This window comes from Bdellovibrio sp. NC01 (assembly GCF_006874625.1).
In the GTDB taxonomy this organism is placed as follows: domain Bacteria; phylum Bdellovibrionota; class Bdellovibrionia; order Bdellovibrionales; family Bdellovibrionaceae; genus Bdellovibrio.
Genome location: NZ_CP030034.1, coordinates 2,479,519 through 2,594,861, shown reverse-complemented (window position 1 = coordinate 2,594,861; position 115,343 = coordinate 2,479,519). Strand labels below are relative to the sequence as shown.

Annotated in this window: 99 protein-coding genes (1 of these 99 running past the window's edge); 50 read left to right on the top strand and 49 right to left on the bottom strand. The window is 45.0% G+C overall.

The window, feature by feature from the left end; translation table 11 throughout:
• Positions 1 to 296: 296 nt before the first annotated feature.
• Together rnk and DOE51_RS12410 are read left to right on the top strand one after the other, a co-directional pair.
• On the top strand, positions 297 to 701 hold the full coding sequence (gene rnk, locus DOE51_RS12415; RefSeq protein ID WP_142696883.1) for a nucleoside diphosphate kinase regulator: 405 nt from the start codon (positions 297 to 299) through the stop codon (positions 699 to 701).
• A 164-nt stretch (positions 702 to 865) separates the two neighbouring features.
• Positions 866 to 1,438: a hypothetical protein gene (locus DOE51_RS12410; protein ID WP_142696882.1), complete on the top strand. Its 573-nt coding sequence runs from the start codon at positions 866 to 868 to the stop codon at positions 1,436 to 1,438.
• Here the strand turns inward: DOE51_RS12410 and DOE51_RS12405 are convergent.
• On the bottom strand, positions 1,435 to 2,322 hold the full coding sequence (locus DOE51_RS12405; RefSeq protein ID WP_142696881.1) for a class D beta-lactamase: 888 nt from the start codon (positions 2,320 to 2,322) through the stop codon (positions 1,435 to 1,437). The two genes, DOE51_RS12410 and DOE51_RS12405, sit on opposite strands and share 4 nt — an antisense overlap.
• Before the next feature lie 93 nt (positions 2,323 to 2,415).
• Between DOE51_RS12405 and DOE51_RS12400 the strand changes: the two genes are divergently transcribed.
• The gene (locus DOE51_RS12400; RefSeq protein WP_142696880.1) at positions 2,416 to 2,772 is read left to right on the top strand and encodes a COG3650 family protein; all 357 of its coding nucleotides are present in this window, start codon (positions 2,416 to 2,418) and stop codon (positions 2,770 to 2,772) included.
• A gap of 51 nt (positions 2,773 to 2,823) precedes the next feature.
• Here DOE51_RS12400 and DOE51_RS12395 read toward each other — a convergent pair whose 3' ends face one another.
• A complete protein-coding gene (locus tag DOE51_RS12395; RefSeq protein WP_142696879.1) occupies positions 2,824 to 3,990 on the bottom strand; it encodes a bifunctional 2-methylcitrate synthase/citrate synthase in 1,167 nt (388 codons plus the stop codon).
• Between the two features lie 134 nt (positions 3,991 to 4,124).
• Positions 4,125 to 5,159 (bottom strand): phosphatidylserine/phosphatidylglycerophosphate/cardiolipin synthase family protein, encoded by a 1,035-nt coding sequence (locus DOE51_RS12390; protein ID WP_142696878.1) that lies wholly within the window; start codon positions 5,157 to 5,159, stop codon positions 4,125 to 4,127.
• A gap of 319 nt (positions 5,160 to 5,478) precedes the next feature.
• Here DOE51_RS12390 and DOE51_RS12385 point away from each other — a divergent pair, with 319 nt between their 5' ends.
• Together DOE51_RS12385 and DOE51_RS12380 are read left to right on the top strand one after the other, a co-directional pair.
• Positions 5,479 to 5,916, top strand: a complete 438-nt coding sequence (locus DOE51_RS12385; protein ID WP_142696877.1) for a hypothetical protein — start codon at positions 5,479 to 5,481, stop codon at positions 5,914 to 5,916.
• On the top strand, positions 5,916 to 6,653 hold the full coding sequence (locus DOE51_RS12380) for a DUF4423 domain-containing protein (protein WP_142696876.1): 738 nt from the start codon (positions 5,916 to 5,918) through the stop codon (positions 6,651 to 6,653). Before DOE51_RS12385 ends, DOE51_RS12380 begins: the two co-directional genes overlap by 1 nt.
• Positions 6,654 to 6,729: 76 nt before the next feature.
• Here the strand turns inward: DOE51_RS12380 and prpB are convergent, their stop codons facing one another.
• The 4 genes from prpB to DOE51_RS12360 all read right to left on the bottom strand — a co-directional run bounded on the left by prpB (position 6,730) and on the right by DOE51_RS12360 (position 10,893).
• A complete protein-coding gene (gene prpB, locus DOE51_RS12375) occupies positions 6,730 to 7,629 on the bottom strand; it encodes a methylisocitrate lyase (RefSeq protein ID WP_142696875.1) in 900 nt (299 codons plus the stop codon).
• Between the two features lie 336 nt (positions 7,630 to 7,965).
• On the bottom strand, positions 7,966 to 9,474 hold the full coding sequence (locus DOE51_RS12370) for an MmgE/PrpD family protein (protein ID WP_142696874.1): 1,509 nt from the start codon (positions 9,472 to 9,474) through the stop codon (positions 7,966 to 7,968).
• A 118-nt stretch (positions 9,475 to 9,592) separates the two neighbouring features.
• Positions 9,593 to 10,120, bottom strand: a complete 528-nt coding sequence (locus DOE51_RS12365) for a DOMON-like domain-containing protein (RefSeq protein ID WP_142696873.1) — start codon at positions 10,118 to 10,120, stop codon at positions 9,593 to 9,595.
• A 2-nt stretch (positions 10,121 to 10,122) separates the two neighbouring features.
• Positions 10,123 to 10,893: an acyl-[acyl-carrier-protein] thioesterase gene (locus DOE51_RS12360; RefSeq protein ID WP_142696872.1), complete on the bottom strand. Its 771-nt coding sequence runs from the start codon at positions 10,891 to 10,893 to the stop codon at positions 10,123 to 10,125.
• A gap of 222 nt (positions 10,894 to 11,115) precedes the next feature.
• Here DOE51_RS12360 and DOE51_RS12355 point away from each other — a divergent pair, with 222 nt between their 5' ends.
• Complete coding sequence (locus DOE51_RS12355; RefSeq protein WP_142696871.1) at positions 11,116 to 11,394, top strand: helix-turn-helix domain-containing protein; 279 nt, start codon at positions 11,116 to 11,118, stop codon at positions 11,392 to 11,394.
• 91 nt (positions 11,395 to 11,485) lie between these two features.
• Positions 11,486 to 12,127, top strand: a complete 642-nt coding sequence (locus tag DOE51_RS12350; protein ID WP_142696870.1) for a hypothetical protein — start codon at positions 11,486 to 11,488, stop codon at positions 12,125 to 12,127.
• Between the two features lie 31 nt (positions 12,128 to 12,158).
• Here the strand turns inward: DOE51_RS12350 and DOE51_RS12345 are convergent, their stop codons facing one another.
• The 5 genes from DOE51_RS12345 to DOE51_RS12325 all read right to left on the bottom strand — a co-directional run bounded on the left by DOE51_RS12345 (position 12,159) and on the right by DOE51_RS12325 (position 21,539).
• Complete coding sequence (locus tag DOE51_RS12345; protein ID WP_142696869.1) at positions 12,159 to 14,951, bottom strand: outer membrane protein assembly factor; 2,793 nt, start codon at positions 14,949 to 14,951, stop codon at positions 12,159 to 12,161.
• Complete coding sequence (locus tag DOE51_RS12340; RefSeq protein ID WP_142696868.1) at positions 14,948 to 18,919, bottom strand: translocation/assembly module TamB; 3,972 nt, start codon at positions 18,917 to 18,919, stop codon at positions 14,948 to 14,950. Before DOE51_RS12340 ends, DOE51_RS12345 begins: the two co-directional genes overlap by 4 nt.
• Positions 18,916 to 19,965 (bottom strand): hypothetical protein, encoded by a 1,050-nt coding sequence (locus tag DOE51_RS12335; protein WP_142696867.1) that lies wholly within the window; start codon positions 19,963 to 19,965, stop codon positions 18,916 to 18,918. Before DOE51_RS12335 ends, DOE51_RS12340 begins: the two co-directional genes overlap by 4 nt.
• A gap of 128 nt (positions 19,966 to 20,093) precedes the next feature.
• A complete protein-coding gene (gene efp / locus DOE51_RS12330) occupies positions 20,094 to 20,660 on the bottom strand; it encodes an elongation factor P (protein ID WP_142696866.1) in 567 nt (188 codons plus the stop codon).
• A 54-nt stretch (positions 20,661 to 20,714) separates the two neighbouring features.
• The gene (locus DOE51_RS12325; RefSeq protein WP_142696865.1) at positions 20,715 to 21,539 is read right to left on the bottom strand and encodes a tetratricopeptide repeat protein; all 825 of its coding nucleotides are present in this window, start codon (positions 21,537 to 21,539) and stop codon (positions 20,715 to 20,717) included.
• Between the two features lie 84 nt (positions 21,540 to 21,623).
• Between DOE51_RS12325 and ruvC the strand changes: the two genes are divergently transcribed.
• From ruvC to DOE51_RS12290, 7 genes are all read left to right on the top strand, one after another.
• Positions 21,624 to 22,130 carry a crossover junction endodeoxyribonuclease RuvC gene (gene ruvC / locus DOE51_RS12320; RefSeq protein WP_142696864.1) on the top strand — a complete coding sequence of 169 codons (507 nt, stop codon included), beginning with the start codon at positions 21,624 to 21,626 and terminating at the stop codon, positions 22,128 to 22,130.
• Positions 22,127 to 22,708 carry a Holliday junction branch migration protein RuvA gene (ruvA, locus tag DOE51_RS12315; RefSeq protein WP_142696863.1) on the top strand — a complete coding sequence of 194 codons (582 nt, stop codon included), beginning with the start codon at positions 22,127 to 22,129 and terminating at the stop codon, positions 22,706 to 22,708. The genes ruvC and ruvA overlap by 4 nt, the downstream gene beginning before the upstream one ends.
• A gap of 23 nt (positions 22,709 to 22,731) precedes the next feature.
• Positions 22,732 to 23,739 (top strand): Holliday junction branch migration DNA helicase RuvB, encoded by a 1,008-nt coding sequence (gene ruvB / locus DOE51_RS12310; protein ID WP_246845068.1) that lies wholly within the window; start codon positions 22,732 to 22,734, stop codon positions 23,737 to 23,739.
• Positions 23,740 to 23,783: 44 nt separating this feature from the next.
• Positions 23,784 to 24,788: an asparaginase gene (locus tag DOE51_RS12305; RefSeq protein ID WP_142696861.1), complete on the top strand. Its 1,005-nt coding sequence runs from the start codon at positions 23,784 to 23,786 to the stop codon at positions 24,786 to 24,788.
• 21 nt (positions 24,789 to 24,809) lie between these two features.
• Positions 24,810 to 25,721, top strand: coding sequence for a UDP-3-O-acyl-N-acetylglucosamine deacetylase (gene lpxC, locus DOE51_RS12300; RefSeq protein ID WP_142696860.1), 912 nt, complete (start codon positions 24,810 to 24,812; stop codon positions 25,719 to 25,721).
• 70 nt (positions 25,722 to 25,791) lie between these two features.
• Positions 25,792 to 26,616 (top strand): helix-turn-helix domain-containing protein, encoded by an 825-nt coding sequence (locus tag DOE51_RS12295; RefSeq protein ID WP_142696859.1) that lies wholly within the window; start codon positions 25,792 to 25,794, stop codon positions 26,614 to 26,616.
• A gap of 69 nt (positions 26,617 to 26,685) precedes the next feature.
• Positions 26,686 to 27,021 carry a carboxymuconolactone decarboxylase family protein gene (locus tag DOE51_RS12290; protein ID WP_142696858.1) on the top strand — a complete coding sequence of 112 codons (336 nt, stop codon included), beginning with the start codon at positions 26,686 to 26,688 and terminating at the stop codon, positions 27,019 to 27,021.
• A 37-nt stretch (positions 27,022 to 27,058) separates the two neighbouring features.
• Here DOE51_RS12290 and DOE51_RS12285 read toward each other — a convergent pair whose 3' ends face one another.
• The 4 genes from DOE51_RS12285 to DOE51_RS12270 all read right to left on the bottom strand — a co-directional run bounded on the left by DOE51_RS12285 (position 27,059) and on the right by DOE51_RS12270 (position 31,384).
• Entirely contained in the window at positions 27,059 to 27,937 is an 879-nt protein-coding gene (locus tag DOE51_RS12285) for a hypothetical protein (RefSeq protein WP_142696857.1), read from the bottom strand.
• Positions 27,938 to 27,978: 41 nt separating this feature from the next.
• Positions 27,979 to 28,818: a M15 family metallopeptidase gene (locus DOE51_RS12280; RefSeq protein WP_142696856.1), complete on the bottom strand. Its 840-nt coding sequence runs from the start codon at positions 28,816 to 28,818 to the stop codon at positions 27,979 to 27,981.
• A 75-nt stretch (positions 28,819 to 28,893) separates the two neighbouring features.
• Positions 28,894 to 30,543 (bottom strand): hypothetical protein, encoded by a 1,650-nt coding sequence (locus DOE51_RS12275; protein WP_142696855.1) that lies wholly within the window; start codon positions 30,541 to 30,543, stop codon positions 28,894 to 28,896.
• A 193-nt stretch (positions 30,544 to 30,736) separates the two neighbouring features.
• Entirely contained in the window at positions 30,737 to 31,384 is a 648-nt protein-coding gene (locus DOE51_RS12270; protein ID WP_142696854.1) for a hypothetical protein, read from the bottom strand.
• 253 nt (positions 31,385 to 31,637) lie between these two features.
• Between DOE51_RS12270 and ald the strand changes: the two genes are divergently transcribed.
• A complete protein-coding gene (gene ald, locus DOE51_RS12265; protein ID WP_142696853.1) occupies positions 31,638 to 32,744 on the top strand; it encodes an alanine dehydrogenase in 1,107 nt (368 codons plus the stop codon).
• A gap of 55 nt (positions 32,745 to 32,799) precedes the next feature.
• Here ald and DOE51_RS12260 read toward each other — a convergent pair whose 3' ends face one another.
• The 3 genes from DOE51_RS12260 to DOE51_RS12250 all read right to left on the bottom strand — a co-directional run bounded on the left by DOE51_RS12260 (position 32,800) and on the right by DOE51_RS12250 (position 35,799).
• Entirely contained in the window at positions 32,800 to 33,990 is a 1,191-nt protein-coding gene (locus tag DOE51_RS12260; protein ID WP_142696852.1) for a C1 family peptidase, read from the bottom strand.
• Positions 33,991 to 34,109: 119 nt separating this feature from the next.
• Entirely contained in the window at positions 34,110 to 34,904 is a 795-nt protein-coding gene (locus tag DOE51_RS12255) for a ComEC/Rec2 family competence protein (RefSeq protein ID WP_142696851.1), read from the bottom strand.
• Positions 34,891 to 35,799: a ComEC/Rec2 family competence protein gene (locus DOE51_RS12250; protein ID WP_142696850.1), complete on the bottom strand. Its 909-nt coding sequence runs from the start codon at positions 35,797 to 35,799 to the stop codon at positions 34,891 to 34,893. The genes DOE51_RS12255 and DOE51_RS12250 overlap by 14 nt, the downstream gene beginning before the upstream one ends.
• A gap of 315 nt (positions 35,800 to 36,114) precedes the next feature.
• On the opposite strand from DOE51_RS12250, the gene DOE51_RS12245 reads away from it, so the two are divergent.
• Genes DOE51_RS12245 through DOE51_RS12235 form a run of 3 tightly spaced genes read left to right on the top strand, consistent with a single transcriptional unit; the run spans position 36,115 to position 39,331 of the window.
• Complete coding sequence (locus DOE51_RS12245; RefSeq protein ID WP_142696849.1) at positions 36,115 to 36,642, top strand: tol-pal system YbgF family protein; 528 nt, start codon at positions 36,115 to 36,117, stop codon at positions 36,640 to 36,642.
• 47 nt (positions 36,643 to 36,689) lie between these two features.
• Positions 36,690 to 38,345: a LysM peptidoglycan-binding domain-containing protein gene (locus tag DOE51_RS12240; protein WP_246845067.1), complete on the top strand. Its 1,656-nt coding sequence runs from the start codon at positions 36,690 to 36,692 to the stop codon at positions 38,343 to 38,345.
• 44 nt (positions 38,346 to 38,389) lie between these two features.
• Positions 38,390 to 39,331 (top strand): DNA-processing protein DprA, encoded by a 942-nt coding sequence (locus DOE51_RS12235; RefSeq protein WP_142696848.1) that lies wholly within the window; start codon positions 38,390 to 38,392, stop codon positions 39,329 to 39,331.
• 179 nt (positions 39,332 to 39,510) lie between these two features.
• Here DOE51_RS12235 and lptF read toward each other — a convergent pair whose 3' ends face one another.
• A complete protein-coding gene (gene lptF, locus DOE51_RS12230; RefSeq protein ID WP_142696847.1) occupies positions 39,511 to 40,617 on the bottom strand; it encodes an LPS export ABC transporter permease LptF in 1,107 nt (368 codons plus the stop codon).
• A gap of 111 nt (positions 40,618 to 40,728) precedes the next feature.
• Between lptF and DOE51_RS12225 the strand changes: the two genes are divergently transcribed.
• From DOE51_RS12225 to DOE51_RS12215, 3 genes are all read left to right on the top strand, one after another.
• The gene (locus DOE51_RS12225; RefSeq protein ID WP_142696846.1) at positions 40,729 to 41,754 is read left to right on the top strand and encodes a hypothetical protein; all 1,026 of its coding nucleotides are present in this window, start codon (positions 40,729 to 40,731) and stop codon (positions 41,752 to 41,754) included.
• A 109-nt stretch (positions 41,755 to 41,863) separates the two neighbouring features.
• Positions 41,864 to 42,190, top strand: a complete 327-nt coding sequence (gene trxA / locus DOE51_RS12220) for a thioredoxin (protein ID WP_142696845.1) — start codon at positions 41,864 to 41,866, stop codon at positions 42,188 to 42,190.
• Positions 42,191 to 42,411: 221 nt separating this feature from the next.
• The gene (locus DOE51_RS12215; protein WP_142696844.1) at positions 42,412 to 43,095 is read left to right on the top strand and encodes a hypothetical protein; all 684 of its coding nucleotides are present in this window, start codon (positions 42,412 to 42,414) and stop codon (positions 43,093 to 43,095) included.
• 73 nt (positions 43,096 to 43,168) lie between these two features.
• Here DOE51_RS12215 and DOE51_RS12210 read toward each other — a convergent pair whose 3' ends face one another.
• The 3 genes from DOE51_RS12210 to DOE51_RS12200 all read right to left on the bottom strand — a co-directional run bounded on the left by DOE51_RS12210 (position 43,169) and on the right by DOE51_RS12200 (position 45,393).
• Complete coding sequence (locus tag DOE51_RS12210; RefSeq protein WP_142696843.1) at positions 43,169 to 43,816, bottom strand: iron-containing redox enzyme family protein; 648 nt, start codon at positions 43,814 to 43,816, stop codon at positions 43,169 to 43,171.
• Positions 43,817 to 43,866: 50 nt separating this feature from the next.
• Positions 43,867 to 44,547 carry a hypothetical protein gene (locus DOE51_RS12205; RefSeq protein ID WP_142696842.1) on the bottom strand — a complete coding sequence of 227 codons (681 nt, stop codon included), beginning with the start codon at positions 44,545 to 44,547 and terminating at the stop codon, positions 43,867 to 43,869.
• A 123-nt stretch (positions 44,548 to 44,670) separates the two neighbouring features.
• On the bottom strand, positions 44,671 to 45,393 hold the full coding sequence (locus DOE51_RS12200) for a lytic transglycosylase domain-containing protein (RefSeq protein WP_142696841.1): 723 nt from the start codon (positions 45,391 to 45,393) through the stop codon (positions 44,671 to 44,673).
• A 778-nt stretch (positions 45,394 to 46,171) separates the two neighbouring features.
• Between DOE51_RS12200 and DOE51_RS12195 the strand changes: the two genes are divergently transcribed.
• Together DOE51_RS12195 and DOE51_RS12190 are read left to right on the top strand one after the other, a co-directional pair.
• On the top strand, positions 46,172 to 47,173 hold the full coding sequence (locus tag DOE51_RS12195; protein ID WP_142698281.1) for an NADP-dependent oxidoreductase: 1,002 nt from the start codon (positions 46,172 to 46,174) through the stop codon (positions 47,171 to 47,173).
• A 15-nt stretch (positions 47,174 to 47,188) separates the two neighbouring features.
• Positions 47,189 to 47,581 (top strand): PaaI family thioesterase, encoded by a 393-nt coding sequence (locus DOE51_RS12190; RefSeq protein ID WP_142696840.1) that lies wholly within the window; start codon positions 47,189 to 47,191, stop codon positions 47,579 to 47,581.
• Between the two features lie 103 nt (positions 47,582 to 47,684).
• Here DOE51_RS12190 and rodA read toward each other — a convergent pair whose 3' ends face one another.
• The 4 genes from rodA to mreC are packed head-to-tail and all read right to left on the bottom strand — an operon-like array spanning position 47,685 to position 52,337.
• Positions 47,685 to 48,809 carry a rod shape-determining protein RodA gene (gene rodA, locus DOE51_RS12185; protein ID WP_142696839.1) on the bottom strand — a complete coding sequence of 375 codons (1,125 nt, stop codon included), beginning with the start codon at positions 48,807 to 48,809 and terminating at the stop codon, positions 47,685 to 47,687.
• Positions 48,809 to 50,803, bottom strand: a complete 1,995-nt coding sequence (gene mrdA / locus DOE51_RS12180; RefSeq protein ID WP_142696838.1) for a penicillin-binding protein 2 — start codon at positions 50,801 to 50,803, stop codon at positions 48,809 to 48,811. The genes rodA and mrdA overlap by 1 nt, the downstream gene beginning before the upstream one ends.
• Positions 50,800 to 51,336, bottom strand: coding sequence for a hypothetical protein (locus DOE51_RS12175; protein ID WP_142696837.1), 537 nt, complete (start codon positions 51,334 to 51,336; stop codon positions 50,800 to 50,802). The genes mrdA and DOE51_RS12175 overlap by 4 nt, the downstream gene beginning before the upstream one ends.
• On the bottom strand, positions 51,333 to 52,337 hold the full coding sequence (mreC, locus tag DOE51_RS12170) for a rod shape-determining protein MreC (protein WP_246845065.1): 1,005 nt from the start codon (positions 52,335 to 52,337) through the stop codon (positions 51,333 to 51,335). Before mreC ends, DOE51_RS12175 begins: the two co-directional genes overlap by 4 nt.
• A 197-nt stretch (positions 52,338 to 52,534) precedes the next feature.
• On the opposite strand from mreC, the gene DOE51_RS12165 reads away from it, so the two are divergent.
• Positions 52,535 to 53,566 carry a SurA N-terminal domain-containing protein gene (locus DOE51_RS12165; protein ID WP_246845064.1) on the top strand — a complete coding sequence of 344 codons (1,032 nt, stop codon included), beginning with the start codon at positions 52,535 to 52,537 and terminating at the stop codon, positions 53,564 to 53,566.
• A 1-nt stretch (position 53,567) separates the two neighbouring features.
• The gene (locus tag DOE51_RS12160; protein WP_142696835.1) at positions 53,568 to 54,185 is read left to right on the top strand and encodes a hypothetical protein; all 618 of its coding nucleotides are present in this window, start codon (positions 53,568 to 53,570) and stop codon (positions 54,183 to 54,185) included.
• 8 nt (positions 54,186 to 54,193) lie between these two features.
• On the opposite strand, the gene DOE51_RS12155 is transcribed toward DOE51_RS12160, so the two are convergent.
• Positions 54,194 to 54,754 carry a hypothetical protein gene (locus tag DOE51_RS12155; protein ID WP_142696834.1) on the bottom strand — a complete coding sequence of 187 codons (561 nt, stop codon included), beginning with the start codon at positions 54,752 to 54,754 and terminating at the stop codon, positions 54,194 to 54,196.
• 148 nt (positions 54,755 to 54,902) lie between these two features.
• On the opposite strand from DOE51_RS12155, the gene DOE51_RS12150 reads away from it, so the two are divergent.
• The 3 genes from DOE51_RS12150 to DOE51_RS12140 all read left to right on the top strand — a co-directional run bounded on the left by DOE51_RS12150 (position 54,903) and on the right by DOE51_RS12140 (position 58,691).
• Positions 54,903 to 55,715, top strand: a complete 813-nt coding sequence (locus DOE51_RS12150; RefSeq protein ID WP_142696833.1) for a TIGR02147 family protein — start codon at positions 54,903 to 54,905, stop codon at positions 55,713 to 55,715.
• 117 nt (positions 55,716 to 55,832) lie between these two features.
• Complete coding sequence (locus tag DOE51_RS12145; protein ID WP_142696832.1) at positions 55,833 to 57,464, top strand: hypothetical protein; 1,632 nt, start codon at positions 55,833 to 55,835, stop codon at positions 57,462 to 57,464.
• Between the two features lie 141 nt (positions 57,465 to 57,605).
• Complete coding sequence (locus DOE51_RS12140) at positions 57,606 to 58,691, top strand: endonuclease/exonuclease/phosphatase family protein (RefSeq protein ID WP_246845063.1); 1,086 nt, start codon at positions 57,606 to 57,608, stop codon at positions 58,689 to 58,691.
• 131 nt (positions 58,692 to 58,822) lie between these two features.
• Here DOE51_RS12140 and DOE51_RS12135 read toward each other — a convergent pair whose 3' ends face one another.
• Together DOE51_RS12135 and DOE51_RS12130 are read right to left on the bottom strand one after the other, a co-directional pair.
• Positions 58,823 to 59,227: a cytidine deaminase gene (locus DOE51_RS12135; RefSeq protein WP_142696831.1), complete on the bottom strand. Its 405-nt coding sequence runs from the start codon at positions 59,225 to 59,227 to the stop codon at positions 58,823 to 58,825.
• A gap of 20 nt (positions 59,228 to 59,247) precedes the next feature.
• A complete protein-coding gene (locus DOE51_RS12130) occupies positions 59,248 to 59,814 on the bottom strand; it encodes a nucleoside triphosphate pyrophosphatase (RefSeq protein WP_142696830.1) in 567 nt (188 codons plus the stop codon).
• A gap of 62 nt (positions 59,815 to 59,876) precedes the next feature.
• Here DOE51_RS12130 and folE2 point away from each other — a divergent pair, with 62 nt between their 5' ends.
• The 4 genes from folE2 to uvrA all read left to right on the top strand — a co-directional run bounded on the left by folE2 (position 59,877) and on the right by uvrA (position 65,607).
• A complete protein-coding gene (gene folE2 / locus DOE51_RS12125; RefSeq protein ID WP_142696829.1) occupies positions 59,877 to 60,788 on the top strand; it encodes a GTP cyclohydrolase FolE2 in 912 nt (303 codons plus the stop codon).
• Between the two features lie 75 nt (positions 60,789 to 60,863).
• Positions 60,864 to 61,361: a Fur family transcriptional regulator gene (locus DOE51_RS12120; RefSeq protein WP_142696828.1), complete on the top strand. Its 498-nt coding sequence runs from the start codon at positions 60,864 to 60,866 to the stop codon at positions 61,359 to 61,361.
• A 71-nt stretch (positions 61,362 to 61,432) separates the two neighbouring features.
• Positions 61,433 to 62,788 (top strand): hypothetical protein, encoded by a 1,356-nt coding sequence (locus tag DOE51_RS12115; protein WP_142696827.1) that lies wholly within the window; start codon positions 61,433 to 61,435, stop codon positions 62,786 to 62,788.
• 212 nt (positions 62,789 to 63,000) lie between these two features.
• Complete coding sequence (gene uvrA / locus DOE51_RS12110) at positions 63,001 to 65,607, top strand: excinuclease ABC subunit UvrA (RefSeq protein WP_142696826.1); 2,607 nt, start codon at positions 63,001 to 63,003, stop codon at positions 65,605 to 65,607.
• 1 nt (position 65,608) lies between these two features.
• Here uvrA and DOE51_RS12105 read toward each other — a convergent pair whose 3' ends face one another.
• Positions 65,609 to 66,553 (bottom strand): hypothetical protein, encoded by a 945-nt coding sequence (locus DOE51_RS12105; protein WP_142696825.1) that lies wholly within the window; start codon positions 66,551 to 66,553, stop codon positions 65,609 to 65,611.
• A gap of 405 nt (positions 66,554 to 66,958) precedes the next feature.
• Here DOE51_RS12105 and DOE51_RS12100 point away from each other — a divergent pair, with 405 nt between their 5' ends.
• Positions 66,959 to 67,987 (top strand): DUF475 domain-containing protein, encoded by a 1,029-nt coding sequence (locus DOE51_RS12100; RefSeq protein WP_142696824.1) that lies wholly within the window; start codon positions 66,959 to 66,961, stop codon positions 67,985 to 67,987.
• On the opposite strand, the gene DOE51_RS12095 is transcribed toward DOE51_RS12100, so the two are convergent.
• The gene (locus tag DOE51_RS12095; protein ID WP_142696823.1) at positions 67,926 to 68,822 is read right to left on the bottom strand and encodes a DMT family transporter; all 897 of its coding nucleotides are present in this window, start codon (positions 68,820 to 68,822) and stop codon (positions 67,926 to 67,928) included. The genes DOE51_RS12100 and DOE51_RS12095 overlap by 62 nt on opposite strands.
• The gene (locus tag DOE51_RS12090) at positions 68,815 to 69,537 is read right to left on the bottom strand and encodes an FAD-binding oxidoreductase (RefSeq protein WP_142696822.1); all 723 of its coding nucleotides are present in this window, start codon (positions 69,535 to 69,537) and stop codon (positions 68,815 to 68,817) included. The genes DOE51_RS12095 and DOE51_RS12090 overlap by 8 nt, the downstream gene beginning before the upstream one ends.
• A 93-nt stretch (positions 69,538 to 69,630) precedes the next feature.
• Here DOE51_RS12090 and DOE51_RS12085 point away from each other — a divergent pair, with 93 nt between their 5' ends.
• The 5 genes from DOE51_RS12085 (at position 69,631) to DOE51_RS12065 (ending at position 80,468) form a co-directional block, all read left to right on the top strand.
• The gene (locus tag DOE51_RS12085) at positions 69,631 to 71,715 is read left to right on the top strand and encodes a hypothetical protein (protein ID WP_246845062.1); all 2,085 of its coding nucleotides are present in this window, start codon (positions 69,631 to 69,633) and stop codon (positions 71,713 to 71,715) included.
• Between the two features lie 102 nt (positions 71,716 to 71,817).
• Positions 71,818 to 72,807 (top strand): hypothetical protein, encoded by a 990-nt coding sequence (locus DOE51_RS12080; protein ID WP_142696821.1) that lies wholly within the window; start codon positions 71,818 to 71,820, stop codon positions 72,805 to 72,807.
• 175 nt (positions 72,808 to 72,982) lie between these two features.
• A complete protein-coding gene (locus DOE51_RS12075) occupies positions 72,983 to 76,420 on the top strand; it encodes a hypothetical protein (RefSeq protein ID WP_142696820.1) in 3,438 nt (1,145 codons plus the stop codon).
• A complete protein-coding gene (locus DOE51_RS12070; RefSeq protein WP_142696819.1) occupies positions 76,420 to 79,530 on the top strand; it encodes a S8 family serine peptidase in 3,111 nt (1,036 codons plus the stop codon). Before DOE51_RS12075 ends, DOE51_RS12070 begins: the two co-directional genes overlap by 1 nt.
• Positions 79,531 to 79,562: 32 nt before the next feature.
• The gene (locus DOE51_RS12065; protein ID WP_142696818.1) at positions 79,563 to 80,468 is read left to right on the top strand and encodes a hypothetical protein; all 906 of its coding nucleotides are present in this window, start codon (positions 79,563 to 79,565) and stop codon (positions 80,466 to 80,468) included.
• Between the two features lie 120 nt (positions 80,469 to 80,588).
• Here the strand turns inward: DOE51_RS12065 and DOE51_RS12060 are convergent, their stop codons facing one another.
• Positions 80,589 to 81,281, bottom strand: a complete 693-nt coding sequence (locus tag DOE51_RS12060) for a hypothetical protein (protein WP_142696817.1) — start codon at positions 81,279 to 81,281, stop codon at positions 80,589 to 80,591.
• A 164-nt stretch (positions 81,282 to 81,445) separates the two neighbouring features.
• Between DOE51_RS12060 and DOE51_RS12055 the strand changes: the two genes are divergently transcribed.
• Positions 81,446 to 82,093, top strand: coding sequence for an HD-GYP domain-containing protein (locus tag DOE51_RS12055; protein WP_142696816.1), 648 nt, complete (start codon positions 81,446 to 81,448; stop codon positions 82,091 to 82,093).
• 68 nt (positions 82,094 to 82,161) lie between these two features.
• On the opposite strand, the gene DOE51_RS12050 is transcribed toward DOE51_RS12055, so the two are convergent.
• A complete protein-coding gene (locus tag DOE51_RS12050) occupies positions 82,162 to 82,965 on the bottom strand; it encodes a DUF1338 domain-containing protein (protein WP_142696815.1) in 804 nt (267 codons plus the stop codon).
• 116 nt (positions 82,966 to 83,081) lie between these two features.
• On the opposite strand from DOE51_RS12050, the gene DOE51_RS12045 reads away from it, so the two are divergent.
• The 4 genes from DOE51_RS12045 (at position 83,082) to DOE51_RS12030 (ending at position 89,468) form a co-directional block, all read left to right on the top strand.
• Positions 83,082 to 84,095 carry a DUF2817 domain-containing protein gene (locus DOE51_RS12045; RefSeq protein WP_142696814.1) on the top strand — a complete coding sequence of 338 codons (1,014 nt, stop codon included), beginning with the start codon at positions 83,082 to 83,084 and terminating at the stop codon, positions 84,093 to 84,095.
• Positions 84,082 to 84,819: an alpha/beta hydrolase gene (locus DOE51_RS12040; protein WP_142696813.1), complete on the top strand. Its 738-nt coding sequence runs from the start codon at positions 84,082 to 84,084 to the stop codon at positions 84,817 to 84,819. Before DOE51_RS12045 ends, DOE51_RS12040 begins: the two co-directional genes overlap by 14 nt.
• A 169-nt stretch (positions 84,820 to 84,988) precedes the next feature.
• Positions 84,989 to 86,437 carry a transposase gene (locus DOE51_RS12035; RefSeq protein ID WP_142696812.1) on the top strand — a complete coding sequence of 483 codons (1,449 nt, stop codon included), beginning with the start codon at positions 84,989 to 84,991 and terminating at the stop codon, positions 86,435 to 86,437.
• Positions 86,427 to 89,468 carry an EF-hand domain-containing protein gene (locus DOE51_RS12030; protein ID WP_142696811.1) on the top strand — a complete coding sequence of 1,014 codons (3,042 nt, stop codon included), beginning with the start codon at positions 86,427 to 86,429 and terminating at the stop codon, positions 89,466 to 89,468. The genes DOE51_RS12035 and DOE51_RS12030 overlap by 11 nt, the downstream gene beginning before the upstream one ends.
• Before the next feature lie 310 nt (positions 89,469 to 89,778).
• Here the strand turns inward: DOE51_RS12030 and DOE51_RS12025 are convergent, their stop codons facing one another.
• The 3 genes from DOE51_RS12025 to rpmG are packed head-to-tail and all read right to left on the bottom strand — an operon-like array spanning position 89,779 to position 91,138.
• Entirely contained in the window at positions 89,779 to 90,429 is a 651-nt protein-coding gene (locus DOE51_RS12025; RefSeq protein WP_142696810.1) for a hypothetical protein, read from the bottom strand.
• On the bottom strand, positions 90,411 to 90,947 hold the full coding sequence (dcd, locus tag DOE51_RS12020; protein ID WP_142696809.1) for a dCTP deaminase: 537 nt from the start codon (positions 90,945 to 90,947) through the stop codon (positions 90,411 to 90,413). Before dcd ends, DOE51_RS12025 begins: the two co-directional genes overlap by 19 nt.
• An 11-nt stretch (positions 90,948 to 90,958) precedes the next feature.
• Positions 90,959 to 91,138: a 50S ribosomal protein L33 gene (gene rpmG / locus DOE51_RS12015; protein WP_142696808.1), complete on the bottom strand. Its 180-nt coding sequence runs from the start codon at positions 91,136 to 91,138 to the stop codon at positions 90,959 to 90,961.
• A 147-nt stretch (positions 91,139 to 91,285) separates the two neighbouring features.
• On the opposite strand from rpmG, the gene DOE51_RS12010 reads away from it, so the two are divergent.
• The gene (locus tag DOE51_RS12010) at positions 91,286 to 92,167 is read left to right on the top strand and encodes a ChaN family lipoprotein (RefSeq protein ID WP_246845061.1); all 882 of its coding nucleotides are present in this window, start codon (positions 91,286 to 91,288) and stop codon (positions 92,165 to 92,167) included.
• Between the two features lie 94 nt (positions 92,168 to 92,261).
• On the top strand, positions 92,262 to 92,669 hold the full coding sequence (locus DOE51_RS12005) for a response regulator (RefSeq protein WP_142696807.1): 408 nt from the start codon (positions 92,262 to 92,264) through the stop codon (positions 92,667 to 92,669).
• A 35-nt stretch (positions 92,670 to 92,704) separates the two neighbouring features.
• Here the strand turns inward: DOE51_RS12005 and DOE51_RS12000 are convergent, their stop codons facing one another.
• Both DOE51_RS12000 and DOE51_RS11995 read right to left on the bottom strand, forming a co-directional pair.
• Positions 92,705 to 94,648, bottom strand: a complete 1,944-nt coding sequence (locus DOE51_RS12000; protein WP_142696806.1) for an ATP-binding protein — start codon at positions 94,646 to 94,648, stop codon at positions 92,705 to 92,707.
• Between the two features lie 3 nt (positions 94,649 to 94,651).
• Positions 94,652 to 96,814, bottom strand: a complete 2,163-nt coding sequence (locus DOE51_RS11995) for a FecR domain-containing protein (RefSeq protein ID WP_142696805.1) — start codon at positions 96,812 to 96,814, stop codon at positions 94,652 to 94,654.
• A gap of 203 nt (positions 96,815 to 97,017) precedes the next feature.
• On the opposite strand from DOE51_RS11995, the gene DOE51_RS11990 reads away from it, so the two are divergent.
• From DOE51_RS11990 to DOE51_RS11980, 3 genes are all read left to right on the top strand, one after another.
• Positions 97,018 to 98,757, top strand: a complete 1,740-nt coding sequence (locus tag DOE51_RS11990) for a SpoIIE family protein phosphatase (RefSeq protein ID WP_246845060.1) — start codon at positions 97,018 to 97,020, stop codon at positions 98,755 to 98,757.
• A gap of 41 nt (positions 98,758 to 98,798) precedes the next feature.
• Positions 98,799 to 99,272 carry a hypothetical protein gene (locus DOE51_RS11985; protein ID WP_142696803.1) on the top strand — a complete coding sequence of 158 codons (474 nt, stop codon included), beginning with the start codon at positions 98,799 to 98,801 and terminating at the stop codon, positions 99,270 to 99,272.
• A gap of 103 nt (positions 99,273 to 99,375) precedes the next feature.
• Positions 99,376 to 101,313, top strand: coding sequence for a response regulator (locus DOE51_RS11980; protein WP_142696802.1), 1,938 nt, complete (start codon positions 99,376 to 99,378; stop codon positions 101,311 to 101,313).
• A 59-nt stretch (positions 101,314 to 101,372) separates the two neighbouring features.
• On the opposite strand, the gene DOE51_RS11975 is transcribed toward DOE51_RS11980, so the two are convergent.
• From DOE51_RS11975 to DOE51_RS11960, 4 genes are all read right to left on the bottom strand, one after another.
• Entirely contained in the window at positions 101,373 to 101,735 is a 363-nt protein-coding gene (locus DOE51_RS11975) for a cupin domain-containing protein (RefSeq protein WP_142698276.1), read from the bottom strand.
• Between the two features lie 226 nt (positions 101,736 to 101,961).
• Entirely contained in the window at positions 101,962 to 103,737 is a 1,776-nt protein-coding gene (locus DOE51_RS11970; RefSeq protein ID WP_142696801.1) for a hypothetical protein, read from the bottom strand.
• A complete protein-coding gene (locus DOE51_RS11965; RefSeq protein WP_142696800.1) occupies positions 103,737 to 104,339 on the bottom strand; it encodes an ATP-binding protein in 603 nt (200 codons plus the stop codon). The genes DOE51_RS11970 and DOE51_RS11965 overlap by 1 nt, the downstream gene beginning before the upstream one ends.
• A gap of 29 nt (positions 104,340 to 104,368) precedes the next feature.
• Positions 104,369 to 105,508, bottom strand: a complete 1,140-nt coding sequence (locus DOE51_RS11960; protein ID WP_142696799.1) for a phosphatidylserine/phosphatidylglycerophosphate/cardiolipin synthase family protein — start codon at positions 105,506 to 105,508, stop codon at positions 104,369 to 104,371.
• Positions 105,509 to 105,600: 92 nt separating this feature from the next.
• On the opposite strand from DOE51_RS11960, the gene DOE51_RS11955 reads away from it, so the two are divergent.
• Entirely contained in the window at positions 105,601 to 106,281 is a 681-nt protein-coding gene (locus DOE51_RS11955; RefSeq protein WP_246845058.1) for a hypothetical protein, read from the top strand.
• A 31-nt stretch (positions 106,282 to 106,312) separates the two neighbouring features.
• On the opposite strand, the gene DOE51_RS11950 is transcribed toward DOE51_RS11955, so the two are convergent.
• Both DOE51_RS11950 and DOE51_RS11945 read right to left on the bottom strand, forming a co-directional pair.
• Positions 106,313 to 107,155, bottom strand: coding sequence for an MBL fold metallo-hydrolase (locus DOE51_RS11950; protein ID WP_142696797.1), 843 nt, complete (start codon positions 107,153 to 107,155; stop codon positions 106,313 to 106,315).
• A gap of 15 nt (positions 107,156 to 107,170) precedes the next feature.
• Complete coding sequence (locus tag DOE51_RS11945) at positions 107,171 to 108,463, bottom strand: hypothetical protein (protein ID WP_142696796.1); 1,293 nt, start codon at positions 108,461 to 108,463, stop codon at positions 107,171 to 107,173.
• A gap of 104 nt (positions 108,464 to 108,567) precedes the next feature.
• Between DOE51_RS11945 and DOE51_RS11940 the strand changes: the two genes are divergently transcribed.
• Positions 108,568 to 109,314, top strand: a complete 747-nt coding sequence (locus tag DOE51_RS11940; RefSeq protein ID WP_246845057.1) for a helical backbone metal receptor — start codon at positions 108,568 to 108,570, stop codon at positions 109,312 to 109,314.
• Between the two features lie 18 nt (positions 109,315 to 109,332).
• Here the strand turns inward: DOE51_RS11940 and DOE51_RS11935 are convergent, their stop codons facing one another.
• The 3 genes from DOE51_RS11935 to DOE51_RS11925 form a co-directional block, all read right to left on the bottom strand.
• Positions 109,333 to 112,671 carry a hypothetical protein gene (locus tag DOE51_RS11935; protein WP_142696795.1) on the bottom strand — a complete coding sequence of 1,113 codons (3,339 nt, stop codon included), beginning with the start codon at positions 112,669 to 112,671 and terminating at the stop codon, positions 109,333 to 109,335.
• Entirely contained in the window at positions 112,658 to 113,752 is a 1,095-nt protein-coding gene (locus DOE51_RS11930) for a hypothetical protein (protein ID WP_246845056.1), read from the bottom strand. The genes DOE51_RS11935 and DOE51_RS11930 overlap by 14 nt, the downstream gene beginning before the upstream one ends.
• A gap of 221 nt (positions 113,753 to 113,973) precedes the next feature.
• Positions 113,974 to 115,343, bottom strand: the 3' portion of a protein-coding gene (locus DOE51_RS11925) for a hypothetical protein (RefSeq protein ID WP_142696793.1). The gene runs 385 nt beyond the window's last position; only the last 1,370 of its 1,755 coding nucleotides appear in the window; its start codon lies beyond the right edge, outside the window — the gene reads right to left on this strand; its stop codon occupies positions 113,974 to 113,976.

Below are 115,343 nucleotides of genomic sequence, written 5' to 3'. Positions count from 1 at the left end.
GGTGATTCTGGACAAATCAGGGTTTTGTCTAGTTTGTGGCGATTTGCTTCACAATAGTTAGCGTTTTATTCCAAGCATAAGCGTGTTATAGTTGTTCACATCATGTGCGCAAAAGAACTTTTTTCTACTATCAACAAGCTTCTATCGAAGTTTTTAAAGTCCCCAAGGGCTTTGAAGCTGTTGTGCGCGCAAAGCTCATCTCGTAAGTAAATTTTCCCGCTACGAAATTTACTTTTAGCCCTCTCTGACTACGCAACATTTTAAAAATATTTTTAATCCCCTCATAGGAGAATTGCATGGAATCGCAACCGCGAATTTTTGTTACAGATTTAGATTATCAACGTCTTTCATCATTGGCAGCGCAAACTGAAAGCGAAGCGGGTTTGGCGCTTGAAGAAGAGCTTAGTCGCGCCAACGTCATTGCACAAAAAGATATTCCACCGACGATCGTGACGATGAATTCACGCGTGCGTTTTGTCGATGAATTGAATGGCACTGAACAGGAAATGACTTTGGTTTATCCCAAAGATGCGAATTTAGAAGCTGGCAAAATCTCTATTCTAGCGCCTATCGGCGTTGCCCTGTTAGGTTTGTCAGTAGGTCAATCTATCGATTGGAAACTTCCAAACGGCACGATCAAAAAATTGACTGTGAAAGCCGTCAGCTTCCAACCTGAAGCGGAAGGCCACTACGAACTCTAAGTAACCATAATCTCAGGATGAGACATAGACTTGCTACTCCGGCGAAGCCGGAGTGTAAGCAAGCACGGCGAAGCCTGAGTGTAAGCAGGCACGGCGAAGCCGGAGCGTAAGCAGGCACGGCGTTTGTAGTACTACTCATTAAGTTCATTAATCGAGGATAGTAAATGAAGATGAAGTCGTGCCTAATTCTAGTTCTAGCGGTTATAACAGCATTCAGCACAGCGGAAGCCCGCACGAAGAAGCGTGTTCTCAAAATGAGTCAGCCGCAGAAGGGCGCCATTGTGAAAACGGTGGTCAGCACTCCAAAGAAGCAACCGAATGTAACGCCGGTTTTGCGTTCAGCCTCTGTCCTTGCTGAAAGCCTGGACGAGAAAGCGGGAGCCATCATTAATTCGATGGCGATGAATTCCATTCAGAAATGGATTCACAACGTTGATGAAACAAAACTGAAGGCGGAATACGCCGAAGAACTCATGGTGCACATGACCCGCATGACGGCACTATTCAGTGCGCATCGTAAAGCAGGTCCCTTCGCAAAATTCAGTGAATTGGAATTCCAAAATCTTTTAGTTAAGAGTGACTACTTATTGTCGCTTGCGGTGTCGCGCGAAAGCCTTGAATACGCGCAACATCGTGACCTTTTTGCCCGCCGCTTTAGCACGGCGTTAGCGGCTTACAATGCGGAACGCTTAGGCTTTGACCAAAAGATGATCCGCTTTAATTTCGCCAGCAACTAATACATCCCACGAGCCTTCAGTGCTTCGATCATGATGGCTTTGGACTCTTTACCACCGAATAGATCTTCATTCGAAGTTTTGTCGTTGAAAGTGACCACGGCCACATACTCTTGTGTGCCTTTTTTAAGATGCGCCACGAACCATCCCAAACGGCGGTCCAATTTAGCGCCCGTATAACCTGAACCTGTCTTTCCAGAAAAATCCCAACCATCTGGGGTTTTTTCTAAATACATAATTTTGCGAGTCAGCTCTTGCGCATTTTGTGATTGCGGTAAAGTCGAAGCAAATAATTTTTTTAGAAAATCAACCTGTTGATAAGCGTTGATTTGCACCGAGTTGCGTTTATGATTCGGCACTTTTCCATTCGTTAACCACGCGGATTCAATGTTGCCAGAAAAATCATGATTGCCATAATTCATTGAATCCAAATAGTTTTGCACCTTCGCGCGGCCTAGTCTTTTTGTGATAACTTGCGAATACCAAAGCACAGAATACTTCATCCATGTCGCAGCTGTCTGATCTTGATTCCATTCGGAGATCTCGTGCTTCTTGTGATTCCATTTGAATTTTGTATTTTCATCTTTCAGTACGCCAGAATCAAAACCCATCACAGCCAGTGGAACTTTGAAAGTTGAGCAGGGGGCAGTTGCCAGTTGGCAACGCTCGGGATTGAATTGTTCAACGTATTCTTTGTTCGTGACGTCGTATAAAAGAAAGCAGCCCTCTTTATCTTTAAATGCGTTCGTAAGCGTTTCAAAACTGCTGATAATAGGTTTAGCATTTTCGCTCTTTGTCTCTGTATCTGATGACTTATCCGGCGTCGAAGAACAATTAACAAAAGCAAGTGCGGCCAAGCTAGCGAAGAATAATTTTTTACCAGTCATTATGAAATCCGATTCTTTGCGAAGTCGTAAGTTGAAGAAGAAATCTTTAGATATTAACTCAAGATTGATTCAAAAAAACAAGGGAGTCTTCAAATGAAAAACTACATGGCCGTCATCGTTCTGCTGTTCGCAGGAAATGCGTTCGCAGCCGCGCAAGATTTAAGATGTATGGGCACTGAGCCTTTTTGGAACGCTAAAATCACCGGCGACAAAATCATCGTCGCAGCCCCTGGCGAAAAAGATCAGTCTTATAAAATCACATTGCGTACGTCACCCATCGGCGTACCAGAATCTTTCGGCGAAGTCCTTAAAGGCAAAGGAGCAGCCGGTGATGTAACGATCACAGTTCGCGCCGATGAAAAATGCACAGACGGCATGTCAGACGCCACATACTCAAAAGAAATCTGGCTCCTACAAAACGACCAACTCGTGGTGGGATGCTGTAAATAGATCGCAAAAAAAAGCCCGGTTCATCACCGGGCTTTTTCATTTCGTCAGAAATTATTTACGTTCAGACAAAGGAACAACTTTACGTTGTTCTGCACCTACGTACTCTGAAAGAGGACGGATGATGCGGTTGTCAGCAGTTTGCTCCATGATGTGAGCAGACCAGCCTGTTGTACGAGCCATAACGAAGATCGGTGTAAAGAAGTCGATCTCGAAGCCCATCATGTAGTAAGCAGGACCCGCTGGGAAATCCAAGTTAGGGTAGATTTTTTTCTTCTCAACCATAACTTTTTCCAATGAAGCGTACATTTGCATCCATTTTTGTTCGCCAGTTACGTCAGCCATAACTTGTGCGTACTTCTTCATTGTTGGAACGCGAGAGTCGCCAGAACGGTAAACGCGGTGACCGAAGCCCATAACTTTTTTCTTCTGAGCTAGAGCATCCAACATCCATCGTTCTGCTTTTGCAGGATCTGCGATCTCTTTCATCATGTGCATAACCATTTCGTTAGCACCACCGTGCAAAGGACCTTTCAACGCGCCGATACCCGCTACAGTTGCAGAATAGATATCAGATTGAGTTGAAGTCACAACACGTGCTGTGAAAGTAGAAGCATTGAAGCTGTGTTCAGCGTAAAGGATCAAAGAAACGTCGAAAGCTTTAACAACTTCTTTTTGTGGAACTTTACCGAAACACATGTGGAAGAAGTTTTCAGCGATAGACAAATCAGATTTTGGAGCAATAAAGTCCAAACCTTTTTTGAAACGGTAGTCAGCAGCAACCATTGTTGGGATTTTCGCCAACAATTGAATCGCTTTGTCCATGTTTGTAGCTGGAGAAGAATCCCAGATACGAGCATCTTCCGCGCCCAAGAAAGAAACCGCTGTGCGGATTGAATCCATTGGGTGGCATTTTTGTGGAAGAGCTTTGATCACGTTCAACAAAGTTGCAGAGATATCGCGGTAGCCGCGCTCTTTTTTCGTGAAGTCAGCCAATTGCGCAGCAGTTGGCAATTCACCGTTGTACATCAAGAAAGCAACTTCTTCGAATGAGCAGTTTTCAGCCAAGTCTTGAACTGGGTAACCGCGGTAGATCAAAGAGTTTGTGTGAGGGTTTACTTTAGATACTGAAGACGTATCCATAACAACGCCCTCAAGACCTTTTTTAACGTTCATTTTCTCTGGTTCTGGAACGTAATCTGGATTGATATATTCAGCCATTTTTCCTCCGGAAACGCCGTGCGAAGTGTGTTCGCGATGTGGCGTGTTATTTATCTAAAAGGTAATGGCTCAAGCTAGCCCTTGGCATTTGTTAGGTCAACCAGCCAAGGACTTTTTTGCGATATGGCGAACCTCTAAGGCGACTGATCTGTCGCAGAGACGGAACACTTAAACGTGGCAGGCAATGTTTGTGCGGATTTTCCAAGCGACGCGTCTTGGGCGATCGTATTTTGAACGCTCGAACTGATGTCGGAATCTTGTTCAATGATTCCCAATTCGCGCGCTGCCGTCAGGCTGTTGTAGCTAAAATTTTCTGATCCGACGTACACCGTTTGACCATCAACGACGATGCTCTTCGCATGAATGTAGGGATTTGAATTCGAGTAAGGCGGAACGGAAAGAATTGCTTCAACTCCGCTCGCTGCCAAATCTTTCATGAACGGGACATTGCGAGTTCCACCGCCCTCGACACAAGCGGGTACAACAACAACGACTTTCACATCGTTTTTCGACTTATCTCCGAGGGCGGCCAGAATATCTTTATCGCCTAAATTTTCGACTTCAAGATAGATGCTTTGCTGCGCTGATTGAATCAGAGCAAGCAGCTTGTCTTTCGAATTCACCGGACTCCATGCTAATTTTTCGACACTCAATTCCGGTGTGTTTCCAGTTTTGTTGTCAGCATTTTGCCAGTCGGAAGCGAACACTTTATCAAACTCATTCACAACATCTTGATCATCAGTGCGAATACCAAAATCGCGAGTGAAATCTGCTGTACGAGTCAGATTAATCGACGTCACGAGGGCCCAAGAATGATCAAACGTCGCAGACTTTGCGTGAGAGATCGAGAAGAACGGGGAGCTTGGTTTCACGGCGATACCATGAGCTTGCAAATTATCTGCGATCGTTTTCGCAGTTCCGCCAGCCATGACTTTTTCGTCGAGGATGATTTGAATTTTCACTCCTCGCGAAGAGGCGCTGATCAAGTGATTCACAACATCGAGATCAGACAAATGATACATCAACATGTTGATCGAAGATTTTGCGGCATCAATATTATCTAGAAAAAGACGGTGACCATCTTCCGGTGCGATCGACAGGGTGTCATTCGCAGAGCTCACAAGTGGCAAGAACAGAAACGCGCTCAGAACCAAAGACAAGATTCTCATAAATCCCTCGATTCCGGGTACTTACGGCCCGGTTGGAAGCGGTTCGAGGTAACTTAACAAATGTTAAAAAGAAGTCAAAGTAAAAAACAGACATCCTTTCAACGCAGTAAGTTGTTCATGGTTCGAGACCCTAAGAATTTGGTTAACCTATTGAAATCGCAAAAACTGGGTTTCCAAAAAAGTTGGTAAAATCACTTCAACAGTGACGATCCCGAAGTAAACCGGGAGCGATGTAATTCAAATCCTCTTGGCATCATTCTGCTGATACGCAAAAAATAAAACTTTGAATAATCCGAAAAATTATCAGGGGGACACTACGGTGGGAAATTTTTTGGTTAAGCTTGTACTTGCGACGATGCCATTCAGTTTTGCCGGACACGAATGGGGCAATGGCTCTTTCGATCAGCCACTTGATTGCGATGCGGCCTTTGGTTTGTTCTTCGGGACGGAGAGCGTTTCCAGCAGCGCAACGCTTGAAAAAGATGGTCATTATCTGGATCTGACTCTTGTCGATAGCAGCGGTGAAAAATATCCTCCACTGCGCTTCATGTATGAACTTGCTTTTATCAGTAACGGTTTAACTGTCACACGTTTGTATCGTTTGCCTGAAGAGTGTTTCATGCCTAAGTGCTACAGGTTTCACAATATGACAATTGAAGCGATACGTTGGGGCGAAGACATTAAAATCAATCTGACTTTCGACTCTGACGTCATGAAAACAAAATCACCATTTATCTGCAAAGTGAGACAACCCTAATGTTAGCTTCTGCAGAATACTTAAAAAAAGCCTACGAGCTTCGTAAAGAAAAAAACGTGCGCTATTCATTGCGTGCCTTTGCGAAACATTTGGAAATCGGCAGCGGTCGCCTGTCAGAGCTAATGAACGGGCAGCGCCAAATTACAGAATCAATCGCACAAAAAATTGGCCCGAAATTAAATCTAAATTCTGAACAGATGAAAGAGTTCCTGGCTTGTGTTGAGCAAGAAAGTTGCCGCGAAGTTTACGGTAAGATTCTGCAAGAAGATGAATTCAAATTTTTGTCTGATCCAAGTTACGTCGCGATGTTGTCATTGATTGAAACCAAAGGTTTTGATCACAAAACCTCAACAGCTGCGCGTCGCCTAGGTATTACTGAAGAGGAAGCGCAACAAGCGATCGAAACGTTGAAGCGCTTGAGTTTGCTTACAACCAAGAACGGCCGTTTGACACCGCAAGCACGCAAAACACAAACCAGCACCGAAGTACCATCAGAAGTGTTGCGCGAGGGGCATAAGCGTCGTTTAAAGGTGATCGAAAAGGCCATCGACAATGTGCCATTAGAACTGCGCGATTCATCAGCGATGGTTTTGGCGATTGATCCAAGTAAAATGCCGGAAGCAAAAGAGAAGTTGAAGAAATTCCGTCGCAGATTTTCTGACTATTTAGAGACGGGGAATCGTTCTGAAGTGTACATGCTTTCTATGCACTTAGTTCCGATGACGACAAAAGCTTAAGACATTCCGATTTTGCTTGAGTAGAAATAAAAAGGCCTCGTACGAGGCCTTTTTGCTTATCTGATATCCGGCAAGATTATTTCAATTTAAAATTGAAAATATTTTGGTCGAAGCTGTTGTACTCATCATAACGAGTCAAAGCGTAAAGCTCTTTACGAGTTTGCATTTTACCTAGCAAACCTTCTTGAGTTCCTTTTTCTTTGATCTCTGCCAAGCCATTCACAGTAGCACCCATCGCAAGACGGAATGTTGTCACTGGATAGATCACGATGTTGTAACCAAGATTTGAAAGTTCTTGGTAAGTGAACAAGCGGCCTTTACCGAATTCAGTCATGTTCGCAAGCAAAGGAACAGAAACGGCTTTACGGAATTTTTCAAATTCTTTTTCGTCTTCCAAAGCTTCCGTGAAGATGCAATCCGCACCCGCATCGATGTACGCTTTGGCGCGATCAATCGCTGCATCCAAACCTTCAGAAGCACGAGCGTCTGTACGAGCAATCAATAGGAAATTTTCATCCAATTTTTTACCACGAGCAGCGGCCGCTACTTTGCGAGTCGCTTCGTCACGAGTCACCAACGATTTACCATCCAAGTGACCACAACGTTTTGGATTTACTTGGTCTTCAATATGACAACCAGCTAAACCCATTTCAATCATCTCTTGCACAGTGCGAGTCGCACTCATCGGTTCACCGAAACCAGTGTCGATATCAATGATCGTTGGAAGTTTCGTCGTACGCGCAATCTGACGCCCACGAAGACCGACTTCAGTCAAAGACGTCAAACCGATGTCTGGGTAACCCAAGTCATTCGAAAGCACAGACCCAGAAATATAAACTCCATCAAATCCCTGTTTTTCAATCGCCATCGAAACCAACGGTGACCAAGAACCAGGAAACTGAAGCAATTTACCAGTCTTCAATGCAGCTCTAAAATTCGCACGCTTCTGCGCCGGAGTTAATTCAGGAAACAACATAATTTCCTCCAAGGAAATTTATAGAAAAGAAAAAACCAATTTCACAAACTACAAACGTTCGCACTCATTCTACTCTCACTTCCACGCCATTTCGAGGTCTTTTGAGACTTTAAAAGATTCGCTGCGGATTTGTTCTCAACGAAATTCAATTCTTAGGAACAGTTTGTGAGTAAGAATCGGGACAAAGTCTTATAACAATGAGCCGGCGGAGAGGAGGAGCCTGGTTCTGAAGGGACCTCCGCGGGGCCTGGATGGCCCTCGCCGCAGGCGAAGCGGTGAGGCAGGATGCCGTGTCCCGTAAGAAACAGGCTCCTCCTCTCCGCTGGCGGTCTTCGTTTAGAAGATACCTTTTGTATCGCGTTTATTGTTCGTCAACTTGTCGATAGGAATTTGAACGTTCAACTGTTGAACTTGTTCAGCAGTCAAGTTTTCCAAATTCTCAACAAGACCGATGAAACGATCGCGTTCTGCTTTTGTGATGATACCTTCAGTAAGCGTATCGAACTTACGGATGTAGTCAGCACGTTTGAATGGACGAGCACCCGCTGGATGCGCATCTGCTACGCCTAGTTCATCAACGATTTTAGAACCATCTTTCATCGTGATTTCTACGCGGCCGCCGAAGCGTTTTTTGTCTGGATCTGTCTCGTGGTACCAAGCAGTCCATTGTTTGTCTTCAACAGTCGAAATTTTGTGCCACAAAGCCACAGTGTCAGCACGTTTCGCACGCTCTGGAGCGTATGAATTAACATGGTGCCAAGTTCCGTCTTGAAGAGCCACTGCGAAGATGTACATGATCGAGTGATCAAGAGTTTCGCGAGACGCATTTGGATCCATTTTTTGTGGATCGTTCGCACCAGTACCAATCACGTAGTGAGTGTGGTGAGAAGTGTGGATCACGATATCTTTGATATCGTCGAAGTTTTTGATCATTGGCTTCATTTTGCGAGCCAAGTCGATCAATGCTTGAGATTGGTATTCAGCAGAGTGTTCTTTTGTGTACGTCTCAAGGATCGCGCGTTTTTCTTCGCCAACTTCTGGAAGTGGAACTTCATATTTACCGTTTTTACCAGAAAGCATGTAAGCGATAACTGAGTCTTCACCTTCGTAGATTGGAGATGGAGCGCCTTCGCCACGCATAACACGGTCTACAGCTTCAACAGCTAGTTTACCAGCGTGTGCAGGAGCGTAAGCTTTCCAAGAAGAGATCTCACCTTTACGAGATTGACGAGTTGTGAAAGAAACGTGAACCGCTTGTTGCACAGCTTGGAAAATAGTTTCAGTTGGAAGAGACAACAATGTACCGATACCCGCAGCTTGAGCAGGGCACAAGTGAGCGATATGGTCTTTTTTGTATTCGTGCAAGCAGATCGCTTTTACTAGATCAACGTGAACTTCATAACCAGTCACGATACCTTTCAAAAGCTCTTTACCATTTTTACCCATTTGTTGAGCAACCGCCAAGATCGCTGGAATGTTGTCACCAGGGTGAGAGTAGTCAGCAGCCAAGTAAGTGTCATGGAAATCCAATTCACGAACCGCAGTACCGTTCGCCCATGCAGCCCACTCACAGTCAAATTTTTGATCGTTTGGCATACCAAATACAGTAGCACCACCGTTGCGTGGATGGGCAATCGCCATAGCACGAGCAGAAGCAACCGGACGGCGGTTAGCAGCCGCGATCGCTACAGACGCGTTATCGATGATACGGTTGATAACCATATCAGTAACGTCAGCTTTGATTGGCGCATTGTCAGATGCGATTTCAGCGATCTTCCAAGCCAATTGATCTTTACGATCTAGTTTTTCTTTAGACGGATAAACACGTACTGTGTGCTTCTTCATGAGCATTCCTTTCAGGAGGCGAACGCAGAGTCTAACGATGCGTCGCGCAATTTTGTCTTATTAAAACAAGCAAAATTAGCGTGGCCTCAAAGGAGCGTCAATGAAAGGACAGCTTGATTCAGAGCGAAATCTGAAAGGACTTCTTTAAATGAAAATCGGGCTGAGCACCGACGTGAGCAAGAGCGAAATAACTGCGTGTTCCGTCTTTAAATTCAACGACCGCCGTGACGCCCAAGTGCTTGGCAGAACGCAACTCTTCACCACGCACTTGCACGCGGAACAAAGCTTCATCTTTTGCACCTTCACGATGCGCCAGTTTTACTCGCAAGCCGGTTGCCTCGCGCATGCCCTGACGATAACCGCTGAAAGCATAGGCATTCCAGTCACCATTCGGGGAACAATTCACTTCATAATAAGGAGTATTGTCTTCTAAAGAGCCCGTGAAAAAACATTCCAAACACGTCTGCTTCCACAGCTCATCACGGCGCGATTCCACCAAAGATGATGCAGGAAAAACGATCGAGTCGACTGCGCCTAAAATGCGAAACTCCACCAGCAACTCTTCCGGAGATGTTTGGAAGTGAGTGACTTCAACAGAAATTTTCTGCGTGTTTTCATTCGCGGCGAAGGGCTTTAAAGAATTCATTCTTAGATCTTCTCCCAATCCATTCGCGCTGTAAAAAGAATCTTTTCGTCTTCAGCACGAAGTCCGCGATAAATGCTGGAACCTTTATCGGCTGAAGAAGAATCCGCCGTCGCGCACGAACGCTCCACTTTCACTTTGTCGCCCAGATGAGTCTCTGCCAGAAAATTGACAGCGTAACCCGTCAGTTTCAAATTTTGGTGAAAAGAGTAGGGGATCGCATCCAAGATCCACTGCGAATATTTCGTGTTGTTCACATGTTGATTTGTATCAAGATCTGAGTTGCGCACGCGATACTTCGCTAATGTTTCGTACTCACCAGAGACAGCGATCTTTTCAGTCTCTAGGCCGTTTTCCTGATCTAAACAGATGTCTTCCCAAGGACGCAGGTTTGCGGAAGGTAAAATCTTTTTCGTCGCGCGATCTAAAGCCAACCAACTCGTGGAGCACTTGCCGATAATATTTCCGTCCGCATCTTTAATATAGAATTCACGAGCTACAAAAGCACCTTGAGGTGGACGTAACCATGTCTCTACGCGCACCGTCTGACCAAAAGCAGGCCAACTGCTCATCTGAAGTGACTGACGCGTGAGTACCCAGAACAATCCTTGTCGCTCCATGTCTTTCATTCCGAAGCCCAAAGTCTCTGCATGCATCCACGCTGTTTCTTGGATGGCATTCAGAATTCCATAGAGCCCAAGTCGGCCCAAGGGATTTACCAGAAGACTAGTGATCTTAAATTCTTCGCTCCACAAGCGTTGTATTTCTCGAGACATACGTGAGGGATTCTCCATTCGATACTCAGATTTTACTCTTGTAATCGGGCATAACAAGTTCTTTAAACTTGAGGATGTTTTGCAAAAAAACAGGCAGTAATTTGGGTCGCGTGATGTATACTATGTTTGTTTAGATGGAACGCAGTCAAACAATAGTCAAAAGCAAATACTTGTCACGTTTGTATGATTATGTTTATGCTAACTAATATTTAGGGAATTCACATGAAACAAAAAAATATGCTAGCAGATTTCTTGAAACAAAAACGTGTCGCTGCGGGCCTCTCTCAAAGAGATGTTGCTGATAAATTGGGGTATTCAACTCCGCAATTTATCTCTAACTGGGAACGTGGTGTTTCTCATCCACCAATCAACGCTTTGAAACGCTTGGGCGAACTTTATAAAGTATCTGCTGAAGATTTGTTTGAAGTGACATTGAATGCGACGATCCAGGAAGTAACACAGGACCTTCGCAGAAAATTCGCGACAAGCAAAGCGCGCTAAGGTAACTTTAAAAAATAAGAATTTTAAAAGCCCCAAGTTTTGGGGCTTTTTCGTTTCTTAAGATTAAATTAAGTTTTATTTAGGTACTTTCATGGGCGTTCTTGTAAAAAGATTTTTGGAAAAGAGTGAAGAACTCAGCAGCTTAATTGAAAAAGAAGGGTGGGTCGTCAGACCTTATCAAAGCCCTGCTTTGCCGTATTTCCGCTCTTTACCGGACGACATGCAAAACGCCGCTTGCAACGAACTTGAAAAATACCTTGAGATCTGCAACGAAGCCCAAGCAGATGGACACGCGATTAAAGACGCGCGTCTTCTTGTTAACTACGCATTGAAATACAATGGTTTGTACTTCAATGAAGATGTTTACAAAGTTCTAGAGCCAGGTGACGTGGTTGAGTTTTACAATCACAATCACACGCAGATTTTCAGAACGTTCAATTACTTCGAATACACAAGCTACACGATTGAAGATATCTACTGCCGTCCGTGGTTCACCCTTTATGAACGCGATCAAGATATCACGCAAAAAATCATCGAGATGGCGACGCCGGTTTTTACAGGCGCAAACTTAGGTGTGGTGTTCTTGGATGTGGGCACTCACTTGATCACCGAGCGCACGTCGCTTGAAAAGCTTCAACTACGCAACAAGGGCAATTGGGTGGCTCCGTTGTTTGATGAAAACGATGTGCAAATCGGTTACGTCAACGTTCTGCGTGTTGAACCGCTTCTTTAATTTTTAAATTTTAAATTAAGAATCGGTACTCTTAGTAAGTACCGATTGATAGATGGATACGCCAAGGGCTTTCACCCGGCTGTTGATTTAATTTCCACGCCATATCGACACTCAAAGGGCCGACCGGAGTGTTGTAGCGAATACCAAAACCAGTACCTGCACGGTACGGCTCATTGATATCTAAACCTTGAATTAATACTTCACCGCCATCATAGAAGACCGCGCCACCAAGGCTGCCCCAAACAGGGAAGCGCAATTCTGACTTAAATAAGAACATCGTTGAATCTGTCGTTAAGTAATACTTATTCGACGTGCCTTCGATGCCCAAATCTCTTTTACTTGGGAAATATTCAACACCTGGTTCGTAACCGCGCACAGTAGATGTACCACCTAAGCTGAAACCTTTTTTATCCCAAGGCACACCATTGTCATCGTCAGGCATGTTCGCCAAATTTTTTAGATAACCACCACGCACTTGATTCGCCCATACGACCGGTTGTTTTTGCCAAGTCGCTGTTTGCAAGTAATGTGTGAAGCTACCGACAGCACGCCAGTATTTAATAGTCTCTGTCGCACCGATCGCAGGATCTGCGTATTCCGCATTAATACGTGTGAACGTTCCGCGAGTGGGATTGAATGGGTTGTCGCGATAATCGATATCGACATTTGGTCCCGTCGTCACGATATCTTGGCGAGTCGGTTTGTACGGATACTTGTCAGTCAAACCACGGTCTTTTACTTGTGCCAATGACCATATATCCCACGTGCCTAAAATGTGCGTCGTGAAATCGCGTTCGATGGTGTACGTGTACGAGTTCAAATCAGTGACCTGACCGACATCGTAATCAGTGATCTGACTTGATAACGTAAAGTTCACGCGGCCACGAACGCGCGTATTGAATAAATACGGCTCGAGGTAGCCCATGATCAATTTACTTTCAAGATACTTAAATTCCGTTACGTTGTAGTTGCCTTCAAGACGAAGGGAAATACCACGACCGGTACCCATCAAGTTACGATAAGCAACCGCCGCGTAACCACGAAGTGTGAACGTTCTTTCGTTCGTTGCACCACCACCCAAAGTCAAAAGACCCGGATCACGCTCTGTCACTTTCACCAATACGGTACGATTAGCGACGTTCGTTTTTTCTTCGACAGTGCGCACTTCAACAGTCGAAAAGAAACCCGTACGTTGCAGGTGAGTGATCGAGTCTTCAATTTTTTGCGGGGTAATCAATTCACCCTGTTTTACTTCCAATTCCATTTTGATCACAGAATCGCGAGTAAACGTATTGCCTTCAAGAACGATTGAGGCTGCACGAACTTGTGGACCTTCAAAGATTTTAAAGTTCAGAATCGCTTGAGTGTTTGTTTCGTCGTAAGTAACCAGATCTTCTTTTTCATTCAGAAGCTGCATTTCGATGTAACCGTTATCACGATAGAAGCTTTTGATATTCGCAACCGCTTCTTCGATCTGGCTAAGCTTTAAGGCACCTGGTTTGATCTTTGTGACTTTTAAGAGTTCTTCATTCGAATAAGCCGTGTTGCCGCTGAACTCGACCGTTTTAATAGTCGTCAATGGGCCTTCGTCAATATTCACATGGATCGTGACTTGAGTTTTTTCGCGGTTGTATTGAATGCGCGTTGAAACGATCTTCGCTTGCAGGTAACCGTCATTCTGCATTTGCAGAACAAGGTTTCTAAAGCCTGTATCCAGGTCGTCTTTGTTATAGATGTTGTCGGCGACGATTTCAGAACTGTGGTTTTTAATAAAACGCGAATAGTATCCTGCACGACGGCTGAATTTACCGTTGATCACAATATCAGCGATCTTAATCTGCGGGCCTTCTTCAATTTCAAATACAATCTTGCGCGAGAATGTATCGACATCAGTTTCCTGGAATGTGACTTCTGCACGCGCATAACCTTGTGACCAATAGTAGTTACGGATCTTAATCGCAAGCTCGGAACCAATATTTGGATTCGTCGAGTAATAGTTATCAAGCTCTAAGGCATTTTCAATGCGGCCCTTGCGAATCGTATTGCCCTTGAAATCAAACTGATATTTTTCGACGTGCTCGATACGATACAGCAACGTCGCTTCAGATTCGTCTGCGCTGTAAGAAATGTTAGGACCGATGATTTCTGCGCGCACGTATTTCTTATCAATCAAGAAGGCGCGCGCCCGCGAGTTGATATCGGCTAAATTCTTGTCTGTTAACGCGGAATCTAAGCGACTATCAAGTTTATTGCCTAATGTTTTATTCAATTCGCCATTCGCACTTTGAATAACGATTTTGTTGATCAGTGTCCGTTTGTTTTCAGTGACTTTTACAATGATGTCGACGTTGCCGTCTTCACGCGGAGGCATCTCGATATCAACCACGGCGTTGAAATAACCCTGATCTTTATACGCTTGACGTAGTTTCTCGCCTTGTTCAATCAATGTCTGCTGATCGAAGACGTCGCCAGCTTTAACTCCGAAAGTAATTAAAGCATCTGTTTTCGAGTAGAAGTTTATACCTTCAAATTTAACGTCACCAATGCGCTTGGTTTTCAGATATTTGATTTTATAACTGTTGGCTTCATCAAAAACTTGCAGACGATCGTAGTCTGGCTTCAGTTGCAACAGACGAATGACCTCATCGATTTGATCTAAAGAAAGACGCTCGCGTTCAGCAAAAGGGAAACGCTTATAAACTTCCGTGCGAACTTCCGGGGGGAAGTTTGAAAGATCCAATGGTTTCTTCGCCCAAGCGGGTAGAACTGCCAATGAAATCAACAATGCTGCAGACAAGCGGAGAGCTCGAGAACCCAGAATCATTTAAACTCCCGCTTAAATTCCAAATCAAGACCGAACACACTTTCCATTTCTTGTTGTGTGTTTTGCAAAGTACCGTTTTCATACAAGCTCTTATTTTCATAAGAACCGACGGCATTCCAGTTTGAGTTCAAAAGATACTCAAGCTTCACATCGTAACCTTCGATGTCACCCACGGAACGGCTGCCAGAGACTTTGAAACGCTCTGACAATTTACGACTTAACGTAATTTTCGGAATACTGATGTTGCGAGTCGAATCGTATTGCGACGTCACCGCTACGTTAAAGCCAATTGTGCTTTCCGTGATCTTGTTGATTGGTTTTGCAATAACGGCACCACCAATTTCAAGACCCGCATTTTCCGCGACGTTCTTTTGCGCACCCGCAGTTTGATCCAAACTTGTCGATGTGACACCCAATGCGATTAACGAAATAATATCCTGATCGCTCAACGGTGGTACCGAAGCCATTTTGATTTGCAAACTCTTCGCTGGACCTTGTGCGATCAACGTTAAATCGTATTCGTTCACGCGTGCGGTTGCCGTAGCGAACAAAATTGGGTTGATTTCTGTTGTATCGTTAAAATCGATTGTCGCATTTTGAATGTCGAAAACTTTATCTTTAAAGATAAGTTTTGATTTTTTCTCTGCCTGGATACGACCCAAAAGAATTGGATTCGTTGGGGGACCTTTCACTTGCAAGTTTCCGCTCGCAGAACCGTCAAAGATCGAGTTCTTAACCGCTAGTGGGCGATCTAAAATAATCTGTAGATCCAAAAGAATCGGTTCGAACTGCGTTTCACGAATTACTTTTGGCAAATAAACACTTTGTCTGACATCGACGATACCAGAACTGCCACCGGTGAATTCTTTTTCAACGATACCACCAGATACGTGATAAACGCCTGACAAAGTGAACGGGAACCAGTGACCAGCAAACGTCAAATCAGCTGTACCGTTAGTGCGGATTTTATCAGGGACATTCAATGATACATTTTCAGCGCGTAGTTGAATGGACGTCGGAAGATCTTTAATGCCTTTGATCGTGATGCTGCCTTCACCTGTGATTGTTCCACCAGCCATTTGCCCGCGGATATCATTGATCATGATACGGCTTTGTGAAAACGCGACTTCAGTTGAAAGTCTTTCGATAGGGTGTGGGAAGCCTTTAAGTTTCACAAACGCATTGGCAAGATTAGCAGTACCCAAGATTTGTGGTCTTAGCATCGGGCCACTGATATTTGCGGAAATATTTAACGGCCCACCAAGATCTTCAAGGAACGGCATAAAGATTTGCAACAGGCGCAGATCCACTTTTGTTTCAACGCCAAGATTCAAACGTTCTGTCGTAAAGTTATTACCGGAAACGCGAATTGAATTTTGTGGACCTTGGAGCAAGAAATTTCTGAAATTGATCACGCCGTTTTCAGAAGTCACATCGATCGGACCGCTGTTTGTCAAACTCATGTGACCACGTTTCAGGAAGAAGTGGTCAATGTGAATCTTACCGCTGGAACGGAAGAATTCACCGCTGTTCGAGCGCAAATCAATATTCGAAGTCAGCGACGAATCATATTCAGCCGCTAAATTTGCACCACCCACCATCGCAAGAAGGCTAGAGAAGTTCCATTTGTTCGTCTTCATTTTTACGATCATCGGCACTGTGCCTTTATCGTAAGGGAATTGGAATTCGCCATTCATTTTATCGCCGAACAAAGAAACCTGACCCGAGATAGAGCGTTTATCAAGCTTCACCACGAAATTTGAATTTGGGATTTCTTGATCTTCAAGAACTGTGTCTGTGATCGCGCCTTTGATCATGACATGGGGATCACGAGTCGTGTCTTTGATTTCAGAAGAGAAATTCAAATTGCCGTAGATATTCGAATTGATCTTGTTGATCATGCTGGATTCTTCAAGACGCCAGTTTTTACCGTCGACTAAAAGATTCATCACTTGTTCAGAAGAAATGCCGCCAGTGACATTAATGACCGACGCATTTTTCAACAATTGAACTTTCGTGGCTTTCAAGTTGCCATTCGTCGCGTCCACATTGAAGTGAAGTTGATCGAAATTCTCAGTCCCCAAGCCCACGTTCTTGAAGCTTGATTCCACATGGTAATTCATCTTCCAGAAATTCAGTGGACCATCAATGTGGGCTTTTGCAGCACCCGTACCAGAAACAGCGATCGGGAAGCGATAGAAACCATCCAGAATTTTTGCAACATCAGCAAGTTCTGTTGTCGGTGAAGAAATCTGTCCTGATAAGCGGCTGTTCGTAAGATCAACGTCCAAATCACCAATGTATTGCGTTTTGTTCTGTGCACCGGCGATATCTTTAAACAACAAGTGACCGTGCAGAAGACTGACATTGGAAATGACATTGCCTAAGTCAAAATCTTCAAAAACAAAATCGCGGGCATTGAGGCTCATATTGAACGTGGCGGTGTCAGAGTTGCCTTCTGTCGTGCCTTCAATACTCGCGCTGCCTTTCATTTTAAGATTCGCAAGATTTTTGACGTTCTTAAAATCCAGACTTTTCGTTTTATAATTGATCTTAAAGCCCTTATCGAAATCGATGACGCCGTCACTTGTGCCAGTGCTATCGCCTAAGGCCAAGTTGGCGTTGTAGGCCACAGCTTGTGACGTCACTTCAACGCGACCATTGGCACTCATCGTATTGATGTTTAAGATAGCCGTGCCTTTTTTATTGTTTTCAGATTTTACCCAAATATCTTTGGCAGAAAGTTTTGCGCCATCACACACGACCGAAAAATTAGGCTTCACCTGGCCTGAACACGGGAACTCACCGCTGGCTTCAAGGCCCGCTGGAATATTTTTAAGATCGATAGAAACAAAAAGTTTCTGCAAATCCAAAGATTCCACTTTGGCACGAGTCTTAAACGAAATGCCATTATCTAGATCAATTTGTGAATTAGTTAAAGAAGCATTGCCGGCGGGGTGTTTCAGATTCACTTCTGAAAACGAGACGACGCGATTTTTATATTGGCCCTGAATGCTTGCGTCGCCCAACTCGAATTTACCGACAACAACCGCTTGAGTTGTAATCTGCGCATTGCCGCGCACATCATTCGTACCATTGAAACGAGCTTCTGCTTCTGTCGTTACGTTGCCCGAAAGTTCAGGCAGCTTCAAATCGGGGCGAGCTTTTTTCAGTTCATTAAAAACGTCTGCCAAAGAAACTTTTGCAGATAGTGACATAACACCAGCGGGTTTAACCGTGATGTCTTTAAACGGCGTCAGCTCGCCACGCACAATGAATTCGGATTGATCAAGATGAGCGCCTAACTGCAAAATGCGCAATGACTGACGAGTTAAATACATGTGTGTGTCGAAAGAACCGCTGTAGTTGCCGAATTCTTTCATATTCACTTGCAAGCTAGGAACGTCCGCCTTCGCTGTGATGTTCTTGCCCATGTTTGTTAAAAGCAAACCACCATTTTGCACTTCAACTGCAAAACCGGCTTTAGGTGATTCAACTAACACGTGAACATTCTGAACAAAGATTTTTTGTAGCGGAAGTTTTTCTGTGATCGCAAAGATCTCATCAATGGGAAGTGGTTTGGATGGAGTCTTATCTTCCAATAAAGAATCAACGTTAATACGAACTTCCGGTGTATCCACAACCACTGCCGAAAGATTGACTCGACCGCCAAGCAATTGGAAGAAATCCAAATGCACACGCGCACTGGCGATACGAATGTTTGAAAGCATTTTCGTCAAATCACCCTTTGGAGTAATTTGAATGTCTTCCATCGAAAGCGAGGGACGTAAAATACGCAAACGCAATTTTGCCGCAGAAATATCGACGGGCAGGGATGACTTCGAATAGCTTTGCAATTCCTTAAGGGCCCATTGCTCAACACGCGGAATGATCAGCCAACTGCCAAGGCCCCACAAAATCAAGAACACCAATGTTGGAGTGATCAGGATCCAGAAGACGCGCTTCATTGACCGCTCCAAATACTAAGCAAAGCACTTGCCGCGCGATAGTGAGGGCGAGAGGCTAGCAATCCTTCCATCACTTCAATGGCTGTATGTTTTTGTCCCAAGCCCCACAATGCTTGCGCACGCAAGTACGCTGTTGCAAAGAAAGTTTCCGGATCATGAGATAAAGAAAGTTCAACGTGTGCAATCCCAGTCAGCAATTCCACAAAGCGACGGCACTTCAAAAGAACTTCAAGGTGCAACCACAATAATGCTTCTGTAGGTTCGCAGAATTTTAAAATCGCTAAAGCTTCTTCATAGCCTTCAAGCATGAACGCTGCGACGGCAAAATCAAAAGCCATATCTGGTTCTTGTTCTGCGTGTTCAAGCATGGATTGCAAAACGATTTTCAAAGTCTCTTCAACTTGTGGATCGCGAACTTGCAAATCTTCCGCAGTGATAGTGCGGGCTTTTGGCGAGCGACGCGAAAGAATCTCTAAAGCATAACGTTGCTGGTGTTCACGAACTTCGCGTTGGATGTCGTTATCACCTGGATAAAGTTTTTGCAGACGTTGCAGAAGATTTTTTTCTTGTTCGTACAATTGCTGCGTGCGCAGAGTGATCAATTGATCCAGCAGGGCCTTTTTGTTTTTCGAATAGTCGCGGTGAATTTTGTATTTGCGATTGCTACGCCATTCGCCAATCAACGGTTCGTACTTGTTCAAAGCCTGTGAGCGTGAAGCTTCGCTTTCAGCGCCGGCTTCGATCACACCTTCAACAACGGCTTTTACAGTTTTTGCATCAAGCTCTAAAGTGGAATGTCCCAAGGCTTCAAAAAAATACGGCCAGGGTACTGGGAAGTTTTCGTTATCAAGGTGATGCAAAATAAATTCAGTCAGCTTGTGGTGTCTACCACTTGCATTCAAGAAGCGCGCATAAGCTGTGATGTTGTCGGAAGTAAATTGGTCCGGAGAAGATTCAAGTGCACTCGTTAAACGTGCGGCCACTTCATCAAGATCTTGAGTCTGATTCAGCAAATTTTGAATTTCTAACTCAATGAAAGTGGACAAGAAAAAAGTCTCCTACGCTGCCTTCAGTCTCCCGCTTGCGCGGGAGTCTAAAGTTCACTCGTATTTTTATATAAAAACGAGTGTTTGCGGAGACTTAATATTTCGCGTTATCGAACTATTTTTGCCAATTACTTTTGGCTGACGCGCTCTACGTATTCGCCAGTCGAAGTATCGATGCGAAGAACGTCGCCTTCGTTGATGTGCAAAGGCACGCCAACATTCAAGCCCGTTTCCATAGTTGCTGGTTTAGTTGCGCCAGTAACACGGTCACCTTTGATACCTGGGTCCGTTTTAGCAACTGCCAAGTTCACAGCTTTTGGAACGTCAACTGCAACAGCTTTTTCATTGTAGAAAAGAACTACAACTTTAAGGCCTTCAGTTAGGTAGTATTTAGATTCGCCAAGGTCTTCTTCAGACATTGCGATTTGCTCGTAAGTTTCATTCGACATGAAGTTGAAACCAGTGTCGTCTTTGTACAAGAAGTTCATCTCTTTGTTTTCAACGTTTGGTACTTCGAATTTTTCACCAGATTTGAAAGTTACTTCAAGGTTTTGACCTGTCAGCATGTTTCTCAATTTTGTGCGAGTGAATTGGTTGCCTTTACCAGGCTTAACGTGTTGGAAATCCACGATCACGTAAGGCTTGCCTTCAACCATGATCTTCAAGTTTTTTCTAAAATCCGACGTTTCGTACATAGTAGTCCTCTTTCAATTGGAAAGAACCAATATGCCTAGAACGCAGGGGGGAAGTCAAATCTGAGAGCGATAGTCTTCGATTTTGCGAAGCATCATTTCTAAAACTTCGAGCTTCTTTTGTTGGATGAGTTCTTCACGCGAGCGCAAAGGCTTCAGTGGCATTGGCTCTTCAGGTTCATTATAACGAACTTGAAGGGTCTTCATACGTCTTTGAATTTCGGGATGATCGCCAAATTCCACACGTGTATCTTTTAAAAGAGCATGCGCTTTTTCTAAATCGTTGCGCACGATGAAGGCATCAATCAAAGACAACATTCGTTCCATCGCCTTATTTTTAGGCGGTGGTGCAGGTTTGTACATCGGCTCTGGAATTGCGGGAGTTTCCGGTGCTGGTTTTTCAGGCGGAGCATCTAAGTTGACCTGTGGAAGTTTCGCCATCGCGAAAACTTCTTCGTCGTATTCGTCCGCAGTCAAAGATTCTAATTTCTGCACAGCTTTTTGCGCTGATTGAGAGTTCGGATTTAAGAATAAAACCATCTTGAAAGCCTTCAATGCTTCCTTCGGATTTTTATTCGCAAGTTGAACTTCCGCAGTTAATTGATGAGCTAAGATATTCTCGGGAGCCAAGCCTGTCGCGCGTTTCAGAATGTCTAAAGCTTGAGCAAATTTTCCGGTGTCACGCAGAATTTTAGCGTATGTGACCAATCCTCCCACAAATTGCGGGTGGCGTTGAACGCCCGCAGTCACAGTTGCCAGAGCCTCTTTCACCATGCCCATCTCGCGATAAGCTTCAGCCAAAGGCGCGAAAACCTGAGACGCAGGGTCTTTTGCGAGGATATTCTGATATCTTTCAACTGCGCTAGCTTCAATTTTCGGCATCAATCCGCGTTCTCCGGTCTTCGATAAAAAAATCTTAAAGCAGATTCATTGACTAAGCAATACCTTCGGCGTGAAATTATCTCTATGAGTTTGACGATTCTTGGTGTGGACCCGGGTTCCCGCATTACTGGTTTCGGCGTCGTGCGCGTTGAAAACGGAAAAATTGAACATATCAATCACGGTGTGATTTTGCTTGATGCAGAGGAAGACTTTCCTGTGCGTATGGCAGAACTTGGCTCTGCGTTTCGCGAAGTCATGGAGAAATACAAACCTCATCAAGTGGTGATTGAGAAAATCTTTCTGGGGAAAAATGCTGACAGTGCATTTAAGCTGGGTCACGCGCGTGGTGTGATTATGTACGAAGCCGGACTTGGTAAAGCCAAGGTTGAAGAGTACGCCACAAGATCTGTCAAAAAAGGAATCACTGGCAACGGTGGTTCCAGCAAAGAAGATGTGCAAGCGGTTTTGAAAGCCATCTTGAACATCAAAGCGATCAATCGCATCGATGCTTCCGATGCCTTGGCGATGGCTTGCTATCATGCTTTCGAAATTAAAAAGAAATTAGTTATACAAAGAGCGGTGAATTTATGATCGGGTACCTACGCGGAAAAATTATTGAAGTGTTGAGCGACTCAGCACTTATTGACGTACATGGCGTAGGCTATGAAATCTATTCTTCAGCTTATACGTTGGAAGACTTCCAAACGTTGTTAGGTAAAGACATCATCGTGTGGATTCACACTCACGTGCGTGAAGATGCTTTGACGCTTTTTGGTTTTCACTCAAAAGAAGAAAAATCTTTGTTCTTGTCGCTGTTGAAAGTAAATGGCGTCGGTCCAAAAATGGCGTTGAGCATTTTGTCGGGCGGTCGTCCTGCGCAAATTCATGAATTGATTGAAGCGGGTAATGCCAAAGGTCTTTCCGCTTTACCTAAAGTCGGTAAGAAAACGGCAGAGCAGATCATTCTGACTTTGAAAGGCAAATTGGTTTCTATCGAAGAAACAACGAAAGTGAAGTCAGAAACTCTGACACAAATTACATCTGCGTTGTTAAATCTTGGTTACAAATCGCAATTGGTCGATCAATTCGTATCAGGCTTGCCAACAGATATTTCGTTGGAAGATGGCGTTCGTAAAGGCTTCCAAACATTGTCGGGTAGCTTGTCATGAGTCGCATTCTAGAAGGCAGTCTCATGGACAGTGATATGACGGATAACGTAAGCTCTGGCGGTGGCGAGAAGGCGTGGGAGAATGAATTACGTCCCCATGATTTTTCGGCATTTGCGGGTCAGGACATTGTTAAAGATAAAATCAAAGTTTTCGTGGCGGCAGCAAAACTCCGTCAAGAACCTTTGGATCACGTGTTGTTAAGCGGTCCTCCGGGCTTGGGTAAAACGACACTTGCGCAGATCATCGCGAACGATTTGGGTTCTGATATCAAAATGACGTCAGCACCGGCGATCGATAAAAAAGGCGATTTGGCTGCGATCTTAACTTCATTAAAACCAAACTCGGTCCTATTCATTGACGAGATTCATCGTCTCAGTCGTCACGTTGAAGAGTACTTGTACACGGCGATGGAAGATTATTACATCGACATCGTGACAGGTGACGGCCTGGGCGCGCGTTCAATGAAATTCCAATTGGCACCATTTACGTTAGTTGGCGCGACGACGCGTGCGGGTTTATTGAATCCTCCATTCCGCGATCGTTTCGGTATCGTTGAACGTCTGCAGTTTTATGACAAAGCAGCGTTGCAAAAAATCTTGATGAGATCCGCAGAAATTCTCAAAGTGGAAATGGACGAGCAGGGCGCTGCGGAAGTGGCTCGCCGTTCGCGTGGAACTCCTCGTATTGCGAATCGTTTGTTAAAACGTGTGCGTGACTATGCACAAGTTAAAGGAAATGGTCGCATCACTCAGGAAATCGCGATTTATGCTCTTAATCAGTTGGGTGTGGATCATTATGGTCTGGACCTTATGGACCGTCGTATTTTGAGTCTAATCTCAGAAAAATATAGTGGTGGCCCCGTAGGAATTGATACAATAGCTGCGGCCCTTAGTGAGGAACGTGACACGCTCGAGGAAGTGTATGAGCCCTTCTTGATTCAAGAAGGCTTCATTCAGAAGACTCCACGCGGTCGTGTGATCACTGAATTCGCCAAGAATACACTTATGGAATCTATCGACTTGGATAAGTAGATCTGCCGTCTTCCCGGTGGTATCTGCCGCCGGAGAAGGAAGCGATGTTATCAAAACAGCCAATCGTCATCGAAGTCACTCGTGGAGCCATCGTTGAAAGTTCACACAACGTTGTCGCAAGCGTAGTTAATGAAGCAGGACATCCTTTACACAGCTGGGGTAATACTCAGTTCGTAACCTTCCCGCGAAGCGCGATTAAAATGTTACAAGCCATTCCTCTTGTAGAAAGTGGCGCGGCTGAGCACTTTCAATTAGACGATCGCATGATCGCATTGGCGTGCGCATCCCATCGTGGTGAAAAAGAACATCTCGCAGTTTTGCATGAGTGGGCAGAGAAAGTAAAAATTCCAGAAAGCATGTACGTGTGTGCGCCTCATCTGCCATACAACGAAGCGTCGGCTCACGATTTTATTCGCCGCAATCTAAAGCCCACTGTGTTCTGTAACAACTGTGCTGGTAAACATTCAGGTATCATCACGACGTGCATGCACTTGCATGAAGATCCTCACGGTTATGAAAATCCAGAACATCCAGCGCAAAAACGTCTGCGCAAAGTTCTATCGGAGGCAACAAAGTTTGATCACGCAAAAGCCATTCATGGAATTGATGGCTGTGGTATTCCGACGTATGCAATGCCTTTGCAAAACATCGCACACGGTATGGCAACTTTTATCGATTCCAAATTAACAGGTGCGCGCAAAACCGCGGTAGATCGCATTATCAAAGCGGTGACAACAAATCCGTTCTTCATTTCAGGCAGTGGTGAATTCGCCACAGCTGTGATTGAAAAGACACAAGGTCGCGCGATTGTTAAAGGCGGAGCCGAAGGTGTAATGGCAGGATTTATTCCAGCGAAAAAGGTCGCGTTCGCTTTAAAATGCTCTGACGGTGCAGGCAGAGCGACTCAATTGGCAACGGTGCAACTTCTTGTGCAATTAGGTGGCATGACAATCGATGAAGCAAAGGCCTTATCACAATTCAGTCAGCCTAAAGTCACAAACTGGAAAGGCGACGTTGTCGGGCAGTTGCGCATTGCGAAGCCCCAGTAGTTAGAGTAATGTCTAACTAGTATGTTTTTACAAAAGACCATTCGTAAAAGAACAGTAGTTAACGGGATCGGTATTCACTCTGGCGATCCTTGTACTTTGACTTTCAGACCAGCGCCACCTGATACAGGTGTGTACTTCATTCGTAGTGATTTGCCGGGTTCTCCGTCGTTGAAAGTCAGCGCACGTAATGTCAATGCAACCTCTCATCAGACAACGATCGGTGGCGAAAAATTCTCTGTCGCAACGATCGAACACTGTGTATCTGCATTGTCGGCTTTACGTATCGATAACATCTTTATCGAACTTGATGGCCCTGAAATTCCAATCTGCGATGGCAGTGCCGGAGCTTTCTTGAAAGCCCTTCTGGATGTGGGCATCGTTGAGCAAGATCAACCCCGCAAATATTGCTATATCACAGAGCCGATTTATTTCAGCGAAGGTGATAAGCATGCATACGTGGTGCCTTATCATGGCTTGCGTGTGACAGTGACGATTGATTTCCCTCATCCAAAAATCGGTAAGCAAACGGTTGATTTGGATGTGAATGAACAATCATTTGGTCGTGATATCGCAAGTGCCAGAACATTTGGTTTCTTGAAAGACGTTGAAGCATTGCAGGCGCGTGGATTAGCAAAAGGCGGAAGCCTTGATAACTGTGTGGTGCTTGATAACGAAGCCGTTGTGAACCCTGAAGGTTTGCGTTGGGCTGACGAATTCGTTCGTCATAAAGCCTTGGACGCTTTAGGTGATCTTGTCACGTTGGAAATGCCGCTGATGGGTCACGTTGTTCTTTATAAAGCCGGTCACGATGTGATGAACAAGCTTGTTAAGAAAATCTGGGACTCACCAAATTCATACCGTCACGTCGAGCTAGGCGCCGATATTTCCGAAGAAGTGCAACGTTACTCGGGGTGGTCTCTTCCGACTCTTTAGGTACGGACTTACTTTTGGTTGAGATTTGCGTCATGGTGGCAGAGTGTGATAAATCTGCTATCGTTATGTGATGCAACTGCGAAACATAGCACTTAAAAATTTTACGAAAGATCAAAGGGTTGAGTTGTACTCAGCCTTTTTTATTTCTTCGGGACAAGGAACCTGTCAAATCGATGGCGGCATTTACTCGTTCAAGTCGCCGTGTTTGATCTTTGTAACGCCATTTCAATCTTTGCAAATAGCTATGCACGGGACTGCTGCAAAAGCACAGGTACTTGAGTTTCATGGAGATTTCTATTGCATCGAGTTTCACAAGCCTGAAGTTGCATGCAATGGTTTGCTTTTTAATAACGTTTATCTATCGCCGGTGTTGGCACTAAATAAAGCCGACTTACCGAGAGTGAAAGATCTTTTTAATCAGATCGCAATTGAGCTCAAGCTAAAGACGCAGGATCATTCAATTCTGACCTCGTATCTGCAGCTGTTTTTAGCTCTGACAAGTCGGATTAAGCGTAAAGATTTAAAGCAGGGACCTTTGCTGACTCGTCGTGATGAGCAAATGGAAAAATTCAAATCTTTGATTGATGAACATTTTCTTACCAAACGCAGTCCTGCCGAATATGCCGACCTTCTTAATATGACTGCGAATGCTTTGACTAAGAAGAGTGCGCGATATTTCGCAAAAAGCCCCTCGCAATTGATTCAAGAGCGTGTGGTGTTAGAAGCAAAAAAGAAACTGCATTTGACATACGAGAGTGTGAAAGAAATCGCTTTTTCACTGAATTTCGAAGACGAACATTATTTCAGTCGTTTCTTCAAGAAGGCGGTTGGGGTATCGCCTCAGGTATTCCGTCAGAAAAATGGCATTTCCATCGTGGCAGATTTGTCCACCTGATTGTCAATCCAGTCCATGGAGAAGAACCATCTTCGTTGATATTCTAGTGTCATCAACGAAGGAGCTTATATGCTTAACTGGAATGAATACATCTCTGAAATTAAAACTCGCATGAGTGGAATTGCGAAATTGAACCCTGACGTCATAAAGGGCTATGCTGCGATCTCTGGCGCTAAGCCAGCCGATCCAAAGCTTGATGCTAAAACGCGTGAACTTATCGCTTTGGCAGTTGCAGTGACGCGCCAATGTGATGGCTGTATCGTTGTTCATACGGATGCTGCGAAAAAACACGGCGCTACCCAAGCGGAAATCATGGAAGCATTGGGAGTAGCGGTCGCAGTGAACGCCGGAGCGGCTCTTGTTTATTCGGCGCGAACTATGGATGCATTTGAAAATCTGAAATAAAAAAGGCTCCTTTTAGGAGCCTTTTTAATTTGGTTTGTTATTGTAGATAGCCCGGCGGAATCGCCATCAAGCCCGATTTGTAAGCGCCACGTGGGCCGCCGCCATTTGCTAGAGGATTGAAGTCCGACGATTCAACCGTTTGCGAATCGGTGATCGCGCGCGTGCTGTGACCTTCAATCACTTTGCCGAATGCGCCAGGGAAAACGTGGTAACCCGTATGGGCCGTACCGATAAAGAATGGAATGTCTTTAAACTTCGCTGGTGGATTCATGCCAAAGTTAACCAATGTCGTGATATCGTCCACTTTGTTGTACATATACGTGCGTGAGTTTTGCACTGTGGACCAACGATATTCGTGGTAACCCCAGAAGCGTTTTTTATTGAAGTAATCGTTCGCTTTTTCTTTTGCATCCCAGTCTTTGTTTTTAGTGACGTCAGGATTCCAATACAAAACTTTCCATCCTAATTCGCGTAAGCCCGCTTGCAAGGCTGTGCCATCCATATCGTTTGCATCAGCAAAGTTACGAAGGCGAGGCCACAAATTTGTTTGACCTGCTGCCGTGAAACCTTTTTCCAAGCATTTCATCGCAAGACCAATACAGCTTGTTGGTTGCATTTCGTCAGCCAAAGCAGGATTCACTCCTAATTTGCGCAATTCTTCACGACGAGCCGCTGGAGACAATTTAGAAAACGCTGAAGCGGAACCATAATAAGGCGACACGCCAAATTGTGCATAGAATTTTCTGTGATGTTCAAGATCTGCTTGCAAACATTCAGAAGCCGCACTCATCACTGTTTGAATACCAGCGGCATGCTGGGCGCGTTCTTTATCCGTGTAAGAGATGGAACCGTTAAATCCGCCAGCAAACGCCGACGAAGCGAAAAGAGATGCCAAAAATAAACTTAACGTTTTCATTGCAAAATCCTTTAGTCTTTTAAATAAGAACTCTATAAAAATTAATCGCGATATTTTAAAAATTCAGTGGCGCAAGCATCCGAACTTATCAAAAGTTCCGGGCGATACTCGAAGTGCATGGTATCGTAGTGGTGCCACTTGCCACCCCAAATAAATCCGTTTCTTTCGAAAACCTCAACGACTTCGAAGGGGATGGCATTATTGTAAGTGATGCGACCGTCCTTCATTTCCCACTTCCAATAGTTGGAGTGATCAAGATTGATGTCGATTGCCACACCAAATGAATGCACACTCAGATTTTTTGTCCCAGCAACCACGCGCCAGTTGTAAGTGCCGCCGAGTGGCGACACGACAAATTTTTTATATTCTGGATGGGTTTTCAATAAAGCACTCAATTGCTCTGACACTTTTTGTAAAGCAGTGGCGGCGCCATATCGTCTATTGAAAGAAACTTTTTTGCCATCAACCCAAACGACTGATACCAGATCTTTTTCAACGACGGCAGGACGATCGCCGTAAGATTTTAAAAAGAACGGTTCAAAACGAATGCGCCCAGCTTCTTCACGTTCAGTTGGCGGCGGCAAGATTTTGTTTCCATGTGCATCCGTGGCAAAGCCAGACTTGTAAGGAACAAAAAACATTTGGTCGGCGGCCGTCGGAGTTTCAGCAAGCACCGCAAAGTTTTTAAAGAACTCTTCAGAGGTGATATTTGAAAAAGGCAAAACACCGTTATCGGCAAAGATCAATTCACGGTGATCGGCAGAAATTTTAAAGTTGTGATAGGAAGCCCACAAGCATTGCAAAGCGGGGGGCGGTGACGCTGCTGAGATGGTCGCAGTTGCTGACGTCATTAAAGACAGAAATACAAAGCGGAATTTCAAGAATGCCCCCAGAAATAAAAAAGCCCCGACAAACTATGCGGGGCTTTCATACCGGGATAAATTTAGATTAGCAAATTACATTTGCGATTTTAAATAACCTACGATGTCGACATCCGGAGGATTCGCAACGCCGACACCTGGCATTGGTCCCACAAGTTCTTGAAGCGAGTAATCCATACGCACGTCATAACGACGATCTGTTTGGTTACGCAACCATTGTTCTTGCGCGTACCATTGTTTTTTATTTGCATCGTCAGCACACGCTTCCAATTCTTGTGGAAGGCGAGCACCCCAGCGTGATTCTACGCAGTGGTAAGGGTCGAAGCTCATTGCAAACAGACGTTGTCTTGCGGCTTCAAGATTCATCATCACGCTCTTACCGTTTGAAGTCGTGTAAGAGAATTGGCAAGAAGTTGCACCTTGCGCATAAGCTTGGAACAAATCATTCGCCAAATTGCCACCGTTGTATTTAATCGATGGATCGTGAGCACGATATTTATCAATCGCAGTTCTTGCTGAATTCAAAAGATCCGCAAAAGCCACCTTCAAACGCGCATCACGTGACGGAGTCGCAAAAGATTCCCACTCGCCATCCGTACCATAGATATTACCTGGCAAACGATCTGGATGCGGTTTCAATTGCACACCTGAAGTACGAGCTGCATCAACCGCAGCCACACGGTCTTTCAAGCTTGAGCAAATGTCTGAAACCAAGTTTTTCATGTCAGCAATCGGATCAAGATGTTGCGCACCGATTGTTAATTTCAAACGAACATAGTCATAGAAGTTCACAGTGTTGCCGTTAACAACGAACTTACCTTGGTTCCATTGACCGCCTGGATCTGGATTCGTGCCGTAGAATTGCTCTGTACCAAACAATGGCAAAGAGTAATTCGGCACGCCTACAATTTTACCACCAGCATAGATGCCAGAAGAATCCGGTTTTGAATCGATCAACATCAAAGGTCTGAAGTTTTTAAAACCTGCACCTTGATTTGGATTGCTACGTGAAAACTTCGGCGTGAACATACCTGTCGTCAATGAATTGTCAGGATGAGCATCAACATAGAACAAACGGCCTTCATCAGTGACTTTGTAAATCAAAGCCGCGTGACCATTTGGATCGTAAACGACAGTACCTGCACGAATCGCATCGCGAGAAATTTTAACTGGATACAAGTCGCTGTACATTTCGCCTTCATCCAAACCGCTCATACGGTAAGACGCCGTAGAAACGTAGTCAGCAAAAGTATCATTCAAGATTTCAACAGCATTTGGATAAGAGTTCTTAACCATCAAAATTCTTTTTGTGATCAAGTCCGTGCGTTTTGTGACGATGTTACCCAGTGGCGAGTAACGAACGTCCTTAACAACTTCACCCGTTGGCAGGGGACGTGGCGTGACAGCGCTTTCATAAGAAAACGGCAAACCATTTTTCCACGCAAAATAAGCGCGCAAATAATAAGGGAAATCCGCGCAGTCTGCGAAATAGCGAAGACCTGAAGGGTCCGTGCCATAATAAGGATTCGCAGGACTTTGCAAACAGTCTTTGACGGTACCGCATTGGCGCTTTTCAACAGCCGTTGCGATTTGAGTAACGAATTGACCGAACAAAGCTTCGTGTTGCTCTGTCCATTGTGGTTGAGTGATTTTCCAATCGGCAGCACCCGCAAACGCTAGCGAGCTGAAAGAAAGAATGGCTGCAATTAAGCTGAAAGTTTTCATTTCATCCTCTGATAGTGAATTTAATAAACCGTAGGAATATAACGAATTTATGCGATGAAATCCTGACAGGATAAAGGTGAGGAAAAAAATCCTTGAGTGTCGACTTTTTAAACACACAAAAAGGCTGTTTTCCCTCTAAAATCGTACAGAATGACAAGAGTTTAATTTGGTCGGGACTCTTAGGCTTTTTGCTCTACAAAGTCTTTTGTATTTTCTGCGCAAATTTCCAAAATTTGTTATCCGGGGACAGGCGTTTTTCAAGATACTTGCGGGCCTTTTCAGGATCGGTTTCTTGCGCCTGAAGATACAAATCTTCGTAAATATTTTTGGTCGCACCGACAGCTAAAGACGGGAAGCTTGAATCTTCGACTTCGCCCCAAGCTACGACCAGCATACGTTGCCACAAAGCTTTCATCGCACGATTGTACGAAGCTTCCATGTAGCGACCTTGAAGGTCGGCCGCGACTTTAATTTGTTTGGTTGATAACGGCGAATCCATTTCCAGCGCTTCCAAGATCGTATTGCTTTCGGAAGACAGGGGCGCATCGGTGTGCATGAAGGCCATCATGTTGGTAAAAACTTCTTTTGAAAAAAACGTGGCTCGATTCTGATACCACTTTGTGTAAACGACCAAGCCTGAACGCGAAAGTTCTTCTTTCAACAACCACAAATCCGACACACGTTGATCGCCATCTGCATCCCATTCCCAGCGCATTTCGGAGCGGGGAAAAAGTTTGTGCCACACCGAATTCGGATCGTTTTTATTTTGGATCGGATAGACCAGAAGGATGCCTTCGTCTTCGATCGCGGTTAAGGTTTTCTTGCGCATGCTGGTGTTCATAGAACTAGTAAAACAAGGTTTGGCCCCATTGAGTAGGGTGAAAGCGGTGGTCCCGCGACCTTAGGTCTTCAAAATTAAAACGTGAGGTCCAATATAGCGCGGCCCGATCTCTTTTCGCGACGGCGTCAAACGGAGCTAGTTGCTTTTTATTACCGATCTGGCATATTTCCAGAGTTGCCAAAAGATAAATAACGCGTCTAGTTGATTTTTCTCTGCAGAGGAGGGAATTCTGGCGCCATTCAGGAGTGAAGACATGATTATCGGTGTTCCAAAGGAAATTAAAATTTCTGAGAACCGCGTAGGTATGACTGAAGCGGGTGTTCGTCAGTACGTGAACGAAGGCCACACAGTTATCGTTGAAAAAGATGCTGGTATTGGTTCTGGTATCACAAACGAACAATACGAAAAAGCTGGCGCGAAAATTATCGACAGCAAGAAAGAAGTGTACGCGAAAGCGGACATGATCCAAAAAGTTAAAGAACCACTTCCAGATGAATATGAGTTGATGAGAGAAAATCAAATCATCTACACATACCTTCACTTGGCTGCTGAACCAAAACTAACTAAAGTTCTTTGCGAACGTAAAGTTAAAGCGGTTGCTTACGAAACAATCCAATTGGACAACGGTTCATTGCCATTGTTGACTCCAATGTCTGAAGTTGCGGGCCGTATGGCGACGCAAATCGGTGCTTTCTACTTGCAAAAAGACCACGGCGGTAAGGGTATCCTTCTTGGTGGCGTGACTGGTGTTAAGCCAGGTAAAGTAACAATCATCGGTGGTGGTGTTGTTGGTACGAACGCTGCGAAAATGGCAGTAGGCCTTGGCGCTTCTGTAACTATCCTTGACGTAAACACAGCTCGTCTTGAATACCTTGACGACGTTTTCCAAGGTCGTTGCATGACTCTTTACTCAAACCCAAAAAATATCGAAGAATCAGTTCGTGAGTCTGATCTAGTTATCGGTGGTGTATTGATCACTGGTCACAAAGCTCCAACTCTTGTTTCTAAAGAGATGATTTCTTCTATGTCTAAAGGTTCAGTAGTTGTTGACGTTGCGGTTGACCAAGGTGGTTGTATCGAAACTTGCCGTCCAACTTCTCACACAAACCCAACATACGAAGTTGATGGCGTAATCCATTACTGCGTACCTAACATGCCAGGTGTTGCTCCAAGAACTTCTACTTACGCGTTGACTAACGTTACGACTAAGTACGGTTTGATGCTTGCAAACATGGGTGTTGAAGATGCTGTTGCGAAATCTCCAGCATTGATGAAAGGTTTGAACGTTTACAACGGTTACGTATGCTACGAGCCGGTTGCTAAAGACCTTCACATGGAATACCGCCCATACAAGGCGTAATTCGAACTTAAATTTTAAGTTGAAAAGGGAGTCTGCAAAGACTCCCTTTTTTTATTTATTGCTGCGTTGGTTTGTTCATTTGAATTGTGATCGTCGCAGTAGGGCGCTGGTACGTGATACTTTTCGCGAACGCGCGGAAGTAGTCGTTGTACATGTGGTAATAACCTTGATCGCCAGATTTGGTGCCCCAGCTATTTTTAATTTTCCACTTTATAATTTCACCTGTGATTGGATCAGCGTCGTAGCCCACGATTTCTACCGCGTGACCGCCATCGTTTTTATTGAAAGTCGCGCGTTCCTGACGTGTCAGTGGTTTTGCAAATTCGGGAATATAAAAAGCTTTGATTGAAATGATGCCGGTTGCTTTGTCGACATATTCGGCGTGATGTTCATACGACAAGAACACCGTTTGTCCTGCGTCTAATAGGGCCTTAGCTGAAGCTTGCACTCTATCCAAAGGCATTGTGATCTGCGCATCGCTGTTTTTAAAAGTCGTTTGGTTTGATTTCACTTTGCGGTTCACGTTGATGATCACTTGAACCCACGATTGTTCAAAGAATTTAAAATAAGCTTCACCGAAACTCTTCGGTGTGTAGGTTTGACCGTCATAGACAAAAGTTTGTGGCAAGTCGCCGACGATGGCTTTAAAAAGCTGACGGATTTGTTGTTCACCCAATTTATTGACGGCTTTCTGTTCGTCTTCGGTCTTCGCTTGTTCGCGCAAAAGCTTTGTGCGGGCGATGATGTTTTCTAAATACTCTGTGTATTTTCCTGAATTGGGCTGAACATAAAATTCAGTTTTTGGAGCCCAAACGCCAGCGGGTACTAAACCAAACTCTTGAATGTTCATTTTAGAGGGCAGTGGACCTGCACCTAGTGCGATATCTGCTTTTTGGTCTTTATTGTAAAGCTGTTCGATCGAGCGCTTCAAAAGATGTTGCGCGCTTTCATAGTGATTATCGAGCGGAATCGATTGACCTGTTTTTGCCGTGTAAGAATTTTCTAAAACAGTCAGCCACGCATGCAGATGACATGTTCCAAGATTGCATTGATTTTTAATCGGTGCTTCCTGTTTGATTTCAAGGGTGTATTTATTGTTGTGATTGAAATCAGGACGAAGCTGTCCCCACGGAGTTTCATCAAAAGTTAAAGCAAAGACCGAACGACACGCCGGTGCCCCCGCAAAGGCCGTTATTGAAGTCACAATGCTGAAAATAAAAACTAGAGCCGCTGACAGTAATTTCATCACATGAACGAAATGCAATGCCGGGGCCGTTCCCAGAAAACTCCATGAACTTTTAAATGAAGATGAGACTTTAATTCTCAAAATGAGACAACATCGTTCTGACAGGGTGACGAAAGCCGTTAGAGCTCAAACCACAGATTACCCCAGTCTTCCGTGCGAAGAAGCGCTACGTGGCGTTTACGAAGCAATGCCACCGTTTCCGCATGGGGATGCTGATAACGTTGCCAGCGCGCCGACGCGATAGCCATGGTCAAACGCGGCATTCTATCCAAAAGCTCAGATGAAGTGCTAGTGCGGCTGCCATGGTGGCCCAGGATCAGAACCTTGTTGTGCGCAACCCACGGCTGATTTTCCCAATAGACCTCTTCTGTTTTAGGAGAATCCCCGGGAATCAGGAATTCTTTAAAGGAAATAACTTGGCTTTGCTCATTGGTATTTTTCGCGATCGTTGGTTTCCAAGCATAGAGGGAGGTTTCACAATTTGAATTTCTTTTTGAATCTACGCAAAGAAACTTCGTCGTACTTGTTTTCTCTGCCGAGTCGCTCTTTGAGCCACAGGGAGTGAATTTCTCTATCAAGAGTTTTTTGCGTTCAGAAGTTTTCCCAAGCGGTGGCATCACGATACAAGAATCCAAACGCCATTTCGCAAGCCCACCGATATGATCCCAATCCCAATGACTTAAGAAAATCTCATTGCGTTTTGAAGAACATAAAGCTTTCAAACGGCGCAAAGGAAAGAACTCGCCGCCCATATCAAAGTGTCGACACGTTTCCGCATCAATTGCGGTTGTCCACTGACCTTGTCCCACATTCCACACGACGAAATAAGAATGCGCCAAAAGATCGCGCGCAGGACTGGCGCTAAGTGACACGATCAAGAAACACAAAAGCGCGGGCAGGTTATTCACGCGCATGATCACGTCCTTGGTAAATTTTTAATCGTAAAAAATGAAAGATCACGTGCCACGCGAAAATCCACAACCACAAAAATCCAATGGAGGTGCGTTCGCCAGCAGTTACAGTGATTGGATCTGAAAATACATTTAACGTTGTGGAAAACAAAGCCATCACAAAGTCGAAAACTTTTAATAAGGGATGAATCAACACACTTAAGAAAGCCAGCGGCAGCAAAACAAACGACACGACTGGCGCCAGCAAAAGATTAAAGATCACGCTTAAAGGATGCAGATTGCCAATCCCTAAAAGCGGTAAACTCATGAACAGAAAAATCGCAAGCTGTGACAGAAACGTGCGCCAAAAGTTTTCACGAATTCTTAGAACACTCGTCCAACATAAGGCAAGGGCCGCACACCAACTCATCAATAGTGACAGCGAATTCCACCATGCGGGATACAAACATAGAGTGATCATTCCAGCACATAAGATGGTTAAGTCAGACGAGAAGGGCCACTTATAAAATTTAAAAAATGTGCGCGTTGCTAAGGCAATCAGTGCGCGAACCGCAGGCGCTTGCCAGCCTGTCGCCAGCGAATAGCCGGTCAAAAAAATGAATCTTACAAAGAGTGGAATTTTTAAAATGCTCAAAAGCTCATCAAGCAAAATTAAGTGCGACCCTGAAATAACAAAGATGTGAATGAGCGAAGTCTTGATCAGATTTTGTTTCAGAGAATTTTCTGTGATGTTTTCACCACACAGAAGTGATGACAGAGTTTTAGGATTTACAGACTCTGTCGGCAGAATCTGTACACAATTTCGATGAAAGATTGCCGCAATATCTGACGTCTTTTCGAGCAAGAGTGAAGAATTTGAATTGCCTAATGTCAAAGCAAGAAGAAGTAGAATGATCATGGAATCAATCACTTAGCAAATTTCGATTCAGTCAGGATTTCTAAAATTATCTGTCTTCGCCTCCGCGCGTCTCCCGCGGTCGGATTTTAAGATCTGAAATTTGGCAGCTTAAAAACACCGCTTATTTTAAAAATTCATTTGCAATTTCATGTATTTAAATGCAGCCTAAAAAGGTGGCAATTCGCTGAAACCCTTGAAAATAAACAGGTCCAAGGTCCAGCATTACAATAACTCAACATTTTATGTGGATAAGTCCTGCTTGTTTGCAATTCTTGAAGCGTGTCATACTTAGGAAATAAGAAGAGGTGTCGATAGATGAAGCAACTTAGACTTTTCGCAGCAACCGTATTTTTAAGCCTACCGTTGGTCGTAAACGCCAAGTCAAATAACACGTCTCACAAGGCATCTTACAAAGAAATCAAAGAACAGCAACTACTCGTTGAGCTTACTGGAAAAGACATTTCGAAAGAAAGTGATATGAACCTGTATGCTGAAATGGTGAGCGCTTATGAAGCGGATGATGAAATTGCATTTAAGAGCCGCATGCAAAGCTTGCTCAGCCGCTTTCCAAGCAGTTCTTACGCCGACAACGCCTTGTATCTTGCAGGTCGCTTGGCTGTGAATCACAACAACTATCCAGAAGCGATTCGTTATTTCGGTCGCGTTGAAAAAGAATATCCAAAGAGTGACAAAGTCACTGCCGCGACATTTGCAAAAGCAATGACGTACAAAAAAATGAACTTGGGTGAATTCGCAAAACGTTCATTGGTCGAAGTTAGAGCAAAATATCCAGGCAGCCCTGAATCATTCAGAGCGAACGCTGAATTAAAGATGTTGAACTAGTCTACACTCCGACTTCGTCGGAGTAGCAACGATCAAGGAAGACAACAGTGAAGAACAAGAAGTTCTCAGTTTTATTGACGATGATTTTCTGTGCCTTGTTAGTGAATGCTCACAAGGTTCATGCACAAGAGGAAGCCCCACCTGAAACAAGTTGGGATGCAGATCCTTTAGACGTGCTTGAACCTAAAAAGGAACACGAGGTCGTTGAACCCACAGTTCCAGAATTCAAAGAAATTCCTGAATCAGGTTCAACAGATTCTGCGCCGGCGATCCAGCACTCTGATATTGCCGAGCCTGCACCGCAAGACACGCAGTTAGCTCAACCACAGCAAACGGTTCCTGCGACGCCTGCGGCTCCAATGGGTAACGATCCTGACTATGCTCAAGAGGCTAAGTTCAATCGCATCTACAAAAAGTATAACGAACAACCCACTTCAACAGAGGCGTGGGAAAAAGCTTCGGGTAAACGCGCTGCTGAAACTTATCAAGTTCAGAAGGGCAATACTCTGTGGGATATTTCGACAACGTTCTTTGGTGATCCAAACTTCTGGCCAAAAATTTGGTCATTCAATAATGGCGCTATTGGCAATCCGCATGAGATCGATCCGAAAATGTCGATTCGTTTCTTCGCCGGTGACATGTCAGATGCACCAACAGTGGAGTTAGCAGAAGGCTCTGGCGAAAAAGATCAATTGGTTGATTCTAGCAAAACCGATGCTTCATTAGCGGGTGTGACGATTCCTGCGAAAAAGAAAAAGCGCGAGCCGGTTTTAAAAACACTTCCTGGAAGTTTGCCATCAAAACGTTTTGGTATTTTCTTGGATGAAAAACCAAAAGTCGAAGTGCAAGTTCCACCGAAGGTGACAAGCACAGGCCTTGAGTATCTGGGTTACTATCTGAACGATGGCCCGATTGCAGGTGTGGGTGTTGTAACGGCGACGGAACTGGATTTGAAATCAGCCGGTGACTTTGTTTACATCTATGTGCGTTTGGATCAAGGTGGCGGTAAAGACTTTGTCGTGGAAAAAAACATGGCAATGATCGACGATCCGACTCGTAAGAAACGCCAAGCGCAGATGGTCGAAGTTCAAGGACAGATCGAAGTTCTTGAAAAAGTGAACGATCAAAAAAATATCTACAGAGCTATCGTGAAAAAAGCGATTCAGCCGGTGGAAGTCGGATCGTTGTTGATTCCGGGTCAATTGCCAATGATCGATCCTCGTCCAAGCTCTTTGGCATCTGGACCTGGCGCGCGAATCATCGGTGGTCAGTTGGGTACGAATCGTTCGATCTTTGCATCAAACTCTTTGGTGTTCTTGGATGCCGGGACAAATTCGGGTCTGCAAGAAGGTCAAACATTCGGTATTTTTGCAGATGAAGCAGTTCGCAACCGTCAAACGGATGCGATCATCAACGATCGTCAAATCGGTTTGGCGAAGATCGTTAAAGTCAGCAACGGCTTTGCGACGGCGTACATCACATCTTCAACAGATGACATCTTAAAAGGTGACTATGTTGGCCAGGTTGTGAAGAGCGCCAAGAACATGCCGGTACAGGATACGCCTGCGGCAGATGTTGGCCCCGCGCCATCAACAAATAACTCAAACGACGATTTAGAAAAAGAGTTTGAGAGTTTGGACAGCGGACCTGTGCAAAGCGCACCGTCGAGCGGCGGAACTGACGATTCCGATTTAGAACTTTAAGATAAAAACGAAAGGCCTGCAAATTTGCAGGCCTTTTTGTTTTTATGACAGACCTATACGCATTTTCTCATTTAATTAAGAATCATCCCTTTTATAAAAAACACCGCGACGGCGTTCATCAGATTTATCTGCGTCTTGCCAAAGCCAAAGCATTGAATGTCGCCAACATCATGCAGATGGTGGAAACGCTTATTCCCGAAATGATGTTTACCTTGGAAGACAGTCACGCGATGTTGGATCGTCTGACCGAACAATTCATCCAGCGCAAACTTGAAGGCATTCAGTTTACGGTTTACGGCGACGAAATTTATCCCAGCAGTTGCTATCTAATGGCAGATCCGCCGTTGATCTTAAGCTTTCGTGGTTCGCCTGCGTGGCTTTTAGAAAGAAGCCTTTCAGTTGTTGGCAGTCGCGATCCCAGTTTTGAATCGCTGCGCTGGATGGAAAAAGAACTTTCTGATTTTTGTGAAGTCGAAAAGGCTTTGATTGTTAGTGGTGGCGCACGGGGAGTCGATCAAAAAGCCCATGGCATTGCTTTACGTAAAAGCTGTCCCACCGTTGTGATTCTGCCAAGCGGCTTAAAAGATATGTATCCAAACACACTCGCGCAGTGGATTGATCCGGTGCTTGAAGCGGGTGGCTGTTTTTTAAGTGAATACGATCACGAACAAACCATGCACAAACATCTTTTTCATCATCGCAATCGCCTGATCGCCGCGATGGGAGCGGCAACGCTGCTGGTGGAAGCACGCAGGCGCAGTGGAACATTGATCACGGCGAATCAAGCGGTGCAATTGGGACGACCGGTGTGGGTTGTCCCCGGTCACCCTCAAGATCCACACTTTGCCGGGTGCTTGGATTTGTTAAGTGAAGGGGCCACCATGGTTCGCGATGCTCAAGATTTATCCATGTTCTTTCACTCTGAGTTAATAAGTGAAAAAGTGGCCGCAGTAGGGGTTGGGGGATTGGATGGATTGCCCCACTAGGGATAGTGGTGACTGTAAGTCACCAAAATCTCTGCCAAAAAAATGAAATGATCTAAAAAATTCTTTTGCAAGTCGCGGGCAAATGCCCGTAACATTTGATTCAAGGGAGGGGCGATGTGGTCAAGGATGACCGTGGTGGTAAGGATGCTACTGCATCGCTCTAATTTTTCAGCTCTTCCCTAATTCCAGTTTCTTCTTAAAGACTCAAAAGCTAAAGCACCAAAAATGATGTTCGGAGCCCAGATTGCGATAGGTACTGGAATGGCTCCGCTTCGTGCCGCACCTTCTGCAGCGACGTACAGAACCCAATAGAAGATAATTAAACCAATACACATGATCATGCCGCCAGCCTTCGCTGCACGACGATTCGTCGTTGTTCCAAGACCCACGCCGATCAATGCAAACACCACACACAATAAAGAAATAGCCCAGCGCTTGTGTAGCTCTGTTTCCATGATGCGTTTTTGTTCTGGATCTTTGATATCTTCTTTCAAGCGCTCACGCACTTCTTCCAAAGTCAGTGATTGTGGCGACTTTGCTTTTTCTTCTGTGTAATCGGGCTCAGCAAAATGCACATCATAACTATCGAAACTGATTTTTGTGTGTGTCTTTGCTTGGCGGTGGATTTCACCATTGTTTAAACGCAAAAGCACTTCTTGGCCTGGGCGTTCTGGATCAGGCATGACCGATCCTTCTTTCGCGATGATCGTCAGCGGCACATCGCCATTTTTTTCGTCATAGATAAATACTTTTTTAAGACGACCTTCTTTGGAATTTACTTCGTTGGCGTAAACGACCATGTCGAAGAAACCTTCAGCGAAAGTTCCCTCTTTGATGACGGCTGTGGCTTTGGTATTTGCTAAGCGGCTAAATAAAACTTCAAACTGACGGTTCCCCCAAGGGGCAATCACGAAAGAAGTTTGTGCGGAAATAGTTCCCACCATGATCGCTAAAACGACCGCTGGCAAAAGCAAGGTGCCCATTGCAAGGCCGCTCGCTTTCATCGCGACGATTTCTGAATCTTGGCTTAAGCGGCCATAGGTTAGTAAGACTGAAAAGAGCAGGGCCATCGGAAATAGCACTGGGAGCAAAGAGATAATCACATATCCGACGATCTCGCCGATGACTTTTAACGAGACGCCGTGAACAAGGGCGAACTCTGTCAGTCGTAATACCTGAAACATCAGGATGATTGAGATGAAGACCATCAGTCCAAGAATGAAACTCGGAAGCATTTCGAAAAAAATGTACTGCGCAGCTTTTCGGCCATTAAAGATACTGAACATGGTTCTCCATTCCTTGGCGTATTGTAGCTAATGGATCAGACAGAGTCATCGCGCCTATCGTCCAGTCAGTGGTTTATTGACCTCGCGCTGCGCATATCTGACAATAGTGGTATGAATAAGATTCTTTTGGTGTACGAGGATTATGCTGACTTAATGAGTGTCGAGTCGACTTTGAAGAAAGTGGGCTTTGACGTCATTGGTTTATCCAGCGAATACTCGGTTGCTGAACAAATGCTGTCTTTCAACCCCGATGTGGTTATTGGAAGTGGTCGTGGGGGTAAGGTCAGCTCTTTAGGCGTTGGCAAACGTTTGAAAGAGATGGCGCGTTGGAGTGGTAAAGCGGTGCTGATTTTTCCAGCAAACTTAAAACCGTCTCCGCAAGATTTAATCAAAATTCGTGTCGACATGATTTTGGAAGCGCCGGTTGCACCTTTAAGAATTTTGCAAGTCCTTGCAAAGTTGTTGGGTCATGATGAAGCCGTGTTGCTGGAGCGTTTGAATAAAGCGATGCATGTTGAAAGCCCACAGAAAACCGGAGTCACAAGTGTTTCCGGTAAACACCAAACTGAAGCTGAAGCGATCCTTGTAAAAGGGACGACAGAAGGCGAAGCAAAGAGTGGTGGCGCGGCCTTTCCTCTGCAAGGGCATACGGATGAGGAAGCTCAACAGGCTTCTCAAGAGTTCGATCTAAATACTGAAAATCAAAAAGAATCCATGCGCTTTAAGTTCGGCGAACGTATGACGGAAGCCGATCGCGACGAGAGTTCCCTTGGTGGTAGCACGGAAGAGCAAGCGTTCCCGGATGTTGATTTGAAATCGCTTGAGCGTGAGCTTTTAGGTGGTGGTGAACCTGAAGTTGAACGCGTCGAAGTGCCGTCAGAATTGCCTTCCGATCAAGCAACTCCAGAGCAAGAAGCAGCTCTTGTGGATCTTAAAAAGGCCGATGAAAAGTTGGCTGAGAAGATGAAGAAATACGCGGCCATGACGGCTGATGTGAAAATCTCTCCTAAAAGTACTTTAACTCGTGTTGAGACACGCCGTCGCCAAAAAGAGCTTGAGAAGGACTGGGACCCAAAAAACATCAGTGAACTTGATGAGTTGCGCCGTCAATTTACAAAGGCTCTTTTCAAGAAGTAATCATGCGTACTTCGGGTCAAAAAGTGATTGATACCTCGCAGGCTTGACTATAAGGTTTGCGTGTTCATATTTAATAAGTGTGATAAGGTATTTGAAGACGGAGGCCGTAATGGGCACATTGACTACAGCAGTAACAGATAGTTCTTTTGAAGCAGAAGTTTTGAATTCTTCAACTCCAGTACTTGTTGATTTTTGGGCAGAGTGGTGTGGCCCTTGCCGTGCCTTGGCTCCAAAATTGGAAGAAGTAGCTCAAGAGTTGGGTGGAAAAGTTAAAATCGTAAAAGTAAACGTGGATGAGAATCCTGGAACTCCAGGCAAGTACGGCATTCGCGGTATTCCTGCAATGTTGCTTTTCAAAGGTGGCAGCGAAGTAGGTCAATTGGTTGGTAATCATCCAAAAGACGCAATCGTTGATTTCCTTTCTAAGAACACATAAGTCTTAGTTTAGATTCATCACAGCAACTATCGAGAGGGGCCAATGCGGCCCCTTTCTATTTTTCAAGTGTTAAATACCACCTAGTTTGCTAACCTAAAATTCCTGTAATGAAACCAGAAGCGATTGCATTCGCATCCTAAAGGTTCGACATTAAATGAGTGAGCATTCTTGTAATGCTGCAACGAAAGTAAAATTTTAGGAAATTTAAGGAAACATAACTAGTGGAATTCGATATTAAGCACATCACTAATCCAGTCCTTTCTATGCAACTTCTTCACGAGGAATTCAAACGTGATGCGATGAAGTTGTCGATGATCTGCAGCTCTTCTGGATTCCGTGTTCGTCCTTATAAAGATGGTCTTCCTCACTTCGGAAAACTTTCTGCCGACAAGCAAGTTGAAATCATCCGTAGCATCAAATTCTATATTGAACTTTGCCAAGAACAACTTTCTGAAGGTTCAAGCCTGCGCGACAACTTGTCATTTACATGGAAAGCTTTGCGCAAGCTTGGTTTGACTCCGAAGTCAGACCTTTTCTCGTTGATCAAAGATGACGACATCATCGAAATCTACAATGGTGAAAGTCGCCAAGTTTACCGTAACCTTCGTTATTACGATTTCTGCTCTTACTCGATTGAAGAGCTTTACTCGCTTGAATGGTGGAATTTGTTCTCTCGCGATGATGGTGAAATCACTCGTAAGTTGTTCGAAGAAAGTAACAAGCTTTTGACGGGTGAAGTTGAAGGTCACATTTTCTCTGAAACAAAAGAGCACGTTGTGACTGAGCTTGCGTCTGCGGAATTGCTTTCAAACAAATACCGCGCAAAACTTTTGAGCCCTCTTACAGTGAATAAGACGGCCCAAGCATTCATGGTTGTGATCGAAGCGAATCCGCTTGCGAACTAATTTTGATTTTTAAATTTAGATTTTGCTAAAGGCAGCCCCAACCGGCTGCCTTTAGTTTTTTTAGAGTCTACGATTAGCCCGCAGCTCTTAATTTTTTAGATGTTGCTCTTTCGCGACAGTATTCGACCATTTTCGTGTAGTTGTCGCAGCTTTGGATCAGGTTATCCAGAATGATTTTTTCTTCAGGGCCTTCGATGCTTGTGACCATTTTCATCGCTTCTTCCACGTGGCCTTCGTCTTCTTCAACGTGTACACGGATGAAGTGGCTGCATTTCGGGCCGAAAGCTTTTGTGGTCTTTGCTTCGATATGCGGACCAGCGTCTTTCGCAAGAATCTCTAAGCACAGAATATAACCAAAGAACGCCAAAGAGTTTTTGTATTCAATCCAATAATATTGCGGTTGATACAAGGACTGCGTGGCTGGTGCTTCTGGAAAATCTTTTTCTTGAAAGCCTAGATTTTTTAAATCCATAAAGGCTAATTTTTCGTGACCTTTTTCTTCGGTCGCATGGGGAATGAAGCGATTGTGAAATGCTTGTTGTTCTTGTGTGCAGCGTGCGGCTGCGAGTGCTAGTAGACGAGTTGAATGTCTGACAAAGTGACCGGTTTGTGCAACCCATTCGGCATAAAAGTTTTTATCTTCCCAGGGTGATTCGCGCAGGGCTTTTTTTGGTTTTTCTAAAGCTGCAAGAATAGCATCGGTCGTTAAGATTTTTCCCATAAAACGTCCTTTCAGAAGAATTCAAAAATATTTAAATTTTAAAAAACAGATTAAGCGATCTTTTTAACTGGCTGTGCTTCTGGTTTTGGCATTAAGAAATCCTCGTGCTTACTCCAGATTGAATCGACCAGCCGCTGTAGCTCGGGACTATAGAGTTTGCGATCGCTCAGCTTCGGCCAATAAATCACAGCGCATTCGTAATTCATTTTTTTGACGGGTGGTTGAATCGTCAGGGCCCCCATGCGTGAAGTTGTTTCGTCCATCTTGATGTCGATACGGGGGGTTCCGATAATACCGTCTTCCGGGGATTCATCTAAGAACTTCAGTGCGCAGCCAATCAAAACATCGACCCATCTTATATTGGCCATGCTTCGCTTGCGCCACTCGGGCACGATGTTCGTGTACTCAAGTGAGTAAATGGATTTGTGGCCGGCGGCTTTAAGCTTGTCTCGAGTTTCTTGGTAGATATCATCCATATAATGGTGATCTAAGCAGCAGTCTAATTCGAGATTGAACAGACTGTAGTAGTGCGAACCGATGATGGAATCTCCCTGCAGCAGAACTCCGATCATGTCATACCTAAAAAAGTCATCAAGTTCTAGGTGAGCATCTGCGCTTCCTAGAACTTGATTGAAGGTCTTTTTCCATGATTCGTAAGTTTGATTTAAGAGTCGTCGCGATTGTTCGTTCGTATGATGCGGGCTCAACAAAACGTAGCGTACGTTAAACATGAACATCCCCTTTGTAGCTTCTGTCTAGCAATCCTACCGGAGATTTTGCTAAACAAAAGCTTTCTAAGTTTAGGGCGTTCATTCTGGTGCGTGAATATTACACTTGGGACCTCAAGCATAAATTTAGTTTGCCGCAACAGTTGTGATACTTGGGCGTACTGCTAACTTCGCATACAACTCTTTATAGTTTCTCATCACGCGAGAGTTGTATTCGTTTGGATTCACGTTTTTCGAGATCAAGCGGAACATGTTCCCAGGACCCATGTTGTAAGCAGAAACGTATCGAACTGGTTTGCTGTTGAATTTACTTCTTAGGTAATTCATATAAGCCAAACCGATTTTGATATTCGATTCTGGATTTTGTAGAGTCTGTTTACCATTCCAAGTGATTTTGAATTTCTTCGCAATCCACTCAGCCGTATCAGGCTTTACTTGCATCAAACCAATTTCACCGTAACGACCTACAGTTAATGGATTGAATTTACTTTCTGTTTTAATCACAGCTAATACGAATACTGGATCTAAATGATATTTAGCGCTCTCTGCAATCACAGTGCGTGTAATAGCTTTTGCGTGACCTTTGAATTGTGCAGGCAATTGCGTTTGCACTTTATTGTAGATCATATAATTCAATGATTTACGGCCTTCGATTTTTTGTGCGTCACTACCAATGTAGTTGCGGCCCAAAAGTTCTTTAGCGTGTGATACGCGAGAAGCTTCGCTGACGCCTTCCATTGAAGGTGCAGCTGGCTTATTCCAGCTAAAGAAATCAAAGTTATTAAATAGAACCAACGTGAGTGTTGCGGTCATTACTGCGAGTGTAGAATTGAGATGTTTCGTTTTCATATCCGCGTCCTCCTGATACAAACCTATAGTTCAAGGGTCATGCCGAGATGCTAAGCTGTTGAAATGAATCAGATCCCACGTTGGGGCGGATGCCAGAAGCCACTCTTTCAAGTTGGCAAGAGGGGGTGTCAACCAAAGTGTCGACAATGACTGAAAGATAGTTATTCACTTCGGAACGAATTCTCACTTTGCTACGTTCTTCTTGAGACGCGCCTATTTCCGAACTTCCGTATGCATGAATTGCGAGTTGTTGTTTGTTCGTGGTTCTAGCGGGGATTCGCAGAGTGGGACGCTTCCTGCGCCTCTCGCTGCGAGCGGCACGCCGTCCAGGCTCAATCGTCGCGGAAGCTGCGCTTCCGTTCGCGCCACTGCTGAAAGGCCAATGCCTTTCGGCCTTGGCTGTGGCGCCGACGAAGGCCGCTCTTCGGAGAGGCGCATCCAGCATCCCACTCTGCGAATTGTGCTAGATCCGAAAATCATCTCTTCGAATTCATTCATGCGAGTTGGATAAGTTCTTAAGGAACATAGCAACCGAGATTCGGTTCAAAGGCATAAAAAGGGTGTCTGTCGTTTTTTTGGGTGCCTGCTTCTTTTTTACTGCGTGGGTGCGTTGGCAAATGGTGCCTGCCGTTTTTTCCGCAAAAGTGCCTGGCACTTTCTCGGAAAAGGTGCCAGGCACTTTTTGGTATTACGGGGGTGCAAGTATTGTATTTGGGTTTTGGTGTTCGTGGTTCTTGTCATTGTTCTTGGATGGGTGCAGAGTTTTGTTATGGCGAAGATGAAGGCTGCTGTAATTTCTAAGTATGGGCGTGATCAGAAACTTTCTTTGGTGGATATTGACGTTCCTGTTTGTGGGGCGTGTGATGCGTTGGTTGAGATTCATGCGGCTAGTTTGAATCCGATTGATTTCAAAATTCGTGATGGAAAAATTAGATTTATCCGCTCTTATTCTTTTCCTTGGATTATGGGGCATGATCTTGCTGGGGTGGTTACTGCCGTTGGTAGTAAGGTCACGCGATTTAAAGTCGGTGACAAAGTTTTTTCTCGTCCTCGCAATGGGCGTACGGGGAGTTTGGCGCAGTTTATTGCCGTGAATGAAAACGAACTGGCGCTGATGCCTAAGAATTTATCTTTTGAAGAGGCTGCAAGTATTCCGCTTGTAGGTCTGACAAGTTGGCAGGCGTTGTTTGATACTGCTCACATGAAAAGCGGCGATCACGTTTTCATTCAGGCAGGATCCGGTGGAGTGGGTTCATTTGCGGTTCAGCTTGCGAAACAATTCGGCGCATATGTTATTACGACGACAAGTTCTCGGAACGTAGAGTTTGTGCGCGGCCTTGGTGCGGATGAAGTCATTGATTATACCTCGAAGAAATTTGAAGACGTTTTACAGAATGTCGATATTGTTTTTGATACGTTAGGCGGAGAAGCTCTGTATAAGTCTTTTCAAGTTTTGCGTCCTGGTGGATGGGTGGTTTCGATTTCAGGGGATCCTGATCAGCGCCTTGCCCAAGATATGGGTTTGAATTTCTTTAAGCGTGAAGTGTTGCGCTTGGTGGGACGTAAGGCGAATAAGCTTGCGGCGAAAGCTCGGGCTCACTATCGATTTATTTTTATGCATTCTTCTGGCAGTCAGTTAGCGCAAATTGCTCAGTTGATTGAGGCCGGTAAGATTAAACCGATCATTGATAAAGTATTTTCGTTCGAAGAATCACAACTGGCGGTTGAGTATTTAGAGCAAGGGCGAAGTCGCGGAAAAGTTGTGATCAAAATTCGTTAAGCGTGGAGGTATTGTATGTCTGTGGCTCAGCCTGTGAATCCGTTTTTGGCGCAGATGGGAATTAAGCTTTTGAAGTGGGAAGAAGGGTATGCTGAATTTGAGATGCCCATTCAAACGTGGCACATGAATCGTCAAGGGGCCCTTCAAGGCGGCGTTGTTTCAACGCTTGTCGATGCGGCTTGTGGATATGCCGGTTTTTATGCGCCTCCCGGTCAGCCTGAAGTGCACGGTGTGACGATCACTTTGAATGTCAATTTTGTGTCGTCGACGAATTCTGGTGTTTTGAAAGCAGTTGCAAAAAAGATTGGCGGAGGACGTAAGATCTTTTTCTCTGAAGCGCAGGTTTTCACCGAGACGGGCGTTTTGATCGCATCCGGCCAAGGATCTTTTAAATATCGTACTAAATAAATTCTTTCGCAGAATCTTAAGTTCATTCATCTGCGATTGGGAACTTGAAACAAAAAAGGCTTCGATTTCTCGAAGCCTTTTTTGTTTTTGATGATTTTAAATTTTAGAACAGGTATCTGCGGTAAGCGACAGAGCTGACTAAACCAAGACCGGCCATCGTGGTTAACATGCTCGAACCACCGTAAGACAGTAGCGGCAGGGGAACACCCACGATCGGTAGCAAACCGATAACCATGCCCATGTTCACGAACATATGCCAGAACACGTAACACAGAACTCCGACGGTCAGTAAGGCGCCGAACTTGTCGCGCGCGTTCGTTGCAATTCTGATTCCCGTTAAGAACAAGAAACAGAATAAACCCATCACCGCCACACTGCCGACGAAGCCATGTTCTTCAGACAATACGGAATAAATAAAGTCCGTGTGACGCTCGGGAAGGAATTCAAGTTGGGATTGCGTACCCTTCATGAAGCCTTTACCGAAGAAGCGACCAGAACCCACTGCGATTTTAGATTGAATCGAGTTGTAACCAGTTCCGCGCGGGTCGTTCGTTGGCGATAGGAACGTCAAGACACGGTTTTTTTGGTAGTCATGAAGTACAAACTTCCAAGCCACAGGCAAGGCGATGATTCCCGCAACAACGGCTGTTGCTAAGATCCATTTTTTAACCTTCGCAAACAACAACATCGAGCCACCGATGGCTGCCAACATCATCGCTGTACCCAAGTCAGGTTGTTCAACGACGAATACGAATGGAATACCAAGAACCAACAACGGACCAAACATTTCTTTAAAGCCCATGCCGTTGCCGTGAGTATTTTTATTCGCCAGGATCTTTGCCATCATCATGATCAATGCAAGCTTCATCGTTTCAGACGGTTGGTAACGGAAGAAACCAAGGTCGATCCAACGTTGCGCACCCAAAGCGACACGACCAAAGAAAGTCGTATAAACGATGGCACCCAAATTCAGCACATAGATCACAATCGCGATACGATTGACGATATTATAGTCTAACAACGTCGTGACCAAGAAGACCGTCCAACCTACGAACAACCACATGATTTGTGAAATGAACAAACCAGAAACTTCCGCAGAAGTAGGGCCGTGAGTCGCACTGTACAAATTGATCAAACCAATGACGTTCAATGCCAGGATCACAACGATCAAATTGATATCTAACTTTTTGAAGAGCGTTCTTTCTTCAACATGAAGTGAATTAAACATTACTCGCCCTCACTTGTAGCAGCTGCTTCTGCTTTTTTCTTAACACCTTTGTTTTTCAAAGCATTCGCAATGATGTCAGGGTGATATTTTTCGAAATACTTTTGATAGATCTCGCGGGCGATTGGAACCGCGCCCGTGTTACCGTGGCAGGCATGTTCCGCCAAGATCGCGATCACGATCTCTGGATTGTCTGCCGGCGCATAAGATACGAACCAACCATGATGTCGCATATGCATTGGACGAGACGTACAGCTTGAATAGATCTGATCCGCAGAGAAGCCCATGACCTGAGCCGTACCTGTTTTACCAGCGAACTCAACGCCAGGAACTTTCCAGTAACGAGCTGTACCCTTAGGACCGTTCGCAACCAGGCGCATACCTTCTTTAACAACTTTAAACGTTTCCGGAGTGATTTTCACGCCGTTTGGTTGCGCTTGTTGAAGATCGCGCACAACTTGTGGGAAATTCTCGCGCAAAACTTTTCCGTCTTGGTCTAAGATTTTACGAACAACGAAAGGCTTAACAACTTTGCCCTCTGTCGCGATCGCATTGTAAGCAACCGCCATAGAGATCGGAGTCACCGTCACGAAGCCCTGACCGATGGCAGTACTTAAGTTTTCACCGGCTTGCCATTCTTCACCTACAGTGGCTTTTTTCCACGCAGAGTTCGGCATGATACCGGAAACTTCACGCGACAACTCGATACCTGTTTTTTGACCGATACCTAGGTTGTGGATGTAGTCGTACATTTTATCTACGCCCAACGCGATACCCATTTTATAGAAGAACACGTTCGATGATTCTTCGATTGCTTGGTAAACCGTGATGTTACCGTGACCTTGTTTCAAAGAGTCATGGTATGGACGACGACCGAAGAAGAACACACCCGGTGCACTGACGATTGTTGTCGGCGTAATAACTTTTTCACCCAAAGCGGCAACTGCCACCAATGGTTTGAAAGTCGAACCAGGGGCATTGTGATCTTGGATAACTTTATTACGAAGAGGTTTAAACGGATCGTTGATCAGCTTTGACCACGTTTGTGGAGTAATCCCTGTCGAGAATTCATTCGGGTCGAATGATGGAGTGGAAACCCACGCCAAAACTTCGCCGTTTGTTTTCATCGCAAAGATCGCACCGATGTGACCACGAGCATCCACGCCAGATTTCAAGAACGACTCAAACGCCTGTTCTTGAAGATCACGGTCAATCGTCAAAACGGCATTGTTACCGTGAACCGCGATTTGATCTTTGATTTGTTCGCCGTAGATATTCGGAGTTTGCGTCACAGCCTCGCGACCATGGGCATCGACTTGAATAAAGCTGATACCGTCAGTACCACGAATGTCGCGTTCCAAAGTTTCCTCTAAGCCTGACTTACCGATGATATCACCTTGGTCAAACTTCAAGTTACCTTTATAAAGCTCATTCAGAACAGGGATCTGACGTTTCGAGATCTCAGACACGTAACCAAAAAGTTGCGCGCCATTTTCACGAAGCGGGTAGTAGCGCACGATAGATTCACGGATTTCAAGTCCCGGAGTATCCAAGCGCATGCGTTTCAAACGAAAGACTTCTTCGCGGCTTAAGTTTTCTTTCAAACGAATTTGTGCAAAAGGACCGTTTTGTTTGCGGCTCTTTTGAACTTTTTGAATCAACTTATCTGGCTCCATACCCAAAACCGGAGCGACGTCTTTAGCAAGCTCGTTCAAGTCTTCGATATATTGCGGGGACAAGATCGCTTCAAAGCCTGGTAGATTTTCTACCAATACTTTGCCGTCACGATCCAACATCAAACCACGAGGCGCCGCGATTTTATTTTGTTTGATACGATTTTTTTCAGAGAACTCGCGAAGCTCATTACCCGAGATGATTTGTAGATACCACAAACGCATCGTGAAGATTGTGAAAGTCGCAGCGATAACAATGTAAAACAGGCGGTATCGATTCTGATACTCTTTTGCCTCGTCCGGATTACTAACGTAAGTACTCATAGCTCCAATCCTCCGGGCTCATGCACGAGTTCGTCTTGTGTGACTTTATCGAGTTTGGCGAGGATCCAGTACATAGGAAACGCAAATGAAGGAGTTAGAATAATTTGTACCAAGCGATCGACAATCTCGAAGCTCGCGGGGTTTTTCTCTAACACCAATGAAGTGAAGAAGAAAATCAGGTGATAGGCCACGGCAGAGAATCCGCACATGATTGTATAATAACCTGAGCCTGACCAAAAGACGCGACTCTTGATCAAATAGACCAACGTAAAGAGAATCAGCAAAGTAATCCACATCATCTTCAGTGGCATCGCAGTAAATGTGAGCAAAATGAAGCCCATTGCATAAACCGTGAAGATCGCTGGGAAGGGTTTACGATAAAGAGTCACATAGACGATAAGGTTCAACCACAACAAAGGTGCAGGCACATTGCCGAAGAGCTGAAACCAGAACGTCGTCTGGAATCCTGCAACTGCTAACAAAGCAGCAAGCAGAATTAAAAAGTTTAACAAGAAGTTCCAGCGCAATTTCACTGTCTTTTCTCCTCAGGCTTGGCAGTCGTCGCCGTTGTTGGCTTAGGAGTCGCCGGTTTTGCAGATGGCGCTGCTGGCGCTACAGGAGCGGTCGCCGTTGTTGCAGCAGGGGAAGCAGCAGGTGTCGCTGCGGCCGAAGGAGTTGCGCCTGTGCCGGGAACTGCTGTTGCATCAGCCGCAGTTGTGCCTGGAAGTGCATACTTATCGCCGAAATCTTCTTTGGCTGCATCAACCACAACGAACACTTCTTCAACTTTATAAGGATCAACTACCGGGCGCAAATCGACTTTCAAAGAAACGCTGAAGGTTTTTCTTTCAACGCTTTCAACGATCGCAACCGGGAAACCTTTAGGGAAGATGTTATCAAGGCCGCCAGTGACAACCAGGTCACCTTGTTTCACGTCTTCTGTTCTTTCCACGTATTTCAAGGCGCAACCGTTTTGGCTTTTGCCTTCAACGATACCGTGAGCACGAGTTCTTTGAACGATACCGTCAACAACCGCATAACGATCTGTAATCAACATCACGTGAGCCGTGAACGGTTCTGGTTTAAAGATGTAACCAAGTACACCACCTGTTGTCACAACAGCTTGGCCGGCTTTGATGCCATCCTGTGTTCCTTTATTAATTGTGATCGTGTTGTGATCGATAACCAGATCGCGACCGATAACTTGCGCTGAAGTTAAAGACATCTTAGTTTGTTGTTTGAAAGAAAGAAGCTCGCGCAAGCGATCATTTTCCAAAGACAACTCATTCATCTTTTCTAAACGCGCTTGAAGTTCGTTATTTGCGCTGTGCAATTCTTCGCTTTGCTTTTTGATGTTGATCAAATCCACGTACATGGCTGTCGTGCCTTTGACACCGTGGCTGAAGCTATAAAATGTTTCGGACACAGCGGAGCCGAGAAGACTGAATGGTTTTACCAACCAGTGCGACTCTTGCGGTCTTTGCTGCATATTGATGGAAAGGAGTGGCAAAGCCAGCACGATTCCAATAAGCACGAGTTTCTTGAGATCAAAGTTGAAAAAGTTCAAATGTCACCTACCTAAGCTGTCAGCTACATCCCAACGCTATTCAAAAGAGTTAAGGAATTCAACAATTTCCACTTGAAAAAATATAAAAATAGTTGGCTAATGTTCTGGCTAATTGACATCGCAACTTTCCGCGCGAGGCGGGGAGTTCAAGGAAGGAACTATTTATGAGCGACACTATGGCAGATAAAATGAAGAGAAAACTCTCAGCGAAGAACGCGACAGCGATCGTTCTCTTCGGTGCTATCATTCTTGTTTTCGTATTTTTCGGTTTGCCAGGTCGTCTTGGCGCGGGTGTTGGTTCTGTCGCTCGCGTGAACAACTCTTTGATCTCTATCGCGGACTTCCAACAGGAAGAAAACCGTGTGCAACAGTACTATCAAAACCTGTTCGGCTCGCAAATGGACTTTAGCTCTCAGCGTCAACTACTTCGTCAGCAAGCCTTGGAAAACTTGGTGCGTAACGAATTGGTTTCTCAAGCTGCACAATCTGAAGGCATTTTGGCGACTGACGCAGAAGTTCGTGATTTCATCGTTAAAGACATCCCTTTCTTCCAACAAAACGGTCAATTCCAACGTGAATTCTACACTCGTTATTTGGAAGCGACGCACTCTTCAGCGGGTGATTTCGAAAACAAAGTTCGTAAAGACATTGCGAACGTTCGCATCCGTCACTTGTTTGAACTTGTAGGTCAACCATCTGCGATTGAAATGAAGAAGCTGCAAGAACTGCGCGGCACAAAAATCAACATCGCTTTCGTTAAGATCGATCAAGAAGCCGTATCAAAAGCTCTTTCTAAAGAAAAAGCTGAAGCTGCTATTAATGCGATCGATCAAGCTTTGGCAAAAGGTGACGAAGCAGCCGTAAACGCACAGCTTAAAGAAATCAAAGCTTCTTGGGAAGAAACTGGTTTGGTTGAGTTGGGTACTGAAAATTTCCCAAAAATTACTAGTGCTGTTGCAACTGACGCTGTGTTTGAGCTTTCTAAAACACAACCGTTGTTGAAACGTGTTGTTCGTGATGGCAACGTAAAATACGTTTTGAAATTGAAAGAAACTAAAATTGAAGAAGGCAAAGCGGCTGAGCCAATGCTAGTCGAAATGATGCAAAAGCGTCGCGCTGACGGCATGTTTGAAGCATGGATCAACCAATTCCGTGCGAAATCTCACATCACTATGAATACACAGGCATTGCAGTAAGATGTTGCAGTTCGTACGCGAAGTTCCAGTACGAATCCTGATGCAGAAAACCTCGTCTGAAAGACGGGGTTTTTTGTTTTATCTATCCGCTGGCTTTTCAAAAGAGATCAATCCGCTGTCAGGCATGACCGTCAATCTTGTGGAAGTTGATAAATGGCTTTCTGAACTTCGTTATGAGATGCAGGAATCCATTTTTGAATCGTCACTTGATGAGGTGATGGCATTTGCCCGTGATTTTTTGCAAGAACGGGCAGCCACAGAAAAAGCAGAACTCGTCAGTGTCGAGTTTCGCGAAGAGCGTTCGTGGTCGTTTGCTTGGAGTAATGAGCAAGCGGAAGATACGATGACCATCAAGTACCAACATTACTTGGAGGCATTCGCCCTTCAACCTGAAGACTTCGACCTTCTAAAAATTGAATTTTCTTGGTTGCGCGCGGCCCATTCAGAAATCGATTTCCAACACGAAGGTTTCAAAATTCTAAAAAATCTTGCGCCTAAAAATCCATCTCAATTGCGCGAGCAGTTGCAAGCCCATCGGGGAATGTTTCTTTCCGACGGCAGTTCTCTTGCTTCGGTGACTCTTCATTATCTTGGTGAAGATTTCGAGCTGACTCTTTAAAGTTATAATTAAAGCAAGTTCGTGGTTTCTTTCAAAACGGCGATCGCTTCTTTGAAGTACATCACGTGGGCTGAGCGAATGATTTGGATGATCGCTAAATTCTGGCGGCGATCACATTTTGCTGTCAGATAGTCGCGGGTATCCGTTTTCATCTGTGCTGTGCCTTCAGCGATGATTTCTTTTACAGATGATTCAGAGGGAGTTAACGGGCGCCACTCGCTACGACGTTTTAAAAGCTGCTCAATCGTCACGATATTGACGACGGCTTCTGCAAGTTGAAACTTCAATTGATCATCATGCTCATAGGTACTTGCCACGTGTTCATTAACGAACTTCATACAATCGTCAGTGTACATGACGCCACCAACAACGGTGACTCCGCCCAAGCCGTTGGAAGGAAACAGGGGCTTTTTCGGTAAAGCCCCGATGACGGGCTCATTGCCGATGCGAACGGGAAGTCTGTCGCGAGAGGGAAGTTCTGGTCTGCCCAAGTCAGCAAATCCAGCAAACGCTGTCGCAGAGATCATCATCAAGCTTAGAAACAGCAAAGACAGAATTTGTTTCATCATGGCAAGGCTCCTTAAGGAACAATTAGAGCAAGCAGTGTTCCCACTTTAAAACGTTTATAATGGCACTCGTGAGGGGTTTATTGTCAAAGGCTTGGACAAGTCAGTAAATTGCACTTTATTTTAGTATTACTTAAAGATAATCTTAAGTATGGCAAAAATTAAAAATCTGTTCGATTTCGACGACTATAAGAGCTATCTGCAACAACGCTGTGACCAGGAGAGGGGTTCAAAATCCGCTTTGGCCGCCGCGCTGGATTGTCAGTCGGCGTATATTTCGCAAGTTCTTAATGGGACTGCGCACCTGAGTCTTGAGCAGGGAGATAAAGCCAATCACTTCTTCAGTCATTCAGAAAAAGAAAGCCATTTCTTTTTACTACTTTTGCAAAAGGATCGCGCAGGAACAGCGAGCTTGGGTAAGTTTTTTCAGAAGCAAATTGCAGCCTTTAAAGAAGAGCAATTGAGTTATTTAAAGCGCAAAGAAATTAAAAACAGCTTAAGTGAAAAAGAACAAAGCATTTACTACTCTTCGTTTGAATACAACCTGATTCACATGGCAGTAACCATTCCTCACCTGCGCACGAAGGAAGCATTGAAAAAGGCATTTCGAATCTCTGATAAACGTTTGAATAAATGTCTGGAGTTCTTGCTTGAAGCACAACTGGTGAAGCAGCAAGGTTCGCACTATGTGCCAGGTGCGACCGAAAACTATCTCGAGCGGGGATCGCCCTTTGTAAAGCAATACCATTTAAATACCCGCGCTTTGGCGTTTGGTGCCTTGGATTCTGACAATGCTGAAGAGGCTCACTATTCCGCGATCTTCACCTTGGCAGCCAAAGACGTGGCCCGCTTGAAGAAGGTCATAAATCACTGCATGGAAGAGATGGTGACGATAACTAAAGATTCAGAAGAACAGCGGATTTACGGGTTTTCGTTAGACTTTTTTGATCTGGAAAAAGCTTAAGCAAAACTTAAAAAAACAGCTAATCTTTAATTAACTTAATCTATTTTAAAATTTCCGCAGGGCTTAGATTCTGTCGCATCGACAATGTCGTCGATAGAACTCTGCCAGGAGATTAAAATGAAAAAGTTAATGACGGGACTGTTAGTTGTCTCAAGTACCTTGATGGCCACGACCGCAAAAGCGGCTTTACAAACTTATACTCCAGATCTTCAGCTTGCTTTGGGGGCACCTTGGGACCCTCTGTATCCATCAGAAAACAAAATGATCTATGGATGTTTCACACATAATGCAAAAGCCTTTGTGCCATCGGGTCAGGATAATTTTACTGAAGACTATACTGAAGCTTTGAAAGAGGTCGATTCCCTTATCGCCATGGAAGCCGCAGCAAAAGCGAAAGCCCGTATCATGGGCATTGGCGCCAAAATAGATGCTTCGTTTTCACGCCGAAAAACGGAGCTTGAAAAAGCGCGCACGGTGCGCTGGGCGCTGGTCGGTTCAAGAACTTATAATATGGAAACCTCGGGCGAGATCCTGCTGACGGAAAAAGGGCAGCGCATCTTGGCGCAGGCGGTGGAACGCAAAGACTCTGAATACTTTGCGACCCAGTGTGGAAGAAATCTGGTGACCGGTATTACTAAAAAAGCGGAAGTGGCCGTGCTATTTGAATTTACAAGTTCAAGTTCACAGCAGGCCGAACAAATCCGTGCGCAGCTGAGTGCGCAAGCAAGTATCGGAAAATTAGGCGCGGAACATAGTGGAAGTTTTCTTTCTGATATCAAGAAAATCGATTCGGGAATGACTTACAAAGTGTCAGTTTATCAAAACTTTGCGCGTGATAAAGTCGAAGGTCCGATGGCGATTCTTTCCAGTGATCCGGGCAATCTTCTGGCGCTGCGAAGAGCGATGGCAGACACTTTGACAAAAATTGATTATGAAAATGCTCCGGTGTATTCGTTCAACGATCAAAGTGTTTTGAATACTTTGACTGCCGACATTCAGGAGGATCGCGCTCGTCTGATTCCAAATCTTCAGCAAAGCATCGCGGCCCATAAAGTGAATTTGGAAAAAGTGAGCATTCGCCTAGGGGCTTTGGATGAAATTCTAGGAAGTCTTGATAATGGCTATTTTAAACTTTCCAACGAAGCGGTTGCGGCTATTGAAGCAGAGTCTGATCGTCTGGTGAAAGTTCAAGATTCTATTGAAGATGCGATCACGACTTGTCAAAAGGCGACGCGCTTGAGCGGCTGTCCTCGTCCTGTGCCGCCACGTTTTGCCAATATTTTGTCGGCTATGAACTTATCATTTGCGACGTTCAATGGCTGGAGCGGAGCTTCGTCTGCTTATTACAATGCGGGCCCTGAGCGTTATGTGATCAGTACAACTTATTACCCAAGTGTGAGCTTTCGTTATGCAAGCTTCATTAACTCTGCCGAGCTTTATGAAAATGGTCAGTTGATTCGCTCTTTGTCAGCCGATGATGTAGATCGTTTGGCAAGTAACACGATCGCTTTAAATAGTTACATCTCGTTATCGCGTACAACCGAGCAATACTGCTGGAGGGGTGAGTGGGGTAATTGTAACGCCCGCGCCGCAGACCGCAGTTATCGCGTCAGCTGGTTCCGCTCGGGTGCAGCTGGTATCACAGACCGCAACTATGTTTTAAGAGTTTTTGATGTGGAAGGAAATTTCTACGATATCAACCTGCGCAATCCTGGCAGTGCGCCAGTTCTTGATCCCTCGACGAACTAATTCGCATCAAGCGCCCTTCAACCTCCAAAAGTTGAAGGGCGCGTCCTAGCGCGTCCCTGTCTAAGACATTGACAGCTCCTTTTCAATTGGATGAACTAGAGCCCGTTTCGTCTTTGCACGAGAATTGAAAAGGATGCTTCTATGCTTTCAATGAAGAAGTTCTTTGTAACCACAAGTTTGCTACTGACAAGCGTTTCCGCGTTGGCGGAGATGTATTGGCAGGCTGATCCCAATCCGCCGCACTTTTGTATGCAAAACTTTAACGCCTATGGGCCCATCTATGCTTCTCGCAAAGAAGAGCGTACGGATTTCATGGTGGCGGAACTGACAGGAAAACCTCGTTGCGATATCATTCACTTGCAGGAAGTTTGGAACGATTCGCAAATCAATCAAGTTGAAAATGGTTTAAAGAGTCTTTACACAATCAGTTCACCAAATCGTCAGGAAAAAATCGGTGTCATGTCGTTGATGATGGCCGATATGAAGAAAACTGAAACCCATGATTTCAATATTAATAGCGACGGCAATATTTTGGATCGCGGTCGCGAAATGTTTAACGTCAAAAAAGCTTTCCACGTTGTCCAAGCTTCAATGTATGGAATCGATGAAGATTTCTATTTCATGAACACACATCTTCACCCAACAAGCCAAGCTGTGCGTTTGACACAGATCGTGGATTTGTTGCAGTGGCGCTTGCAAAATACAGACTTAAAACTTTTATTATCTGGCGATTTCAATGGTGATGAACATTCATTGGAAAGATCTGTGATTATGTCACTGCTCGGTGTGCACGATTCGTTGCTTGAGACCGTGGGAGGCACATATCCAAAAGGTCTGTGTACATACTGCGCAGGAAATCCGTTGGGTTGGTTATTAAGCGATCACATTCTTGATTACATCTTTTTCTCGAATGTCGGTCGTGCGACCACTCACTTACGCGCTTATGATGGCGAAATTAATTTGCGCGGAACTCCTCGCAAGCCATTGTCAGATCACTTTGGATTGCGCGTGCAATTTTCTGTTGAACCGGCGCAAGTGCAGCCTGTGCGTTCAGTCATTGAAGATCGCAGAGTCGAAGCGTTATCTTTGCTAACTCAAATGGAAACGATCCTTGGTAAAGAAAAGAAAAAAGGTTTTGTTGAGTACGCGATGAAAGTACGTGCGTTGAAAAACCAATTGCAAAATCGCCAAGGTGACTTCAATCAATATTTTGAAAGTTATCTATAAAGCTTGCACTGAAAGTTTAAGAAGCTACGAAAAGAAGCTGGAAGCGATTCTGGCTTTTTTATTTTCAAGGCGTCGAAAAAAGAAAAGCCGGCAGAAACCGGCTTTTTCACTTTTAACTTGAGAAACGTAGATTAATCTAAATGACTCGGCGTAAACGCCTCTGGGAAAATATCTCCAAATTTGAAAGTTTTCATTTTGCCGGCCAGATTGGCTGTGTATATCACAGTGTCTTCCGAGCCAAATTCCGCGATCACTTGGCGGCAGAAACCGCACGGTGGCCAGGGTTTATCAGCGTCGCTAACAACCATCACTTCTTTGATTTCTTTTTTAGCGCCTTCGCTGACAGATTTCCAAATGGCGACACGTTCTGCGCACACAGTTCCGCCGTAAGAAGCATTTTCGACATTGCAGCCCGAAAAAATTTGACCGTCGCCTGTCAAAACAGCTGCACCAATCAAGGCGCCAGAATAGGGAGCGTGGGCTCTTTTTTGAGCGATACAAGCGGCATCAAAAAGTTTCTTTTGTAGGTCTGTCATGAAAGTCCTTATTCAAAAAATTAGGGAAGATGATTCTCTAATATTTTTCGTAGAGCAATCAAGGGTAAACCTTGGATGGCCGTAAAATCTTCGCTTTCGATCTTATCAAACAGGCTAATGCCGTGCTTTTCAATTTTATAACTGCCCGCACAGTCCGTGGCTTGATCCAGCTCCACATAGCGCTGGGCCTGCTCAATGGTCATTTTCTTCATATGCATACGAGTGATGTCAGTGTAGGGAATAGCCTGATCGCCATCAAACACGCAGATCGCGGTCACAAGCTCATGAATCTTGCCCTGCATCGCCATCAGCTGTTCTACGGCGCGTTCCGTCGTATGAGATTTGCCGATAATACGACCCTCAAAGGACACCAGCTGATCGCCGCCAATGACTACTTTACCTTCGCCTTTCAGGCTTTGAGCTTTCAGGAATGCGAGCTTTTCTGCCAACGCGCGGGGCGCAAGTGACGGGTCTTTGTGCTTTTCTTCATCAAATAAAGGGGCCATGGCTGTAAAAGGCACATTCAGGCGGTGCAATAACTCTTGGCGATATTTCGAAGTGCTAGCAAGGATCAGTTGTTTTCTCATGTAGCTGTTTATATTTCAAAAGGGGTGTAATGTCTCTGAAAATGCGGTAGAAGGGCCCCATCATGACGAACAAAAATCTTCCTGACGTAGCTAAAGAAACTCACACAGAAAAATTCGCACCCATCGACTGGGTTGGTATGGGCTCGATCGAGTTGCCAATCATGTTGAAACAAGCAGATGGCACGTACCGTATTCCTGCGCGTGTGGATGCGAAAGTCAGCTTGGATAAAAAGCCTTCTCGTGGCATTCACATGTCGCGTTTGTATTTGATCACTCAAGATGTTTTGACAAAAAATGAAATGACGTTGGGCCTTTTGGGCCAAGCGACAGATGAGTTTTTGAAAACCCACGAAGAACTTTCCACACAAGCATTGGTGCAAGTGAACTTCGAAGCACCACTTGTGCGTAAAGCTTTGAAGAGTGCGAATCAAGCATGGCGCTCGTATCCAGTGGTGCTTTCATCATTCAACGAAAACGGCACGAAAAAATACTACGTTGAAGTGGTTGTCACATACTCAAGCACATGCCCGGCTTCAGCGGCGTTGTCGCGTCAGTTGATTCAAGACAATTTCAAACAACAGTTCTCGCAAGAAAGCGTCGATTTCGACGTGATCCATTCGTGGTTGGGAACAACTCAAGGAATCGTGGCGACTCCGCATGCGCAACGTAGTTTCGCTCGCGTAAAAGCCGAAGTCGGTCCTGATTTCAATTACGGCGCGTTGATTGACTACGTTGAAGAAGCTTTGCAAACAGCCGTGCAAGGAGCCGTGAAGCGTGAAGATGAGCAGGAGTTCGCCCTTCGCAACGGGCAAAACTTGATGTTCTGTGAAGACGCCGCTCGCCGAGTGAAAGAGCTCTTGGATCAAAAGAAAGAGATCCTCGATTATGTGGCTGAATTCAGCCATGTGGAGAGTTTACACCCTCACAACGCTGTTTCTCACATCTCTAAGGGCTTAAAATTACGCAGTTTTTGAAATCTAATTGATAATCGTTATTAGAACGCGTGACAATGAGACCCGTTTTCACCTATAAAAGTGACCGAGGTGCCTATGGGTCGAGATTCAGTTCCAGTTCTACCACGTCAACATGATGATGATATCGTGATTCATCATGATTCTTTTGATGAGGGTGAACTTAAAAAAATCATTCGCGCCCTGAACCTCAAAGTCACTAGTCAGCGTATGGCCATTCTTAAAACTCTCCATGAGGGTCGTCGTCACGTTACGGCGCAAGAGCTGTATGAGAAATTAAACAAAGATCATCCAGATATTGGTTTTGCGACGGTGTACCGTTTTCTTCGCACGCTCACTGAAGGTCAATTCGTGACAGAAGTGCGTATGGGTGGGTTGCCGGCTCGTTATGAGCTGACTCCAAAAGGTCACCATGACCACTTAACATGTGTTCGTTGTGGTAAGATCTGTGAGTTTGAAAACCGCGCCATCGAAAGCTTGCAAGAGAAGGTCGCAAACCAATTTGGTTACCGCCTGACTCATCATATTCTTGAGCTTTACGGCGTATGCCCTGACTGCCAGGCCAAGGGCTTGTAGAGCAGACTTAACGTCTCAGTTTCTATCATTGTAACTAATGATTCCTCATAAAAGAGCCGATAGAGAAATCTATGCGGCTCTTTAAGTATCTAACGATATTCATTGTCCTTTTTAGCTTAGGCTTTGCCAAAGATGGCATCGTTGAGCTGGAAGGATATTTGAACGGCAGATCCTCCGCGAATTTTCTAAAAAGCACGAACAACGTGAAGTTCGTTTTGCCGCCGGGCACGCGCGGAAAAATCCAAGAAACAAAACAGTTTTCTTCTGGCAATTACGGCTTAAAAGTCGCGATCACTTCAGGTCCGCGCAAAGGCGAAGAGGCGTGGGTTTATTATCGCACCTCTGATCCTGACATGAAGGTTTATGAAAACGAACAAGCCGCCCAAAAAGATCAAGAAACTAAAGACGTAGCCAACGCGAAAGAGACAAAAACTATTCGCGAAACTCCGGCAGTGCGCGATCCCGCTTCTGAAAAACCAAAAGAAGAAAAAAAGCCTGAGCCGAAAAAGGTTGAGGAAAAGAAACCCGTCATCACAAAAAAAGCCTCTGATAAATTACCGAAAGATGATGCTGAAGAGTTAGTGCGCAAAGTTCAAGACGCTAATAAGACTTTGGCGAATCATGGTAAGCCGGGTGGCCCTTGTCCAGAGTGTGAATTAGCGAAAGTTCATTCGCGCGATGTCGGAATTAATGAGGACACCAATCCGCCGACATTCACTGCGAAATCGTCGCAGGATTCGGGGCGCATTATTCCGCCGACGCGCACGCAAAATCCATTTGGCATTCGTCCGACCCGTTGTGGATCGGGCCAAGGCGCCATCGATTACTGCACATATGAAGGCGACTCTCAGCCGGGCAATTTTAAATTCCGCAATCGTGGTCCCAACAATATCGTGTCGGCAGGGGATGCCAATCGCAGCCGTGAATGGGCGTTTTATCACGAAGGCAATGCTCGTCAGGATTTAGGTTTTGCGATCAGCGACATGCCTAACGGTACGATCAGCCAAACACAAGAAACATACATGATGGTCTTTCCACGGAAGACGATTCCCAATGTGCGTATCGAGGGCGACAAACAAATCGTGACGTTGCCAACGGGCGAAACCGTGACCTTTGATAAAAATAGCAAAAAAGTTATTGGCGGCGTTTTAAGTGAAGACGGCGCTATGACCAGTGGTGGAAAGTCTTTGCAGCCCGCCAAAGTTTCTTATCATGGCAATGGCGTGATGGTGCGCGTAGATACACGTGGCGACGAGCCCCGCCTTAAAGCGGCCAATGCTGTTATCACCAAGCAAGGCAAAACGTGCACCGTGCCAGCTAAAAAACTGTGGCCTGATCGCTCCGAACATTCTTCGGCGCACTTCAAATATTTCTCAGACTCCGACTTCGATGCTTTCCTAAAATCGACCTGCGGCTTCGGCCTCTAGGGAGCCTCTTTAAAAGGTCCAGCTGACTGCGTTGTTCGTCGTCGACGTACGAGAAGTATGCCTTCCTCCTCGCGCCTTTCATCTGGATTTTTTAAATAGGCTCCGTTTTTTGACAGTAGAATGGAGCGATGCTCATCTTGCGTTGCGGTGAAATGCAAAAAGGTGGGGTGAAGCTTGTGGAGCTTGTCCCGTCAGCTTAGAATGATGAGATTATGGCACACTCTGAAATTGAAGACGGCATCGTCGTTAAAGGTGCAAAAGAACACAACCTCAAAGACGTCAGCGTTGTGATTCCTCGAAATAAGATCACAGTGTTCACGGGTCTTAGCGGTAGCGGTAAATCTTCGCTGGCGTTTGATACGGTTTATGCCGAAGGACAACGTCGTTATGTTGAAAGTCTTTCTGCTTACGCACGTAACTTTCTTGAGCAATTAAAGAAACCAGAAGTAGATTCCATCACAGGTTTATCACCGGCTATTGCGATCGACCAAAAATCTGTCAGCACGAATCCGCGTTCGACAGTAGGGACCGTCACAGAGATCTACGATTATCTGCGTCTGCTTTATGCAAAACTCGGCGTGCCGGAATGTCCGATTCATCACATTCCTGTCGCAAGTCAAACGCCGCAGCAGATTATTGAAGACATCATGAAAAAATCTGCGGGTGCCAAATTTTATGTCTTAGCGCCCATGGCTTCCGGTAAAAAAGGGGAGTTCCTAGCTGAATTCCAACGTTGGGCTAAAAAAGGTTTCGTGAAAGCGAAAGTCGACGGCAAGATGATTGATCTTGATAAAGCGACGAAGCTTGCAAAAACCAAAACCCATGATATCGACTTGGTTGTCGATCAATTGATTCTTAAAGACTCTATGAAGCTGCGTTTGTCGGAAAGTATCAATACCGCACTTTCTATGGCGAACGGTCGTGTGATCATTGAAACATTGGATGGCGAACGCACGAATTATTCTTTGCATTCGGCGTGTCCAGAATGTGGTTATAGCTTCCCCGAAATTGAACCGCGTCTTTTCAGTTTCAACAATCCCCGTGGAGCGTGCCCGACATGTAACGGCTTAGGCACCATCGATCTTGTCGAAGAAGAACAGTTTTCTGACGGTGAGGTGGGCGGCAAAAAACTTGATAAGGTCGTTTACAAATACAAAGGTAAAAAAGCTTCTGATGACGACGATGAAGAATCAGAAGAAATGATTTTGAACGATTGCCCTGATTGCCATGGCACGCGTTTAAAACCTGAAGCGTTGAATATTAAATTGGCGGAACACACGATCGCGGAACTTTCTGATTTAAGTGCCGTTGAATTGCGTGATTGGATTTCTAAATTAAAGTGGAAACCGAAAGATCAATTGATCGCGGAAAAAATCGTGAAGCAAATCGTTTCACGTCTGGATTATTTGATTCGCGTGGGAACTTCCTATCTGTCTCTGAGTCGTACTTCGCGTACGTTATCAGGTGGTGAAGCACAACGTATTCGTTTGGCAACACAAGTCGGATCTTCATTGATTGGGGTTCTGTATGTGATGGACGAACCAAGTATTGGTTTGCATCCGCGTGACCATCATCGTTTGCTAGATATCATTGGTGAACTTAAAGATCGCGGGAATACCATTTTGTTGGTAGAGCATGACGAAGATACCATTCGTTACGCCGACTTTGTTGTCGACTTGGGACCTCGTGCAGGTCGCTTGGGCGGCGAAAAGATGGCGCAGGGGACGCCGCAAGAGTTAGAAAATAATCCTAACTCTTTGACGGGAAAATATCTTAAAGGCGAAATCAGTATTCCAATTCCGAAAGCGCGTCGCAAAGGCAATGGCGATAAATTGCGCCTGCTTGGTGCAACAGGAAACAATTTGCAAAATGTCGACATGGAATTGCCTCTGGGTACTTTCACGACCGTGACGGGTGTTTCTGGTTCTGGTAAGAGTACGTTGATCATCGATACGCTTTACAAAATTTTGGCGAAGCACTTCTATGATGCACAAGCTATTCCGTCGGCTTACAAAAAAATCGAAGGCTTGGATAAAATTGATAAGGTGATCGATATCAATCAAAGACCGATTGGTCGTACGCCACGTTCGACTCCAGCGACGTATGTGGGATTGTTCCCGATGATTCGTGATTTGTTCGCCAATCTTCCGGACTCGAAACTGCGCGGTTATGAACCGGGTCGTTTTAGTTTCAACGTCAAAGGTGGTCGTTGCGAGACATGTATGGGGCACGGGCAAATCCGCATGGAGATGCACTTCTTAAGTGACGTCTTCGTGACTTGCGACACATGTTTGGGCAAGCGCTACAATCGCGAAACTTTAAATATCAAATACAAAGGCAAATCTATTTCTGACGTATTGGATATGAATGTGGGCGAAGCACTTGAGTTCTTCCGCAATCATTCGCACATCCATCGCAAGCTTGAAACTTTGCACCGAGTGGGTTTGGATTACATGACGTTGGGACAAAGCTCGACCACATTGTCGGGTGGTGAAGCGCAACGTGTGAAGCTTTCAAAAGAGCTTTCAAAACGTGGTACAGGAAAAACATTGTACATCCTGGATGAACCGACAACTGGTTTGCACTTCGATGACGTTCGCAAACTGGTCGAACTGATTCAAGAGCTTGCCGATCAAGGCAACACTCTTTTAGTTATCGAGCACAATCTAGAAGTGATCAAAGCTTCAGACCACGTGATTGATTTAGGACCTGATGGCGGTAAAGGTGGCGGACGTATTGTCGCAACCGGTACACCAGAGCAGGTCGCTAAAGTGAAAGACAGTGAAACAGGAAAATTCCTGAAGACTGTTTTGAAATAGTTTACTGACAGATATAAGCGCCGACTGTGATCTCTCCTTGGTAGGATTGAATTTCTGCCAAGGACGAGACAGCTGAACACAAACCTTGGTTTTTCAAATCCGCTCCGACTTTAAATCCTGCCGCTAACCAGGCGGAAACTTGAGCGTTGACCTCGGAACCTGCGGGGCCTGACATCGTTTGATAAGAACATTTTTTTGCGACAGGTGGCGCTCCTGAAGGTTGCCATGGGTTGCGCTTACTTTCTTGAATACAATATGCTAAGCCATCGCGGTAATCGTTCGCCTTCACGTACATGTCGGGCATTGGATCGCCAGATTCCCAACGTGGACCATAAGGATTTGGCGCTGTCGAAGAAGGCACCAAGATGCCTGAAATGTTCGGCACGCTTTGTTCGCAGAATACTTGGATCGCTTGACCGACTTCTAAGCCAAAATAAGTTTCAAAATAATCTGAATAGGGTGGTTTATACCATAATCCGGTGAACATCTTATTCAACAAGGCACTGTCACCGCCAAGCAAGCGTTGCACGACATTGTTTTGTCCCGCATCAGGTGCGCTGTCAGGATAAGCGGTGGGGCTGCAACGATTGAGTTTTGCTAAATGGTCAGCGATTGTCGTCGCCGCAAATTTATTTCCATAATAAGCACGATTGATCGGGCACGCTGTCGCCATAATATTCATCAGTTGAGTCGCCTTCAACGACATCGGCGGCTTCACCTCTGGCAGTGGAGGAATCGCGCACTTCAAACACGAAGTCACATTTGTAGAGCTGTCTGCCGCACAAGCGCCCGAAGTTTTGACGAAGGAAATTTCGGGAACAGGCGGGGGTGTGATACCAGGATCAGACAGCTTGCTTCCAAGATCGATTTGCTCGAACTTGACGGGCGTATCACAGGCCATCAATGACATAGATAGCGCCGACAAAATACCTACAACGATCTTCATGAATCCTCCGATGAAAAAGGTCAAAGCACTCGCGGTTTGACCTTTTCAGCAGATAAGGCAAGAGCGATACCAAGCAAAATGGGTAAGGGAATATGAATGAAAAGTGAGGCAACTAGCTGAAAGGTATTTTGATTCTCACCCTGAGGCGTTCCCAATGTTTCCATGAATTTGTCGAAGCTCTGGCAGTGGCGAAAGTTCATTCGTTATTTAAAACTTTCGAAACGCAGAAATTCACGAGCCTATTTGTCATTGTTCACAGAAGTTAAAGAAAAGTGTTCAAGCTGTAAGCGAAAGTGTCAGTTTCAAGCTTTGCTTAGGACTCGAATACACTCGGAATTTTACTGAAGTTCGCAAAGATTGACTTCAAATTTGACAAGCCTCGGGGAATCGAGCACATCATGAATTATGAAATATTTCAGAGGCTCCATTGTCTTTTCAATTTTTGGTTTAATTGCTTCGTACTTTATTGGTCATTACTACGGTGGAACGACGGCGAAGGCGCTCGAAGCATTGTTTATCGCCGCGGTTTTAGCGGTGCTTGAGATTTCTTTATCATTCGATAACGCGATCGTGAATGCCTCTGTATTAAAGAATATGACAGAAGTATGGCGTAAACGTTTCCTGACATGGGGGATGGTGATCGCGGTTTTCGGAATGCGTTTGGTATTTCCACTATTGATCGTTGCTGTTGTGGCAAAGATCGATCCGTTCAGCGCTTTAAAACTTGCGGCATTTAAGCCAGACGAATATGCGAAGCTGATGATCTCTGCGCACTTAGAAGTAGCGGCATTTGGTGGAACTTTCCTGTTGATGGTGGCTTTGAGTTATTTTTATGACTCTGAAAAGGTAGAGCACTGGATTACTTGGATTGAAAAGCCTGCTGCGATTTTAGGAAAAGTGGAAGCCGTTGAAATGGCCGTTTGTGTGGTCGTGCTTGTGACGATTTCGCACTTTCTTCCAGAAAAAGAGAACTTCTCGTTCTTGGTGTCTGGACTTGCGGGTTTGATTACCTTTGTCGCTGTGGATGGTATTGGCGCTTTCATGGAAGCAACAGAAGATACGATGAAGGATATGCACAAAGCCAGTGCGGCGATGTTCATTTACTTGGAAGTTCTGGATGCCTCTTTCAGCTTTGACGGCGTTGTTGGTGCATTTGCAATCACTCACAATCTCTTCATCATCATGGTAGGTCTAAGTATTGGAGCCTTCTTCGTTCGAAGCTTGACGATTATGTTCGTCGAAAAAGAAGCTTTAACGAAATTTGCGTACCTTGAGCATGGCGCTTTTTATGCGATCGGAACATTGGCAGCGATCATGCTGACGGATCCGTTCTTGCATTTTCCAGAGTGGGTTACGGGCCTTATCGGAGCAGTTATTGTTTTGGTTGCGTTTCTGTGGTCTTTGAAGAAGGGTCCCACAGAATCTGAAGGATAGAAGCGATCATAATGATCACGGCGCCTGATGTTTGAAACACTGTCAGGCGCTCATTCAAAAGTAAAAATCCAAATATCGCCGCAAACGGGGATTCCAACAGAAACAGCATACTTGCTGTCGTATCCGATAAAATTCTTTGCGTGCGCACCTGTAAATAAAAAGCAATCACACTTGAACCCAAGCCCAAAGCTAAGACACCCATCCATGCATGGGGATTTGTGACTTTCCATGCAATCGTGTCTTGCATGAATAAAAGTGGAATTAAGAAAAACAAACTCCATAGAGATTGAAAGTTATTAAAGCGAAAGGCATTGCCCACTTTTGCAGAAATGCGACCGATATAGATGATGTGAAACGTCGCAAGAATCGAACATGCCACAGTCCACAAATCGCCAACGTTAATTCCGACCAGCGTCGCATTCATCAGAATAAATGTTCCCACCAAGGCGAGTGCCGCCAATAAGTAATTGCGCCAGTGACTTGGGGTTTTAAAAATCAAAGTGTTCGCAAGCGGAACCAAAATCACATAAAGACTTGTGATGAAACCACTCTTTGTCGCTGATGTGTATTTCAAGCCAATCGCCTGCAGAAGCAACATGCTGCCAAGCAAAGCACCAGCAGGGAAGGCACGTAAGAAATCTTCTTTGGCTGATCTTAAAGCGGGACCGCGTACGATCAGGTAAATCACTTCGCCAATCACACTGGCGACAAGGAAACGATAGATCAAAGTTTCTGTCGGAGTGAAGGCTTCTAATGCCCACACCGTAGCGACGAAGCCGAAGCCCCACAGGACTCCGGCAAAGATCAATTCAAGAGCGGCGCGATTCTTAGTCAAACGCCTCTGCCCAGATACGAGTTTTCTCGATACCGTCCACTTCGATCAATTGATGTTTCACTTCTTTGATCATGCCGCCGTTACCGCACATATAGAACGTCGTCGGGATGTTTTTATAATCGAATTCAGAAATGAAGTTTTGGATGTAGCCTTTTTTGCCTTTCCAATCTTCGCTAGGGCGGCTCAATACAAATTCGTATTTGAAATCAGGAAGTTCTTTTGCCAGCGCTTCAAGTTCAGGTTGGTAGTACATATCTTTTTCGCTGCGCACGCCAAACAGCATACGGTAACGAAGATTTGGATATTGTTCTTTTTTAGAAAGCAAATAGCAGATGTGTTGTGAAAGACCTGTGCCCGTATTCAAGAAGACGATTTGCTCTGTCGGAGGTTCTTGGAAGAACACTTTGCCGAAAGGTCCTGTGAAATTTAAAAGCTCGCCACCTTTCAAAGCCCAAACAAAAGTCGAGGCGATGCCGTTTTCAACGAATTTGAAAAGAAGACGGAAACCTTTTTTATTGCGGTCATCAGATGCGATCGAGTAAGCACGCAAAATCGGTTTTGCTTCGCCCTGGGGGACGTTCAACATCACAAATTGCCCAGCTTTATAGCTAAATTCGGCTGGATTTTCCGTTTCAAGCACAAGTTCCCGGACTGTCGGGGTGTGGTCGATGATTTCTTTAAGTCTCATGTGGTAAACGGTGCGAGCGGAAGACATAGGACTCCTTGTAAGTGCCCCTCACCTATAATCCGAAAATCCCAGACAGTCCAACAATTTAGCTTGTTACGAAACCTCGCATTCACTAAAATTATGGCAACTGACGAGGTAAACATCGTGAATATTGCGCAGCATCTGGTATTGCCCCTTTTATTAGTTCTGGGTTCTTCGGTACGGGCTCAAGAAGCCGCTTCAACGCAAAGCTCTGCACCCTCTGTAAATGTTCCAGCTCAAGAGGCTGAAGACATTCCAGCTCCTCAGCGTTCATTATTGAAAACTGCGGCGACAAAAGAATTTAACAAGGCGATGTATTTCGATCAGATCGACAACGGTTTGATCTTGCCGCCATTAGAGCTTGATTATGATTTAAGCGACGCTGGTAAAAATCTGCGCGTCGGAAATGTTTCGTTGAATGAAAAGAATTTTTACTTTGGCTTGTTGCCATTGGGAAAAACGCATTCACAAATCAATCAAGTCGTGGCAGCGAACCAAGCTGATCAATTAGCTCTTGTTATGGCGTGGCCCGACAGATTGATCTCTTCTGGAACACTTGAAATGATTTCGCGCACCGGAGCCGTGTTGTGGAGAACAAAAATCTCTGCTGCGGATATCACAGAGTGGAATCAGAAATTAGACGGGTGGAAGAAGACTCTTCTTGGCGCAGGTACTCAAGCTTCAAATTTGCGTGGCGGAATCTTTGCCACTCAATATGCGGTTTTGAACGTGAATGAAGCAGGTGCGTTTGCAAATATCAACGAATCATTCCGTTTCTGCTTAAGCTCTGAAGAGGGTCGCAATCAAACAAAACTGTGCTCGCAACGTTATGCTGTGAAGAAAACTCCGCAAGGTCTTGCGATGGGTAAAACGCGTGGCGAGAAAAACAATCCACGTGTCCTTGTAAATAACGAAGACGCTCCAACAAAGAAAACAGTTCAAGTTGCGACGGATGTGCCAACAGGTTTTTATGCGGAACTTGCAACTGGCGAAAGCTATGAATTCGTCGTGATGCCGAACAAGTTGCAATTGATGGATATCGCGGACACAAAAAATCCAAAAATTTTGCGTGTTGTAGGTTATGACACTCGCCCTGTCGGAAAATCGATCATCCTAAATCCAGATCAATACTCGAACCTGACGAAAATGATCGGCTTTGAAGCGACGATTGGTGATCCACGTAAATTCTGGGCGGCGGCAGTGCCAACAAGTAATCCAGTCGTTTATTTGCCAGGTCAAGGTGGCGGTGTCTTCAGACAACGTTTAGAGCTTTCTGAAATTCCACGCAGCCAATCGCGCGTTTACTTAAGCAAACGCACGCCAACGGGCACGTATATTGACGGTATTAAACTTGAAGGTCGTAAACAACCGACTTCAGAAGTGACATCGACACAGAATTCAGTCGAACAAGACGAAAAAGATCCTGGTCACTTTTATTGGAAATTTAAAGCGACAGAGCGTGGTCAAATCAATCGCTCGTACTTGAATGTAAACTTCGAAGGTAAGACTTATAAATCGTATTTCGAAATCTACAAAGGTTATCCTCGTGAATTGTCAGCGCGTCTTTCGGCGGTCAGTGCATCAGGCACTTTGATCTTCTTGGGCGAGCTTGCATACAATCAGTGGTTTGAAGACCTTTTCGGTTGGACAAATTATTGGGCGTCTCGCCAACGTTGGGGTATCGCTGCAAAATACTTCCAATCTTTCAATCAATTGACGGTTGATAAAGCAACAGGTCGTACCGCTCCTTTGAGTGTATTGACGGTCGATTTGAAATATCGTTTTACTCCAGGTCTTTGGAATCGTGACGAATCTGTGGGTCTTTTGGGTTCTTATCAAAGCGTAAAATTTGATGAGTTGAAAGCGCCAATGTTGGGCGGCGGTGTCTTCTGGGCACGTTCAATGCCGAAGAGTATCGATGATCTGTTCAACGTTCTTGAATTCATGCGCTATCCAAAATGGGTTGATATGGAATTCATCTATTATACTCAGTCGATGGACAGCAACGTGACGTTGAATTCATCAATGTCATTGAACTTCCACGGTAAAGTTTTGTGGACTGAATCATTGTACGGTGAAGCAGGCTTTGGTTATAAACGTTATGCCTTCACGGATACGGCGCAAAATCAGAAAGCAGAGTTGAACACCTTCTACGGAACAGTCGGTGTGGGTTTGAACTTCTAAGAATGTCACCTGTCTAGGGCTTAGACAGGTGTAGACTAAATAACCACGATCTGATGGTGGTTTGTGAATTGCTCTCTGGTCTTCCCATCGAGGAACGTAACCATGAGAGCAATTTTTATTTTTACCGTCTTCACATTAAGTGTGGCTTCATCTCTATTCCTAACGGCTGAAAAAGCTTACGGTTGGGGATTTGGCGGCGACTCCAAAACGAAAATCTCAGATAAAATCATCACGGACTCTTTAGTTCGTAATCTTAGTTGCAATAATATCTCTACAGCTGCGATTTATGCGGCGATTCGCGACGATGCTTTCGACGAAGTACGCAACATCCCGACAGAGAACTGGGCATTTAATAGTGGCGGGTTTCCTATCGCGAACTGCTGGGCTTTAAGCAGCACTCAGCGCATGTTCTCGTACCTTGCTCGTTATAACGAGTCATCGGTGGATCATTCGGAAGAGCAGACAAGAAAAGTGTTAAACATGATTCGTCGAAGCGAACCGTCACTAGATTACGATCATCCAGAAAAAGTGAGAGAGTTCCCTTTGCGCAATTATGAAGTGTTCAAATTGTCGGAAAACTCTTTGGGGCAAGGATACTTCAAAGGTGGACAAAATCTTTGGACAGATATGGCCAACGGTATCTCAGGCGAAACAGGAAAAGTGCGCCGATTTAAAGGTGAAGTAGAGTATAACCAATCTTTCCGTTTTTTCCGTTTTGGTAACATCGGCATGGGGGCGGGCTCTGGTGCGCGCGATCAAGGCACGAACGTGGAAACCGCAAATCAGTTGATGAGAAACCTTAGCGGTAAACGTTTAACGTTGATCAACTTGCGCGTCGATCAAACAACCCAACACGTGGTGATGGCGAAGTCGTTCACGAAAGATGCTTCGGGTGTCATTCGATTTACGGTGTATGACTCTAATCAACCTGTTCGCGATCAGTCGGTAATTTTCGATCCTACGTCACAACAGTTCTATGCTCCGACAGTACTCGGGACTAACGCAGCGCTTGGAACTTTCATTGTGAGTGAAGACGAGCGCGGTGACTTCGAAAGAGCGCTGTTAAAGCACTATCAAGCAGTCTGCAAATAGTGCGGTTCTTTTAAGCACAGATATAAATTTTCCAAAAGGCCTTCGGAAACCGGAGGCTTTTTCTGTTCCAGATGAAACTGATGCCCGGGTGGTTTTTGCATGGTGGTGCCGTAATGTGGCCTAGTCCTTGCTGAGCCGGTTTCGGGTCCTTTTGACACCAGATTTGAGGTTCGGTATGTCATTAAGAATAGTTATCGTCTTCGCCTTGTGCCTCATGGCGCTGTCGATCGCGAGCGCGGAAAGCGTTTCGTTGCCGCTCAATTCAGTAAAGAAGCCTGCCGCAGACCTTATCGCAGGTTCTGGCCAAGCTATTGATGTCGGTCAAGCCGCAGCGATGGCTCAGAAGGGCACCGACCTCAGCCTTTACAATCCCGCTGACAATAAAATGTGGCAAGATCGCACGTATCCTGCGACAGAAGAAGTGGCTGGCGCATACCCGAACGGACCCACGGGTGTGAAGTTCCTGTCAGAAGAAGCCGCAATCCGTAAGGCTTTCACGTACATGTCTCGTGTTCAAAGCCAAGAAGATCCAACTAAATTCTACCGCTTCAGTCTTTCACGTTATTCGCACACAGCTCTGATGAGAGCCGCTCTTTTAAGAAAACTTGGTTACTACGTCGCTTCTCCGAAATACTACAAAAACCTTCGCGTGTTCTTTAATAGCGAAGAAGAAAAACAGACTTTCTTAACGAACGCTGAACAGTACATGATCGTCGATCTTGCCAGCCGTAACTGGGTGATCGAAGACAACAAACAAAATCACTCTGTAGTTTTCTCTGACGCGGTTCTTGAACCCGCTTCTGATGAGTATTTCGATATTCACTGGGGTATGGCTCCAGATCCAAATTTCCCAGAGCAGTTGGCGGCCGTACAACGTTATTCAAAATACCGTGCGTATCGCGCGTTGATTTTGCCATTTACGTTGGTGGACGTTCCAGAAAGTATCAACCGTTTCTCTCCAAAATTGGGTTCCGTTCTTTCAGGCAATGTGGTGCTGACTCATCCTTCGGCAGAGTCATTCGCTGCTTGTACTTACGAAGATGCGCGTTGGTTGATGCGTCGTTTGCAAAGACTTTCAACGAAAGATTTTTCTGACATTGTCAAAGCGGGGGCTTTCCCGGCAGAGCTTGAATCTTTGGTTCTTGCAAAACTTTATTACCGCGCGAAAAACGGTTTGGAACTTTTCAATCTTCCAAACTCTGCGGGCTGGCCAAGTCCGTCATTGGATATCACGTCACCTTCAGGCTTAGTACAAAACGGTAAAGTGATGAAGGAGTTCGCTCCTGGTTATCCGCAACGTTTTGCTCATGGTGATCGTCAATCGCCATTCCAAGATGGTGACTTGCAACGTTACTTGGGTATTCGCGGTAAGACAGCATTGATCCAAACTGCGATCAATCACATCAACGAACATTTGGCTTTCTTAAGCACGTCGGACCTTGCTGTTAAACGTGGTAACGAAATTCAAAAACGTATTATCGATCACATCAGAACGAATCCGCGTGAACCGTTGTATCAACCGGTTGAAGCGTGGGGTGGACCTGTAGCGGGTCTGTCGATGAATGCCGGTCGTCAGGTTACGACGGGTACATACTATGGTTCATCGGCTGCGATCCAATTGGTGGATAACTTATCACTGACGGGCAGTGTGGGTTACTTCATGGCTTTGGATGGTGTTCCTAAAATCAGTCCTGTGGGTGGCGCGAACTTGATGATCACACGTGATTACACTCACGTTCGTCCGTTGCTTTCAATTCAAGAGGGCGTGAAAGTTCCATGGCAAAATCTTGTGATTCCAAGATTCATGGAAAAATTAGGTGCGGTGCTTGGACAAACAGATCCAAAAGCATCTGACACAGTTCAAGTTCCTGGCGATGGCAAAGCGCCAACAAAAATTCCTCTGGATGCATTCTTGTCTGATCTTCGTGAAGGCGAAGTCTTCACGATCACAGATTCGGTGGCTCTAGCTGCTTACGCACAAGTGTCTGCGTCGATTGATACTTTGATGGGTATCACTCCGTTAGACTTCTTAAATACAGTTGCTTTGGGTGTCGACGGTTCACGTGTGATCTTGTCACAAACAAGTTTCATGAGAACAAGTGAAGGCGTTCAAGTTTTCGTTAGAAAACAATCGTCAACAGCCTTGGGCATGACGTTGGACATCAACTACTTCATCAATCTCTTGAAAGTACGTGCGCAAACAAACATCACGGATCTTCACACCGATGCTTTCGTGATCGACTACCGTCCTGAAATGGCCGAGCAGTTGGATTTGTCACAAACTGATAACAAGTACGTGAAAACGTTCTTGGATACTCGTAAAAACTTAAAACCAGTTCTGTATTCGTTGTTCCGTGATAACGATACCGAGTTGTTGTATTCAAAATTCAAATTCCAAAAGTTTGAAATCGATCACAACTTGAAAACTCGCGAAATTCGCACGCGCTTGCTTGCGCAACGTGTAGATTCTTTGAATGAAGATCATTTATTGAAAATCCGCTACCCACGTAGCGTGGATGCTCCAGAACTTGATCCTAAAGATGAAGAAGTGACTTTGTTCTCGAACAAAAAAGGCGAGCTTGTCGGTCGTGACCTTCTTGGTTTTGCGATGGACTGGATCACTGGCATTATCAATAAATGGCAGCCTAAAGCGCAAGTCAGCCTTGGTGACAGCGATGACCCGAATCCAGCCAATACGCCATTTGGTAAAGCTTACTGGAGAACGGCAACAACGGAGTCGGATCTTACAGTAAACCAAAAACAATATCCGTCAGTAGCTATCCTTCAACACGTGTGGGGAGGCTGGCATTTATCTAAGAAGAAATTCTTAAACCTTATTGATGAAGTTCAAGGTCAATTCAAAGGCACGACTGTTGCGAACTACCGTTTGGTTGAACCTGAAGCGTTCTCGACAGTCACGTCTGTAGACTTCTATCGTGTCACAGCGCAGTTGTCAGTGTTGCCAGGTGGTTTGGATAAAATCCGTGACCTTGTGTTGCAACCGGATGCTGATGGTAAAGATGTTGATAACGCAAGATTCTTTGGACGCTTGTTCCAAAAATTAAGCGAAAAAATGGGTAAACCTGCAAAGGCCAACGACCGCGAGTTCTTCGACGATTTGATGAAGATCTTTGGTAATGGCGATTACAAAACGGGTCTTGCGTGGTTCAACAACATGTGTGAACAAGCGCACTCGGAACAAACATCAAGACAGCGTGATCACGTGAGTAACACCAACTCTGGTTACTGGGTGAACGGCACTTACTATCAATGCTTGATGCCGTGGGTGAAAAACTTGATCAACATGGCTCGTTCATATCCGAAAGATAAAAAAGAACAAACGAAGTGGATGACTTCGGTTCTTTATATCTTGGATGAAGAAATCCCATTGCCACAGTTGTTGAAATTCTTGGGCCCTGAAAACTATGTGTTCTTCGTGCGCATCAACGGTTTCCGTACTGGTGATGAAGACGGGGATATCGAATACTTCTCAAACACATTGGGCGATCCGAAGAAAAATTTGGATTACGCAAACGGTTTGATCAACATGTTCGCGACGAAAACACGTATTTCGCCAATAGAACTGGATCGTACTCAAGGAGGGTTCAAATAATGAAACTCTTTGTCGCAAGCTTTATTGCCACTACATTGTCATTGTCAGCCCATGCTGCGGATCCATTCGGTGATGCGCAGTGGGGTTTAAATAATCAAGGCCAAATGCAAACGATCGACTTAGATCCTTTGCACATCTACCGCGTGCAAGCACGTGCGGGTGAAGATGTTCGTTTGCCAGCTCCTTATAAAGCGCCTAAAAAAGTGATCGTGGCTGTATTGGATACAGGTATTCAAGCAGACCATCCGGATTTAAAAGGTGTGATCCACCGTAATGAATCAGAATGTAAAGCGCTTGAAAAATTCAAAAAGTGTCTTGAAGATTCTGATCGCAAAGTCTGCGAACAAAAATGGATGGATCTAAAAAATCCTGAAGTCGATCAAGATAAGAACGGTTACCCACTAGATTGCCAGGGGTGGTCTTTGCTGGGTGGTACGAACGCGGCAAACATCATGGGTCGTCCTGATTTTGACGACAGTCAAGGTCACGGGACACACGTATCTGGTATTATCGCTGCGATTGCCGATAACAACATCGGTGTTCGTGGTTTAAGTCAAAACGTTGAAATCTTGCCGGTGCAAGTGATCGGTACCCAACCAAGTGAACCGATGAAGCCGTTGTCTATTACGGATTCTCCGACTGAAGAAGGTAAAGCTGAAATCAATCGCAGTTTGGGTGACATGGTTGCACGTGGCGTGATCTATGCGATGCGCTCGGGTGCAAAGGTGATCAACTTCTCTATGGGTTGGCCACAAGTTGTTGATTCTGATTTTATGAGACAAGTGATCGCTGAAGCTCAATCCCGTGGCGTGATTATCGTTGCGGCAGCAGGGAATGACTCCACTCGCGCACTTCTTCGTCCTTGTGCTTACAAGAACGTGATCTGTGTGGGTGCTGCGGGTCCTGACGGCGCAATGGCGCACTTTTCAAACTTCGGTAGTGGCGTTGATATCGTGGCTCCAGGTGTGAACATCCTAAGCACTTATCCTGAAAGCAAACGTCCTATCCGTTTCCGCTCAACATTGGGTTACGAATTCTTGTCGGGTACGTCTCAGGCAACTCCTTTCGTGACAGCTGCGATTGCTGAAATGTTAGCGCGTGGTATTCCTGCGGAAGAGATTTATCCTCGTCTGATCCTTTCTGCACGTCCGCTACTGACGAACTTGAGCCTTGTGGAAGGTCTCCCTAATACGACACCTAAGAGCCTTGATCCGGAAAAAGAAAGTTACACAAAATACGCTATTGCCGGAAACATGAATCTTGAAGGGGCCTTGAAAGTCACAGCGCAACCTTTGATTGTCCCTGCGACAAAAGAAAAAGTTGAAATCCCTTGGGATCGTCAAAGCAAAACCTTGAGCTATCAAATTTCATTTGTGAACAAGTGGCAAGCCGTTGATATCTCGCAAGTGAAAATGAATGCGAATTTCTTAAAGCCGCATCCAGAAGCTGTTCGCCCATGGATCACGGCGATCAAAGAAGCAGCTCCATATCCTGCGACATGGAAAATGGGTGAAGAGCGTAACTACGTTGTACAAATGGACATCGTCGATACTGCGAATCCATCGCAATCACGCATTCCAAGTGAATTGGATTTAACTGTTGATGTCAGTGTGAATGGTCAAGCGGCTCGTCGTTATGTTTTCGAAAACGAAGTGACGGTGGCGCTGACTCCAGACACGGTGGCTTCTGATATCAGAACTATGAACATCACAGGTTTACCAATTGGCGTGCGCACGTCGTTCATGCCAGTGGATCAAAATTTGGATGCTCATCCAGAACTTCGCGATTACTTTGCAGTTTCCCAAAATCGCAATGCATGGCAATTGTGGCTTGTTGCAAACAAAGGCCAAGACAGCTACGTGACTGCTGGTGGTGCAACAGGTGCGAAGATTCGTATCGATGGCAACTCTGATAATTTCAACGAGCAGGTGATGGCTCGTATGGATATGAATAACGATGGTCAAAGCGATTACGTCTTGGGCGTTCTTGAAGATAAGAGCGAAGAAGATGATGCTCCTCCATCGCCAACAAGTTTCTTTGTTTTCGACAACCGCATGAAGTTGATCGATAGCTTTGCGTATGACAGCAAAATCGCGCAAATGCCGTTTAATATCTTCTGGCAAAAAGTGGGTAACACGAAACGCCCAGCGTGGGTGGGAAGTGGTAAAGATCCAGCTAAGAAACGCTCGCTTAAAGATCGTTGGGAAAATCCAGATGATAACGAAGCCGCGAAAATGCGCTTCTATTATTTGAATGAGAAGAATGAGTTGAAAGCTGTTGAAGACTATAACGGCTATAAAATCATCGACGTGATTCAACCGCGTCAAACGCAGGCAGAGGCGGGCATCGTTCCGGTACTGCTCGCAAAAAATCAGGGTACAGAAGCTAAGCCCTCGTACTTGTATAGTTTCGCCGTTGGTGAGATGGTCGGCGGCCAAGTGCAGAACTTCATGGAGCTGGATCTTTTTGCGAACAAAGAATCTTATCGCAACATCTTGGATACGTTGGTGGGCGAAGTTCAGTCATTAGATTATAGCAATGATGAATTCGCAGGTAGCTTTTGGTTCGGTGAAGGACTAAACCGTCAGCAAAGATTATCGATCTTCGATAACAAGAACTGGGAGTTGTTGGATCAACAACTTGGTGCACAACGGTCCCAATTTGACTCCGCATTGCGCGTCAGAGCAGCGTTCACAGGGCAAAATCGCAAAGGTGCTTTTGTCCTTACGAACTCAGAAATCGAGTATCACGATCTTCTGAATAACGGTGTCATTAGCAAGAGCATGGAACGTTATACTTTCTTCCCTGCCTCTCTGATGACAGCGCTTTATAACCCTCTAACGCTGAGTGATTCGCGCGATGCGAAAACGAAGCTGCCAGCACTGTTCACGACAGAGACTTCGGGTCTCAGCCGTGGTGTCAAAATGTTGGTACCGGTTTTTGCAAAGGATGGAACTGCGGTTGAACTGGTGTCACCGGCGCGCCTGAGATTTAAGTCTTCGGCGGGTTGTAGACCTCTCGACACTCCGGTGTTTGAGGGCGAGCAGGGGGCTCACTCGTTCGACTACTTCTGTGGAAATAAAATCCTCAGAGTGAAGTTGAGTTACTAATACAAAATAAATAAATGGGGAGGAACCATCATATGAAAAACGTATTAAGAGCATTATTAGCGACAGCAGTTGTTACTGGATTCGCAGCCTGCGGAGGCGGCGGTGGTGGTGGTGGCGGCGGTGGCGGCCAAGTGATCTACTATCCATACGAAACAGTTTACGGTGACGTATGTACAACTCAACAAGCAACTCCAGGTTGCACATTCAGCCATCAAACTGGCGCGCGCATTAAAGTAACTGCTGACCCTGACTACAACAAATACGGTTATGGTTCAGACGACCTTTGGTACGTAAAATTCGACGGTTCTGGTCAAGCAGCAGTTTACGACGATTTGGGCCACTTCCAATACTACGCTAGCGCATCTCAATTCGCTGGTTATGTTGGCGGTTCAACTATCGGTGTAGGTACTACTGGTCTTTACTGGGAAAACGTATCTAACGGTACATACTGGTTGGGTAAAAACGGCGTTCTTTACTCTGCAAACCAATACGCAGGTAACTACGGTCAAGCAATCAACGAAAATGGTTCTAGCTCAGCTTCAGATTCAAACTTTGCTGCTTTGAACTCTGAATCTAACAAACAACTTGTTAAAATGGCTGCTGATAAACTTGTTAAAGACTACGGTTTCAAACAAGATAAAGCGACTGCAGTTGCGTCTGCATTGAACTCTTGGGCGGTAGCTGCTGCTGAACGCGGTACTACTTCTGAGAAAGACATGGACAAAACTTTCAAAGCAGTATTCGGCGTGCAATTCTCTGACGCTTTGGCTGCTGTTAAAGATCTAGCTGCTGGTGATAAAGCTGGTATGCAAGATGTTACAAACCGTTCTGCTGCTGCTCTTGGTTTGAAACCATACCAAGCTCAAAAGTTCATGAAAGGTATGTACAAAAAAGCTTTGGCTGGCTGGGGCTACGACGAATCTAGCTTCAACTGGTAATCTCTACGACGGCATAGCCGCTGTATAGAAAGCTTTTATAAGAAAATAAAAAAAAGCCCGCGCACTGAAAAGGTCGCGGGCTTTTTGTTTTTTAAATCCTAAATCGACGTGTAAACCAGCCTAGAAGTACGCGAACAAACCAAAGTTTCCGGCAAAACCTGAAACAGCGATCGTACCGATCGTATTCGTGCTTTGGCGTTGATAAATGTAACCGGCATCAAGACGGAAACCATAAGGACCGCCTGTCGGGAACCATTTCACAAAAGGTCCCACAAACGCTTCGAACAAATCGTATTTATAATCGCCGACAACCGTGTCAGAACCTGGATCGTGTTGACCGAACGAGCCTGTGCCGCCAATGCCGTACAAGAATGCTTCACCTGGAATATTAGGGATGATGTTAAAGTCAGCGAATGCGCCAAGCTTATAAGTCGTTGAAGTCAAATCAGCGATTGTTGATGCATAACCCACCATCGGACCGATTTCGAAACTACCAAAGTTCCAACCAAAGCGGGCAGCCAAATTGAAAGTCGTGATGTTCACAGAGTTTGCAGCATCGGCTTTGGTATTTGTCATCGCGAAGTTTACGCCCACGACGTACTTGCGATTGTTGGAAGCTTCTTCGCCGCCGAACTCATCGGGAGAGATTAAATCGTATGTCGATCCTTGGTTTAAGTTGCCCGTGAACTCGACGATAGCCTTATTGCCCTGGACCTTACGCACTTTGATTTTTTGCGCATGGGCATCTTGGGAAAAGCTTAGGAGACTCAAAGACATTGTCAGAGCAGCCGTGATGAAAAATGTTTGTCTCATTATGATCCTCGCTTGTTGCTTCTAAATTTTTTCAATCGAGGGTCCGTGCTGTCAACTTGGATCTGTTTCTGTCTGAGACGAGGTCCTGTTCTTGCGTCATCTGCGACTGTAAAGTTTGTTTACCAGGACTCCGACAAGTGTAGTAGGGAATGAAAGGGGAACTAATGTCGTCAACCTGGGGAGATATTCCTGCATGGGCCTATGAATCGGCTCAAGCATTGATGCAGGCCTTGAAGGTCGTTGATCCAGTGACTTATGCGCATTGCTGCCGCGTTGGCGAAATGTCGCGCAAGCTTGCACGCGACGCTGGCCTCAATGAGTACGAACAAAAACTCGCAGAATTTGCGGGCCTCTTTCATGACATCGGTAAAATGGGCGTGTCCCAATCAATTATCGCTAAACCTGGCAAACTCGACGATAACGAACTTGCGATTATGAAAAGCCATCCTGTGCTTTCAGAAGAAATCGTACAGCCATTAGCTCGTCATAAGTTTTTTAAAGAAATTCTTCCCGGTATTCGTGGTCACCATGAGCGTGTCGACGGTACGGGGTATCCTGATAAAATCTTGGGTGACGAAATTCCTGTGCTTGCGCGCATTATTCTGGTGGTAGATACCTACGATGCTATGTCGCAAACACGCGCTTATCGTAAAGGACTTCCAAATGAAGTTGTTTATGAAGAGCTCAAACGTTGCTCGGGCACACAGTTCGATTCGCAGCTTGTGAAGATCTTCTTGCAGGCCCACCCGGATTGGCAAAATCAGGATGTCGATCAAGATACACATCATTTACTTATCAAAAAAATTGCTTAGTCTGACTTCGTTGTCAGAATAAAAAAGCCCGGTCATCCCGGGCTTTTTGCATTTTAGACTGTATGGTTTTATTTTGTCTTGTTCGTACTTTCGAAAATCTTGTCAGCCGATTTCGCAACGAAGCCTTGGTACAATTTGCCATTCGCCATTGGGTAGCGTTTCGCAAACTCATAGTAACAACCAGGGATGTTGTGAGTGCCATCTGTGAATTTCACAGGAATTTCGGAAGCCATTGTTGAGCTTTGTTCTAGATAATCGGCAGGTGTGCCTTTGACTTCGCCACCTGACGAATTCAAGATCACGCCGTTGGATTTTAAGAAGTTGTTCAAGTCTTTGATGTCGTCGAATTTTTTCAAAGCATTGATATTCACAGTGAAGTGATTTGGGCGGAAACCGTAAGCTGCAACCCAAGAAGCATATTCACTTTCTTTAGCAAGTTGCGAATACAATTCAAAGCTCATATCCCACGGACGACCATCCATCGAGAATGTTTCGCTGTCGATCAAAGATTGGGGAATGCTTTCGATCAAACGGTTCATCGTTTCGCGCACAAATGGAGAAACTTTTTCTAGTTCCAATTCGCTGATGAAAATTTTTGGTTTTGTTTCATCTGGATGTTCGAAGTGTTTCGCGTAAAGTTTTTTTTCTGTGAAGAAATATTCTTGCGAAGATTCTACGTATCCGAATTTTTTGAATTGTTTTGCAAGAGATTGAATACCCAAGCGTGGATGGTTAAATGTGCGAAGGGCGATATGGTCATTCAAAACCGTTTCACCTTGTGCTGTGAAGAGATCATAGATGCGTTTCGCAGCAGGGTTTAGTTGGCAATAATCAACCCACATTTTGTCCAACAAAGTATCAAGACTCATCATAGTAATTCTCCTGTGGGTGAAAGAATAACCCTGGTTCGGGAATTGGAGCAAATGCTCCCGATGGCTGCGAGCGTTAATGTTTGGAACCAGGGATGATTTCGCCAACAATGGTTTCCATGTCTTCTATTTTAGAAATTCAGCAAATTGAAAAGCGTATTTCCGAGCTGGGATCTGCCGCACGCACCGAAGTGTTGGCCTACAGTGAGGATGGAGATGTGCGTATGCCCATCTATAAGCTTTCATTTGGAACAACGAATCCCGAAGCGCCTGTTCTAGGCTTCGTGGGTGGAGTTCACGGTCTTGAGCGTATCGGCTCGCAAGTGACTGTCGCGTTGTTGAATTCCTTGGCAGAACTCATTGTGTGGGACAAGGGCTTGCAAAGAACTTTGGAAGACATCCGAATCTTTTTTATTCCCACAGTAAATCCTATCGGGATCGCTAAAAAAATGCGCAGCAATCCTCGCGGTGTCGATCTGATGCGAAATGCGCCGGTCGAAGCCGATGATCCACCACGTTTTTTAGGCGGTCATCGTTACACTCGCAAATTGCCGTGGTATCGCGGTGAAGCGGGTGCTCCAATGGAAGTGGAAGCGCAAGCACTGATTCGTGGTGTGCAGTCTGAAATCGCTGACAGTAAATTAGCGATCACTTTGGATTTGCATTCGGGTTTTGGTTTGCAGGATCGTTTATGGTTTCCTTATGCGCGCACGCTGAAGCCATTTCCAGAAGTGGCGCAGTTGTATTCGTTCAACTCATTGCTTGAAAAAACGTATCCTTATCACTTTTATCGTGTGGAGCCTCAAGCGGGGACGTACACGACTCACGGTGATTTGTGGGATTATATTTACGATCAGCATCAAGGTTTGGCGCGCGGGAAGCATTATCTGCCGTTGTGTCTGGAAATGGGCTCGTGGATGTGGCTCAAGAAAAATCCATGGCAAATTTTCCGCAGTGATGGGCCGTTTAATCCGTTGATTGGTCACCGTCATCGTCGTACGTTGCGTCGTCATAATACGTTGATGGAGTTTTTAATTCGCGCCGTGCACTCGCCCGAGTGGATTGATCTTTCAGAATTAGAAATACGCGAATTCGAAAACAAAGCGAAAGAGTTGTGGTATGCAAAATACTAATCGTTGGATTTTACTGCGTGGTTTGGCTCGTGGACGCGGGCACTGGGGCAGTTTTGCGACAGAAATTCAAAAGAAATTTCCCAATGATCAGTTTGAATTCCTGGATCTGAAAGGCAATGGCGAACGCTTTGCTGAAAAGAGCCCTCTGACAGTTGCTGAATTCGTCAAAGACTTGCGCGAACGCTCTCAGTTCGTGAAAGAGAAAGTGCCATTCAAAGTTTTATCAGTATCTTTGGGCGCGATGATCACGGTCGAGTGGATGCGTCAGTATCCTCACGAAATTGAAAAAGCGTTTTTGGTTTGTACAAGTTCTTCGAGCTTTTCTCCGTTTTATGATCGCTTCATGTTGCACAATTATCTTCCAAGTTTATCGTTAACATTTGCGAAGGACCCAGCGCGCTGGGAAAAGACAATTTTAGGAATGGTCGTAAATAACCATGAACGTCGCGAAGCCGAGATGCCAGCGATGATCGAGTACTCTCGTGAAAATCCGATGCAGGTTCTGAACGTTGTACGCCAATTAAAAGCCGCCGCTTCGTATTCGTTTCCCAAAGAAGCTCCTGGCGATATTCAATTGATCGGAAGTCATGGCGATCGTTTGGTGAATCCATCGTGCACTCCGAACATCGCGCAAGCTTGGAATCTGAAAGCGGCGATGCACCCGTGGGCGGGGCACGATATTCCGGTGGATGATCCAAAATGGCTATTGGAGCACTTGCTCTAATCGAGAGTGCTAAGCATCAGATTTTCCGAGGAAAGTTTTTCAACCAAACCCAGATTTTTTACCTTGAAGGCCGTTATATTTGATCTGAGTCCTTTTGGACACAGGGCCCCGTTGACTCAAACCGGCGTTTCTAGTTCTCTATCCCCTGGACTAATATCCAGAGGATTATGTGAGGGGTAAATCATATCTCGCGGCGTTACTTTTTAGCGTTGTGATGATTCCAAAATCTAAAGCGCAAACTACCAGCTTGAAATTGCCTCAAGCTGAGGGCGTGAGCTCTTTGCAAAATCCGCTTGAAGAGTCTTCATCATCTTCGAAGCCCATGCAGGTCTATGGGCAAATCCGTGTTGAAAACATGCAGTATCTGACGCCGATCCCGGAACAACCGGGTTTGACGTACAGCCAACTTCTTTCTGCGCGTTTGTCGTTATTAAAAGAAACTTCGATTCTTGATTTCGCGGCCGACGCTTCAGGCGGTACGTTCTTCAGTAAGGGCCAATCTCACACCATGGTGCACGAGGCGTATATGTCGTCACGTGGCTTGGGCAATTTGAAGATCTCTTTGGGCCGTAAGAAAAAGGAATGGAGTGAGGTCGATCACCGTTGGAATTTAGGTTTATGGCAACCGGTGTACTCGATCGATGCTCTTCGTCCCGAGGAAGAGGGCTTGGCAGGTCTGTTCATCGATTATAATACTCAGGGTTGGGAAATCTTAGCGTTCGGTACGACGTTCAATATTCCAAACATGGGCCCTGATATTCGTGAAGACAACGGGGGCCTAGCTGCTGACAGTCGTTGGTATCGTCCACCTTCTCGTGATTACGACTTCAATTCCAATATCAATACGATCTCTTATAAATTAGATATTCCCGATCAGCTTGACCTCGTGAAAAACGGCGGTGGGGCGATGATGGGTCGTATCGGTAATAAGGAAAGCGGTCCGTGGATCGTGGTTTCTGGTGGTTACTTGCCAGTGAATGAATTGATCTTGAAACGTGCCGCTTATAAAAACATTTCGGCCGATAAAGTCGATGTGACGGTGACGCCGGAAGTGACTTATCACCGCATTGGTTCGATGGATTTGGGTTATACATTCGGAAGCTTGAAAGCCTCGATTTCTTACTTGGCCGATGACCCTAAAGAGATTCGTCCTGATGGCGATCTTTCAATCCAAAAGTTAAAACCGCTTCAGGCCTATTCAGCGGCAATTGATTTTTCGATGGCGAACATTTTGGTTCGTCCGATCACAGTGCAATTCGAATATTTGAAAGTTGTTGGCGGTGGTATTCAGGATATCACTGCGAATGGTACGCCGGATTCTTTCACGATGTTTGATTCGCGTTTGAAATTTACAGACGCGGTTCAAGTGAAATTAGAAGGCCAAGTGGCGACATTCTTCCGTCGTCCGTTTGTGACTCGCTTTAAGTATCTTTACGATTATGACCAACGTGGTTCTTTGCTCAACACAGAATTCTTGTATTACCCACATCAGAAGTGGGCTGTTGTCGCAGGGGCTGACGTATTAGGAGTTCAAGACGAGAACTACGATAAATCGGGTTTCTTGAATGAATTCCGCGCCAATGACCGTGTGTACGGAGGCATGACATATGTTTTCTAATTTTAAACTTAAGGGTGCCTTGCTCTTAAGTGCTGCTGCTTTATTATTAGCGGGCTGTGATGCTCGTGTGGGTGAAACACCTCCGCCGGCTGATGCTTATGAGTTTTCAGGAACTCAGTGTCTTTCTTCAGCAAGTCCCGTCGTAAAAGACTTCATCAAAGGGACAGCAAAAAATCCCGATGTGAATGCTTTGTGGGACTGTGTGGGTTCTGCGGTTGCCCAGTTTAAAAAATACGTTCGTGGTAACAATGCCGATCGCTATACGTCGCAAGAGATCGCGACATTCCTAGAGTCGAACTTCTTCGATAAATCTAAAAAAACAAAAATTTCTCCTGAACTGCAAGTTGAGTTCATGAAAATTAAGCAGCTTCTTGTTGGTGGCGGTCGTGAATACATCACGCGCGCTGAACTTGATAAAGCCGCAAGCACGTTCGAAGTCTTCCGCCAAGTCACTTTGGGTTTGAACCCTTACATGAAAGTTTTGGCTTTGAATTGGACCGTGACTCACGTGTCGAATATTCAAACGGACATGGCGTACTTCGAAGAAGCAAATACTGCCGTTCAAAAAGCGGGTCGCACCCTTGCGACATTGTTCGAAGAAAACGGTCAAACTTATGCACTTTCTGACTTCGTAAGTTTGATGAAAGAATTCTCTAAATTCTTCGAAGAAGATTGGGAATTCACTCGCACGCTTGAAACATACATGCCAGCTGTAAAAAAGGTGAAAAAAGCCTTAGCCGGTGGTGATGAAAATGTCGTTGCACCCAACGAATGGCGTCGTTTCGCTTTGTTAGGTTCGCGCGGTTACATTCAGTATCTTCGTTATTACTATTTCATCAAAGGCACTGAAGAGACGGGTGCAGGTTATCGCCTGGCTTACGTGTCTCGTACTGTTGAAGATATCTTGTCCGTGTTTGAAGATCTGACGGCGCAAAAACCTGAAGGTATTGTTTCGCGCGATGAAGTGGCTGACTTATTGTCGACGCTTTCAAAAATCTGGCCTGATTTTAAAATCTCTCAAGGACTTGTTGTTGAGGGGATGAAAGTTAAAAAGCTTTTGTTCGGCGGTAGTTCTGAATCGTTCTCTACAAATGACTTCCAGAATGCACGTTTAAAAGTCAGCCGTTTGAAATCATTGGTTGAGCGTTTCATGCCGTTCTGGGCGATCTATGGAGCTGACTGGGACCCTACGATGTACACGCCAGAAGAAGCGCAAAAGTTCTTCTTGGATGCGCAGTTCATCTTGGAATCAACAGGTCGCGAATTGGGCGTATTGATCGAAGGTTCTTACGATCTTAAAGACGTAATCAATTTGGCCAAAGAGTTTGAAGCTCTGTATCCGCCGAAAAAAGCGGACGATTCGTTGGTGAAGACCGCTCAGAAATATTTGCCGACTGTGATTGACGTGAAGAAAGTCATTCTTGGTGGCGATTCAACTTTGAACAAAGGTCACTGGAGTATCGTTCTTAGTTACGGGGCCCGCGTTTACACGGACTTCTTATATTATAAGTACTTCTTGAAAGACGTAACTTGGGACAAGCCTGAACCGGTCGGCAATTTGTCGGTGATGGTCAATCAAACGTTGAATATCCTTAAAGACTTGATGCAAGTGAAAGATGGCAATCAGTTCACTCGCAAAGATTTGTCGGTGATTGGTAAAGATATTCTGACTTTGGATATCTTGCCAAAAGGTATCGACCAAACAGCGCTTGATCAGGTTGTTAAAGTTGTCGTGAATAACGTTTTGGTTGAACCGAAAAAACGTATCGCGGGTAGCGTGCCGAATGCTTTGAACGCGGATTCTATCGAAGTTCTGCGCAAAGAATTGCAAGTCTATCTTGATGCGGAATTGTTCATCGCAAAACTTTCGCAAGATTGGAAGCCAAACGAAGGCATCACTCCGGATGATTTCGTTGATCTTATCACTAAAGCTTCTAAGTCTAAAAACAACTCTGCGGCTTTGAATGAAGCATTGAAAGAGTTCGCGTTGATGGCGAACACGTCTTCGCCATTGATCGTAGATTCTGAAGGTCGTTTGATTATTTCAAACCGTGTCAGCGTCAGTTACACGAAGAAAAGTTTGAAACAGTTGAATCTGGATCGTGCGATTGCGCGTATTGCGATTCGTTCTTTTGCGACCGACATGGATCGTATCACAGATTATAGCGGTGTGACTCTTAAAGAGGTTCAGTACGGCTTTAACGAATTGAAAGTGATCTTTATCCAAATGGGCTTGTTGGATAAAACGAACACGACATTTGGTGATTCCCGTTTCCGCGATGCAAACTTGTTCACACCGCACGCTGACGGTAACAACTACGCCTCTTTCCAAGAGTTCACGGATCTTGTCGGTATGATTTGGTCAGGTTTGAACATCAATACGGATTTGAAGAATGAACTTCAGTCCGATTGTTTGACGAACGAAAAAGACCCTGTTGACGGCACGTTGTTAAAAGTGGAGTGCGCTCGTAAATCATATAAACGCTCAATGGCGACCTATATGAAGGGCACGCCGGAGTATTTGAAATACATCAAAAAAGCGAGCGACGCTGACGAATTCGACGATTATTTGACGAACGTGTTCAAAGCGGCTGGTTATGTTCCGAACTCGAAGAAAACTGTGAAGTGGGGCGATTTAAGTTTGGCTCCGCATGTGGTTCAGTACATCGAGATGTTGTTTGCTCGATACGATAAAAACAAAGATGGGTACATCAACACGCAAGAAGCTTTGAAAGCTTACGGCATGTTCAAAGGTTTGTTGCTTGAGTTCGCGAAAGATCAAATCGACAGCGGTTCTATTTCTGAAAACGATTTGCCTGCGATTTTCTGTTTCATGCTTCACTACGGTAAGCCACCAGAGACTTTGAAAGAGAAGTTGGTGTTCTTGCTAAAATGGAAAGGCAAACCAGAAAAATGGGACGTTTGGGCCGATCGCGGAGCACTTGCTCAAGTTCTTGGTTACGTTGCGGATCAGACTGCTAAGGTTGCCACTCCTGAGATTCCTGGTATCGACAAGGAGATCGAGCAGTAGTCATTGCCTAGCGCGGGGAATTTGGTGGAGCTTGTTGGCTTCACCTTTCTTCGGCGGCACGCCGTCCGGGCTCAGTCGTCGCCGCAGCTTCGCTGCGGTTCGCGCCATCGTGGCGCCGACGAAGGCCGCCTGCGCAAGGCGAATCCAACAAGCTCCACCAAATTTTTGCTAGTATTGATTATTGATCGACTTTTCGATTCCGCGCTTCGCTGGAATGGGCTTCTTTTTGTTCTGATTTTTACGTATTCAAAAAATTGATGTGTGCTGGCTTGGCCAACTTGAACCATTTGGTGTGAATGGTTGGAATTTGTTATGGGGCTTTGGCGATGCCTATGTTTGCGCCTGTTACTGTGGCGTTGTTTAGGTATAGGCCGGCGTTTTGGCCTTGGCCTCCCTGGTTGGGGTAGGTGCCGCTGTAGTCTGATGAGGTGTTCGTGTCTACGTCGGCGTTTGTAGAATTATAAACTGTTAGGTCTCTTCTCCAGATCATCACTCTTGATTGGGAGGCATTGATGTTGTGAACGTCGATGATCACGTCAAGTGCGCTTGGGACGTAGAATACTAATTGGCTGGCGTTTACAGAGACGCTGCTTCCGTTCACGGCGATGCTTGCTAGAACGCTTGCGCCGGATCTTTGGAATGTGATTGCTATTCCGCCTACTGATGAGTTCGTCATCACTGTGGCGCTGGTGTTCATGAAAACTGTGACTGAATTTCCGGTGGCATCCAGTTGGGCTTTAAGTGCGATGGAGTTGCTGCTAAAAATGCCGTTTAAGACATTGATAAAGCGTGCTCCGCCTAAGCCTGATAAATTTGATGATGTTGTGGATGTAAACGAACCGTTCGTAACGACGTACGAATCCAGGCCAGATGAAGAATCATCGGCTACGCCGCCTCCGCATGCTGCGAGGCTGAGTGTAAGTGTCGCTGTAAGGAGAATTCTTAGAATGAATTTTTCCACATCATTGATTCCACTGGCAGCGGCTTTTTGTCGTTATACTTTGCAGACGGTTTTACGTTATAAGCCGTAAGAATCTCGCCCTTCACTTCAAAGTAAATCAACTGGCCGACAGGCATTCCAGTGTAAACACGGACGGGCTGTTTTACAGAGATCTCAAGAGTCCAAAAGTTGCAGAAACCAACGTCGCCTTTACCAGCAGTTGCATGGATGTCGATACCAAGGCGGCCGACGCTTGATTTGCCTTCCAAGAAGGGAACGTGCTTCAAAGTCTCAGTGTACTCTAAAGTCACACCCAAATAGAGGGTGTCTGGCATCAAGACGAAGCCCTCTTCTGGAATTTCAAAAGTACGAATCTTGTTATGCTTCTTAGCATCCAGCACTTCGTCTTCGTATACGGCAAGAGTTTTACCCAAGTGAACATCGTAAGAGTTCGTACCTAGGCACTCTCTGCGGAAAGGCTCAACCTTAATTGAACCCTCTTCCATAAACTGAAGAATCTGCTGATCTGTAAGAATCATTACGCAGCTTCTTACTTAGTTTCGCGGTGGATTGTGTGGCGCTTAAGATTTGGATTGTATTTCTTTTTCTCAAGACGGCTTGGAGTCTTAGTTTTGTTTTTCGTAGTTGTGTAACGAGAAACTGGTTTGCCTTCAGCGCGAGCTTCAGTGCACTCAAGAGTGATGATGATTCTTCCTGATTTCTTAGCCATTTTAATGCCCCTATATAATCTGTAATGTCGTCCTTAAACCGCTACTCTGCGTAACACGTAAAAATGACAATACCTTTTCAAAGGGGCTCAAGGTATCAAAGGAACTAGGAAACTTCAACAGACAATTTGATGTCTAGAGGAGGAATCGTGAAGTCTGCCGCGCTTTTTACCGTAGCTGTCCTACTTTCTGCCTGTGCCCATGCTCAATCTGAGGGCATTTTCAGAGGAAACGACCTAAAAAGCATCACTTTGGAAGAAACCGTCGCATCTGTGTCGCCGGGCTCCATAGTTGTGATCGGGGAGAACCATGGCCTCGCCGAACACCAGTCTGAACAGGTTTCTATCATGCAGGCGTTGCGTAATAAAGGCCTTAAGGTCGCCGTCGGCATGGAATTTTTTACATATACAGAGCAGGATCTTCTGAACCAATACCGTGCAGGAACACTTCCCGAAGCGGACTTCCTTAAAAAGATCCAATGGGGCAGCCCGTCTTTTGATTTCTACCGAAAACAAGCGCAATTCCCGAACCTTGAAGAAGGGGCGATGACGTGGGCTTTAAACGCGCCACGCACTTTGACGGGGAAAGTTTCAAAACAGGGCCTTGCGAGTTTGAATGACGAGGAAAAATCGTTGTTGCCGCCGCATTTTGAACTCGGTCGTGATTCTTATAAAAAACGCTTCTTGGAATCGATGGGTAACCACTTGCCGTCACCAGAGGCGGGCGAGCGCTACTTTGCGGCGCAGTCGATTTGGGATGATACGATGGCGTGGCGTGCGACAGAATACATTGCGGCTCACCCTGACCAAGTTCTGGTGATCGTTGTCGGCGAATTCCACGTGCAATATGGTGGGGGCTTGCCAGCGCGAATTTCTGTGCGCTCACCACAAACGCCGCTTTTAACATTCTCGCAAATCAATACGTCAGGTCTTACGGATGAAGAAATTCAGGGCGAGATGGACCCAACGGGCGAGTACGGTAGCCGCGCGAATTATCTATGGCTTGCACCCGCACAAGGTCCAGGCTTGTAAAGAACCTTTGAGATTCTTTAGCTCTTTTCTAAAATGAACTATCAGCACTCTGATGACATTGGATCGTCAGAGCTTCTTGGTAGGAGTTATCTCTATGTTTCCGGCAGACACCAAAATTCTTGTTATCGACGACATGCCTTCTATCCGTGATCTTGTGAAGAACACGCTGAAAGCGATGGGTTATAAAAACATGCTTGAAGCGGGTGACGGTGAGGAAGGTCTGAAGATTCTTATGCAGAACAATGTGGCGGGTTCACAGATTCAACTCGTGATTTCCGACTGGAATATGCCAAAAATGAAGGGCCTTGATCTGTTGAAGCAAGTTCGTGCGACAGCAGAATGGGTGAATCTTCCCTTCGTGCTTTTGACGTCAGAGTCAGAACGCGATCAAGTAACGGAAGCCGTTCTTGCCGGTGTTTCTCAATATATCGTAAAACCATTTTCTGCGAAAATCTTCGAAGACAAATTGAAAGCCGCTTGGTTGAAGCACAATAAAGCGTAAATCCTACTTCGGCGAGGCCGAAGTGTATTAAGCAGCTAAGCAGCTTTGATGATTTTGATTTTTTCTTCAGTAAAGTTTGTGATGTAAGGCACTTCTACGAAAAGGGAAGTGCCTTTTCCATATGTAGAGTCCACCCAGCAACGTCCACCCAAATCTTCAGCAGCATACTTAATAGCATCCATACCCACACCACGACCTGAAGTCTCTGTGACTTGATCGCGTGTAGAGAATTGACTGTCGAAGACGTGTTGAATCACTTGCGCGTCAGTTTCCGCAGAAACATCGACGCCTTTTTTCGCGAACTTTTCGCGGATCTTTTCTGGATTGATCCCTTTGCCATCGTCATCAATGCGAATCATGAGTTTCGCATCTGGGCTGACTGTGAAAGTCACTGTGATGTTACCCGCAGGGGACTTACCATTTTCTTCACGTTCAGAAGGGCTTTCGATACCGTGATCGACAGAGTTTCTGAATGAGTGCACGAAGGTCGCAAAAAGATTTGAATAAATCTCTGGCAGAACTTTAAGATCTGCATTTTCAAAGTGCACAGGGTTCAGTTGTTTGTACTGAGCTTCCGCCACTCGTTGTGCGACGTCGTTGTAGCTTGCGAAGAAGGAACCAATAGATTCCATCGCGAATTCGCCCAAGAGCAATTGAGTGATCTCGTTGCTCTTCGTTTTGCTTTCAATTTTATTTAATGCCGACTGGAATTTTGAAACTGGAATTTCCAATTGACGTTCCATGGCCATTGCAGAAGAGCCCAAAATCTCTTCGCTCTTAGCGATGTATGCTTGGAAGGCTGTTTCGATTTTCACGCTTTCAGCTTGCAACTGTTGATATGTTTCCGCAGACGCAGCTTCTTTGAAATTTGCTAAAATCGATTCAGCATGATGACAGAACTCTGCCATTTCCTGAATGCTGAACAGGGCAGCGCCACCTTTTAGGGTGTGCAACTGTCTGAATAGGAATTCGCCGTCAGCGCTTTCCCAGGAAGCTTGTAAACCTTTTTTCAGGTCTGATAGCAACGACTGAGATTCGCGGATGAAGCGACCGATTTCTTTTTTATTTTGCACAAGATTGATGATGAGTTTTGCGTACTCACGATCGCGCTCGGCTTGTTTTTTTGCTTCAACAAGTGATGTGATGTCAGAGGCAACAACCACGACGCCTTCCATTGTGCCTTCAGCACTGCGAAGCGGGAAGTATTCAAGGGCGATGTTACGATCTTGGCTGTGCGGATAAGACTCGGGACCCAGCGGGGCTAAGTCTTCAAACGGCAACATCTCCATGAAGAGTGTTTGCATCCACTTTTGGAAACCGTCGACTTTTTTCTCTGGCAGTTTTAAAACATTCCAAATGAATTGGCCTTGTGGGCGGCATTCGATGGTTGCTTCACAAGCTTTGGATGACACTTCCAGAACTTTGCCTTCAGCATTAAAGATAAAGAAGCCTTGGTTCAAACTGTCAAGTAACGCGGTCATCATCTGATTCATTCGCTGGATTTCAGCGGTTCTGTCAGCGACCATTTGTTCCAAGTTTTTACTGTAGTTTTCTAATTGAGCTTTGGCGTCTTCAAGGTCTTTGATGACATCTTCTTTTTGCTCAAGTTCGGCGCGATATTTCTTTTGCAGACGTTCTTCCAAAGTCACGTCACGCACGAACACGATCCAGTTTTTATCTCCCATGGAATCAAAGATCGGTTGCAATGTGATTTGCACCTTGCCTTCGCCACCTTGTGAGGTTTTGAAGTTCACTTCTTTGTAGGGAGTTGGATCTGTGATGTTAATCAGTTCATTCAAACCATCAACCGGTTCGCTGAACTCGAAAAGGTCTAAGAACTTCATGCCTTTTGTGATCTTACGAATCGACAGATCGCAAACCACGGCAGCGGTTTCATTACAGTACACCACCTTTTGTTCTGCGTTCAGAACAAACACGGGTTCAAGTAGGGTGTCGAAGATGGAGTACTGAATTTTCATGATCTAGAAGGTCTCATTTTTCTGATGGTAAACAGTGAACTCGCGTTTTTCTGTCCAATCAGAAAGCTCAGATTCGTCTTTTGATTGGGCGCGAACACGCCAGTACAATTTGCCAAGTGGAACTTTGTCTTTAATAAGGAAACGATTCTTCTCTACATTTGAAGAAACAAGGACGCGCGAGAAATCTTCTTTATCAGAGATTTCAACTTTATAGACTTCCGCATCTTTGACTTTCTTCCATTCGATCCAGATAGCTGGTTCTGTCGTTTTTTGTAGGAAGATAGAAACGTTGTTGTATGGCTCAAGCGGCACTGGGGTAATCAGGGCAGAGTGAACGCTGTACTGCAAAGTTTCTGTGTTTGAATAATCAGTCAATGGTTTGTTGTGTTCATCCAAAGCAACCACGCGCACTTTGTAATCGCCTGGGTTTGAAACCGTCAAACGACCTGTCGTGCCTTTGAATTCGTATTGTTGCGGCGTTTTGAAATCGCCACCTTTATCCAACTCGACAAGATAAGATTTTGCCTGTGGAATTTCTGACCAATATACATTTGCTTCGCGCGGTAAGCTTGATTCGCCAATTGCACGAATCGGGCGAAGTGGTTGCAGAACCGGGCTGTTCAACAAGACGTCAACGTAACCGACTGCTGACGGTTCACTGACTTCGCCGTTTTCACCATGAGCAACAACGCGGAAGTAAGACTTACCAGCTTTGTATTGGTTCCATGAAACTTTTGTGTTGTTCACGTCGTAAGTTTCAAATTTGCTGAAGTTAATATCTTTTGAAACTTGAACTTGGTAACCCTTCGATTGCAAGACAGGTTTCCACTCCATTTTTGGAGCTTGTTCTGCTGCAGGATTACGATCTTTTGCTGATGGCACTTTGAATTGAATACGACGAGCTACCAACACCGGTGCTTGAAGAGCTGGTGCTGCTTTCGCTACCAAGTTGATTTTAAATGGAATGGCTTCTGACCAACCTGACATCGCATTTGTTTCTGTTTGACCAGCCACGCGCACCCAGTAACTACCAGACGACAGGCGAGGGGACAAAGCGCTGAATTGTGTTGTTTGGTTTTCACTCAATACTTGCGCGAAACTTGGATCGGCAGAGATCTGATAAACGAAATGTTTCAATTGAACTGGAGCTTGCCACTTAATTTCAGTTGCAGTCACAAGTTCAGCTGGAGATTTCACTTTCATCTCAAGGCTGATTTCAGAATCTTTTTGCGGGAACGTCACCACTGGAGGACTCAAGTGTGTGATATTCATTTTTCTTGGTACTGAAGTCGCGCCCACTTCGCCGAAGCGATCGTAAGCTTTAACTCGCCAATAGTAAGCGCCTGGCTCCAATGGATCAGTCACTTGCGTTTTCATTTCATTCACTGATTTTGCTGCAGCGACTGTTGCGAAATCTGGAGAAGGTGAGATTTCAACTTCGTATTTACCGATGTCGCCAGTTGCTTTCCATTCGAAGCCCATTGGGTCGTCTGGATTTGTACGCATCCATGTCATTTCTTTTTCTGCAGTTACGACTTGGATTTTTGGTGCTTCAACTTTTTGGATCTCACCACGTTTAGAAACGGCAAGAACAGAGTCACGAGTTAAGTCAGTTTTAACAGCACTCTTCTTCACGTCAGAGAAGCGTGCTTTACCAGAGATCAATTTCAAATCAACAGTGCCCGAGTGTGCTTTGTTGAATTGGATTTTAGATTTTTCTTGGCCATCGCCTTCTAATTTAAATTCTTCTTTACCAGAGGTAATAGTAAGAGAAGAACCTTTCGCGATATCACCGACCAAGTTACCGTAGCGTAGGTCTAGGTTCATTTGACCGTTCTTCATGTTCAATGTGATCAAAGAATTCGGTTGGATACGAATCTGCGTCCCATCTTGCAATTGAATAATGGCTTCAGAACGATCACCAGTAAAGATCGAGTCGTTTTGATAGATAGCGTCCGTGCGCGAAGCAGGAAGCCAGCTAAAATTATCTAGGTTTTTTCTTCTGACGTCGTTTTGTGAAACGGCGACATCCCCAATGAGCTCTAACTTCGAGTTGTGAGCTTTTGGAAATAGAAGAGAATCATCGTACAAAAAGTACGAGAACGCTAGCAGCACAAAAAGTGCTGTGGAAAAGATGATTTTCTCGGTTTTTCCTAAACGTGACATAACACCTCTGTATTTCTCTATCGGCAGGAAAGATCAGAAGATTTATGGACTTAGGCCTAACTAAATTAGAATTTCTTTTCGCTTTATGTCAGAAAGGGCATACTGAGCAGGTGAAAAAACGTGGCATATCAATAAGATACAAAATCCTCCTATTATTAACGTCGATCCCGCTTATCACGCTGACAGTCTATCTTGTTTTAGCGATGAGAATCTTTGAAGACGATAAGATTGCTTATGTTTTCGATTCCACAAGTAGCATGTCGGGAACAATGGCGACTCAAATTAAGACACAACTGAATGGTGTGTTGAGTACGACAAAGCCGATCTTCCAAGATTACTTGTCACAACAGAAATTTACATCGGTCGGAAATTCAATTTTCGAAAATGAATACAACATCGAAACTGTTGCGGCATTCAAAGACGTCAATGGAAATTACCAACGTGATGCGACTCTTGAAAAAGTTCAACAGGGTACTGATCAAACGATTGGTACATTGGGTGGCAGATTTCAAACGTACTTGCGCGAAGCAGATACACAAGGCCGTGTCGTAAAAGTTCCATTCAATGACGATCGCGTTTTGATTTTGGAAAAAGTCAGCAACGAAACAAAAACAAGAAACACTATTTTCTTGGTCGTTGTGAAAATGAGCGAATCGGCAGAGATGTTCCGCGCGATCTCTTCACAAAAAATGTATCTGATCTCTGGCGATGGCACTGTGTTGTTTGGTCCCGAAAATACAACGGGCCAAAAACTTCAAGCGATCGTCGATCCTTCGTTCTTGAAAGACGCTGGCAGCAAAGTCGCACAGGGTGCGGAAACGGTGAAGGCGACTGACGGTACGGAGTTGTTGGTGTCATTTGCAAAAGCGGGTTTCGGTGATTTAACGGTTGTGACGACTGTTGAAAAAGCGAAAGCCTTGGGTGCCGTACAAATCTTGATCAGAAAATCTTTGATCTTCTTCGGTATTTTGATTTCTTTGACTGTGATTATCTCGTTGTTTGCATCAAGTGGTTTGACCCATGCATTGACGGATCTTTTCGCGGCAACAAAAAAAGTTTCTGAAGGCGACTTCAACATCCGCGTAAAAGTTGATTCAAATGATGAAGTGGGCAGCCTTGCTGATAACTTCAATATCATGGCGGCAGAGGTTTCTCGTTTGATGGAACAAACTGCTGAAAAAGCGCGTATGGAATCAGAGCTGCAAACGGCGAAAACCGTACAAGAAACTCTGTTCCCTGAAGCGCGCGCGAAAATCGGTCCATTGTCGATTGCAGGTTACTATGAACCGGCATCAGAGTGCGGTGGCGACTGGTGGCACTATTGCCAAATCGGTAATAAGATCTTCTTGTGGATTGGCGATGCGACAGGGCACGGTGCTCCGGCGGCGTTGATCACAAGTGCGGCAAAATCGGCTTCGACAATTATCGAGAAGTTGGATATCTCTCCGGCGAAAGCGTTGGAGCTTTTGAATCGTTCCATCTATGACGTTTCAAGAGGTCGCATCATGATGACTTTCTTCTTAGCATCTTTCGATCTTGATACGGGTGAGTTGATCTATTGTAACGCTTCTCATGAAGCTCCGTTCTTGATGAAAAAAGGCGATGGGCCTTTGAAGAAAAAAGATTTGATCCCTTTAAATGAAGTGAATAATCCCAGATTGGGACAAGCGCGTGACTCTGTGTATGAAGAAACTAGTATCAAGCTTGATGCAGGCGACGCGGTTTTCTTCTATACTGATGGTATCCCTGATATTCAAAACCCAGGCAAAGAAGCGTGGGGTGAAAGGGAATTCATCAAGGCCTTGATCGCTGCAAATAAGGATTATCCAAGCGTAGGTGATTCAGTCGATAAATTCGCAGTCAGCTTTCAAGACCATCGCCAAGGGGCGCCTTTGGTCGATGATGTGACCTTTTTTGTAGTAAAACATGAAGGCACTGTTTAAATTATTTATAGAATTATATCTGAGTTTTTAGGAGATTTCGGATGGGTAAACTCGACGTTAAAATGGAAAAAGCAGCTGATAAGTTAACCGTTAAAATGGCGGGAACTATCGATGAGGACGTGGATTTCTCTCAATTCAACTTGGCTGGCAACCCAGCTGTGGAAGTTGAACTTTCGAACATCAAAAGTATCAACTCTTGCGGTATTCGTGAATGGATCAAATGGATCGGTACAGCCGGTTCTGCGCCTGTCACGTTTAGCAACTGCCCAAAAGTGATCGTTGACCAGATCAACATGGTTGATGGTTTCTTGCCTAATACGGGTAAGGTAAATTCATTCTTCGTTCCTTATTACAACGACGACGCGGGTTCGGAAAAGAACGTCCTGTTTCGTTTTGGGACGGAGTTCAGCGATGGCGGCGTGAACCCGCCAGCTACAGTTAAGGACGATGATGGTAACGACATGGAAATGGATGTTATCGAATCGAAGTACTTCAAGTTCCTTAATAAGAAATAATCCTAAGTCTTAAGTCTAGTTTTACAAGGCGGAGGTCCTGATGGACGTCCGCTTTGTCGTTTTTAGCCTTCATAAATAAGTATTTAAAACCGATGAGGAATTCGTGGAAGATAGTAAATCGAAAATCCTTATTCTTGAAGACGATGAAACACTCGGTCTGGCACTGAAGGAAATCCTCAGTCGTGACGGGCATTCTGTCTTTTTGGCATCGCGACCTGACGATGCAACGACTGTTATCGCCACAAACCAAATTGATTTCTTATTCTGTGATTGTCTTCTTCCGCAAATGACGGGTTTAGATTTTATCGAGCGCACGCGTGCGAATTATCCAAATCAGCGTTTTAAAGTCGTGTTGATGTCAGGTATTTACACTGACAAACAATTCATTCAAGAAGCGAATCAGAAAACTCAAGCAATTGCATTCTTGCGTAAGCCATTTGAAATGCCTGACGTCTTGAAGCTGGTTGCGAAAAAAGAAGAAACTGCGAAGAAAGAAGAAGCAAGTGCCCGCAAACTTCTTTATCAGATGTTTGCGAATCCTAAAGTGACGAATCGCCAAAAAAGAAAGGTGATTGAGTCGATTGAGGAAGTCAGTGGCTTTGACTTGCCATTCTTGTATTCACTTCTTGTTGAAACAAAAAGCAGCGGTTATTTGAATATCTATAACTCTGATGGCTCGGTGTCAGGGATTTCGTTCTGCAATGGTAATATCGTGGGCGTTGACGTCGACGATAAAACAACGTTCTTAGGTGAAATGTTGATCCAAAGCGGTTATGCGACTCCGGCAGATGTGCAAACGGCTTTGCGTGATAAAAACAATCGCCGTATTGGTAACTTTCTGATTCAGAACAATCAATTGAGTCCTCATGCGTTCGATTTGATCCTGATGGAGCAAATGAATATTCGCTTGGTGCGCACGATTGTCGATCAAAAGATCCGTGTGAACTTTGCTTCTGCTGAAGTGGATATGATGAATCCAAGTATCGATGCAGATACATTGTCTTTGTATTTACATGACTGGATTGCATCGAAGATTTCTGTAAGTTGGTTAAAGTCTTTATACATGATGTGGGCGGGGAACGTGATCGTGAAAAGTTCAACTTATCGCGAAGACCATCCTGCTTTGCAGATGTCATTGATTAAGGCTCTTGATGGCCTGTCAGCTCGCTTGAACAATCAAGTGACGTTGAATCAATTGTTGGATGTTAAAGGCTATAGCGAGCTTGCAACTTACAAAGCGATTCATTTCCTTTTAACGAAGGGCTTGATCGTCTTTGCACAAAGAGCATCCTTCGCGAGTCCGCAAGAGCAGTTGAATGCTTTGAAAAAGATTTGGGCTGACCTTGATGGTAAGAATGGCTTCCAGGTTGTTGCTTACCTTGAAAACACAGGTATGAGTGCTTCAAATCCAGATGCCATGCTGGAAGAGTTCATGACCTTGATTGGTGATGAACCGGCCGATGCAAAATCTGAAGTACACGGTTTGTGGAAAAAAACGAAGAAAGTGGTCGAAGAGGCCGTTTCTGTCGCGCAAGACACTAATAAGATCGATCAATTCCGCCAAGCTTCACAACGTTCCGAAGCCGAAGCCAAACTTCGTGCTAGCACGTTGATGGAAGAAGTGAAGAAGTCGTTGTTATTGAATCAATTCGCAAAAGCTTCTGAAAACTTGACTGAAATTGCAAAGCTGAATCCGCAGGCAGCGCAATTACACGTTTATAGTTCGTGGACGAAGTTGGGTATGGCCAACGATCCAGCGAAGAAAGCCGCGTTGTTGAAAGAAGTTGAATTGGAACTTCTGCAAGTTCCACCGGATGAGCGTTACGATGCTTTGTTCCCGTTCGTTATTGGTCTATTCAATAAAACGAAGGGTGACGTCGTCGGTGCTAGAAAATCATTTGAAAAGAGTATGGCAATCGATTCGTCATTCATGCCAGCTCGTCGTGAACTGTCGATGTTGTCTGTGCAGAACAAAAAGCAAGACGTCTTCAATATGGACTTGAAAGAAATGGTTTCAGGCTTCTTTAAGAAGAAAGCTTAATTCGTCACTGATAAAATTAAATTAAAAAAAGCCCCGTCGTGTGATGGGGCTTTTTGCATTTAATGTGTATGTTGTGCTGGTTTCGCGTAATCGACCATTCCTTGGAAGTCGATCAGTACGACGGGTTCATTACCAACGACCCATGCATCATGGCCTGGAGGAATCATAGAGACTTCTCCTGGTTTGAATTCAAGCTCTTTGCCGTTATCCATTTTAACATGCAAAGTTCCTGAAGCATGATATTGGAAGTGCGCAACTTCGCAGCTTTCAGTTTGTGCGATGTCTTTGACTGATTTCGACCAAACCCAACCCGGTTGTAAAGTTGCTTTCGCAACAGTTTTGTCGCCGAATTTGATAAGTTCCAATTTGCCCATTGGGAATTCGCGAACTTCATCAGCTTTGCTAAAGTTTTTGCCTAACATTTCGTCGGTAGCTTTGTTTATATTCTGTGGAGTGGAAGTGTTCTGTGGTTGTGCTTGAAGTGCCATAAAAAGCCTCCTAGCTGCAGTGTACTCTTTTTATTTGTGAACGGATTATCGCTGCTTAGGAACAGGGGACCTAGGTGATGAAGACTTACTGTCTGCAATGAGAAATAAAAAAGGACTTAGTTTCCTAAGTCCTTTTTCGTCAGATACAAATTTTTTTGTATTAGAACTGCCAGTAGATTCCCGCGTTCACATCAAACTCTAGGTCTTCTTTCGGAGCTGCCGGATCGTATTTGTATTGCTCAAGACCCAAACCGTATTTCAAGTACCAGTTTGATTTTTCTTTAAAGCGTTTGTAGCCATTGCCTTCAAGGTGGTAAGCGCTTTTTACTTTGAAGTCATCACCAGAGCTGCCAAAGAAGTAGTGAAGTTTCACTTCCGACCAATTCATGAAGCGAGCCCAGTTGCGTTTCTGCATTTGTTTTTGCCAGAAAGCACCAAGACCAAACATCATCGCGCTGCTGCTGTCGCCTTTAACGTTTTGAAGTGGCAAAATTAAACCCCAAGTGTCGTCAACCATGTTGAAGCCAGCGTTGGCTCTCCATAGAAGCTCAACTGTCGTCAAATCCACTTTTGCGTAGTCGTCCTTGTCTGTTAAATGCTGTTGGTGATCGATCGCTAGGCCCCAGTGAAAACGGCTCCATGAAGAGTTCATGAACAGGAAGTTTTCAATCCACCATTGTGCGCCGATGTTTGCAGAAATCAAACCAGACGGGAACTGATAGTTGCCGCTTAAATAAACCGCGTACGGAGCACCACGTTCCGTATCGTAACCGACAACAAAGTTTTGTCCTTCAGCATCGACATTCAAGTAACGGCGCGCTTCGCCGGATGGAATTCCAGTCAAAGCCCAGCGATAGTTAGATCCGTTCGGTTCAAAACGAGCATCGCTATCCGTTGAATCCGCACGCAATGTGCCCGCTTGTGGGGGAGTCACTTGCAAGGTCACTGATGAAGCGTAAGTTTTAGTTTGTGATTTCGCGCCAACATACGGACGGAATTTTTCTTGCGGCAAAGTTCCTTTAACGTTGAACTCTTGGCGCATTGGAATGTCGCCTTCGCCTTTCAAGTAAACAACTGGGCGCTCTTTCGGCAAAGTGACTTGCCATTCAGTGGCAGAAATCTTTTTTACTTTCTTTTCGTCAGCAGGCTCGGCCCCTGAAGCCGTCAAGATCAAGTTGTCGCCGCTTTCAACAACGTCTTTGAAATCAACGTCGTTACGGCGTGTTTCGATTTCAAGGAATGAACCTGATTGCGTTTGGCCTCTGAAGTTCACAGCTTCCGTGCGATCGTTCAAATAGATGATACCTTGGTTACCGACAGTGGCTCCGTTGATCTCTACGTGTGCGACCTTTTTGTTTAAGTTACGAGGCTTCACTGCCAATTGGCCTTGAGTTGAAGAGATGTAAAGCTCTTTTGAACACAAGTACAAACGAGTTCCTTCCGTCGCGCGATAAATACAGAACGTCATGAAGGGAAGGTATTTCATGTCGTCGACCATTTTAGAATCAATCGTCGTCGTAAAAGATGCCATGTCAGAACGAAGATTCTCGCGGCCTTCCATCGGAGTGCCACGTGAGAATTTCAATACGTTCTTATCAACCTCTGACGCCATGATGGCTTTACCAGAGTTGTTTTTAATCGTCAGTTGACCTTCGCGCAAAAGACCAGCGGGCCAAGTGAAGCGAATCACGTATTGGTTCTTTTTATCTTTTGATGGAGCCAAATCGAATGTCACTTGGCGGGAATCAATCAAGACGTCACCGATAGAGAAACGATCTTCATCCCACAGTGAGTATTCGAAACGCTGAGGCAAAACATCTAATCCGTTTTTGTCAGCTTGGAAGTTGAGGGGTTTTAAATCAGTGCGTGATTGTGCTTGCGCAAATGAAGAATGTGCCAGAAGCAAAGTCAAAGCTGTAAGCAAACTGATTTTCATTAAAGGAGCTCCTTAGTAATTTCGTCAGCATTTTTATGTGCAAGGATAGCGCGGATCACAGCCAATGATGTCGTGATCTTTGATAAGAAGTCAGCGCTGTGAGTGATCACCAGACGGCGCGGATGACCTTCCCAAGCTTCTTTGATTTTTGTATTCAAAGCCCAAGCTTCTTCGAAGTTTTCAGTACGGATCGGATTTGAAGTATCGTAAAAATCGTTACCAGCAGTATCTAAATGAATAACCCAGTCATAACGAGAAAACTCTTTATCGCGAGTGCTGTCCACTTGCGAAAAGAAATCATGATCCGCATCGGGCCAATAGGCCAAGCTGTCCATCGTACCGCGATCGCAGACGATCAAGTTTTTGCCGCTCATTTTGCAGATCATGTCTTCAAGTTCATGTTGTGTGAAGAAGATCGCACGTTGCGCGTGCACAATTCCTTGGGCTTCTTTGAAGCGTGGAAAACCACCGCGATATAAAATACTGGCAGCTTCAGGAACGACTGCGCATTTTGCGCCAAGCTCTTTTTTAAGTGTTTCAATGAGTGTGGTTTTGCCCCCGGAAGGCCCACCTGTGATCGCTACTTTAACTTGTGAATTCATACCTCTATGGTCACAAAGAATAGGCGACCTTACAACATGTATCGAAGGCGAAATGCGATTTTATAAAACCAACGGCTGAACCATGAAGAGTTAAAATCCACCTCTTTGACAGAGCGAGAGTGGGCAATATCTTGTTCCCATTGTGCGACCATATTACGCAAGCTTTCAGGGTCTTTAAAACGTGCGATGACCTCGAGGTCGTGGAGCAGGCTGCGATGATTTAAATTGAATGAGCCGATATAGACTTGGTCATCAACAATCATGGTTTTCGCATGCAGAATTGTCTTTTGGTATTCATAGATCGGCATGCGACTGTGTAAAAGAAAGCGCACTAGATTAAAGGCCGCCCATTTAACTAGTGGAACGTCTGATTTACCAGGCAGAACCAGTTTCACGTCGACGCCGCGTTCGCTAGCCCTGATCAATGCTTTCAATAAACTTCGTTTTGGCAGGAAGTAAGCCGTTGTAATGTAAATGCGTTGGTTTGCGTGGGAAAGTAAACGCAGTAAATCGCGATACAAAGCGCGACGCATTTTCTGTGTGGTGTTCAACTGTAAAGCGCTTGAAAATGTTGAGTTCGGTACTCTCCAGCGACCGACCCAGGTAAGAATCCCACGATAAATCGTCCGCAAGTAAGTGATCTGTGTGGCGATCACCAATGTTTTGACAGCGGGACCTTCGACTCTGACTCCGGTATCACGCCACGCCAGTGGGCCCACATATTTTGCGCAGTGAACTTGAATGAAGTTAAGACTTCCCAGGTACGCGGCTTTTTCATCGATCAAAATAATCTTGCGATGATTGCGACGATTCATGCGGCTTAAGAAAGCAGCGATTTTGATGTCGCTCCATTTTGGCCAACGACTTGTGATGCTTTTGAAGTAGGGCATTGGATGAAAAACTCTAAGCTCAATGCCATATTGGTTACAAATTTTTGAAAGCTCGGGGATGTAATTATAAGAACCGAAGCCATCGACAACAAGTTTCACGCTGCAACCGCGGCTGCGTGCGAAGCCAAGCTCGTTGAGGATATTTTTTGTGAGATTGTCGATAGCGAAGATATAGCCTTCGATGAAGATGCTCTTTTTTGCTTGTCGAATATCAGCAATGACACTGTTGAAGTAATCATCACCTGAATGAAATATGTCGACTCGGCTCCATGAATCCATATGCTGCATTGTTCAATAATTAATTAAAAAAGTCGACAGCAATGCGATGCGGAGGGCAAACTCTTCTCATGGCAATGAACAAACTTAGTGTAATGAGAACTTTAGCGGGAACATTGATCGGTCTTATGTGCTGGGGGGCGGCATTCGCGCATGCTTCAGTGCCATCAGGAAAAACAACTGTGGTTTACTTTGGTAATCAAACTCAAGGCGACTTTGATTCAAAAGTAAAACCTGTCTTCGATGCCCAATCTTGCAAATCATGCGAAATCGTTAACTACACTCCTTATACGAAAGAGGGTGCGGTTGATATGGCAGCTTTGCGTGAGCGTGTGTCTTCATTGCCAGACGGCGCAAGCTTCGTGTTTTTTGATTTCAATATGAAAGTGAATGACCAAAACAAAGACCTTGTTGAGCTTTTGAATCAAAAGGCTGAAAAGGGTTTGGTTATCGTGGGTTCAGCAGGTGCTCCTCGTGCCAATGAAGCTTCGGGTCCATTAAGCCGCACAGTTTTGGGTCAAGTTCGCAATGCTTTGATCATCGGCGAGTTGGGTGAAAAAGATCGTTTGATGCCTTCAGCTTTCTACGGCCCGGAAATGTTAACAGCTCTTCGTCCGCCAAAAGATAAAATTGGTCAGGGCTACGGTCCTTTGATTTTCGCCGCGAATTTGGCGGAACACTGGAACAAGCATTCGTCAGCAGAGTGGACTGAGTACCTGAAAAACAAAAAATCCAAATCACGCAAAATCTGGTTAGACTTGAACGACATGTTCTAAGAAAAAGGGAAGCACAAGCTTCCCTTTTTTATTAGCGGCCGGGGAAGAAGACCACGCGGTCTTGGAATTCTTTGGGGATTTTATCGTCGATCATTTTTTGGATGTCGTAGTCGGTGTAACGACTTGAAACGTGGATCAAGACGATCTTTTCACTTTCGATATCTTTCAATCTTGGGATGATCTCTTCGATATGGGTGTGCCCCCATTGGCGTGCGGACTCGATGGTCTTGCGATCATCGATGTAAGTTGATTCCAGTAGAAGTACTTTTGATTTGCGAACCCAGTCACGAGAATCAAGGAATTCGATTTGAGTGTCACCCGTGAAGCTTACGGCTGGAACATGAAGTATCTCATTAACATCCTCACCCTTGCGGCGAAGCTCTATAATCTGCTCTTGTGTGAGTCCTTGAAGTTCTGCTTTAAGTTTTTTGTGGGTTTCAAAGACAGTGTAACCGAACGATTCCACGCGGTGAGTGGTGGGAAAGGCTTTCACGTAGCATTGCGGATTGAGCTGAAATTCTTGATCGGCTTCAACTGCGATGAACTCGTACTTGTATTGATGACCTTCGATCTTTTCCCAAATCTTCATGATCTGATCCATCGGTTCCACCAAAGACTTTGGCATATAAAACTTCGCGGCCTCTTGGCTGGTCATTGCCTTTTGCGAAATGATATAGGGAATGCCGGCAGCATGGTCTAGGTGACCGTGAGTGATAAAGAAATGTTTTAGGTTCAAAAGATACGGGAAGCCTTGGGCGACATCGAAGCTGAGTGACAGCTCCGGCATCGCGATGGCTGTGCGGATGCCCGAAAGTGAAAGACCGTGAAACTTGTATTTTTGATAACTCCAAGCTTCGCCGGCTTTCACTGACATTCGGTGCTCCTTAAATTACATGCACTTTGCAACAAGGTCGTGACCGATCCACGAAACCGGAGCTTTTGGCGCCCATGAATCGTGAAGCATCACATAACCACATGACTTAAAGACTACTTCGCTTAGTACGAACGTAATAAGTTGTTTTTCATCTTTATGAAGGCTGATCAAATGATCAGAACTTGCCAGCATGAACTCCATCTGCTTTTGGTCGGAGTTTTGTGGCCATAGGTCGTACTTACTGTGAGTCAGAGTGATATTGTTTGTCAGATAATCGTCTGTGAACTTAATGATCTGATCGAAAGTCACGTCATCTTTAAGAAGTTTTTTACAGTCAGCCAAAACTTGCTCTGTATGTTTTCTGTCGGCGCCGTCAATTTGCAAAGCCGCCAAAAGAGGATACAAAGACACTTCAACACCTTGGAATACAGAGCTTGAGTTCGTCAAAATCTCTGGGCAGTTGTAAACGCAAGTATGAACGCCTTCTTTGCTGAATTTTTCAGACAACTTTTCAAGATCCATTTTTGCCCAACCTTGGAAGTAAGGCGTGTATGTTTGCCATTTGTATTGGCCTTTGATCAGCACTTCAGTGCCGTGGTAGCCATACGCTGTGTAAGAAACGTGCGAACCTTGGCTTTCCAATTTTTTGCGAAGTGGAGCAGAGATTTCTACCAAATGGCGGAATGTTTCAGCCGTCACTTCAACAAAGTTCTTCAAGCACATTTTGCCGATTTCAGAATCGAACAAAGTTTGTGAAGGGATGTGGCGATCGCCAGTGCCTTTGAACGTGCGGTTCAAAAGAGGCATGATGATTTTTGTACGAGGAACACCACCAGCCATCAAGTGAGCAAACACGACGTTTGCACCTGTTGGGATGTGCTTTTCAAGTTCTTTCATGAAAAGTTCAGTGTTCTTTTTGAAGCGCACGATGCTGTTTTGGTGCGACTCTTCAATCGATTTCCAATCCAATTTTGCTTCAGTCCAATCGCTCAACTTCACGTCTTTCAACTGATCGCATGGAGTGATGCCTTTTGAATCTGGCTCCATGTCAAAGCCTGCTTCCAATGGAACGTTGATGAAGGGTTGAGGAATGTTTGCAGTTTCTTCAGCAGTCAATGCACGAAGAGATCCGTCTTTTTCTCTGCGACCAACCGTTGCACGCACGATTGTCATGCCACGACGTTCAGCTTCTTCAACTAAACCATTGGCGTAGCCACGAGAAAATAGTTCGCCAAATAACACAAGAACATCGCCCTTTTTGTAAGGGGCCAAAGCTGGTTTTTCGCGTAGTGGGAAGACTTGCGTCATAAAATACACCTCATTGTTAGGCGACCATAGTCCTTGGCTCTATTGCCGAGGTCAAGTTTTGACTCTTATTGGCTCGCTGTATATTCTTTCTGAGGAGGAAAATAATGCGAGTTGTGAGTATGGTGCCGTCTTGGACGGAAACCCTTTTGAAAGCAGGCGTCAATGTTGTTGGCCGCACACGTTATTGCATTCATCCTCCGAAGTTGATCACCAACATTCCTATCGTTGGTGGAACGAAAGATGTTTCCTGGGATTTGGTCGCTGATTTGAAACCTGATTTGGTGCTTTTGGATCAAGAAGAAAATCCGCTGGAGATGGCAGAGGAATGTCCCGTTCCTTACTTTGATACTCACGTTAATTCTTTAGAGTCTTTGCAGAAAGAACTCGTGCGCTTGGGTGAAAAATTTGAAAACCCTGTGCTGATGGAATTAGCAGTTCAGTGCTTGGATATTCTTGAAGCACCCATGGCAAAGTGGGATTCAAAGAAAATCCCTGGCTTCCAAGAATGGGTGAAACCGGCTAGCTCTTCTGAAAAAGAAGTCATTTATCTGATTTGGAAAAAACCGTGGATGGCGGCAAGTAAAGACACTTACATCGGCTCGGTTTTAAAAAAACTGGGTGCTAAGATGGTTGATTATCCTGAAGGGGAGAAGTATCCCGTTTTGGAAATAGAAGACAATCCCGATGCGTTGTATTTGTTTTCTTCAGAACCCTATCCGTTTGCTAAAAAAATCGCCGATTTAAAAGCGCTAGGTGTTGAAGGTGCGATTGTGAACGGTGAATCTTATTCGTGGTTTGGTGTTCGCAGCATTGAATTCTTAAGTGAATATCTACAAATTAAAAAAGGCTAGGGGAACCTAGCCTTTTCTTTATTTCGTAACCTGATAATGACTTGGGTAAGAACCAGAACCCAATTGGAAAAGTTTTTCCATCATGTTGCCAGCTTCTTTCGTCAACTCTTGTGACTTATCTGCTGTGCCCGGAATCTTCGCTTCACCTTTGATCGCTGTGACAAAGCGGTTGAAATCCGTCGTTGAGCGAAGTGCGATAAAGAAGTTACGGTTTCTATCGTCACCAGCATCCTGCATTTGTGAACTGCTAGTTTCTTGCGCGATCAAGTAGTAGTTTTCAGTCACCTCTAACGGTTGCGTGCGAACTTGGCCTTCACAGATCATCAAACCTTTAGTTGCAACACCGGCTTTTTCTTCATCCGTCAAACGTGGGTTCAACACGCTCAAGTAATCACGGCGACCGAACCAGCTTGGATCTTTGATGAACAATGATGGATTCAAGTTTACGATCACACATTGTTCGTATTTGTTCACACGCACTTTCAATAAGCTTTGTTGCACAGTCATTGACGTTGAAGTGCTGACTGAAACCGAGTTGCTGTTACTTTGCGAATCAGATACCGACCAAGAAAGCGAAGCTCCGACATCAATACCTAGCGAGAACAAATCTAAGAACTTTTTCGAAAGACCTGCTTTGCCAGCAATACTAACTGATTTCGTAAAGCTCTTATTGTGTGCATTGCTGACAGAGAAGCTTGTACCAACCGTCAAACCTTGGTTGTAGCCTTTCATGTATTTTGTTTCGCCCACTTCTTTGACTGCCAAGCGTTTTTCAACCTGGAAGAAGCGTGATGGGTCTTTGCTAACTGCATGGAAGCAGTCCGTACCGAAGCCCATTTTCAACATGTCCATGAACGCACCACCTTTTTCAGCGTAAATTGAAGAGCTGAAATCGTTGGCCCAGAAAGCACACATTTTTTGTGCGATTTCTTTGCTCATAGTGCCAGTGTTGATCAAGTTTTGAAGATCCGCTTTGTTGACGATGTAACGTGTGTTTATAAGCTTCACATTCATCGCTTTTGCAAGAGTGTCGTTCGCAGCCATCGTGTTTAAGTTCACGATACTTAAGTTGCGATCCGCAGCGAACTGCGTGTTCGTTGCCAGTTTGTTTTGCGCACTTACTGCTTGAGCTTTGGCTTGCAAACCTTGTTTTACAACTTCATTGATAACACCTTTAGCGACAGTCACTTTGTCAGTGCCAGACACTAGGAAGTTATTCACAGTTGATGCATCAAGCAGACGCAGTGGACGGCTTGCTTCATCCAAGTTGATGACAACAGGACCCACAAATGTTGGCGTTTCAAGACCTGTGGATGTGTCGATAGCTGAATCCAATGGACCCGCCGTTTTCAAAGTGATTGCACCGTTGGAAACAGTCACTTTGCTTTCGTCAACTGGGTACACCTCGACAAGCATGTTGTTACGGTTGCCAAGAGCTTTCAAATCCTGAGTTTCCAAAGAAATATCAGTGTTGATTTGACCACTCATCACGTTTACAAGTTTTTCAGCAGAAGTGATGTAAGTGTTTTGACCTTCGTAATCGCGGTTCTTAACGATCGCAAATTTCACCAAGTAAACACCGTCACGCAGACGCTCAATTTCACCACGACCGTTTGATAAGCTTGAGTACATCAAAACACGTGGTTCCATTTTCAATTGGATCTTCTTAACCACATGCAAGTTCATCAAGTTATCAACTTGGTAAGCGTAAGACAAAGTGCTGTAGTTGAAGTAATCAACGATCAATTGCGAACGTGGACGGTCTTCTTGTTTGCACTCCAGGATCAATTTTTCAGTGCTGCTGATGTAACGCATGTCACGGCCGGCAGCGAAGTTATCCCAAGGATTTACAAGAACGTCGAATTTTTCGTTCATGCCTAAGTCTTCATTGGCGATTTGCACGAAACCTTTGATGTAGTGTTGGCAATCGAAGTATTTAAACTTGATTGTTTCATCCCAAGTGATGCACGCGTTGTTGTCTGTTTTCACAGTCAAAGTATCGGCTGCATCCGTTGCATTTTGACGGAAGCGAGTGATCTTGAAAGTTTGCGAGCGTGTTGATTTTTGATCCAAACCATTTTTCACACACGCTTTGATGTTGTAAACCACTTCGCGAGTTGAAGTTGTCTCTGCACCGATGCGCACGTTTTTGATCTCAAGTTGTGAAACTTCGATCTTTGGTTTTTGGTACGTGTCTTCGTTAATTGTTGAAGAGCCCGTGTCTTTATTTTGAATCGTCGCAACTGGGGCTGCGTTGATATAGCTATCAATTTTGAAGTTTTGATCTTGGGCTACTTGCGAAGCCAATTTCAAGAATGAAGAACCCTTGATTTGGTCATAATCGCCAAGGATGTAAATACCATCAAAGCCAGTCAAGCCTTCTGGCGCATTTTCAGGTGTCAATTGCACACCCAAAACCAATTGACCGCGAGTTGGGATCGCCGACAATGAAATTGGTGAACGAACAGCCAAGCTGCCGTTTTCCATTTTTGTATCTAAAGCAGCCGTTTGCGCAAGCAGACGGTGAATCTCTTTGCCACCTTCCACGTAAGAGTGGATCAACTTGATAGTTGTTTTGAATGAACCTGCTGTTAGGTTGCGCAAGAAGATCTCGCCATTCATTTTAGTCAATTGAATCGCTGGGACACCACGAACTTCAAATAGCAAGTCAACACCAGCAGTCGTAAGTTTTTGTTCCGTGACGAACAAACGACCATCTTCCAACCACAATGGGCGAGTGCGAAGTTGTGAATCTTTTGAATATCCTTGCAAAGCCAACGCTGAAAGTTTTGTTGATTTCACTAAGTTTGGAACGGCGTCTTCATTTCTGATATCCAAAACTGGCGCTAGGTTTTCACCGTGCGACCAAGGATTGATAGCGAAAGAAACTGTGCGCACACCTTTATGAAGACCAGTACCACGTACGTGGCGATCCAATTTGATGTATTGAGAATCAGCCAAATAGTTGTACTTAATGTTTTCAGACCAGATCAAGCAACCAGAAGCATCTGTTGTCACAGTCTTTTTGATTTCATCGATTTGGAATTTATGACCTGAAATAACTTTGTTGTAGTAGATGTCTTTCAAACACGCATAGAAGTTGAAAACTTTCGCAGTTGGCAATGCGAAAGCACCTTCTTTCGTTGCTTCAAGAACTGAAGAACGGCTTGGCGCTGCTTCGATATTGAAAGTCGCAGCCTGAGCAAGCTCTGTTTGGTAATCATGATCACCAGTCGCTTCCGCTGTAACCTGATCGGCAGCCGCTTTCTTTTCTTTTGGCGATGGCAAGTTACAAGCCGCAAGGCTCAGTACATTTAAGCTTAAGAATAATGACAGCAACAGCTTAGATGTTTGCATAGAAAGTCTCCAGCTTGATCGTCAAAAACTTCTCGCGAGATTGCACCGGGTTTTCGTACATGACTTCTGCGTCTTTGTACTGAACGCCTAACTTGAAGCCCTCTTTCTTGAATGAGAAAGAAGTTTCAACGGCATAACCAACACGATTCGTTTCAAATCCACGAGAGTTGAAGTAAGCAACCGCTGCTTCCGGTGCTACCGAGAAATAACCGGCTTTCAGTGTCCAATCCATATTCTTAGTCATATGGATGTTGCCTCCGCCCCAGTAAAATGAAGCATCTGCATCTTCTGAAGAGACTTGATCGTTATGTAAGTATTCAGCACCTGCCAAAAGATCCAAGTGTGTCAGCACTGGCAATTGCAACTCTGTATACGCTTCAATACCTTGGAACTTATTGATGAATGCATATTTCGCATCTGATTCGTTAGAAATCTGCATGTTACCAAGAAGCAAAGACTGCTGGGCGACTGCAGATGGCAAGTTGTTATAGATGAAGTAACCAACGCGATTTTTCCAGAACGCATCTTTGTTGCCCACGTTTGCAAGCAAAGTCGCTGTGTTCAAAGAAGGAGTCGGTTCTAGCTCTTTCGTATTTGTGCTAAGTGATGTTGAAGTCGGGATTGCTGTTTCCACCGCAAGACCTGTATTCACGATTGAGCCATTGTAGATCGCCATTGCGCGAGCCGCAGGGAAGGCCATGTCGTCAATAAGAAGGCTAGAGTGAAGATATCTTTGGCTTAAAGCACCTGCAGAAAGGCGCAAGCTGTCGATTGGGTTATAATGAGCCGCCGCCTGATTCAAAAGGATTTTATTTTCCATTTTATCGGCGCCATCAATAGTTTGCGATTGGCCTGAAACCAAACGCACTGACGGTTGCAGATCTAAATAGAATGAAGATGTCAGAGTGTATTTCGCGCGTAAATCCAAACGCATATCAACGTATTTAGATTGGCTTTGATCGTCTTGGAAATCGTTGCCAGCCATGCGTAAACGCCAGTCAGCTTGGAATTTTGATTCTTTCTTTGGTGTAGGCAAAGAAGTGCTTAGCTGAGTTTCAGGAGCTTGCGCCCATGCTTTCATACTCAGTATCAGAGTGAGACAAATTGTTGATATAGCACTTCTTTTCATTCCAACCCCATTATTCACAGGGATGTATTTCAAAAGCTGTGCGCGGCGAAATAGTCTTCATTTCAAAATTAAAAGACTTAATCCGCAGACTTTATACACGTGACATTCTTTGGCGCTCCCATCTCAGGGTGAGACGGGAGGCTGGCTTGCACTCCGGCTTCGCCGGAGTAGTATTATTGGATGTATTTATCGATGTAGTACAAGAAATCGTAGCGATAGAAATTCGGATTCTTCGCGTTTTCGGCTTCGAGTTCCTCGAGGTTTTGGCCATAAATAACAGTCGTATCTTTTACGAGCTGATTTCTAATAAAGTTCTCAGCTTTGTACCAACGAGTTTTTGTTTCGTCGTCAGAGCAGCTTGCAAGCTCTTGCGGAGTGCTTGCGCCCATGCGTCTTTCCATACAGAAATATGGGTCGAAAGACATACGGTTTACTCGCAAAAAGCCTTCCAGAAGATTGAACGTGACAGTCTGACCGCGAGTGTTTTTGTAAGATATTTTGCATGACTCGCCAGCAGCTTTCGCCATCGCTAAAAGTTCCGCTTTGAAATTACCACCAGAGTACTCGATCAAGTTATCGCGCGCTTTGATACGCTCGTTATAACTCTTCATCGACTTCACGATGTCATAGAAGTTAGAACGAAGGCGGAAGTCACGACCTGGCGTCGAATAGTTTTCCCAATCACCATCAGCTTGAAAGATGTTCTTCGGCAATGTTTCAGGATGTGGTTGCAAGTGCAAGCCTTGATCAATCGCTTTTTGCGCATCTAAGGCACGGTCTTGATAGCCTGAACACATTTCATCAATTTCAGCTTTCAATTGTTCCAAGGGGCGAATCTTTGCGTTCGCATCTGTTGCCAAAGCGAGTTTCAAATATTCATAGTAATCCACTTGGCGACCTTGAATTGCAAAAGTGCCTTTTGCCCAATTGCCTGCAGGGTCTGGAATTGTGCCGTTGAATTGCTCAAGAGAAAAGCCACGAAGTTGACTGTTTTGTGCCGTTACCAGCGTCCCTGAAGAATAACCGGCACCTGTCACTTTCGCGTTTGTGATTGCAAAAGGACGGAAGTTTTTAAAGCCTGCACCGTGAGCAGGGCGGCTGCGCAAGAATGCCTTATTATACATTTTATGAGATACACCGTTGTCAGGATGCGAGTCAAAATAACGGATGTCACCTGTCGCTGTGATTTCATAAACAACAGCCACGTGGCCAGACGGATCGTAGATCACAGTGCCTGGTTTGATATTGTCGCGATCCATTTTCACAGGATAGAAATCAGGATCTACAGGCATCTGCAAAGTTGCATCGAAACGATAGTTCGCTGAATTCACACTGCCGATGATTGAACGCGCCGAAGTAAAGAAGTTGTAGGACTTGTTATTCGTCGACGGCACCGTGATACGTGATTTCATGATCACGCCATTTTTACTGTTATTAAGAGCGAAATCGCGGGCTGCATTCGGAAAGAAGTTTCCTTGCAACATTTGATCTTTTGTCCACTCGCTAATGTCTTCTTCCGTACCTGATTTACCAGCAACAGCAG

Bases quoted from the DNA above. Each gene is read 5' to 3' on its own strand.
- rnk (WP_142696883.1), top strand. From the start codon at position 297: ATGGAATCGCAACCGCGAATTTTTGTTACAGATTTAGATTATCAACGT.
- DOE51_RS12410 (WP_142696882.1), top strand. From the start codon at position 866: ATGAAGATGAAGTCGTGCCTAATTCTAGTTCTAGCGGTTATAACAGCA.
- DOE51_RS12405 (WP_142696881.1), bottom strand. From the start codon at position 2,322: ATGACTGGTAAAAAATTATTCTTCGCTAGCTTGGCCGCACTTGCTTTT.
- DOE51_RS12400 (WP_142696880.1), top strand. From the start codon at position 2,416: ATGAAAAACTACATGGCCGTCATCGTTCTGCTGTTCGCAGGAAATGCG.
- DOE51_RS12395 (WP_142696879.1), bottom strand. From the start codon at position 3,990: ATGGCTGAATATATCAATCCAGATTACGTTCCAGAACCAGAGAAAATG.
- DOE51_RS12390 (WP_142696878.1), bottom strand. From the start codon at position 5,159: ATGAGAATCTTGTCTTTGGTTCTGAGCGCGTTTCTGTTCTTGCCACTT.
- DOE51_RS12380 (WP_142696876.1), top strand. From the start codon at position 5,916: ATGTTAGCTTCTGCAGAATACTTAAAAAAAGCCTACGAGCTTCGTAAA.
- prpB (WP_142696875.1), bottom strand. From the start codon at position 7,629: ATGTTGTTTCCTGAATTAACTCCGGCGCAGAAGCGTGCGAATTTTAGA.
- DOE51_RS12370 (WP_142696874.1), bottom strand. From the start codon at position 9,474: ATGAAGAAGCACACAGTACGTGTTTATCCGTCTAAAGAAAAACTAGAT.
- DOE51_RS12365 (WP_142696873.1), bottom strand. From the start codon at position 10,120: ATGAATTCTTTAAAGCCCTTCGCCGCGAATGAAAACACGCAGAAAATT.
- DOE51_RS12360 (WP_142696872.1), bottom strand. From the start codon at position 10,893: ATGTCTCGAGAAATACAACGCTTGTGGAGCGAAGAATTTAAGATCACT.
- DOE51_RS12355 (WP_142696871.1), top strand. From the start codon at position 11,116: ATGAAACAAAAAAATATGCTAGCAGATTTCTTGAAACAAAAACGTGTC.
- DOE51_RS12350 (WP_142696870.1), top strand. From the start codon at position 11,486: ATGGGCGTTCTTGTAAAAAGATTTTTGGAAAAGAGTGAAGAACTCAGC.
- DOE51_RS12345 (WP_142696869.1), bottom strand. From the start codon at position 14,951: ATGATTCTGGGTTCTCGAGCTCTCCGCTTGTCTGCAGCATTGTTGATT.
- DOE51_RS12340 (WP_142696868.1), bottom strand. From the start codon at position 18,919: ATGAAGCGCGTCTTCTGGATCCTGATCACTCCAACATTGGTGTTCTTG.
- efp (WP_142696866.1), bottom strand. From the start codon at position 20,660: ATGTACGAAACGTCGGATTTTAGAAAAAACTTGAAGATCATGGTTGAA.
- DOE51_RS12325 (WP_142696865.1), bottom strand. From the start codon at position 21,539: ATGCCGAAAATTGAAGCTAGCGCAGTTGAAAGATATCAGAATATCCTC.
- ruvC (WP_142696864.1), top strand. From the start codon at position 21,624: ATGAGTTTGACGATTCTTGGTGTGGACCCGGGTTCCCGCATTACTGGT.
- ruvA (WP_142696863.1), top strand. From the start codon at position 22,127: ATGATCGGGTACCTACGCGGAAAAATTATTGAAGTGTTGAGCGACTCA.
- ruvB (WP_246845068.1), top strand. From the start codon at position 22,732: ATGGACAGTGATATGACGGATAACGTAAGCTCTGGCGGTGGCGAGAAG.
- DOE51_RS12305 (WP_142696861.1), top strand. From the start codon at position 23,784: ATGTTATCAAAACAGCCAATCGTCATCGAAGTCACTCGTGGAGCCATC.
- lpxC (WP_142696860.1), top strand. From the start codon at position 24,810: ATGTTTTTACAAAAGACCATTCGTAAAAGAACAGTAGTTAACGGGATC.
- DOE51_RS12295 (WP_142696859.1), top strand. From the start codon at position 25,792: ATGCAACTGCGAAACATAGCACTTAAAAATTTTACGAAAGATCAAAGG.
- DOE51_RS12290 (WP_142696858.1), top strand. From the start codon at position 26,686: ATGCTTAACTGGAATGAATACATCTCTGAAATTAAAACTCGCATGAGT.
- DOE51_RS12285 (WP_142696857.1), bottom strand. From the start codon at position 27,937: ATGAAAACGTTAAGTTTATTTTTGGCATCTCTTTTCGCTTCGTCGGCG.
- DOE51_RS12275 (WP_142696855.1), bottom strand. From the start codon at position 30,543: ATGAAAACTTTCAGCTTAATTGCAGCCATTCTTTCTTTCAGCTCGCTA.
- DOE51_RS12270 (WP_142696854.1), bottom strand. From the start codon at position 31,384: ATGAACACCAGCATGCGCAAGAAAACCTTAACCGCGATCGAAGACGAA.
- ald (WP_142696853.1), top strand. From the start codon at position 31,638: ATGATTATCGGTGTTCCAAAGGAAATTAAAATTTCTGAGAACCGCGTA.
- DOE51_RS12260 (WP_142696852.1), bottom strand. From the start codon at position 33,990: ATGAAATTACTGTCAGCGGCTCTAGTTTTTATTTTCAGCATTGTGACT.
- DOE51_RS12255 (WP_142696851.1), bottom strand. From the start codon at position 34,904: ATGCGCGTGAATAACCTGCCCGCGCTTTTGTGTTTCTTGATCGTGTCA.
- DOE51_RS12250 (WP_142696850.1), bottom strand. From the start codon at position 35,799: ATGATCATTCTACTTCTTCTTGCTTTGACATTAGGCAATTCAAATTCT.
- DOE51_RS12245 (WP_142696849.1), top strand. From the start codon at position 36,115: ATGAAGCAACTTAGACTTTTCGCAGCAACCGTATTTTTAAGCCTACCG.
- DOE51_RS12235 (WP_142696848.1), top strand. From the start codon at position 38,390: ATGACAGACCTATACGCATTTTCTCATTTAATTAAGAATCATCCCTTT.
- lptF (WP_142696847.1), bottom strand. From the start codon at position 40,617: ATGTTCAGTATCTTTAATGGCCGAAAAGCTGCGCAGTACATTTTTTTC.
- DOE51_RS12225 (WP_142696846.1), top strand. From the start codon at position 40,729: ATGAATAAGATTCTTTTGGTGTACGAGGATTATGCTGACTTAATGAGT.
- trxA (WP_142696845.1), top strand. From the start codon at position 41,864: ATGGGCACATTGACTACAGCAGTAACAGATAGTTCTTTTGAAGCAGAA.
- DOE51_RS12210 (WP_142696843.1), bottom strand. From the start codon at position 43,816: ATGGGAAAAATCTTAACGACCGATGCTATTCTTGCAGCTTTAGAAAAA.
- DOE51_RS12205 (WP_142696842.1), bottom strand. From the start codon at position 44,547: ATGTTTAACGTACGCTACGTTTTGTTGAGCCCGCATCATACGAACGAA.
- DOE51_RS12200 (WP_142696841.1), bottom strand. From the start codon at position 45,393: ATGAAAACGAAACATCTCAATTCTACACTCGCAGTAATGACCGCAACA.
- DOE51_RS12195 (WP_142698281.1), top strand. From the start codon at position 46,172: ATGAAGGCTGCTGTAATTTCTAAGTATGGGCGTGATCAGAAACTTTCT.
- DOE51_RS12190 (WP_142696840.1), top strand. From the start codon at position 47,189: ATGTCTGTGGCTCAGCCTGTGAATCCGTTTTTGGCGCAGATGGGAATT.
- rodA (WP_142696839.1), bottom strand. From the start codon at position 48,809: ATGTTTAATTCACTTCATGTTGAAGAAAGAACGCTCTTCAAAAAGTTA.
- mrdA (WP_142696838.1), bottom strand. From the start codon at position 50,803: ATGAGTACTTACGTTAGTAATCCGGACGAGGCAAAAGAGTATCAGAAT.
- DOE51_RS12165 (WP_246845064.1), top strand. From the start codon at position 52,535: ATGAGCGACACTATGGCAGATAAAATGAAGAGAAAACTCTCAGCGAAG.
- DOE51_RS12160 (WP_142696835.1), top strand. From the start codon at position 53,568: ATGTTGCAGTTCGTACGCGAAGTTCCAGTACGAATCCTGATGCAGAAA.
- DOE51_RS12155 (WP_142696834.1), bottom strand. From the start codon at position 54,754: ATGATGAAACAAATTCTGTCTTTGCTGTTTCTAAGCTTGATGATGATC.
- DOE51_RS12150 (WP_142696833.1), top strand. From the start codon at position 54,903: ATGGCAAAAATTAAAAATCTGTTCGATTTCGACGACTATAAGAGCTAT.
- DOE51_RS12145 (WP_142696832.1), top strand. From the start codon at position 55,833: ATGAAAAAGTTAATGACGGGACTGTTAGTTGTCTCAAGTACCTTGATG.
- DOE51_RS12140 (WP_246845063.1), top strand. From the start codon at position 57,606: ATGCTTTCAATGAAGAAGTTCTTTGTAACCACAAGTTTGCTACTGACA.
- DOE51_RS12135 (WP_142696831.1), bottom strand. From the start codon at position 59,227: ATGACAGACCTACAAAAGAAACTTTTTGATGCCGCTTGTATCGCTCAA.
- DOE51_RS12130 (WP_142696830.1), bottom strand. From the start codon at position 59,814: ATGAGAAAACAACTGATCCTTGCTAGCACTTCGAAATATCGCCAAGAG.
- folE2 (WP_142696829.1), top strand. From the start codon at position 59,877: ATGACGAACAAAAATCTTCCTGACGTAGCTAAAGAAACTCACACAGAA.
- DOE51_RS12120 (WP_142696828.1), top strand. From the start codon at position 60,864: ATGGGTCGAGATTCAGTTCCAGTTCTACCACGTCAACATGATGATGAT.
- DOE51_RS12115 (WP_142696827.1), top strand. From the start codon at position 61,433: ATGCGGCTCTTTAAGTATCTAACGATATTCATTGTCCTTTTTAGCTTA.
- uvrA (WP_142696826.1), top strand. From the start codon at position 63,001: ATGGCACACTCTGAAATTGAAGACGGCATCGTCGTTAAAGGTGCAAAA.
- DOE51_RS12105 (WP_142696825.1), bottom strand. From the start codon at position 66,553: ATGAAGATCGTTGTAGGTATTTTGTCGGCGCTATCTATGTCATTGATG.
- DOE51_RS12100 (WP_142696824.1), top strand. From the start codon at position 66,959: ATGAAATATTTCAGAGGCTCCATTGTCTTTTCAATTTTTGGTTTAATT.
- DOE51_RS12090 (WP_142696822.1), bottom strand. From the start codon at position 69,537: ATGTCTTCCGCTCGCACCGTTTACCACATGAGACTTAAAGAAATCATC.
- DOE51_RS12085 (WP_246845062.1), top strand. From the start codon at position 69,631: ATGGCAACTGACGAGGTAAACATCGTGAATATTGCGCAGCATCTGGTA.
- DOE51_RS12080 (WP_142696821.1), top strand. From the start codon at position 71,818: ATGAGAGCAATTTTTATTTTTACCGTCTTCACATTAAGTGTGGCTTCA.
- DOE51_RS12075 (WP_142696820.1), top strand. From the start codon at position 72,983: ATGTCATTAAGAATAGTTATCGTCTTCGCCTTGTGCCTCATGGCGCTG.
- DOE51_RS12070 (WP_142696819.1), top strand. From the start codon at position 76,420: ATGAAACTCTTTGTCGCAAGCTTTATTGCCACTACATTGTCATTGTCA.
- DOE51_RS12065 (WP_142696818.1), top strand. From the start codon at position 79,563: ATGAAAAACGTATTAAGAGCATTATTAGCGACAGCAGTTGTTACTGGA.
- DOE51_RS12060 (WP_142696817.1), bottom strand. From the start codon at position 81,281: ATGAGACAAACATTTTTCATCACGGCTGCTCTGACAATGTCTTTGAGT.
- DOE51_RS12055 (WP_142696816.1), top strand. From the start codon at position 81,446: ATGTCGTCAACCTGGGGAGATATTCCTGCATGGGCCTATGAATCGGCT.
- DOE51_RS12050 (WP_142696815.1), bottom strand. From the start codon at position 82,965: ATGATGAGTCTTGATACTTTGTTGGACAAAATGTGGGTTGATTATTGC.
- DOE51_RS12045 (WP_142696814.1), top strand. From the start codon at position 83,082: ATGTCTTCTATTTTAGAAATTCAGCAAATTGAAAAGCGTATTTCCGAG.
- DOE51_RS12040 (WP_142696813.1), top strand. From the start codon at position 84,082: ATGCAAAATACTAATCGTTGGATTTTACTGCGTGGTTTGGCTCGTGGA.
- DOE51_RS12030 (WP_142696811.1), top strand. From the start codon at position 86,427: ATGTTTTCTAATTTTAAACTTAAGGGTGCCTTGCTCTTAAGTGCTGCT.
- dcd (WP_142696809.1), bottom strand. From the start codon at position 90,947: ATGATTCTTACAGATCAGCAGATTCTTCAGTTTATGGAAGAGGGTTCA.
- rpmG (WP_142696808.1), bottom strand. From the start codon at position 91,138: ATGGCTAAGAAATCAGGAAGAATCATCATCACTCTTGAGTGCACTGAA.
- DOE51_RS12005 (WP_142696807.1), top strand. From the start codon at position 92,262: ATGTTTCCGGCAGACACCAAAATTCTTGTTATCGACGACATGCCTTCT.
- DOE51_RS12000 (WP_142696806.1), bottom strand. From the start codon at position 94,648: ATGAAAATTCAGTACTCCATCTTCGACACCCTACTTGAACCCGTGTTT.
- DOE51_RS11995 (WP_142696805.1), bottom strand. From the start codon at position 96,814: ATGTCACGTTTAGGAAAAACCGAGAAAATCATCTTTTCCACAGCACTT.
- DOE51_RS11990 (WP_246845060.1), top strand. From the start codon at position 97,018: ATGAGAATCTTTGAAGACGATAAGATTGCTTATGTTTTCGATTCCACA.
- DOE51_RS11985 (WP_142696803.1), top strand. From the start codon at position 98,799: ATGGGTAAACTCGACGTTAAAATGGAAAAAGCAGCTGATAAGTTAACC.
- DOE51_RS11975 (WP_142698276.1), bottom strand. From the start codon at position 101,735: ATGTTAGGCAAAAACTTTAGCAAAGCTGATGAAGTTCGCGAATTCCCA.
- DOE51_RS11970 (WP_142696801.1), bottom strand. From the start codon at position 103,737: ATGAAAATCAGTTTGCTTACAGCTTTGACTTTGCTTCTGGCACATTCT.
- DOE51_RS11965 (WP_142696800.1), bottom strand. From the start codon at position 104,339: ATGAATTCACAAGTTAAAGTAGCGATCACAGGTGGGCCTTCCGGGGGC.
- DOE51_RS11960 (WP_142696799.1), bottom strand. From the start codon at position 105,508: ATGGATTCATGGAGCCGAGTCGACATATTTCATTCAGGTGATGATTAC.
- DOE51_RS11955 (WP_246845058.1), top strand. From the start codon at position 105,601: ATGAGAACTTTAGCGGGAACATTGATCGGTCTTATGTGCTGGGGGGCG.
- DOE51_RS11950 (WP_142696797.1), bottom strand. From the start codon at position 107,155: ATGTCAGTGAAAGCCGGCGAAGCTTGGAGTTATCAAAAATACAAGTTT.
- DOE51_RS11945 (WP_142696796.1), bottom strand. From the start codon at position 108,463: ATGACGCAAGTCTTCCCACTACGCGAAAAACCAGCTTTGGCCCCTTAC.
- DOE51_RS11940 (WP_246845057.1), top strand. From the start codon at position 108,568: ATGCGAGTTGTGAGTATGGTGCCGTCTTGGACGGAAACCCTTTTGAAA.
- DOE51_RS11935 (WP_142696795.1), bottom strand. From the start codon at position 112,671: ATGCAAACATCTAAGCTGTTGCTGTCATTATTCTTAAGCTTAAATGTA.
- DOE51_RS11930 (WP_246845056.1), bottom strand. From the start codon at position 113,752: ATGAAAGCATGGGCGCAAGCTCCTGAAACTCAGCTAAGCACTTCTTTG.